The organism is Roseospira visakhapatnamensis, from assembly GCF_014197915.1.
Taxonomy (GTDB): domain Bacteria; phylum Pseudomonadota; class Alphaproteobacteria; order Rhodospirillales; family Rhodospirillaceae; genus Rhodospira; species Rhodospira visakhapatnamensis.
Map to the genome: position 1 here is coordinate 1 of NZ_JACIGK010000001.1, position 114,005 is coordinate 114,005.

Annotated in this window: 94 protein-coding genes and 1 other RNA gene (1 of these 95 running past the window's edge); 50 read left to right on the forward strand and 45 right to left on the reverse strand. The window is 70.6% G+C overall.

What is annotated here, in order from left to right:
• Positions 1 to 991: 991 nt before the first annotated feature.
• Positions 992 to 2,572, forward strand: a complete 1,581-nt coding sequence (locus tag GGD89_RS00005) for a M23 family metallopeptidase (protein WP_184042043.1) — start codon at positions 992 to 994, stop codon at positions 2,570 to 2,572.
• 227 nt (positions 2,573 to 2,799) lie between these two features.
• Positions 2,800 to 4,311 carry a carboxypeptidase M32 gene (locus tag GGD89_RS00010; protein WP_184042044.1) on the forward strand — a complete coding sequence of 504 codons (1,512 nt, stop codon included), beginning with the start codon at positions 2,800 to 2,802 and terminating at the stop codon, positions 4,309 to 4,311.
• 19 nt (positions 4,312 to 4,330) lie between these two features.
• On the opposite strand, the gene GGD89_RS00015 is transcribed toward GGD89_RS00010, so the two are convergent.
• From GGD89_RS00015 to GGD89_RS00025, 3 genes are read right to left on the reverse strand one after another with little or no spacing between them, the layout of a single operon-like run.
• Entirely contained in the window at positions 4,331 to 7,693 is a 3,363-nt protein-coding gene (locus tag GGD89_RS00015; protein WP_221238250.1) for an efflux RND transporter permease subunit, read from the reverse strand.
• Positions 7,690 to 8,997, reverse strand: a complete 1,308-nt coding sequence (locus tag GGD89_RS00020) for an efflux RND transporter periplasmic adaptor subunit (protein WP_184042045.1) — start codon at positions 8,995 to 8,997, stop codon at positions 7,690 to 7,692. Before GGD89_RS00020 ends, GGD89_RS00015 begins: the two co-directional genes overlap by 4 nt.
• Positions 8,994 to 9,659: a PadR family transcriptional regulator gene (locus tag GGD89_RS00025; RefSeq protein WP_184042046.1), complete on the reverse strand. Its 666-nt coding sequence runs from the start codon at positions 9,657 to 9,659 to the stop codon at positions 8,994 to 8,996. The genes GGD89_RS00020 and GGD89_RS00025 overlap by 4 nt, the downstream gene beginning before the upstream one ends.
• Positions 9,660 to 9,917: 258 nt before the next feature.
• On the opposite strand from GGD89_RS00025, the gene GGD89_RS00030 reads away from it, so the two are divergent.
• From GGD89_RS00030 to mutL, 5 genes are all read left to right on the forward strand, one after another.
• Positions 9,918 to 10,535: an anthranilate synthase component II gene (locus GGD89_RS00030; RefSeq protein WP_184042047.1), complete on the forward strand. Its 618-nt coding sequence runs from the start codon at positions 9,918 to 9,920 to the stop codon at positions 10,533 to 10,535.
• A gap of 1 nt (position 10,536) precedes the next feature.
• A complete protein-coding gene (gene trpD / locus GGD89_RS00035) occupies positions 10,537 to 11,586 on the forward strand; it encodes an anthranilate phosphoribosyltransferase (protein WP_184042048.1) in 1,050 nt (349 codons plus the stop codon).
• Entirely contained in the window at positions 11,583 to 12,392 is an 810-nt protein-coding gene (gene trpC / locus GGD89_RS00040; RefSeq protein WP_184042049.1) for an indole-3-glycerol phosphate synthase TrpC, read from the forward strand. Before trpD ends, trpC begins: the two co-directional genes overlap by 4 nt.
• Positions 12,393 to 12,561: 169 nt before the next feature.
• Positions 12,562 to 14,250 (forward strand): glucose-6-phosphate isomerase, encoded by a 1,689-nt coding sequence (gene pgi / locus GGD89_RS00045; protein ID WP_184042050.1) that lies wholly within the window; start codon positions 12,562 to 12,564, stop codon positions 14,248 to 14,250.
• On the forward strand, positions 14,247 to 16,208 hold the full coding sequence (mutL, locus tag GGD89_RS00050) for a DNA mismatch repair endonuclease MutL (protein ID WP_184042051.1): 1,962 nt from the start codon (positions 14,247 to 14,249) through the stop codon (positions 16,206 to 16,208). The genes pgi and mutL overlap by 4 nt, the downstream gene beginning before the upstream one ends.
• A gap of 15 nt (positions 16,209 to 16,223) precedes the next feature.
• On the opposite strand, the gene GGD89_RS20460 is transcribed toward mutL, so the two are convergent.
• From GGD89_RS20460 to efp, 3 genes are read right to left on the reverse strand one after another with little or no spacing between them, the layout of a single operon-like run.
• The gene (locus GGD89_RS20460) at positions 16,224 to 17,555 is read right to left on the reverse strand and encodes a glycosyltransferase (protein WP_184042052.1); all 1,332 of its coding nucleotides are present in this window, start codon (positions 17,553 to 17,555) and stop codon (positions 16,224 to 16,226) included.
• Positions 17,552 to 18,355 carry an inositol monophosphatase family protein gene (locus GGD89_RS00060; RefSeq protein ID WP_184042053.1) on the reverse strand — a complete coding sequence of 268 codons (804 nt, stop codon included), beginning with the start codon at positions 18,353 to 18,355 and terminating at the stop codon, positions 17,552 to 17,554. Before GGD89_RS00060 ends, GGD89_RS20460 begins: the two co-directional genes overlap by 4 nt.
• Entirely contained in the window at positions 18,355 to 18,921 is a 567-nt protein-coding gene (gene efp / locus GGD89_RS00065; protein ID WP_184042054.1) for an elongation factor P, read from the reverse strand. Before efp ends, GGD89_RS00060 begins: the two co-directional genes overlap by 1 nt.
• Before the next feature lie 101 nt (positions 18,922 to 19,022).
• Between efp and epmA the strand changes: the two genes are divergently transcribed.
• Positions 19,023 to 20,105, forward strand: coding sequence for an EF-P lysine aminoacylase EpmA (gene epmA / locus GGD89_RS00070; protein ID WP_184042055.1), 1,083 nt, complete (start codon positions 19,023 to 19,025; stop codon positions 20,103 to 20,105).
• Positions 20,106 to 20,130: 25 nt separating this feature from the next.
• Here epmA and GGD89_RS00075 read toward each other — a convergent pair whose 3' ends face one another.
• Positions 20,131 to 20,577 carry a hypothetical protein gene (locus GGD89_RS00075; protein WP_184042056.1) on the reverse strand — a complete coding sequence of 149 codons (447 nt, stop codon included), beginning with the start codon at positions 20,575 to 20,577 and terminating at the stop codon, positions 20,131 to 20,133.
• A gap of 468 nt (positions 20,578 to 21,045) precedes the next feature.
• On the opposite strand from GGD89_RS00075, the gene GGD89_RS00080 reads away from it, so the two are divergent.
• Positions 21,046 to 21,615 carry an HD domain-containing protein gene (locus GGD89_RS00080; RefSeq protein ID WP_184042057.1) on the forward strand — a complete coding sequence of 190 codons (570 nt, stop codon included), beginning with the start codon at positions 21,046 to 21,048 and terminating at the stop codon, positions 21,613 to 21,615.
• A 39-nt stretch (positions 21,616 to 21,654) separates the two neighbouring features.
• On the opposite strand, the gene GGD89_RS00085 is transcribed toward GGD89_RS00080, so the two are convergent.
• Both GGD89_RS00085 and GGD89_RS00090 read right to left on the reverse strand, forming a co-directional pair.
• The gene (locus tag GGD89_RS00085; protein WP_184042058.1) at positions 21,655 to 24,480 is read right to left on the reverse strand and encodes a phosphoenolpyruvate carboxylase; all 2,826 of its coding nucleotides are present in this window, start codon (positions 24,478 to 24,480) and stop codon (positions 21,655 to 21,657) included.
• A gap of 217 nt (positions 24,481 to 24,697) precedes the next feature.
• Entirely contained in the window at positions 24,698 to 27,877 is a 3,180-nt protein-coding gene (locus GGD89_RS00090) for a cyclic nucleotide-binding domain-containing protein (protein ID WP_184042059.1), read from the reverse strand.
• A gap of 446 nt (positions 27,878 to 28,323) precedes the next feature.
• Here GGD89_RS00090 and GGD89_RS00095 point away from each other — a divergent pair, with 446 nt between their 5' ends.
• Positions 28,324 to 28,743: an ectoine synthase gene (locus tag GGD89_RS00095; protein WP_184042060.1), complete on the forward strand. Its 420-nt coding sequence runs from the start codon at positions 28,324 to 28,326 to the stop codon at positions 28,741 to 28,743.
• A 5-nt stretch (positions 28,744 to 28,748) separates the two neighbouring features.
• Here GGD89_RS00095 and GGD89_RS00100 read toward each other — a convergent pair whose 3' ends face one another.
• The 6 genes from GGD89_RS00100 to GGD89_RS00125 form a co-directional block, all read right to left on the reverse strand.
• Positions 28,749 to 29,384, reverse strand: coding sequence for an SAM-dependent methyltransferase (locus tag GGD89_RS00100; RefSeq protein WP_184042061.1), 636 nt, complete (start codon positions 29,382 to 29,384; stop codon positions 28,749 to 28,751).
• Positions 29,384 to 29,716, reverse strand: a complete 333-nt coding sequence (locus GGD89_RS00105; RefSeq protein ID WP_184042062.1) for a DUF1150 family protein — start codon at positions 29,714 to 29,716, stop codon at positions 29,384 to 29,386. Before GGD89_RS00105 ends, GGD89_RS00100 begins: the two co-directional genes overlap by 1 nt.
• Positions 29,717 to 29,748: 32 nt before the next feature.
• Positions 29,749 to 30,258, reverse strand: a complete 510-nt coding sequence (locus tag GGD89_RS00110; RefSeq protein ID WP_184042063.1) for an Hsp20 family protein — start codon at positions 30,256 to 30,258, stop codon at positions 29,749 to 29,751.
• 275 nt (positions 30,259 to 30,533) lie between these two features.
• Positions 30,534 to 31,520, reverse strand: coding sequence for an aldo/keto reductase (locus GGD89_RS00115; RefSeq protein WP_184042064.1), 987 nt, complete (start codon positions 31,518 to 31,520; stop codon positions 30,534 to 30,536).
• 182 nt (positions 31,521 to 31,702) lie between these two features.
• Positions 31,703 to 32,173: a ribonuclease HI gene (gene rnhA / locus GGD89_RS00120; RefSeq protein ID WP_184042065.1), complete on the reverse strand. Its 471-nt coding sequence runs from the start codon at positions 32,171 to 32,173 to the stop codon at positions 31,703 to 31,705.
• Positions 32,170 to 33,132: a homoserine kinase gene (locus tag GGD89_RS00125; protein WP_184042066.1), complete on the reverse strand. Its 963-nt coding sequence runs from the start codon at positions 33,130 to 33,132 to the stop codon at positions 32,170 to 32,172. The genes rnhA and GGD89_RS00125 overlap by 4 nt, the downstream gene beginning before the upstream one ends.
• A gap of 210 nt (positions 33,133 to 33,342) precedes the next feature.
• Between GGD89_RS00125 and GGD89_RS00130 the strand changes: the two genes are divergently transcribed.
• Together GGD89_RS00130 and GGD89_RS00135 are read left to right on the forward strand one after the other, a co-directional pair.
• Entirely contained in the window at positions 33,343 to 33,930 is a 588-nt protein-coding gene (locus GGD89_RS00130) for a hypothetical protein (protein WP_184042067.1), read from the forward strand.
• Positions 33,931 to 34,032: 102 nt separating this feature from the next.
• On the forward strand, positions 34,033 to 34,638 hold the full coding sequence (locus GGD89_RS00135; protein ID WP_184042068.1) for a DUF6931 family protein: 606 nt from the start codon (positions 34,033 to 34,035) through the stop codon (positions 34,636 to 34,638).
• Between the two features lie 31 nt (positions 34,639 to 34,669).
• Here GGD89_RS00135 and GGD89_RS00140 read toward each other — a convergent pair whose 3' ends face one another.
• Both GGD89_RS00140 and GGD89_RS00145 read right to left on the reverse strand, forming a co-directional pair.
• The gene (locus GGD89_RS00140; protein WP_184042069.1) at positions 34,670 to 35,821 is read right to left on the reverse strand and encodes a pyridoxal phosphate-dependent aminotransferase; all 1,152 of its coding nucleotides are present in this window, start codon (positions 35,819 to 35,821) and stop codon (positions 34,670 to 34,672) included.
• Between the two features lie 45 nt (positions 35,822 to 35,866).
• Positions 35,867 to 37,345 carry a gamma-glutamyltransferase gene (locus GGD89_RS00145; protein WP_184042070.1) on the reverse strand — a complete coding sequence of 493 codons (1,479 nt, stop codon included), beginning with the start codon at positions 37,343 to 37,345 and terminating at the stop codon, positions 35,867 to 35,869.
• Here GGD89_RS00145 and GGD89_RS00150 point away from each other — a divergent pair.
• Entirely contained in the window at positions 37,335 to 38,792 is a 1,458-nt protein-coding gene (locus GGD89_RS00150; protein ID WP_184042071.1) for a M48 family metalloprotease, read from the forward strand. The genes GGD89_RS00145 and GGD89_RS00150 overlap by 11 nt on opposite strands.
• Positions 38,793 to 38,994: 202 nt before the next feature.
• Entirely contained in the window at positions 38,995 to 39,762 is a 768-nt protein-coding gene (locus GGD89_RS00155) for a DsbA family protein (protein ID WP_184042072.1), read from the forward strand.
• Between the two features lie 133 nt (positions 39,763 to 39,895).
• Here the strand turns inward: GGD89_RS00155 and GGD89_RS00160 are convergent, their stop codons facing one another.
• The gene (locus tag GGD89_RS00160) at positions 39,896 to 40,462 is read right to left on the reverse strand and encodes a hypothetical protein (protein ID WP_184042073.1); all 567 of its coding nucleotides are present in this window, start codon (positions 40,460 to 40,462) and stop codon (positions 39,896 to 39,898) included.
• Positions 40,446 to 41,228 (reverse strand): hypothetical protein, encoded by a 783-nt coding sequence (locus GGD89_RS00165; protein WP_184042074.1) that lies wholly within the window; start codon positions 41,226 to 41,228, stop codon positions 40,446 to 40,448. Before GGD89_RS00165 ends, GGD89_RS00160 begins: the two co-directional genes overlap by 17 nt.
• 494 nt (positions 41,229 to 41,722) lie before the next feature.
• Here GGD89_RS00165 and GGD89_RS00170 point away from each other — a divergent pair, with 494 nt between their 5' ends.
• The 3 genes from GGD89_RS00170 to GGD89_RS00180 all read left to right on the forward strand — a co-directional run bounded on the left by GGD89_RS00170 (position 41,723) and on the right by GGD89_RS00180 (position 44,603).
• Positions 41,723 to 42,130 carry a hypothetical protein gene (locus GGD89_RS00170; protein WP_184042075.1) on the forward strand — a complete coding sequence of 136 codons (408 nt, stop codon included), beginning with the start codon at positions 41,723 to 41,725 and terminating at the stop codon, positions 42,128 to 42,130.
• 189 nt (positions 42,131 to 42,319) lie between these two features.
• Complete coding sequence (locus tag GGD89_RS00175; protein ID WP_184042076.1) at positions 42,320 to 43,699, forward strand: amidase; 1,380 nt, start codon at positions 42,320 to 42,322, stop codon at positions 43,697 to 43,699.
• Positions 43,700 to 43,748: 49 nt separating this feature from the next.
• Entirely contained in the window at positions 43,749 to 44,603 is an 855-nt protein-coding gene (locus tag GGD89_RS00180) for a fumarylacetoacetate hydrolase family protein (RefSeq protein WP_184042077.1), read from the forward strand.
• Positions 44,604 to 44,631: 28 nt separating this feature from the next.
• Here GGD89_RS00180 and GGD89_RS00185 read toward each other — a convergent pair whose 3' ends face one another.
• From GGD89_RS00185 to GGD89_RS00205, 5 genes are all read right to left on the reverse strand, one after another.
• Complete coding sequence (locus tag GGD89_RS00185; protein WP_184042078.1) at positions 44,632 to 46,155, reverse strand: hypothetical protein; 1,524 nt, start codon at positions 46,153 to 46,155, stop codon at positions 44,632 to 44,634.
• Positions 46,156 to 46,237: 82 nt separating this feature from the next.
• Entirely contained in the window at positions 46,238 to 48,409 is a 2,172-nt protein-coding gene (gene flgK, locus GGD89_RS00190) for a flagellar hook-associated protein FlgK (RefSeq protein WP_184042079.1), read from the reverse strand.
• Positions 48,410 to 48,488: 79 nt separating this feature from the next.
• Complete coding sequence (locus tag GGD89_RS00195; protein WP_184042080.1) at positions 48,489 to 49,346, reverse strand: hypothetical protein; 858 nt, start codon at positions 49,344 to 49,346, stop codon at positions 48,489 to 48,491.
• Between the two features lie 3 nt (positions 49,347 to 49,349).
• Positions 49,350 to 49,676: a rod-binding protein gene (locus GGD89_RS00200; protein ID WP_184042081.1), complete on the reverse strand. Its 327-nt coding sequence runs from the start codon at positions 49,674 to 49,676 to the stop codon at positions 49,350 to 49,352.
• 14 nt (positions 49,677 to 49,690) lie between these two features.
• Positions 49,691 to 50,779, reverse strand: a complete 1,089-nt coding sequence (locus GGD89_RS00205) for a flagellar basal body P-ring protein FlgI (protein WP_425503000.1) — start codon at positions 50,777 to 50,779, stop codon at positions 49,691 to 49,693.
• 626 nt (positions 50,780 to 51,405) lie between these two features.
• Here GGD89_RS00205 and GGD89_RS00210 point away from each other — a divergent pair.
• The 5 genes from GGD89_RS00210 to tssE all read left to right on the forward strand — a co-directional run bounded on the left by GGD89_RS00210 (position 51,406) and on the right by tssE (position 55,688).
• Positions 51,406 to 51,885, forward strand: coding sequence for a flagellar assembly protein FliX (locus tag GGD89_RS00210; protein ID WP_184042083.1), 480 nt, complete (start codon positions 51,406 to 51,408; stop codon positions 51,883 to 51,885).
• A gap of 355 nt (positions 51,886 to 52,240) precedes the next feature.
• A complete protein-coding gene (gene dksA / locus GGD89_RS00215; RefSeq protein ID WP_184042084.1) occupies positions 52,241 to 52,657 on the forward strand; it encodes an RNA polymerase-binding protein DksA in 417 nt (138 codons plus the stop codon).
• Between the two features lie 231 nt (positions 52,658 to 52,888).
• Positions 52,889 to 54,004: a toxic anion resistance protein gene (locus GGD89_RS00220; RefSeq protein ID WP_184042085.1), complete on the forward strand. Its 1,116-nt coding sequence runs from the start codon at positions 52,889 to 52,891 to the stop codon at positions 54,002 to 54,004.
• Between the two features lie 350 nt (positions 54,005 to 54,354).
• Positions 54,355 to 55,185 carry a type VI secretion system accessory protein TagJ gene (locus GGD89_RS00225; protein WP_184042086.1) on the forward strand — a complete coding sequence of 277 codons (831 nt, stop codon included), beginning with the start codon at positions 54,355 to 54,357 and terminating at the stop codon, positions 55,183 to 55,185.
• Positions 55,186 to 55,190: 5 nt separating this feature from the next.
• Entirely contained in the window at positions 55,191 to 55,688 is a 498-nt protein-coding gene (gene tssE, locus GGD89_RS00230; protein ID WP_184042087.1) for a type VI secretion system baseplate subunit TssE, read from the forward strand.
• A 223-nt stretch (positions 55,689 to 55,911) separates the two neighbouring features.
• Here tssE and GGD89_RS00235 read toward each other — a convergent pair whose 3' ends face one another.
• Entirely contained in the window at positions 55,912 to 57,234 is a 1,323-nt protein-coding gene (locus GGD89_RS00235; RefSeq protein ID WP_184042088.1) for a GAF domain-containing sensor histidine kinase, read from the reverse strand.
• 112 nt (positions 57,235 to 57,346) lie between these two features.
• Complete coding sequence (locus GGD89_RS00240; RefSeq protein ID WP_184042089.1) at positions 57,347 to 58,903, reverse strand: bifunctional aminoglycoside phosphotransferase/ATP-binding protein; 1,557 nt, start codon at positions 58,901 to 58,903, stop codon at positions 57,347 to 57,349.
• Between the two features lie 301 nt (positions 58,904 to 59,204).
• Between GGD89_RS00240 and GGD89_RS00245 the strand changes: the two genes are divergently transcribed.
• From GGD89_RS00245 to GGD89_RS00255, 3 genes are all read left to right on the forward strand, one after another.
• On the forward strand, positions 59,205 to 59,861 hold the full coding sequence (locus tag GGD89_RS00245) for a glutathione S-transferase family protein (RefSeq protein ID WP_184042090.1): 657 nt from the start codon (positions 59,205 to 59,207) through the stop codon (positions 59,859 to 59,861).
• A 142-nt stretch (positions 59,862 to 60,003) separates the two neighbouring features.
• Complete coding sequence (locus tag GGD89_RS00250; protein ID WP_221238251.1) at positions 60,004 to 60,843, forward strand: VWA domain-containing protein; 840 nt, start codon at positions 60,004 to 60,006, stop codon at positions 60,841 to 60,843.
• Positions 60,844 to 60,846: 3 nt separating this feature from the next.
• The gene (locus GGD89_RS00255) at positions 60,847 to 61,692 is read left to right on the forward strand and encodes a J domain-containing protein (protein WP_184042091.1); all 846 of its coding nucleotides are present in this window, start codon (positions 60,847 to 60,849) and stop codon (positions 61,690 to 61,692) included.
• Between the two features lie 22 nt (positions 61,693 to 61,714).
• Here the strand turns inward: GGD89_RS00255 and GGD89_RS00260 are convergent, their stop codons facing one another.
• Complete coding sequence (locus GGD89_RS00260) at positions 61,715 to 62,461, reverse strand: orotate phosphoribosyltransferase (RefSeq protein ID WP_184042092.1); 747 nt, start codon at positions 62,459 to 62,461, stop codon at positions 61,715 to 61,717.
• Between the two features lie 157 nt (positions 62,462 to 62,618).
• Here GGD89_RS00260 and GGD89_RS00265 point away from each other — a divergent pair, with 157 nt between their 5' ends.
• The 4 genes from GGD89_RS00265 to GGD89_RS00280 all read left to right on the forward strand — a co-directional run bounded on the left by GGD89_RS00265 (position 62,619) and on the right by GGD89_RS00280 (position 66,258).
• Entirely contained in the window at positions 62,619 to 63,404 is a 786-nt protein-coding gene (locus GGD89_RS00265) for an enoyl-CoA hydratase/isomerase family protein (protein WP_184042093.1), read from the forward strand.
• 16 nt (positions 63,405 to 63,420) lie between these two features.
• Positions 63,421 to 64,002: a methyltransferase domain-containing protein gene (locus GGD89_RS00270; RefSeq protein WP_184042094.1), complete on the forward strand. Its 582-nt coding sequence runs from the start codon at positions 63,421 to 63,423 to the stop codon at positions 64,000 to 64,002.
• A gap of 176 nt (positions 64,003 to 64,178) precedes the next feature.
• On the forward strand, positions 64,179 to 65,198 hold the full coding sequence (locus tag GGD89_RS00275; protein WP_184042095.1) for an Rpn family recombination-promoting nuclease/putative transposase: 1,020 nt from the start codon (positions 64,179 to 64,181) through the stop codon (positions 65,196 to 65,198).
• 127 nt (positions 65,199 to 65,325) lie between these two features.
• Positions 65,326 to 66,258, forward strand: coding sequence for a DMT family transporter (locus GGD89_RS00280; protein WP_221238252.1), 933 nt, complete (start codon positions 65,326 to 65,328; stop codon positions 66,256 to 66,258).
• Between the two features lie 19 nt (positions 66,259 to 66,277).
• Here the strand turns inward: GGD89_RS00280 and GGD89_RS00285 are convergent, their stop codons facing one another.
• On the reverse strand, positions 66,278 to 68,056 hold the full coding sequence (locus GGD89_RS00285; protein ID WP_184042096.1) for a DUF1036 domain-containing protein: 1,779 nt from the start codon (positions 68,054 to 68,056) through the stop codon (positions 66,278 to 66,280).
• A 195-nt stretch (positions 68,057 to 68,251) separates the two neighbouring features.
• Here GGD89_RS00285 and GGD89_RS00290 point away from each other — a divergent pair, with 195 nt between their 5' ends.
• The 4 genes from GGD89_RS00290 to GGD89_RS00305 all read left to right on the forward strand — a co-directional run bounded on the left by GGD89_RS00290 (position 68,252) and on the right by GGD89_RS00305 (position 73,008).
• Complete coding sequence (locus tag GGD89_RS00290; protein WP_184042097.1) at positions 68,252 to 68,689, forward strand: DUF1489 family protein; 438 nt, start codon at positions 68,252 to 68,254, stop codon at positions 68,687 to 68,689.
• Between the two features lie 190 nt (positions 68,690 to 68,879).
• Positions 68,880 to 69,875, forward strand: coding sequence for a transcriptional regulator GcvA (gcvA, locus tag GGD89_RS00295; RefSeq protein WP_184042098.1), 996 nt, complete (start codon positions 68,880 to 68,882; stop codon positions 69,873 to 69,875).
• A gap of 6 nt (positions 69,876 to 69,881) precedes the next feature.
• Positions 69,882 to 71,417: an ATP-binding cassette domain-containing protein gene (locus GGD89_RS00300; RefSeq protein WP_184042099.1), complete on the forward strand. Its 1,536-nt coding sequence runs from the start codon at positions 69,882 to 69,884 to the stop codon at positions 71,415 to 71,417.
• A gap of 463 nt (positions 71,418 to 71,880) precedes the next feature.
• The gene (locus tag GGD89_RS00305; protein WP_184042100.1) at positions 71,881 to 73,008 is read left to right on the forward strand and encodes a hypothetical protein; all 1,128 of its coding nucleotides are present in this window, start codon (positions 71,881 to 71,883) and stop codon (positions 73,006 to 73,008) included.
• 218 nt (positions 73,009 to 73,226) lie between these two features.
• Here the strand turns inward: GGD89_RS00305 and GGD89_RS00310 are convergent, their stop codons facing one another.
• Positions 73,227 to 73,853 carry a glutathione S-transferase family protein gene (locus tag GGD89_RS00310; RefSeq protein WP_184042101.1) on the reverse strand — a complete coding sequence of 209 codons (627 nt, stop codon included), beginning with the start codon at positions 73,851 to 73,853 and terminating at the stop codon, positions 73,227 to 73,229.
• A gap of 1,436 nt (positions 73,854 to 75,289) precedes the next feature.
• Here GGD89_RS00310 and GGD89_RS00315 point away from each other — a divergent pair.
• Entirely contained in the window at positions 75,290 to 76,528 is a 1,239-nt protein-coding gene (locus GGD89_RS00315; RefSeq protein WP_184042102.1) for a glycerophosphodiester phosphodiesterase family protein, read from the forward strand.
• A gap of 392 nt (positions 76,529 to 76,920) precedes the next feature.
• Complete coding sequence (locus GGD89_RS00320) at positions 76,921 to 77,634, forward strand: GntR family transcriptional regulator (protein WP_184042103.1); 714 nt, start codon at positions 76,921 to 76,923, stop codon at positions 77,632 to 77,634.
• Positions 77,635 to 77,722: 88 nt separating this feature from the next.
• On the opposite strand, the gene GGD89_RS00325 is transcribed toward GGD89_RS00320, so the two are convergent.
• The 5 genes from GGD89_RS00325 to GGD89_RS00345 form a co-directional block, all read right to left on the reverse strand.
• Complete coding sequence (locus tag GGD89_RS00325; RefSeq protein ID WP_184042104.1) at positions 77,723 to 78,511, reverse strand: ABC transporter ATP-binding protein; 789 nt, start codon at positions 78,509 to 78,511, stop codon at positions 77,723 to 77,725.
• Entirely contained in the window at positions 78,508 to 79,266 is a 759-nt protein-coding gene (locus tag GGD89_RS00330; protein WP_184042105.1) for an ABC transporter ATP-binding protein, read from the reverse strand. Before GGD89_RS00330 ends, GGD89_RS00325 begins: the two co-directional genes overlap by 4 nt.
• Positions 79,267 to 79,299: 33 nt before the next feature.
• Positions 79,300 to 80,454, reverse strand: a complete 1,155-nt coding sequence (locus tag GGD89_RS00335) for a branched-chain amino acid ABC transporter permease (protein ID WP_184042106.1) — start codon at positions 80,452 to 80,454, stop codon at positions 79,300 to 79,302.
• Positions 80,455 to 80,458: 4 nt separating this feature from the next.
• Complete coding sequence (locus tag GGD89_RS00340; protein ID WP_184042107.1) at positions 80,459 to 81,487, reverse strand: branched-chain amino acid ABC transporter permease; 1,029 nt, start codon at positions 81,485 to 81,487, stop codon at positions 80,459 to 80,461.
• A gap of 268 nt (positions 81,488 to 81,755) precedes the next feature.
• Positions 81,756 to 83,111: an ABC transporter substrate-binding protein gene (locus tag GGD89_RS00345; protein WP_184042108.1), complete on the reverse strand. Its 1,356-nt coding sequence runs from the start codon at positions 83,109 to 83,111 to the stop codon at positions 81,756 to 81,758.
• A gap of 302 nt (positions 83,112 to 83,413) precedes the next feature.
• On the opposite strand from GGD89_RS00345, the gene GGD89_RS00350 reads away from it, so the two are divergent.
• The 4 genes from GGD89_RS00350 to GGD89_RS00365 all read left to right on the forward strand — a co-directional run bounded on the left by GGD89_RS00350 (position 83,414) and on the right by GGD89_RS00365 (position 88,721).
• A complete protein-coding gene (locus GGD89_RS00350; protein WP_184042109.1) occupies positions 83,414 to 85,027 on the forward strand; it encodes a helix-turn-helix domain-containing protein in 1,614 nt (537 codons plus the stop codon).
• A 216-nt stretch (positions 85,028 to 85,243) separates the two neighbouring features.
• Positions 85,244 to 85,618: a response regulator gene (locus tag GGD89_RS00355; RefSeq protein ID WP_184042110.1), complete on the forward strand. Its 375-nt coding sequence runs from the start codon at positions 85,244 to 85,246 to the stop codon at positions 85,616 to 85,618.
• Between the two features lie 14 nt (positions 85,619 to 85,632).
• Complete coding sequence (locus GGD89_RS00360) at positions 85,633 to 85,995, forward strand: hypothetical protein (RefSeq protein ID WP_184042111.1); 363 nt, start codon at positions 85,633 to 85,635, stop codon at positions 85,993 to 85,995.
• A complete protein-coding gene (locus GGD89_RS00365; protein WP_184042112.1) occupies positions 85,992 to 88,721 on the forward strand; it encodes a sensor histidine kinase in 2,730 nt (909 codons plus the stop codon). Before GGD89_RS00360 ends, GGD89_RS00365 begins: the two co-directional genes overlap by 4 nt.
• Positions 88,722 to 88,747: 26 nt before the next feature.
• Here the strand turns inward: GGD89_RS00365 and GGD89_RS00370 are convergent, their stop codons facing one another.
• From GGD89_RS00370 to GGD89_RS00380, 3 genes are read right to left on the reverse strand one after another with little or no spacing between them, the layout of a single operon-like run.
• Positions 88,748 to 89,386 (reverse strand): BON domain-containing protein, encoded by a 639-nt coding sequence (locus GGD89_RS00370; RefSeq protein ID WP_184042113.1) that lies wholly within the window; start codon positions 89,384 to 89,386, stop codon positions 88,748 to 88,750.
• 59 nt (positions 89,387 to 89,445) lie between these two features.
• Positions 89,446 to 90,513 carry an alpha/beta fold hydrolase gene (locus GGD89_RS00375; RefSeq protein WP_184042114.1) on the reverse strand — a complete coding sequence of 356 codons (1,068 nt, stop codon included), beginning with the start codon at positions 90,511 to 90,513 and terminating at the stop codon, positions 89,446 to 89,448.
• Positions 90,514 to 90,535: 22 nt separating this feature from the next.
• Complete coding sequence (locus tag GGD89_RS00380; protein ID WP_184042115.1) at positions 90,536 to 91,531, reverse strand: ABC transporter ATP-binding protein; 996 nt, start codon at positions 91,529 to 91,531, stop codon at positions 90,536 to 90,538.
• A 169-nt stretch (positions 91,532 to 91,700) separates the two neighbouring features.
• Here GGD89_RS00380 and GGD89_RS00385 point away from each other — a divergent pair, with 169 nt between their 5' ends.
• The 4 genes from GGD89_RS00385 (at position 91,701) to GGD89_RS00400 (ending at position 96,776) form a co-directional block, all read left to right on the forward strand.
• Positions 91,701 to 91,901 carry a zinc-finger domain-containing protein gene (locus GGD89_RS00385; RefSeq protein ID WP_184042116.1) on the forward strand — a complete coding sequence of 67 codons (201 nt, stop codon included), beginning with the start codon at positions 91,701 to 91,703 and terminating at the stop codon, positions 91,899 to 91,901.
• 167 nt (positions 91,902 to 92,068) lie between these two features.
• Positions 92,069 to 92,482 carry a hypothetical protein gene (locus tag GGD89_RS00390; protein WP_184042117.1) on the forward strand — a complete coding sequence of 138 codons (414 nt, stop codon included), beginning with the start codon at positions 92,069 to 92,071 and terminating at the stop codon, positions 92,480 to 92,482.
• An 89-nt stretch (positions 92,483 to 92,571) separates the two neighbouring features.
• On the forward strand, positions 92,572 to 95,409 hold the full coding sequence (gene polA / locus GGD89_RS00395; RefSeq protein WP_184042118.1) for a DNA polymerase I: 2,838 nt from the start codon (positions 92,572 to 92,574) through the stop codon (positions 95,407 to 95,409).
• Between the two features lie 68 nt (positions 95,410 to 95,477).
• Entirely contained in the window at positions 95,478 to 96,776 is a 1,299-nt protein-coding gene (locus GGD89_RS00400; protein ID WP_184042119.1) for a DUF2254 domain-containing protein, read from the forward strand.
• Here GGD89_RS00400 and GGD89_RS00405 read toward each other — a convergent pair.
• The gene (locus tag GGD89_RS00405; RefSeq protein WP_184042120.1) at positions 96,773 to 98,446 is read right to left on the reverse strand and encodes an acyl-CoA synthetase; all 1,674 of its coding nucleotides are present in this window, start codon (positions 98,444 to 98,446) and stop codon (positions 96,773 to 96,775) included. The genes GGD89_RS00400 and GGD89_RS00405 overlap by 4 nt on opposite strands.
• A 19-nt stretch (positions 98,447 to 98,465) precedes the next feature.
• On the reverse strand, positions 98,466 to 98,735 hold the full coding sequence (locus GGD89_RS00410) for a hypothetical protein (protein WP_184042121.1): 270 nt from the start codon (positions 98,733 to 98,735) through the stop codon (positions 98,466 to 98,468).
• A gap of 330 nt (positions 98,736 to 99,065) precedes the next feature.
• Between GGD89_RS00410 and GGD89_RS00415 the strand changes: the two genes are divergently transcribed.
• Together GGD89_RS00415 and GGD89_RS00420 are read left to right on the forward strand one after the other, a co-directional pair.
• The gene (locus GGD89_RS00415) at positions 99,066 to 100,004 is read left to right on the forward strand and encodes a TauD/TfdA family dioxygenase (protein ID WP_184042122.1); all 939 of its coding nucleotides are present in this window, start codon (positions 99,066 to 99,068) and stop codon (positions 100,002 to 100,004) included.
• Positions 100,005 to 100,095: 91 nt separating this feature from the next.
• Positions 100,096 to 101,418 (forward strand): hypothetical protein, encoded by a 1,323-nt coding sequence (locus GGD89_RS00420; protein WP_184042123.1) that lies wholly within the window; start codon positions 100,096 to 100,098, stop codon positions 101,416 to 101,418.
• Between the two features lie 114 nt (positions 101,419 to 101,532).
• Here GGD89_RS00420 and GGD89_RS20465 read toward each other — a convergent pair whose 3' ends face one another.
• The gene (locus GGD89_RS20465; RefSeq protein WP_184042124.1) at positions 101,533 to 103,281 is read right to left on the reverse strand and encodes a PAS domain-containing protein; all 1,749 of its coding nucleotides are present in this window, start codon (positions 103,279 to 103,281) and stop codon (positions 101,533 to 101,535) included.
• Between the two features lie 195 nt (positions 103,282 to 103,476).
• Between GGD89_RS20465 and ffs the strand changes: the two genes are divergently transcribed.
• The 4 genes from ffs to recR all read left to right on the forward strand — a co-directional run bounded on the left by ffs (position 103,477) and on the right by recR (position 106,800).
• Positions 103,477 to 103,573: signal recognition particle sRNA small type (ffs, locus tag GGD89_RS00430), an RNA gene on the forward strand.
• A 131-nt stretch (positions 103,574 to 103,704) separates the two neighbouring features.
• Positions 103,705 to 105,759: a DNA polymerase III subunit gamma/tau gene (locus GGD89_RS00435; RefSeq protein WP_184042125.1), complete on the forward strand. Its 2,055-nt coding sequence runs from the start codon at positions 103,705 to 103,707 to the stop codon at positions 105,757 to 105,759.
• Positions 105,756 to 106,079: a YbaB/EbfC family nucleoid-associated protein gene (locus GGD89_RS00440; RefSeq protein ID WP_184042126.1), complete on the forward strand. Its 324-nt coding sequence runs from the start codon at positions 105,756 to 105,758 to the stop codon at positions 106,077 to 106,079. The genes GGD89_RS00435 and GGD89_RS00440 overlap by 4 nt, the downstream gene beginning before the upstream one ends.
• 121 nt (positions 106,080 to 106,200) lie before the next feature.
• Positions 106,201 to 106,800, forward strand: coding sequence for a recombination mediator RecR (gene recR / locus GGD89_RS00445; RefSeq protein WP_184042127.1), 600 nt, complete (start codon positions 106,201 to 106,203; stop codon positions 106,798 to 106,800).
• A 34-nt stretch (positions 106,801 to 106,834) separates the two neighbouring features.
• Here the strand turns inward: recR and choX are convergent, their stop codons facing one another.
• The 5 genes from choX to GGD89_RS00470 all read right to left on the reverse strand — a co-directional run bounded on the left by choX (position 106,835) and on the right by GGD89_RS00470 (position 112,498).
• A complete protein-coding gene (gene choX, locus GGD89_RS00450) occupies positions 106,835 to 107,782 on the reverse strand; it encodes a choline ABC transporter substrate-binding protein (protein ID WP_184042128.1) in 948 nt (315 codons plus the stop codon).
• Between the two features lie 37 nt (positions 107,783 to 107,819).
• Positions 107,820 to 109,493: a choline dehydrogenase gene (betA, locus tag GGD89_RS00455; protein WP_184042129.1), complete on the reverse strand. Its 1,674-nt coding sequence runs from the start codon at positions 109,491 to 109,493 to the stop codon at positions 107,820 to 107,822.
• A complete protein-coding gene (betB, locus tag GGD89_RS00460) occupies positions 109,493 to 110,974 on the reverse strand; it encodes a betaine-aldehyde dehydrogenase (protein ID WP_184042130.1) in 1,482 nt (493 codons plus the stop codon). Before betB ends, betA begins: the two co-directional genes overlap by 1 nt.
• Positions 110,971 to 111,570, reverse strand: coding sequence for a transcriptional regulator BetI (gene betI / locus GGD89_RS00465; protein WP_184042131.1), 600 nt, complete (start codon positions 111,568 to 111,570; stop codon positions 110,971 to 110,973). Before betI ends, betB begins: the two co-directional genes overlap by 4 nt.
• A gap of 316 nt (positions 111,571 to 111,886) precedes the next feature.
• Complete coding sequence (locus tag GGD89_RS00470) at positions 111,887 to 112,498, reverse strand: hypothetical protein (protein WP_184042132.1); 612 nt, start codon at positions 112,496 to 112,498, stop codon at positions 111,887 to 111,889.
• A 323-nt stretch (positions 112,499 to 112,821) separates the two neighbouring features.
• Between GGD89_RS00470 and GGD89_RS00475 the strand changes: the two genes are divergently transcribed.
• Positions 112,822 to 114,005: the 5' portion of an acyl-CoA dehydrogenase gene (locus tag GGD89_RS00475; protein WP_184042133.1), read on the forward strand. Its footprint extends 640 nt past the window's final position; 1,184 of the gene's 1,824 nt are visible here — the first part of the coding sequence; the start codon lies at positions 112,822 to 112,824; its stop codon lies beyond the right edge, outside the window.

The window sequence follows — 114,005 nt, forward strand, 5'->3', positions numbered from 1 at the left end:
CTTTTTTTAGGCCCCCAACCCCGCGGCGCCGCCCCTCAAGGCCGCCCCGCCGCGTCGGGAGACCGGTTTCTACGCACACAACATCAACCGGTCAACAGGAAAATGACGAAAAGTTTTCAGTGGCCGGGGCGGGCGCGGAAAGCACCCTGAAATCAGGCGATTGGCGGAACCGGACCGGACGCCTGAAACACCGGGGTCCGGTGGGACGCCCTGGAGTCCAAGGGCGCGACGGCGTGGCGCGGCCGACTCTGGCCCCGGCGCGGGGTCGGCCGCGCACGCCCATGCCGGTTCGTCGACCCGGCCGACACGCAGGAACGATGCCGCCATCCGGACTCGCCCCTCACGCCCGTCCTCCCGCCCCTCGCGCGCCGGGTCCCGGATGCCGCCCGCCGCCCACGGGGGGTTGATCCACGCCCGCGCCCGCCACCGCTCGGCACCAGGAACAGGAACAGGAGGGGCGATGCCGCGCGCGTGACTGCAAAAACCCTTGCCGCCGTGGACGCAATTTGAAACAACCTGCGGCAGCCTTCCTGACGGACTTGGACGCGGCATCCGCCGCCGCCCACAGGAAAACGGCGCGATCCGGAGCGCACGCGGCAAAGGAGGCGTGGATCGGACCAGACTCGGTCCCCGGTCCTCCAAGGAATCGAGCGGTGGTTCCTATACCCACTTGACTCGTGGCGGATTGGCAACACGCGGTTAGTCGCACACCATAAAGCGTGACTCAAATAACACGCTCAAAGACACTGATTCTACAGACTGTTCTGTTGACTAACCGAGTCGTTTTCGGCAGTCTGAGGATCAGCCCGTGTTGAGACACGATGACCTCGAGCCAAGGGCCCGTCGCCACGACGACGGGCGGGGATCCGTGTGGACCCTGGTTCGGATCCGCGATCCAGGCACGCGGTTCGACGGCCGGAGCCGCCCTGAACGGAGGCTCCCTGCATCGAGAGAACAACAAGGGTATGGAGAGAAGGGGATGAGGAGTGTGATGGTTGATCCCGTCGGGGATCCCACGACACCGACCCACCAGACCACCCGGACCATCGCGCCGCGCGCGGGGCGGGTTCTGTCCACAAGGCTCGCCGTCTCCGTGATGGCGGGCTTTCTTCTTGCCGGCACCCCGGCCGGCGCCCGGCTGGGAGAGGCGCCCGGGACGTCGGATCCGATGACCGACATGGCGCTGATCGCGGCGCTCGACGGCAAACCCGCGCCGATCACGCTGATCCCGGGCGGTCCCCAGGCCACGCCGCAGGCGACCGTCGCCCTGACCGGCGCGCACGGGTGGGACACGCCGCCCGCCGCCGTCACGCGCGGCTTCGCCTTCGGCGCGCTGGCCGACATGATCGTCCCGGCCGGCCCGCCGGCGACGGCGCCCACCGGCCTGGACAACGACTCCCTGGCCGACACGCCGACCGCCAGCGGCCCGATCGACGTGCCCGCCCGCGTCGACTCCGGCGACACCCTGATCGGCCTGCTGATCGAGGCCGGGGTGGACCGCGTCGAGGCCCACCGGGCCGTCAAGGTCCTGGAGGAGGTCTATGATCCGCGTGGCCTGCGCCCCGGCCACGTGGTCCAGGTGCGCTTCGCCCCGCCATCGGCCGAGGACGATCCCCTGTTCCAGGGCTTCGCCCTGCAGCCGAGCGTGGACACCGAGGTGGTGGTGCGCGCCGATCCCGACTGCGACGCCGGCTACACCGCCGAGGAGATGAAGGAAACCCTGGTGCGCGACGTGGTGCGCTTCGGCGGTCCCATCACCTACAGCCTGTATCAGGCCGCCGTGGACGCGGGCGTGTCCGAGGCGGCGCTGGCCGACATGATCCGCGTGCTGTCCTACGACATCGACTTTCAGCGCGACATCCAGAAGGACGACACCTTCGAGATCATGTACGAGCGCTTCTCCACCGCCGACGGCAAGCCGGTGCGCAACGGGCAACTGCTGTTCACCGCCCTGACCAACGGCGGCAACCGGATCGTGGCCTATGCCCACGAGACCGAGGACGGCACCCGCGACTACTTCAACGAAAGCGGCCAGGGCGTCCGCAAGCCCCTGATGCGCACCCCCATCGACGGCGCGCGCATCTCGTCCTCCTTCGGCATGCGCCGCCATCCCATCCTGGGCTACTCCAAGATGCACACCGGCGTGGACTTCGCCGCCCCCACCGGCACGCCCATCTATGCCGCCGGCGACGGCGTGGTGAAGCGCGCCGGCCGCAACGGCGGCTACGGCAATTACATCCAGATCCGCCACAACGGCGAGTTCTCCACCGCCTATGGCCACCTCAGCCGCATCCTGGTGCGGAACGGCCAGCGGGTCGAGCAGGGCGACGTCATCGGCCGGGTCGGCTCCACCGGCCGGTCCACCGGCCCGCATCTGCATTACGAGATCATCCGGGGCGGCAAGAAGGTGAACCCGCTGGATGTCCGCTTCCAGCCAGCCATCCAGCTGGCGGGCGCGGAACTCGACCGGTTCATGGCCCACAAGGCCGAGACCGACCGCCTGTACGCCAGCCTGCGGAACGCCACCGAGGTCGCCAGCGCGGCCGCCCCGGTCACACGGCCCGCCCCGTAGACCACCGCGCGGAACGGACCCGGGCGCATGCCCGGGCCCTCTTCCTCCATGCCCTTGCACCGCCCCGTGTCCCCTGGACCCGGGGCGTCTTTTTAGCGCGGACCAGGGGAGCGGGCGGGACCATCCCTTGACGCCCGGCCCGCGCGCCCCGACGGTGCGGAACCCGGCACGCCGCCACGGCGCGCACCCCTTGCCTTGCCTCCCCGCCCGAGAAGGATGCCGCCCCGATGACCGCCCCCCCGTCCGCCCTGCTTGCCCTCAAGACCCGGTTCGCCCGCCTCACCCACCTGGAGGACGCCACGGGCATGCTGCACTGGGACCTGTCGACGGTGATGCCCGAGGGAGGCGCCGAGGCCCGCGCGGCCCAGTTGGCGACCCTGAAGGCGGTGACCCATGAGCTGCTGACGGCACCCGAGGTCGGGGACCTGCTGGCGGCGGCGGAGGCCGCGCCGCCCGCCGACCCCTGGGAGGCCGCCAACCTGCGCGCCATGCGCCGGCGGTGGCGCCACGCCACCGCCGTCCCCGCCGACCTGGTGGAGGCCCACGCCCGCGCCTGCGCGGCCTGCGAGATGACCTGGCGGCGCGCCCGCGCCGATGACGATTTCGCCGCCGTGCGGGACCCGCTGGCCCGGGTGCTGGACCTGACCCGCGCCATCGGCCAGGCGCGCGCCGGGGTGCTGGGCTGCGACCCCTACGACGCCCTGCTGGACGCGTTCGAGCCCGACGCCCGCGCCGCCGCCATCGCCCCGCTGTTCGACCACCTGGCCGAGGCCCTGCCCGGGATCCTGGACGACGCCCTGGCCGCCCAGGGACCGGCGCCCGTCCCGCCCCCGGGTCCCTTCCCGGCCGCCCGGCAGGAGGCGCTGGCGCGGCGCCTGATGGAGACCCTGGGGTTCGACTTCCGGCATGGCCGCCTGGACCGGAGCCTGCATCCCTTCTGCGGCGGCGTACCCGACGACGTGCGCCTGACCACCCGCTACGACGAGACCGACGCCACCGGCGCGGTGATGGGGGTGCTGCACGAAACCGGCCACGCGATGTACGAACGCGGCCTGCCCGCCGCCTGGCGCGACCAGCCGGTGGGCCGGGCCCTGGGCATGAGCCTCCACGAAAGCCAGAGCCTGCTGGTGGAGATGCAGGCCTGCCGCACCCGGGCCTTCCTGACCTGGGCGGCGCCGCTGATGGCCGAGATGCTGGGGGACGGGCGCGGCGAGGCCGCCGGCTGGGACGCCGACACCCTGTTTCGCCTGTACACCCGGGTGGAGCCCGGGCTGATCCGGGTCGACGCCGACGAGGTCACCTACCCCCTGCACGTGATCCTGCGCTTCCGGCTGGAACGCGCCCTGATCGCCGACGACCTGACGGTGGACGACCTGCCCGGGGCGTGGCGCGCGGGCATGCGCGACCTGCTGGGGCTGGCGGTTCCCACCGACCGCGACGGCTGCCTCCAGGACATCCACTGGTACGACGGGGCCTTCGGCTACTTCCCCACCTACACCCTGGGGGCGATGACGGCGGCGCAGCTTTTCCAGGCCGCCGTGGCGGCGCGTCCGTCCATCCCCGACGACCTGGCGCGCGGCGACTTCGCCCCCCTCATGGGGTGGCTGCGCGCCAACGTCCATGAGAAGGGCAGCCTGTTGACCGGGCCGGAGCTGCTGACGGCCGCCACCGGCCGGCCGCTGGAGCCGGCGGTGTTCCTGGCGCATCTGCGCACGCGCTACGGGACGCGGACGGGATAGGCGCCCGCGCCATTCCCGCCTAAGCCATCCCCGGGCGCAACCCCGGTCCCGCCGGCGGCGGCAAGGGTGTCCGCTCGGCGGCGGCCGGGCGGGGGCGGTCTCCGGCGGGGGACGCGCCGTCCGCGTCGCGCGCGTCTTCCCATCCATCGCCCACATCGGGCGGACCGACCACGCCGTCGCCAGGCTCGGTGCCGCCATCCGGGGTCCCGTCGGGCCCCTCGCCGGGGCGTCCCTCGTCGGCCGCCCGGCGCGCGGCCCGCCGCTGCTTGCGCCGGCGCCGCCAGGCGCTGAGGTTGGCGCGCCACATCAAGGCGCTGGGCGTGACCACCAGGGTCAGCACGGTGGCGAACAGCAGGCCGACCACCACGGCGCTGGCCAACTGGGTCCACCACTGCATGGACGGCGCCCCGTAGGTGACGGTGCGGTTGATGAAGTCGATGTTGAGCATCAGCATCATCGGCAGCAAGCCCAGCATGGTGGTGATGCTGGTCAGCATCACCGGCCGCAGGCGCTGCACCCCGGTGCGCAGGATGGCTTCGCGCGGGTCGGGGAACTCGTGCTTGAGGCGGTCATACGTGTCGATGAGCACGATGTTGTTGTTCACCACGATGCCGGCCAGCGAGATCACCCCCACCCCGGTCATGATGACCCCGAAGGGCTGATCGGTGACCAGCAACCCCAGCATCACGCCCACCGTGGACATGACCACCGCCGTCAGGATCAGGAAGGCGGAATAGAAGCTGTTGAACTGGGTGACCAGGATCACCGCCATCATGAACAGGGCGACGGCGAAGGCCTTGCCCAGGAACGCCTGGGATTCCTTCTGTTCCTCGTCCTCGCCCTTGAAGGCGATGTCCAGTCCGGGCGGGAAACGCTCCTGGTTCGCCGCCATCCAGGCGCGGATTTCCTGCATCTTGTCGGCGGGCAGCAGGCCGGGGGCCACGTCCGCCTTGACGGCCAGCACACGGTTGCCGTCCACGCGCTGGATCTGGCTGATCTTCGGGGCGGCCTCGCGCTCGACGAAGGCGGACAGCGGCACCAGCCCCTCGGGGGTGTTCAGGCGCAACTGGTCCAGTTGGCTCATGGAGCGCCGGTCCTGGGGATAGCGCACGACGATGTCGACCTCGTCGGTGGCGGAGTCCGGCCGGAACGACGACACCTTGAGGCCGTCGGTCACCAATTGCACGATGCTGCCCACGCTGGCCACGTCGCCGCCCAGCTTGGCGGCCTGGCCCATGTTCACGTCCAGCTCCCACTGGATGCCCGGAATGGGGCGGCTGTCCTCGACATCCACGAAGCCGCCGATCTCGTCCAGCGCCCCCAGCACCACCTCCACGGCCTGGGGCAGCACCGACGCGTCGCGGGCGCTCAATTCGACCTGGATGGGCTTACCCACCGGCGGTCCCTCGTCGGGCACATCGGGTTCCACGCGCACCCCGGCGAGGTCGCTGGTGCGGGCGCGAATCAGGTCCAGGACATCGTCGGAGGGCCGGCGCACCTGCCAGTCCTTGTAGGTCAGGCCGATGATGCCGATGGTGTCCTCGGCGGCGTCGGTGGGCGCGCGGGCGAAGGTGCGGGCGTAGACGGCCTCGAAGTCCGGCAGGGCGAGGATGCGGTTCTCCACCTCGCGCACCAGGTCGTCCTTCTCGTGGATCGACAGGTTGCCGCGCGCGTGCACCAGCACCTGGGCCTGCTTGGGCTCCACCTCGGGAAAGAACTCCACGCCCCGGCCGAAGGCCGCATAGGCCGCCCAGCTTCCCACCAGGCCGGCCACCGCCAGCACCAGCACCACCGTCGGCCGGCGCAGGGCCACCGACAGCGTCCGGGCATAGGTGCCCGTCAGACCCCGCAGCGCCGTAAGCGAGCCGTGCTCGCTGGCCGACAGCGCCTTCATGGTGTTCGGATCGGCGATGCCCGCCTTGCCAACCTGGGCGCCCAGGGTGGGCACGAAGATCAAGGCCATCAGCAGCGACGCCGACAGCGTGGCCACCAGGGTGATGGGCAGGTACTTCATGAACTCGCCCACCACGCCGGTCCAGAACAGCAGCGGCATGAAGGCGGCGAGCGTGGTGGCGGTCGAGGCGATCACCGGCCAGGCCATGCGCTTGGCGGCCATGCCGTAGGCCTCGCGTCGCGGCAGGCCCTCCAGCATCTTGCGGTCGGCGTACTCCGTCACCACGATGGCGCCGTCCACCAGCATGCCCACCGCCAGGATGAGCCCGAACAGCACCATCATGTTGACCGTCAGGCCCATGGCCGCCAGCAACAGAATGGCCATCAGGAACGACCCCGGGATGGCCACCCCGACCAGCAGGCCGGAGCGCAGGCCCAGCGCCGCCACCACCACCACCATCACCAGCAGCACCGCCGCGATGACGTTGTTCTGAAGCTCGAAGAGCATGGTGGTGATGTCTTCGGACTGGTCCTGGATGAAGTTGACCTCCATGCCCTCGGGCCAGTAGACGCGTTCGCGGGCGACCAGCGCGCGCACCGCCTCGACGGTATCGATGATGTTCTCGCCGACCCGCTTCTTGACCTCCAGGGTCACCGCCGGCTGGCCGTTGACGCGGGCGAACCCCTCCGGGTCCTTGTAGGTGGCGCGCACGGTGGCGAAGTCGCGCAGGCGCACCACGGAATCGCCGTTGAACTTCACCGGCTGGTCGAGGATATCGGCCACGTCCTCGTAGAGGCCGGGCACCTTGATCGCGAAGCGGCCCGCGCCGGTGTCGAGCGTCCCGGCGGCCACCAGACGGTTGAAGCGGGCGATCACCTCGGCGACGTCCGCGTTGGCCAGGCCATAGCTTTGCAGGCGCACGGGATCGACGATGATCTCGGCCTGCTCCTCGCGGTCGCCGCCGATGTCCACCTCCAGAACGGCGGGGATCTTCTCGATCTCGTCGGCCAGGTCATCGGCGATGCGCAACAGCGCCCGTTCCTGGATGTCGCCCCCCAGGGTGACGACGACGATGGGAAACAGGCTGATGTTGATCTCGTTGACGACCGGCTCGTCGGTTTCCTCGGGCAGGTCCACCTTGGCCACGTCCACCTGTTCCTGGACGTCGCGCTTGGCCTTCTCGTTGTCGAAGCCGGCCTCGAACTCCAGCACCAGGTGGGCGCCGCCCTCGTAGGCGGTGGAGCGCATCTCCTTGACGCCCTCGATGCCCTTCAGCTCCTGCTCCATGGGGCGGACCAGCAGGCGCTCGGCATCCTCGGGCGAGATGCCGCGATGCGTCATGATGACGATGAGGATGGGGATGGGGATGTCCGGCGAGCTTTCCTTGGGGATCTCGATGAAGGCGATTGTGCCGGCGATGAGCACCAGCAGCAGCGTCGCCAGAACCGTTCGGGAGCGCCCGAGCGCGGCATTGATCAGGGCGTTCATGGATGGCTCCCCGGGGACCCGGTCTGGTCGTCGCCCTCATCCCCGGCGGCCGGGTCGCCGGCACCGGGGGGGACAGGTGTCTCGGCCCCGGAGACGCCGACCGTCGGACCGTCGCCCTCGCCGAGGGTGTCGAGGGTGTCGATGGTGTCGGTGGGTGCCCGCCCGGCCTCCAGCGCGGCCCGGTCGACCTCGGCGAGCGCGCGGGCATTGGCCGCGATGGTCTCCACCGCGACCGTCTCCACGCGCTGGCCCACGCGCACGAACTCCTGGCCCACCACGATCAGGGTGACCGGGTCTGGCAGTCCCTCGACCCATAAGCCGCCGGCATCGTCGCCGGCCAGGACCACGGGATGGAACGCCACCCGGGACTCGGCATCCACCACCTTGACGCCGATGGCCCCCTGGTCGTTCAGGGACAACACCGCCGGTGAGATGCGGTGCGCCCTGGACGTCGACAGCGGCAGGCGCAGTTCGGCGGTCATGCCCTGGGGGATGGCGCCGTCGGGGTTGGGGACGTCCAGTTCTACGGCGAAGGTGCGTGTCACGCCGTCGGCCACGCGGGCGATGTAGGCGACGCGCCCCTCGACGGCCTCGCCGGTCACCAGGGTGGCGGTGCCCGCCTGGCCCAGGCTGACGCGGTCGATGTCGGCCTCGGAGACCTTGGCCACCACCGTCAGCGGATCCAGGTCCACCACCCGGGCCACCGGGTCGCCCGACGACAGGGAGTCGCCGACCTCGGCCAGGCGGGCTTCCAGCACGCCATCGAAGGGCGCCTTGAGGTCGACGCGCTCGATGTCCAGCCGCACCGCCGCCAGCTCGGCGCGGGCGGCCTCCAGCGCCTCCCGGGTTTCCATCAGGGTCCGCCGGCTGGCCACGTTGCGGCTGACCAGGCTCTGGTCGCCGCGCTCGCGGTCCTCCCAGCGGGCCACCGCGGCCTCGGCGCGGCTGAGTTGCTCCAGGCGGTCGTCCATGGCCAGCCGCGCCAGGGTGTCGCCGGTGGTGACCCGGGCGCCCTCGGCCACCGGCACGGCCTCGACGCGGCCCGCGGTCTCGGCGCGCACCTCGACCTGCCGCGAGGCCCGTGTCTCGCCCAGCACCACCAGGGCGTCCAAGCGATCCTCGGCGCGCTGGTGACGCACCCGCACCCGCACCAAGGGACCGGCCTCGTCGGCGGCCACGGCGGCCGGCGGCTCCAGGTCCTGCTCGGCGGCCATGGGGTGGCCGTCCAGGCTGATCATGCCGGAGGCCACCCAACCCACCGCGACCAGGGTGATCAGGGCGGCTATCACGTACGAAGATTTCATCGTGGATCTCTTGGATGGTGTGGGTCGGGGCCGGGGCGGGACCCCGACCCGGGTTCCCGGGTCTCCGGGGCATCCCGGGCGGTCATCGCCGCCGCCCCGCCGGTGGGCGCCGCCTCGGGCGCCTCGCGGGTGTCGTCCAGCGCGGCCACCAGATCGTCGCGCAGCGCCTCGATGCAGCGCGCCCACATCTCGGAGCCGTCCTCGCCCAGGCGCAGCAGGAACTGATGCCCGGGATGCTCGCACATCCGGTCCCGAAGCAGGCGCCCCAACTCCTCGCCCAGGCGCCGGTTGGCCCGCGCGTATTCGTCCAGGATCCGTTTCACCTGGTCCCGCGTCATCAGATGGACGAAGGCCATCGCGAACATGGTGTCCGAGCGCAACTGATCCGCGGCCAGCGGCTCCATCAAGGCGGCTTTCAGGGCCGCCCGCCCGGAGTCGGTGATCGCATAGATTTTTTTGTCGCGACGTCCGTCACCATTACGGACATCGCAGGTGGCCAGCCCCTCGACCAGCAGGGCGTTCAAGGCCGGATAGATGGAGCCATAGCTCAAGCTCTGGAAATGCTGGAACGGGCCGTCCTCGAACGCCTTGCGGATGTCGTATCCGGTGTCGAAGCCGGCCTCCAGGGCACCCAGGCAGAGGGTCTTGGCATCCAGGGGCATGGTCAGGTCCTTGAGCGCGCGCAATCCATGGGGAGCGGGCCGGTGAAGTGGGGACACCGGGACCCCGTGTCCCCTGTCCGGTTCCTGTGTCGCGGTTCCTATATCGCGGATCGGCGAATGTATCAAGCCAATACATCGAATCGAGACATACAACCGACACCCCTCGGGCTTGACCCGCCCGGCGCCCCTTGCGATCCTGCCGCCCGTTCCGACACCGGGCCTGGTGGCCCGGCACCCGGCGCCGGGGACCGTCACGCCATGCTTCTGCTCATCGACAACTACGACAGCTTTACCTACAACCTCTGGCACTATCTGGGCGAACTGGGGACCGAGGTGGCGGTGCATCGCAACGACGCGCTGTCGGTCGCCGAGGCCCTGGCCCTGAAGCCCGCCGCCGTCGTCCTCTCGCCAGGCCCCTGCGACCCGGACCGCGCGGGCATCTGCCTCGACCTGGTGACCGCCGCCGCCGCCGAGGGTCTGCCGCTGCTGGGCGTCTGCCTGGGCCACCAGTCCATCGGCCAGGCCCTGGGTGGCCGCGTCGTGCGCGCGCCGACCCCCATGCACGGCAAGACCGACGCCATCCATCACGACGGCCAGGGCCTGTTCGCCGGCCTGCCCAGCCCCTTCGTGGCCACCCGCTACCATTCCCTGGTGGTGGAGCGGGACAGCCTGCCCGACGGTCTGGAGGTCACCGCCGAATCCGCCGACGGCCTGATCATGGGCCTGGGCCACCGGTCGCTGCCGCTGCACGGCGTGCAGTTCCACCCGGAAAGCATCGCCTCCGACCACGGCCACCGGCTGCTCCGGTCCTTCCTGGATCTGGCCGGCGTGCCCACCGTCACCCCGCGCGACCCCGCTGACGAGAAGGCCGCCTGACATGACCGCCTCCCAACCCGCCTTCCGCGCCCTGCTGGCCCGGATCGCCGACGGCCATGCCCTGGACGAGGACCAGGCCACCCTGGTCTTCGACACCCTGATGGCCGGCGAGGCCACGCCCGCGCAGATGGGCGCCCTGCTGATGGGCCTGCGCGTGCGCGGCGAGACGGTGGCGGAGATCACCGGCGCCGCCCGCGCCATGCGGGCCAAGGCCACCAGGGTCGACGCGCCCGACGGCGCCATGGACATCGTCGGCACCGGGGGCGACGCCTCGGGCACCTACAACATTTCCACCGGCGCCGCCCTGGTCACCGCCGCCTGCGGCGTGCCGGTCGCCAAGCATGGCAACCGCGCCGCCTCGTCCAGGAGCGGCTCGGCCGACGTGCTCGCCGCCCTGGGTGTGAACCTGGACGCGCCCCTGCCGCTGGTCGAGACCGCCATGCGCGAGGCCGGCATCGGCTTCCTGTTCGCCCAGCGCCACCACGGCGCCATGAAGCACGTGGCCCCGGTGCGCGGCGAGATGGGCGTGCGCACCATCTTCAACCTGCTGGGGCCGCTGTCCAACCCGGCCGGGGCCAAGCGGGAGGTGATGGGCGTGTTCGCCCGCGCCTGGGTGGAGCCGCTGGCCGAGGTGCTGGGCCGCCTGGGGGCGGAGCGTGCCTGGGTGGTGCACGGCGCCGACGGCCTGGACGAGATCACCACCACCACCGAAACCCACGTGGCAGCCTGGGAGAACGGAACGGTGACCTCCTTCACCATCACCCCCGAGGACGCCGGCCTGCTACGCGCCCGGCCACAGGACCTCAAGGGCGGCACCCCCGAGCAGAACGCCGACGCCATCCGCGCCCTGCTGGACGGCGCCAAGGGACCGTACCGCGACATCGTCGTCTTCAACGCCGCCGCCGCCCTGGTGGTCGCCGGCACGGCCGCCGATCTGAAGGCCGGCGCGGCCCAGGCCGCCGACGCCATCGATTCGGGCGCCGCCCGGGCCACCCTGGCCCGGCTGGTGGCCGTGACCCACCGCCCGCCCGAGGGGAGCGCCACGGCGTGAGCGACGTCCTGGAGCGCATCTGCGCCACCACCCGCGCGGACCTGGCCCGCCGGCTGGCCGATCGCCCGCTGTCGGCGCTGGAGGACGAGGCCCGCGCCGCCCCCCCCGTGCGCCCCTTCGCCGCCGCCCTGGCGGCCAAGGTGGAGGCTGGATCCGGGGGGGGCGGTTTCGCCCTGATCTGCGAGATCAAGAAGGCATCGCCCTCGGCCGGGCTGATCCGCCCGGACTTCGACCCCCCGGCCCTGGCCCGCGCCTATGAGGCGGGCGGCGCCGCCTGCCTGTCGGTGCTCACCGACGGCCCCTACTTCCAGGGGGACCCCGCCGATCTGATCGCCGCGCGCGCCGCCTGTTCGCTGCCGGTGCTGCGCAAGGACTTCATGGTGGACCCGGCCATGGTCGCCGAGGCCCGGGCCATGGGCGCCGACGCCATCCTGATCATCATGGCCGCCGTCGACGACACCCTGGCCGCCGAACTGGCCGCCGCCGCCACCGCCTGGGGCATGGACGCCCTGGTGGAGGTCCACGACGCCGCCGAGATGGAGCGGGCGTTGCGCCTGCCCTGCCCGCTGATCGGCGTCAACAACCGCAACCTCAAGACCCTGGTCACCGACCTGGCGTCCACCGAACGGCTGGCGCCGCGACTGCCGGCCGGCCGTCACCTGGTGTGCGAGAGCGGCCTGAGGACCCGCGCCGACCTGGAGCGCATGGCCGCCGTCGGCGCGCACCGCTTCCTGATCGGCGAGTCCTTCATGCGCCAGCCGGACGTGACGGCGGCGGTGGCGACCCTGCTCACCCCGGACCGGTAGACCGGCCCATGGCCCGCCCCCCGGTCGAGCCGGGGGCGGCGGCGGACGGCCGGTTCCCTCGGGCGGTCAACAGCGATAGACTCCCGCTCCGTCCGGTGCCCGCGCGCGCCGTCCCTCGCGGGCGCGCCCACCCGGCTCCCCCATGTTCGCGACCCCACAGGAGGTCTCCATGCCCCGCGCGCCCGGCTCCGCGTCCGCTTCCCCCGCCCCGCTTCCCGACCGCCCGGCCTGGCGCGCCCTGGCCGCCCACCGCGACAGCGGCACCGTCGCCCCCATGCGCGCCCTGTTCGAGGCCGACCCGGAGCGATTCGAACGCTTCTCCCTGCGCCTCGGCGACCTGCTGCTGGACTACTCCAAGAACCGCGTCACCGCCGAGACCATGGCCCTGCTCATGGACCTGGCCCGCGAGAGCGGCGTCGAGGACAAGCGCGACGCCCTGTTCGGCGGCCAGGCGATCAACACCACGGAAGGCCGGGCGGTGCTGCACGTGGCGCTGCGCAACCGCGCCAACCGGCCGATCCACGTGGACGGCGAGGACGTCATGCCGCAGGTCAACGCGGTGCTCGACCAGATGCGCCGCTTCTCCGAGGCGGTGCGCGACGGCACCTGGACCGGCGTCACCGGCCAGCCGGTCACCGACGTGGTCAACATCGGCATCGGCGGCTCCGACCTGGGCCCGGTGATGGTCGCCGAGGCGCTGAAACCCTACTGGCATCCGCGCATCCGGCCGCATTTCGTCTCCAACGTGGACGGCACCCACATCGCCGAGACCCTGCACGGCCTGAACCCGGAGACAACGCTGATCCTGGTGGCCTCCAAGACCTTCACCACCCAGGAGACCCTCACCAACGCCAAGACGGCCCGCGCCTGGCTGACGGCGGCCCTGGGCGAGGACGCGGTGCCCAAGCATTTCGCCGCCCTGTCCACCAACGCCGCCGCCGTCGCCGACTTCGGCATCGACACCGCGAACATGTTCGCCTTCTGGGACTGGGTGGGCGGCCGCTACTCGGTCTGGTCGGCCATCGGCCTGCCGGTGGCCATCACCATCGGCTTCGACAATTTCGTGGGCCTGCTCGACGGCGCCCATGCCATGGACGAGCACTTCCGCACCGCCCCCCTGGCGGAGAACCTGCCGGTGGTCCTGGGCCTGCTGGGCCTGTGGTACATCAACTTCCACGGCGCGGGCGCCCAGGCCCTGCTGCCCTACGACCAGTACCTGCACCGCTTCGCCGCCCATTTCCAGCAGGTGGACATGGAAAGCAACGGCAAGCGGGTGACGCTGGACGGCGCGCCGGTCGCCTGGGACACCGGCCCGGTCATCTTCGGCGAGCCCGGCACCAACGGCCAGCACAGCTTCTATCAGCTCATCCACCAGGGCACGCGGTTGGTTCCCTGCGACTTCATCGCCCCGGCGCTCAGCCACAATCCGCTGGGCGACCACCATCCCATCCTAATGTCCAACGTCTTCGCCCAGGCCGAGGCGCTGATGCGCGGCAAGACCGAGGCGGAGGCCCGCGCCGAACTGGAGGTCCAGGGCCTGGACGCCGAGGCCGTCGCCGCCCTGTTGCCGCACAAGGTGTTCCCCGGCGACCGGCCGAGCAACACGGTTCTGGTCAAGACCATCGATCCGCGCACCCTGGGGATGCTGGTGGCGCTGTACGAGCACAAGGTGTTCGTCCAGGGCGCGGTCTGGGGCGTCAACAGCTTCGACCAGTGGGGCGTGGAGCTGGGCAAGCAGCTGGCCAAGGCCATCCTGCCGGAACTGGCCGGCGAGGCCCCCGTCAGCGGCCACGATGCCTCCACCAACGGGCTCATCAACGCCTGGAAGACCCTGCGCAGCGAGACGGCACGCGCATGAGCGGATCGACGGCGCGGACGGAGCGCCCGGCGACCCCGGTTTCGGCGGACGGTATTCGGGAACTGCCGCCGACCCTGGTCAACCGCATCGCCGCCGGCGAGGTGGTGGAGCGGCCGGCCAGCGCCGTCAAGGAACTGGTGGAGAACAGCCTGGACGCCGGCGCGTCCCGGGTGGACGTGACCTTGGGCGACGGCGGCCGGGCACGGATCGTGGTGGTGGACGACGGCGTCGGCATGGCGCCCGAGGCCCTGCCGCTGGCGGTGCGCCGGCATTGCACCAGCAAGCTCGCGGCCGACTCCGACCTGACCACCATCCACACCCTGGGCTTCCGGGGCGAGGCGCTGCCCTCCATCGGCTCGGTGGCGCGGCTGACCCTGACCAGCCGGCCGCCGGACGCGGACTCCGCCTGGCGGCTGACCGTGGCCGCCGGTCTCGTGGGGGCGGTGGAGCCCGCCGCCCATCCCCCGGGCACCCGGGTGGAGGTCGGCGACCTGTTCTTCGCCACCCCGGCGCGGCTGAAGTTCCTCAAGGCCGCGCGCACCGAGCAGACGCACACCGTGGATGCCGTGAAGCGGCTGGCCATGGCCCATCCGGAGGTGGCCTTTACCGTGGCCGACGGGGACCGGGTGCTGCTGCGGGCGCCGGCCCTGTCCCCGGACCTGCTGGCCGACCCGGCGGCGGCCCGGCGGGAGCGCCTGGGGGCGGTGCTCGGCCGCGCCTTCGCCGAGAACGGCGTGCCCCTGGACCTGGCCCGCGAGGGCGCGCGCCTCGCCGGGTTCGCCGGCCTGCCGACGTTTCATCGCGGCACCAGCAGCGAGCAGTACCTGTTCGTCAACGGCCGGCCGGTGCGGGACCGGCTGTTGCATGGGGCGGTGCGCGGCGCCTATCAGGATTTCCTGGCCCGCGACCGGCACCCGGTGGTGGCGCTGTACCTGGAGATCGACCCGGCCGCCGTGGACGTGAACGTGCACCCGGCCAAGACCGAGGTCCGCTTCCGCGACGCCGCGCTGGTGCGGGGGCTGATCGTCTCCGGCATCCGCCATGCCCTGGCCGACGCCGGGCATCGGGCCAGCACCACCGTCGCCGCCGGTCTGCTGGGCCGCGCCCGGCCGGAGGGGGAGGAGACCGCGCCGGGGCCGCGCCTGCCGCTGGGGCGCGGCGGCGGACGCGGAGGATTGGGCGGTGGAGGATTGGGCGGCGCCGGATGGCGCGGGCTGGCCCCGCCGCCCGCGCGCGCCCTCGACGCCGCGCGGACCTTCCAGGCGCCCGAGGTCACGCCGGAGGGCGGCTTCGCCGAGGGCATTCCGCCCCCTCCGCCGCCAGCCAACCCCCTTGGGGACGCCGGCGCGCCCGCCGTTCCCGAGGAGGACGATCGCGATCGCCCGCTGGGCCGGGCGCGGGCCCAGGTGCACACCACCTACATCGTCGCCGAGACCACCGACGGCCTGGTCATCGTCGACCAGCACGCGGCCCACGAGCGGCTGGTCTACGAGCGCATGAAACAGGCCCTGGCCGAGGGCGGCATCGCCCGCCAGGGGCTGTTGCTGCCCGAGGTGGTGGAGCTGGACGAGGCCGCCGCCGCCCGCCTGGTGGCCCGCGCCGGGGAACTGGCCGACCTGGGCCTGACGCTGGAGAGCTTCGGCCCCGGCGCCGTGGTGGTGCGCGAGACCCCCGCCCTGCTGGGCCGCTGCGACGTGGTGGCGCTGGTGCGCGACCTGGCCGACGACCTGGCCGAATGGGGCCAGACCCTGGCGCTCAGGGACCGTCTGGCGGACGTCTGCGGCACCCTGGCCTGCCACGGGTCGGTGCGCGCCGGCCGGCGCCTCAACGAGGCGGAGATGAACGCCCTCTTGCGCCAGATGGAGGACACCCCCCACAGCGGCCAGTGCAACCACGGCCGCCCGACCTACGTGGATCTGCGGCTGTCGGACATCGAGAAGCTGTTCGGGCGGCGGTAGCGGGCTCGCGGCGGGTCACCCCGTGGCCGCCCCCCGCCGGGCGCGGTCGGCCGCCACCAGGGCACGCCAGGGCTCCGCCAGATCCTCGTGGAACACCGTCGGCCAGGTGGGGGTGGCGGCCTCGACACCGGCGCGGGCGGCGGTGCCCTGGGCCGCCCGGTCACCGCCAAGCATCCCGGCCATGGCCGCCGCCCAGGCGTCCGCCGTTCCCTCGTGGACGGCCACGCCCGCCGCCCCCGGGCGATGAATCAGCCGGGCCGTGCCGCCCTTGCGCCCCGACAGCACCGCCGGCAGGCCGCAGGCCAGCGCCTCCAACACCACGTTGCCCACGATCTCCGACTCGCTGGGGAACACCAGCAGGTCCGCCGAGGCGAACAGTCGCGCCAGATCCGCCTGGGACAGGACCCCGGGCGCGATCAGCCGGTCCCCGCACAGCGCCTGGGCGCGCGGGAGGTCGCCGCCCGCCCCGGCCACCACCAGGGCCAGATCATGTCCCCGATCCAGCAGCAGGCGCGTGGCCTCCGCCGCCACCAGCACGCGCTTGCTGCCGTCGGCGCGCCCGGCGAACACCGCCACCCGGCGCCCCTCGGGCAGGCCGAGGCGCGTGCGCAGCCAGTCGGGATCCCGCTTGCCCGGGTGGAACAGGTCGGTGTCCACGCCCCGGCGCACCATGCTGACCGGCATGGCGGGAAAGGCCGCCGTGACCGCGTCGCCGTCGTCGGGATGCGAGACGAAGACATGCCCGCACCGGCTCAGGTGCCGATACAACCGCCTGCGCTCGACGCGCCCCAGGCGCTCGCCCAGACGAAGGGTCTCGGCCATCCAGCCCCCCAGACGGGCGCCCAGGAGGCGCCGCACGATGGCGGGGGCGTAGGTGCGGGTCAGCGCCTCCACGTCGGTGTGCATGGAGTGCGCGAGCGGGAGGCCATGGGCCCGGGCCACGGCCTCGGCGGTGCGGCCGAAGGCGAAGTGATCGGTGCTGACCAGCAGATCGAACCCCGGCAGCAGCGCCGCCAGGCCGGGGTGAAAGCCGGCCAGGTCGGTGTGGCCGGCGCCGCTGTCCATGAAGCGGAAGCGGTTGGTGCCCCGGCGCGGCGGCAGCAGGTGCAGGCGCGCGCGGTCGCCACAGGGGATGACGCGCGCGGTGTCGCCCAGGAAGAAGACGGTCAGGTCGATGTCGGGGCTGTCGCCCGCCACGTCGGCGAAGCGTTCCCAGACCTTGACGTGTCCGCCGGCCGCGTCATGCAGGACCAGCGTGACCAGCACCGCCACGCGCAATGGCGCCTCGTCCACGGCCCAGCCCCCCGGGACCCCGGGCGCGCCGGTGGTGGGGTCGCCTGGGCTCACGCGGCGTCGACCCCATCGTCGAGAACCGCGCGCAGGGCGGTGTGCATATGCTGGTTGGCGGCCAGGATGGTCCCGCTGTGCACCGCGTCCGGACCGCCGTCCAGGGCGGTGACGAAGCCGCCGGCCTCGCGCACCAGAATGACCCCGGCGGCCACGTCCCAGGGGTGCAGCCCGCTTTCCCAGTAGCCCTCGAACCGCCCGGCGGCGGTGAAGGCCAGGTCCAGCGATGCCGCGCCGTTGCGCCGGATGCCGGCGGACACCGCCATCACCCGGCCCAGTTCACGCAGGAACGGTCCGTGCCGGGGGCGCCCCCGGAAGGGGATGCCGGTGGCGAACAGCGAGTGCTCGACCGCGCGGCGCGACGACACCCGCAGGCGGCGGTCGTTCATGAACGCGCCCTGGCCCTTCTCGGCCCAGTACAGTTCGTCGGTGATGGGATTCAGCACCACGCCGGCGATGATCTCGCCCTCCTTCTCCAGGGCGATGGAGGTGGCGAAGTGGGGAATGCCGTGCAGGAAGTTGGTGGTGCCGTCCAGCGGATCGACGATCCAGCGGTGACGCGGGTCCCGGCCCTCGTCGACGCCGCTTTCCTCCATCATGAAGCCCCAGTCCGGCCGCGCCTTCCTCAATTCGGCCTTGATGATCTTCTCGGCGCGCATGTCGGCGGTGGAGACGAAGTCGCTGGGCCCCTTGACGGACACCTGAAGCTGCTCGACCTCGCCGAAGTCGCGCACAAGGCCACGGGCCGCCTTGTTGGCGGCGGCGACCATCACGTTGATGTTGGCGGAGCGCAGAGCCATCAGTCCTTGGCCCGCTCGACGTAGGTGCTGTCCTCGGTGTTGACCACCACGCGGGTGCCGGCCTCGACGAAGGGCGGGATCATGATGCGCACGCCGTTCTCCAGCAGGCCGGGCTTGTAGGAGGCGGCGGCCGTCTGCCCCTTCACCACCGGGTCGGCCTCCACCACCTCCAGCACCACCGTCTGGGGCAGCTTGACGCTGACCGGCGTACCCTCGATGAAGCTCACCTGCGCCTTCATGCCGTCCTGCAGGAAGGGGGCCTGATCGCCCATGGCCTCCTCGGGCAACTGGAACTGGTCGAAGGTCTCGTCGTCCATGAAGTGGCAGCCGGTCTCGTCCTTGAACAGGAACTGGCAGTCCCGCTCGCGCACGTCCAGGCGTTCCACGGTGTCGGCGGTGCGCCAGCGCTCGTTGGTCTTGTTGCCGCTGGTGATGTCGCGCATTTCCACCTGGATGAAGGCGCCGCCCTTGCCCGGATTGATGAGCTGGATCTTGAGCACCGACCAGGTGCGGCCCTGGTGATCCAGGACCATCCCGGGCCGGATGGTGTTGGCATTGATTTTCATGACGGGGTCCCTTCGAATGCGGCCGGACCCTAGCAGGTTGCCCGAGTGCTGGCAACCGCCCGGGCCTGATCGGCCAACCCCCTGACAGAACAGGAAAACCCATGTCCGGACCCGGTCCCACGCCGCCACCCCACGCCCGACCCTGGTGGCACCCCAGCGTGTTCGCCGACCGCCGCCCCCTGCTGGCCACGCGCGCCCGCGTGATCGCCGCCGTGCGCGGCTTTTTCGCCGAACGCGGCATCCTGGAGGTGGAGACGCCGGCGCTCCAGGTCTCGCCCGGGCTGGAGCCGCACCTGAGGGCCTTCCGGACCGCCTGGACGCCGCCCGATGGACGCCGGGCCCAACCGCTGTACCTGCACACCTCGCCCGAGTTCACCATGAAGAAGCTGCTGGCCGCCGGGCTGCCGGCGGTGTTCCAGATGGCCCGGGTGTTCCGGGACGGGGAGCGCTCGGCGGCCCACCACCCGGAGTTCACCATGCTGGAGTGGTATCGCGCCGGCACCGACTACGCGGACCTGATGACCGAGACCGAGGCCCTGGTCGCCGCCTGCCAGGACGCGGCCGGCGGCGACCCCCTGCGCTGGAACGGCGGCGCCGCCGATGCCCGGCTGCCCTGGCGGCTGGTGTCGGTGGCCGAGGCCATGGCCGAGCATGCCGGCGTGGACCTGATGGCCTGCCTGCCGCCCGAACCCGCGCGCGATCCCGATCCCGCCCCGCTGGCCGCCGAGGCCCGGCGACTGGGCCTGACGGTCGGCGCGGCCGACCGATTCGACGACGTGTTCTTCCGCATCTTCCTGGAACACGTGGAGCCGCGCCTGGGCTTCGGCGTGCCCACCATCCTGTACGACTATCCGCTGTGCATGGCCGCCCTGTCGCGTCGCAAGGCGGCCGATCCCCGCCTGGCCGAGCGCTTCGAGGTCTATGTCTGCGGCCTGGAACTGGCCAACGCCTTCAGCGAACTGATCGATCCCGTCGAGCAGCGTGCCCGCTTCGAGGCCGACTTGGCCCTGAAAGAACGCCTGTACGGCGAACGCTATCCCATCGACGAGGACTTCCTCGACGCCCTCGCCCACGGCCTGCCCGAGTGCGCCGGCATCGCGCTCGGCATCGACCGGCTTGTCATGCTCTGCGCCGGCGCCCGCCGCATCGAGGACGTGCTGTGGGCGCCGGTGGCCGGCGGCTGAGCCCAGGGCCTGCTGACAACAGGCCCTAACCGAGAACCTTGAAGTCGTCGTTGTAGGAATACAGGCCCGACGGGGTCTTGGCCGTACCGCCACTCATCACCGGGGGCCACTTGGCCCGGCAACAGAGCATCAGGAACGAGGAGTACGTCTGATAGAGACCCGGCCACTTCTCAAGCAGTTTCGGCAACGGAAGCGACGCGGTGCTGAGGTAGTCCCCCGTGCCCATGTTGGTGGAGGTGATGTCGTCGAAGACGGCGACGTCGCACTGGGTGATCGCGCCGGCGAGTTCCGCCGTGAACTTCTTGTCCTCGGGATCGGCGTAATGGGCGCCGACGATCACGTCCGGCACGCCCGTGGTGGCATAGGCCAGCGGTGACCCGATGAAGGTCTTGGTCAGGTCGGCAAGCCACCCGTCCCAGCGCGTCCGGAGTAGGCTGATGCCCAGGGGTACGAAGAAGGCGAAGCAGGGCAAGGTCGTCTTCTGTTGCGCAATGGAAGCCGGGGTGATCTGAAATCCGTGAGACACGAAAATCAGTGTCTTTGACGACGATGGCGCCGTGTTGGACTTGAAATGACTGATCTCGACCGCGCCATAATCCGTCGCGAACGTCACATTCTTTCGCTTCGCGCCCGATATCTCGGCGACCATCGCCATGTTACGCCCCCCGTTTTTTTTGAATGCCCGCAGGGCTTCTTGAACGCCCATAGGGCTTCGCCGTCGTCCATGCGCGCGACACCGCCGCCGTCATCAGGCGGTTGCGGTCCTTGCGATGGCGATGCGTAAAATACCATCATGTCTGGCGCGAAACAAAGCAATCTCGCCGTGCGACGACCCACGCGGGGTGGTTGACGACCGGCGGCCGTTTGCCAGCGATGATCCACTCTGGAAGACTGACGCATCATCGAACCTAGTCTGTCGAACCGACTCCGGAGCGCGCGCATGTCCAGTCCATGGTCTCAGGAACACTACATCAGGGCCTATCGGTTCGCCGCCGAGGCGCACTGGAACGGCACCCTCCGGCAACACGTTCCCGGAACCGACCTACCGTACCTGCTGCATTTCAGTCTGGTGGCCATGGAAGTCATCGCCGGCCTAGCCACGGAAACGGACGTGGACGGCGATCTCGCGGTTCAATGCGCGCTGCTGCACGATACCCTGGAGGACACGGCGATCGGCTACGGTGACGTGGTCGCCGCGTTCGGCGTCCCGGTCGCCGATGGCGTTCGGGCGCTGAGCAAGGATCCGGCGATCGGGCGCGGGTTGCCAAGCCCGGAGCGAAAGCAGCAGCAGATGGCGGACAGTCTGGCGCGGATCCGGGCACAGCCCCGCGCCGTCTGGATGGTGAAGCTGGCCGACCGGATCACCAACCTGCAACCGCCGCCGGCCTTCTGGTCGCGCGACAAGATTGACCGCTACCGAGACGAAGCCCACGCGATCCTGGTCGCGCTCGACGGCGGTTGCCCCGCCCTGGAGGCCCGCCTGAGGCAGAAGATCGCAGCCTACGGTTAAACGCCTTCCGTTCCCACCACGTCCACTGCCCTGTTCCCCCTACCCGGTCGCCCCCAGGCCGGCGGCGATGGCGTTGACGGTCTGCAGCAGCGACGGCAGGCGGGTTTCGGCCTGATGGTCCTTGCCGGCGGCGCGCAACGCCCGCCAGTCGCGCAGCAGGGCGATCTGCTGACGGTGCAGCGGCTCCAGCGCCGGCGCGCGCAGGTCCAGGGCGCGGGCCACGCGGGGCCGGGTCTTCGACAACGGTCCCTGGTAGATGGCCTCCAGGCTGGTCCGGGTGCGCTCGTATTCCTCCAGGATCAGGCCCAACAGGCGATCGCGGATCTCGGCCTCGTCCACCAGGGCGGCGTAGCGGCGCATGATGTCGGCGTCGGCCGAGGCCCAGGCGGTGGCCGCGTTGCTGATCAGGTAGTGCAGCGGCGGCCACTTGACCGCGCGCTTGGTCTCGGCCAGGCGCTCGAAGGCGTCGGGGTCGTCGGCGCGCAGGGTCTCCAGCGCCGTTCCCACGCCGAACCAGCCGGACACCAGGAAGCGCGCCTGACTCCAGGCGAACACCCAGGGGATGGCGCGCAGGTCCTCCAGGGTACGCCGGCCGCTGCGCCGCGCCGGGCGGGAGCCGATGCGGCTGGACTCGATCACGTCGATGGGCGTGGCCTGGGCATAGAAGGTCATGAAGCCGTCGGCTTCCAGAAGCTCCCGATAGCGAAGGCGGCTGACCTCGGCCAGGCGATCCATGACCGGTCCCAGGCCATGGTCGGAGGGGGGGCCGCGCCGGTCGCGCAACGTCGCATTCAGGGCACCGGCCTCCAGAAGTTCCAGGTTGTGGGAGGCGGTCGGGATGTTGGCGTACTTCTGGGAGATGGTCTCGCCCTGCTCCGTCAGGCGCAGGTCCCCGGCGATGGCCCCGAAGGGCTGGGCGCGCACGAAGCGATGGGTGGGGCCGGACCCCCGGCTGATGGTGCCACCACGGCCGTGGAAGAAGCGGATGCGCACGCCGTGGCGGCGCCCCACCTCGGCCATGGCCGCCTGGGCGCGATGCAGGCCCCACTGGCTGGCCATCAGGCCGCCGTCCTTGCCGCTGTCGCTGTAGCCGACCATGACCTGTTGCACCAGGTCGGCGGCGCCGCTGTCGGCGCGCTGGCGCTCCAGGCTGGCGCGGGTGACCGGGTGGGACAGGAAGGCCTCCAGAATGCCGGCCCCATGGTCCAGGTCCTCGATGGTCTCGAACAGGGGCACCACCGGCAGGCGGCAGGCGGCCGAGGCGCCCGGCTCCACGTGCAGCAACCCGGCCTCGCGGGCCAGCAGGGTGATCACCAGCAGGTCCGACAGGCCGCGCGTCATGCTGACGATCAGCGCCCCCAGGCCATCGGTGCCGCGCGCGCGCACCCGCTCCGCCACCACCCGCAGGCAGCCGAGCACGCTGGCCGCCTCCGTGCCGACGCGTTCGCCGTCGTGCACGAACGGACGCGGCGAGGCCAGTTCGGCACTCAGGAACGCCACCCGCCGGGCCTCGTCCCAGGTTGGAAAGTCGGCGCCACCGTCGATGCCGGCGGCCACCAGCAACTGCGCCAGGGCGCGGTCGTGAAAGGCGCTGTTCTGGCGAATGTCCAGCACCGCCAGGTGGAAGCCGAAGGACCGCACCAGGGTGCGCACCCGCGCCACGTCACGCATCGCCAGGCGGCGGGCGCCCACCGCGACCAGCGTGTCGCCCAGCAGGTCCACGTCGGCCATCAGGGTCTCCACACGCCGGTAGTGGCCCTCGGGCACGGGACCGGCGGCCGGCGGCAGGGCGGCGATCATCAGGTTGACCAACTGGCGCCACGGCTCGCCTGGATTGCGGGACCGCGCCGCGTCGCCCGGCGCGCCCAGGTCCTCGGTCAGGGCCTGGATGCGGGCCATCAGGGCCGGCGGCGCCGGCTGGCGCGAGACCGTCAGCGACAGGCCGGCGGCCAGCGCCTCCAGCCGGTGGCGAAGGTTCTCCAGGGCCATCGCCGACAGCTGCTCCAGCGCCCAGGCGGTCACCTCGGGGGTCACGAAGGGATGACCGTCGCGGTCGCCCCCCACCCAGGTGCCGAAGCTGACGCGCGGCCGGCGGGTCGGATCGTCCAGCAGCTTGGGGTCGAAGCCGACCCGCGTCCAGGCGGTGCGCAAGCGCCGCTCCAGCCACGGCAGCACCTGCGGGAACATGGTGCCCAGGAAGTACAGGATGATCCCCAGTTCGCCCTCGACGGTGGGCTTTTCCAGCAGGATCTCGCCGGTGCGCCAGAGCCGCTCCAGCGCCGCCTTGGTCTCGTCGCGCAACGCGGCGCGCTCGCCCGGGGTCCACATCTGGTTCTCGTTGTCCACCAGGAGGCGGTAGACCGCGCGATGATGGTGCAACACGCTGGCCCGCTTGGCCTCGGTGGGGTGGGCGGTCAGCACCGGTTCGACGCGGATGTCGCCCAGGGCCTTGGCGATCTCCTCGGGCGTCCAGCCGTCGGCGGCCAGACGCACCAGAACCTGCTCCCACGAGCCGGAGTCGGCCTCCAGGGCGCCACCGGACTCCACCTGGCGGCGGGTTTGGGCAAGCGCGTTTTCCTCGGCCTGCTGCAGGATCTGGAAGGCGATGGAGCGGGCCTCGACGCAGCGAGTCGCCAGCGGGTCGTGGGGATCCTCCGGCCAGGTGTTGGCGCCGTCGGGATCGGTGGCCACCAGGGCGGTGTCGGTGCGCGGCCAGGGCAGACGCTCGGCCACCGGCGACTCTCCGATATCGCGCAACACCTCGGCGAACGCATCCATGAGGTGCCTAAGATCCTGATCGACCTTGGGCAGGGCGGCATCGTCGGTCAGGCGGGAGGTCAGGCGGGCGGTGTTGCTGGCGGGCATGGCGGGTCTCTGCGCATCCGGAGGGAGACGGACCGAGGATCAAGCGGGAACTCGGGGGCGGCGTCGGCCGACAACGAGGAACAGGGCGCATCAGACTCTCACGCGGCATGCGCGCGCCCCGTTCGGCCGAACCATCTGCAAGGTACCGGTTTCGCGCGTCAACGCAACGCCGTCGATCAAGACCCTTGCGTGACGGCCGCGCGCCGGTCGCCGCGCCCTACTTCCGTGCCCCCTGCCCCATCTGGCGCATCACGGTCTCCAGACGCTTGGCGATGGTGCGGGTCAGCACCGCGCCCACCTGGGTGTTGTCCTCGATCAGCCGCACGAACACCTCGCCGGAGATGCGCAGCACCTCCAGCGTGCCCTTGGCGCGCACGGTGGCGGTGCGCGGCGCCTCGCACAGCAGCGCCAGTTCCCCCACCAGGTCGCCGGGGCCGCGCTCGGCGATGATCGTCTCGTCGCCGCCGACCTCCAGCACGACCTGGGCGGTGCCTTCGATGATCACGTAGGCCACGTCCCCCGGTTCGTCCTGGCGCATGACCACCTCGCCGTCGCGGTAGACGACGCGGGCGCTGGCGAAGGCCAGCAGCTTCAGGGTGGACAGGTCGAGTCCCGCGAAGAACGCCAGCCGCTTCAGGATCGCGGCCTCGCGGGCGATGGCCGACGTTTCCTTGTCGTCGCTGGGCGGCGCCGCCGCCTCGTCCGGCGACGGGGCCTTCACCTCCGTCTCCGCCTCGACCTCGTCGGACGGCGTGCTCACCACCTTGCCCCCCGAGACCCGCCAGACGTGGTCGAAGGTCATGGCCGGGTCCGGCGGCTCGCTGTCGGCCCACACCAGGGCACGGCCGGCCATCTCGTCGCGCGCGCCGCGCGCCAGGGCCTCGCGCGCGCCGCTGTCCAGCGCCCCGGTGGCGCCGCTGAGCACCAGCAGGCCGGGCCGCTTCATCAGCGCCCGGGCCACCAGCAGCTTCTGCCGCTGGGACCCCGACAGCCGGCGGCCGGCGATGCCGATATCGGTGTCCAGCCCCAGGTCGATCAACGGCCCGGTCAGGTCCTGGGCCTCCAGCACCCGGGTCAGCACCTCGCGGACCCGCTCCTCGCCATCGGGACGGTCCACGGCGACACGCCCGAACAGCACGTTGACCCGCACCGTCGCCGCCGGGTTGTAGCGCTCCGGGTCGAGGCCATGCACCTGGATGCCGTCGGCGCCGGCGGCCTCGGCCAGCGTCGCCTGGACCGTGGACCGCGCGGCGACGATGCGCGCCTGCAGCGACTCGCCGATCAGGCCCAGGCGGTGGCGCGCCGGCGTGAGGGCCAGGGTCAGGCCGCGCAAGGTGTCCTGGTCCGCCTCGGACAGGCTGGCCGCCCCCTTGGCCTTGGCCTGACGGAGGATGCGGCGATGGTCGTCCAGCGCGGCGGCGTCGAAGAACCCGAAGCGATCGAAGAACTCGTGGCCCGGCGGCAGGTCGCGGAACAGCTCCACCATGCGCTGGGCCAGGCTCAGGCCGATGTCCAGGAACTCGTCCCACAGGTCCACCGCGCGCAGCGCCTGACCGAAGGCCGGATGCGCGGCCAGCGGCCCGCCCGGACCGGACCCGCCCGGGCCGCCCGCGCCCCGCGTGATGCCGAACACCAGGTTCTCGGCGACACTGGCGCTGTGGTTGTAACGCGCCGGGTCGAATCGCTCGACCCGATCCCCCAGGCCGGCCGCCTCCAGGTCGCGGGCGAAGCGGGCGCGCGCCTCCAGCAGGGCCTCGGTCAGGTCGGGACGGTCCGCCGGATCGATCACCGCCCGCAGACCGAAGGCGATCACATCGTCCTCCAGGCTGACGCGGGCCAGGACCCGGCGCGCCCGCGCCGCCAGGGGGTCGTCGGACTCGCCGTCGTCGCCCTCGCCGCCGCTCCAGGGTCCGTCGTCCCGCTCCACCGCGTTGCCGCTCATCTCGGCCTCGCGCCGGTCGCGCCCCTCGCGCACCGCGCCCGCCCCGTCGGCCGGCGCCCGCTTCAGGCCGTAGTGCAGGGCTTCGCCGAGGGTGCCGGCCCGCAGGTAGGAGTCCTGGTCCACATAGGCCACCCAGCGGCCCATCACCGCCGGCGGCAGGGCCCCCAGCGGCTGGCCGTCCAGGGTCAGTTGCCCCCGCGACAGCGGCAGCAGACCGGCGAGCACCTGCGCCAGTTCCGGCCGGCCGCTGCCGGTGTGGCCCAACAGCGCCACGTGCTGGTTCAGGGTCAGGCTCAGGGTGGCGCCGTCGACCGGGCGGGTACCGTCGTCGGTCTCCACCACGCCGGCGGTCAGCGAAAGCCGACTCCGGGAGGTGGGCATGGACGGTGCCGGGGCAGAGGTCGCGCCGGACTCCGACGCCGACACCCCGGATGCCCCCGGAGGCGCCAGGGTTCGGGTGGTCGGCAGCATGCCGTCGGGCGCGAACTGCTCGATCAGCACGCCATAGCGGACGCGCGCGTCCTCCATGGTCTGGTAGTAGCGCAGCAACTCCTTCCACGGGCCGTAGATGTCCTTGTAGGCGGCCAGCACGGCCACCAGGGCCCCGATGGAGAGGTCGCCGCGAATCACCAGGTACCCGCCAATGGCATAAAAGAAGAAGGGCGTGACCTGGGAAAAGAAGTTATTGAGAAACTTAATCAGAAATTTATATTTATAGATGTCGAAGCGGATAAAATATATGTGGTGAAGGATACTGGAAAAACCGGCCAGTTCATAACGTTCCGTGTTATTGACCCGAATGTCGGCCACGCCGGAGACCGTCTCGCCGATCCGGTCCGACATGTGCCGCAGGGTGCGCACCCGCTCCTTGTTCAGGGCGTTGACCTTGCGTTGCAGCTTGGGGATCAGCCAGACCTGAATGGGATAGAGGGCGATGGCCGCCGCCCCCAGCACCGGGTCCTGCATGAACATGAAGGTCAGGATGGTGAGCAGGATCCCGCCCTGAAAGGCCGGCAGCGCCAGGGCATCGCCGAAGAAACCGCCCAGGGGCTCGCTCTCCTGGGAGATCATGGCCACCGTCTGGCCCTGACTGACCGAGCGGAAATGCGGCAGCGGGAAGCGCAGGATGCGTTCGATCAGCATATAGCGCAGGCGCCGCAGCATGCGTTCGGCGATCACCCCGCGGTACACGTTGATGGCGTACTTGAAGCCGCCGTTGATCAACATGAGCGCGAGAAAAATGCCGCACAGCACCCAGAGATAGGTGACCTGGTCCATGTCCAGGCCAAAGAAACTTCGGGCGCCGTCTCCGCCACCGATGGCGTCGTTGATGATGCGCTTGGGCACCTCGAACGAGACGTAGAGGAACGGGAACGAGATCACCGTCAGCAGCAGCACGCGCACCTGCTGGCCGCGGCTGAACGACCAGACAAAGCGGAAGATCGATGGCGGCATCGGGGCCATCCCTGGTTTTCGGAGACCGGCACAGGATGCCCGCGTCCGGCGCGCCTGGGAAGGGGGTCCGTGCCCCGTCGCCGGGTCATCACGCGCCCCGCCCGGGGCTGCCTTTCCAAGCGGGGGTTGTATGATGCCAACGGTCATTGAGAATGACCGTTGCAGTCCGTGGCCAGCCCGCTCCCCCTCCCGGCCACCCCCCAGTGTTTCCTTGGGGCAGTATACTTGGGGTGGCCGGGAGGGGGAGCGGGCCGGTACCGCCCTGGCACCGCTTTGCGGTGCCAAGATCTGGAACATCCGGGCGCCTGCAAGGCGCCCGGGGGCGGATGAGTCACACTCATCCGCCACTGGTATGATGCCGCCCGACGGACGACGGGACGTCGTGAGTCCGGCGGCCGGCGTGACGGCGCCGACGCCACCACCCGCATCATGAAGGCCATCATCCGATGATCATCAAGCACCTGGACGACCTGCTCGGCACCGACGCCGAGGTGGACGGCGGCACCTGGATCAGCCGCCGCTTCCTGCTGCGGCGGGACGGCATGGGCTTCTCGCTGCATGACACCATCATCAAGGCGGGCACCGAGACCGCCATCCACTACCCCCACCACCTGGAGGCCGTGTACTGCGTCGGCGGCGACGGCGAGATCGAGGATCTGGCGACCGGCGCCGTGCACCCACTGCGGGACGGATCGCTGTATGCGCTGGACCGCCACGATCGCCATATCGTGCGCGGCGGCCGCGAGGACATGCGCCTGGTGGCCGTGTTCAACCCGCCGCTGACGGGCCGCGAGGTGCACGACGAGGACGGCGGGTTTCCGCTGATCACCGAGGAGGACGAGGCGGCGGCCGGCGCGCCGGCGTGACCGCCCTACCGGAACACGCGCAGCACCCAGGCATTGCCGCCGCGCGGGCTGGTCAGGTCCGCCGAGTCCAGCACCGTCCACGCGGGGCCGTCCAGCGCCGCGCGCAGGGCGTTGAACGGGCCATGGGCGCCGCTGTCGGGGCGGCGCGGCACCTGGAGGGTGGCCACCATCACGCCCTCCGGCGCCAGCCACCGCCGATACCGGTCCAGCCAGGTGATCGAGTCCGCGCTGTAGCTGAGAACCTCGGTCAGAACGATGGCGTCATAGGGCGGATCCTCCGGCGCGGGCCTGTAGTCCGCCAGCCCGGCGCGCCGCAGCCGCGCGCGCGCCGCGTCCGCCGTGCCGATCATCCGGGCGGCGGTCTCCAGGGCCACGGCCGAGAGGTCGAAGCCGATGTAGGTGAGCGACGGCCGCTCTCCCACCACGTGGCGGAACAGCGCCCCCTCGCCGCAGCCGGCGTCCAGCACCGTCCCGCCATCGGGCACCAGATGCCGGAGCCACGCGGCGATGATGCCGTAGCGCGGCGCTTCCCCCAGACCGTGCAGACGCGCGAAGTCACCGGCGCGGTACGCCTCGTCCCAGGCCGCCGGATCGGCGCCCAAGTGGCGGCGACGCGGACGGCGCGCGGCGCCATCGGCCATCAATGCACGCTGAGCGGCTGCATGTCGTGCTGCAACGTGGCGGCGACGGCCAGGTCACGGCCCGGCGCCATGCCGATGCGCTCGCCGTTGGCGGCGTGGATGGACCAGCCCACCTGGCCGCCCTGGTCGGACTCGTTGCCCTCGTCGTCCAGGCGCACGGCGCGGATGTAGGCGATGTGGTTCAGACCCAGCCGCGCGAAATCGCGCGGGCTCAGGTCGCCGACACGCCCGCCCCGCTCGTCTCCGGAGGCGTCCGCGGTGACGTCGTCGCCGGTCCCGGCGCCGACAGGATCATCATGGTCTTCATTGCGATCGTGGTCGTCCTGACGCATAACGCAGTCCTCCTGGGCTGACCCCTCCTGGCTCAAGCCTTTCCGGCCATGGCTCCGGGCACGAGTCCGGCCGCCACGGCCGCCTGATCCGAGTCGTCCACCGCCGACAGTCCCGTCTCGGGCGACGCCTCGGCGCTGGTGATGGCGATGCGGCGCACCTGGGGCTGCGGCAAGGGCCGGTCGAGATCCACATGCAACAGTCCGTTGGCGAGGTGGGCACCGACGATTTCCATGCCCTCGGCCAGCACGAAGGCCCGCTGGAACTGACGCGCCGCGATGCCCCGGTGCAGGAACACGCGGTCCCCGTCGTCTGGCCCCTGGCGGCCGCGAATGACCAGTTGCGATTCCTCGACGGACACCGACAGGTCGTCCAGCGCGAAGCCGGCCACCGCCAGCGTGATCCGCAGGTGGGTTTCCCCCAACTGCTCGATGTTGTAGGGCGGATAGGCGTCCGCCTGGCTTTTCTGGACCCGGTCCAGAAGCCGTTCGAAATGGTCGAATCCCAGCAGCAACGGGCTGTTGAACCCGGACACACGGGTCATGGGTGGTCCGCCTCCCTCGGTCGAGCGCGTTCGTCGGCGGACCCGACGCGTCGGCGTCCGCCATCCCACGGCACGGTTGTCCGCGACCCCGGACCGGGCATCGCGGCATCCCGCACCACGATCATATTTCGGTCGGGACCGGCCGTCCGTCAAGATGGCCCTTGGTCGGATGGCCCTTGGTCGGATGGCCCTTCGGGGCCGGAGCCGGACGTGACGGACCGGCCCGGGCGGCGCCCGCCGACGGGAGGACGCCGCCAGGGGACCCCGGATGACGCCTATCCATCCACCGTGGCCATGCCGACCGGCGTATATCGGGCACCGGCGACCGGATGCGTTTCCATCAAGGCATCCAGCGTGCGCATCATGTCGCCCGACAGGCTCACCGTCAGGGCGGCGACGTTGTCCTCCAGGTAGCGCACGCGCTTGGTGCCGGGGATCGGCACGATGTGCTCGCCCCGGGAGAGAACCCACGCGATCGCCACCTGCGCCGGGGTCGCGCCGGCCTCGTCCGCGATCGCCCGCACCACGTCGACGATGGCCTGGTTGCGGTCCCGGGCCGCCCCCTGAAAGCGCGGCAGATGGGCGCGGAAGTCGTCGGCCGAAAGCGCGGTGTCCGCCGTGAAGGCCCCCGTCAGGTAACCGCGCCCCAGGGGCGAATAGGGCACGAAGCCGATCCCCAGCGCCCGGCAGGCGGGCAGCACCTCGGCCTCGACATCGCGGGTCCAAAGCGAATACTCGGTCTGCAACGCCGTCACGGGATGCACCGCGTGCGCCGCGCGCAGCGTCTCGGCCTTGACCTCCGACAGCCCCACGTGGGCGATCTTGCCCGCCGCCTTGAGGTCCGCGAAGGCCCCCATGACATCCTCGATCGGGGTCTCGCCGTCATAGCGGTGCAGATAGTAGAGGTCGATCCGCTCGATCCCCAGACGCTGGAGCGAGGCGTCGCAGGCGGCGCGGATGTAGTCCGGCCGGCTGTTCAGCGATCGCGCCATGGGATCGTCGGTGCGCACGATCCCGCACTTGGTCGCGACCTCGAAGCCGGCGCGGCCCCGTTGCTTCAGAAAGGTCCCGAGCAGGCGCTCGTTGTGATGCGGACCGTACATGTCGGCCGTATCCAGGAAGGTGATGCCCAGGTCGGCCGCGCGGTTCAGCACCCGCAGGGACTCGGCGTCATCATGGTCGCCGTAGAACTCGCTCATGCCCATGCAGCCGAGACCAAGCGCCGAAACGTCCAGGCCCTGTCCCAGGTGTCTCCGGTTCATCGGAACTCTCCTTGTTCAACGCGTGTGGAGGACACCGGCGATATCGGTCCCGGCCCCCCAACGCACATCCCCAACGTCTATATGGGCATCCCCGTCCGCCGGTCCCAGGGTCGCCGGATCACCGGGCGCGGCCGGCCGTCTCCAGCGACGTCCGAACCGGCGCCACGCGGACCCCGACGCCGTCAGGGTTTCTGGTTTCGGCCGGCGGCGCGCGCCAGGGCGTCGGCGCGTTCATTGTCGGGATGGCCGGCGTGGCCGCGCACCCAGGTCCAGCGCGCGTCATGGGGCGCCAGGGCCGCGTCCAGGCGGCGCCAGAGGTCCGCGTTCTTCACCGGCGCCTTGGCGGCGGTCTTCCAGCCGTTGCGTTTCCAGCCGGCCAGCCATTCGGTGATGCCCTTCATGACGTACTGGCTGTCGGTGACGATGCGCACCGGGCAGGGCCGCGTGAGGGCCTCCAGCCCCTGGATCACGGCCATCAGCTCCATGCGGTTGTTGGTGGTGTGGGGCTCGGCGCCGGACAGCTCCCGCTCCCGGTCGCCATAGCGCAGCAACGCCCCCCAACCGCCCGGCCCCGGATTGCCCGAACAGGCCCCGTCCGTGACCAGGGTCACCTCGCCCGGCCGCGCCTCGTCATCAGGTCCGGCGGTGGTCATGCCAGACCGTAGGCCCCGGGATCCTTCACCCCGCGATGGAAGCGCAGCTTGTGCAGGTACTCCATGGGGTCCTTGGGCCGGACCAGGGCGCCATCGGGGGTGTTGACCCAGTCGTACAGGCGGGTCAGCAGGAAGCGCAGCGCCGCCCCCTGGGCCAGCGGCGGCAGCGCCGCCATCTCGGCGTCCGACAGCGGCCGCTCCGCCTGGTAGGCGGCCAGCAGCCGGCGCGCCTTGGTGACGTTGAACTCGCCCCGGCCCTCGAAGCACCAGGCGTTCAGGCACACGGCGATGTCGTAGGCCAGCACGTCGGTGCAGGCGAAGTAGAAATCGATCAGGCCGGAGATTTCGTTCCGCAGGAAGAACACGTTGTCGGGAAACAGGTCGGCATGAATCACGCCTTCCGGCAGGCCGGCGGGCCAGCACGCCTCCAGATCCATCAGCGCGGTGTCCAGCTCCGCCCGCAGGCCCGGGTGTACCCCGTCCGCGTGCCCCGCGCACCGGTCGAACAGCGGCCGCCAGTCCTCCAGCCCCAGGGCATTGCGCCGGCGCATGGCGAAACCGCCCCCGGCATGATGCAGCCGCGCCAGCGCGCCGCCCAGACGGTCGCAGTGGTGCGGGGTGACGCGCCGGGGCCACATCCCGGCGAGGAAGCTGACCATGGCCGCCGGCCGGCCGGCCAGGGTCCGCAACGCCCGTCCGTCATGGCCGTGCACCGGCAGCGGACAGGGCAGGCCCCGGTCGGCCAGGTGCTCCATCAGCCCCAGGAAGAACGGCAGATCGTCGGGGTTCACCCGCTTTTCATAGAGCGTCAGGATCAACGGCCCGGTCTCGGTCTGGACCAGGTAGTTGGAGTTCTCCACGCCCTCGGCGATGCCCTTGCAGGACAGCGCCCGGCCCACCGGGTACTGCTCCAGGAAGGCGTCCAGATCCTCGTCGCTGATCTCGGTGTAAACGGCCATGGTGGTCGCCGGACGTGAGGAAAACGGGCGCGGAGACGCGCCGGGCGTGGGGTCGGGAGCCGACTTTGGGGCAGACGTTCCCGATGGGCGCGCGTATGGTTGGGATGGCTTCGCGACGCCGGTTCGGCCGTTGTAGCCGATGCGCGCGCGCCGCGCCAGCCGGCCCGCCCGCCCTTCCACGTTCGTCCCGCCCGCGCAAGGACCCCGTTCATGGCCGCCGCCCCGTCCCCCCGCCCGCGCCGATCCCCCCCGGGAGCCATCGTCCTCGTCGCCGCGTCGCTTCTGACGGCGCCCGCCCTGACCGCCTGCTCCGGGGTGTTCGGCGGCGGCGAGGAAGCGCGCCCCTGCCCGCCGGTGCGCATCGACCGGGCCGCCTCGACCCTCACCCAGTTCCGCGCCGACGGCGGCCGCGACCTGACCGACGTGACGCTGGAGGCCGAACTGGTCGGCTACCAGGGGGCGTGCGAGTACGACGACGACGGCCGCGCCGTGGAGGTGGAGGTCACGCTGGGGTTCACCGCCGCCCTGGGACCCGGCGCGCGGTCGCGCGACCAGACCTTCCAGTACTTCGTGGCGGTGCCGCGCTACTTCCCCAGCCCCGTGGGCAAGAAGGTGTTCGATGCCCGCCTGGTGTTCCCGGAGGGCACCGACCGCATCCGCTACGTCGGCGAGGAACTGCGGCTGCGCCTGCCCCTGGACCTGGGCGAAAGCGGCGCCGCCTACCCGGTCTACCTGGGGTTCCAGCTGTCGGCCGAGGAACTGGAGTACAACCGCGCCCAGCGCCCCGGCCGCCCCTGACGGCACCCGGGCCGGCATCCGGCCCGGTATCCGGGAAGGGCGCCCGCGATCCCGCCGCGTCGCGCCGGCGCGCCCCGGTCACCGCCAGCGAGGTTTTTCGCCATGACCGATCACACCCCCGCGCCGACCGATCCCGGGCCACTCAGCAAGATCCCCGCCACCCCGCTCGGCGCGGTGCTGGCCGACCTGCCCGAGGTTCTGGCCGAGGTGGCCGCCGGCGCCGAGGAGCAACCGCCGGCGGCGCGCCTGCGCACCCTTCTGGCCGAGGGCCAGACGGTGCCGGCGCTGCTGCTGCTGGCGCATGCGCTGCCCCCCCGGGAAGCCATCTGGTGGGCGTGCCTCAACGCCCGCGCCGTCCTGGGTGAGACGCCGGAGCCCAAGCAGGGCCGCGCCCTGGCCGCCGCCGAGGCCTGGGTCTACCAGCCCGACGAGGCCGGCCGCCGCGCCTGCCAGTCCAGCGCCGACGCCGCCGGCAACGCCGGGCTGGGGGCCATCTGCGCGCTCGCCGTGTTCTTTTCGGGGGACACCCTGTCCGAGCCGGACCTCCCCAAAGTGGCGCCACCGCCCGGCATGGTGGGCACCTTCGTGACCGCCGCCCTCCATCTGGCGGCGGTGCAGCGCACCCCGGAGCGGGCGCCGGAGCGTCTGGCCCGCGCCGTGCGCCAGGGCATCGACATCGCCAACGGCGGCAACGGCCGGGTCGGGTGAGCGACGACCGACGGACCGCCCGCCGTTCGTGCTAACAGCCCTCCCACGCGGTCAGCCGCTCCGCCGCCTCGGCCATGTCCTCGGTGGACCCGGCGAAGGAGAACCGCACGAAGCGGTGGCCCTGCTCGGCATCGAAGTCCAGCCCCGGGGTGGCGGCCACGCCGGTCTCCGCCAGCATGCGCCGGCAGAACTCCTGGCTGTCGTTGGTCAGGCGCGAGACATCGGCGTACAGATAGAAGGCCCCGTCCGCCGGGGCCAGCCGGTCGAAGCCGGCGCCCGGCAACGCCGCCAGCAGCAGGTCCCGGTTGCGGGCGTAGCGGGCCACGTTGGCCTGCAGCTCATCCTCGCAGTCCATGGCGAACAGGCCGGCATACTGCGACAGGGTGGGCGCGGAGATGACCAGGTTCTGCGCCAGGCACTCCAGGGGCCGGATCATGTCCCCGGGGGCCACCAGCCACCCCAGCCGCCAGCCGGTCATGGAGTAGTATTTGGAGAAGCTGTTGATGACCAGGGCGTTTTCGGTCAGGCCGACGGCCGACAGGGCCGGCTCGCCATAGACGATGCCGTGGTAGATCTCGTCGGAGATCATCCGGATACCGCGATCGTCGCAATAGGCCGCCAGCGCCCGCAGGTCGTCGGCGGGGATCACCGTGCCGGTCGGGTTGGAGGGGCTGGCGACGATGACGCCGTCCAGCGGCGGATCGACCTGCTCCAGAAGCGCCACGGTGGGCTGATAGCGGGTTTCCGGCCCCACCGGCAGCGTCACCGGCTCCACCCCCAGCGCCCGCAGGATGTGGCGGTAGGCCGGATAGCCGGGCGCGGCCACGCCGACCCGGTCGCCGGCGGCGAAGGCCGCGAGGAACGCGAACTGAAAGGCCACCGACGACCCGACGGTGACCAGGATGCGGTCGGGGGAGACCTCCACCCCGTGCGCCTCGCGATAATGGCGGGCGATGCGCGCGCGCAGGGGCGGGATGCCCAGCGCCACGGTGTAGCCCAGGCGCTCGGTCTCCAGAACCTCGGTCAGTCTCTCGCGCGCCGCCCGGGGCAGGCCGGTCGCCGGCTGGCCCACCTCCAGGTGCAGCACGCGGTGGCCGGCGGCCTCGCGGGCGGCGGCGGCGCTCATGACGTCCATGACGATAAAGGGGGGAACCTTGGCGCGCGCGGCGACCTTCAGGGGCATCGGACACTCCATGGGGGGATCGGGAAAGACATCACGCGGAGGGGCTCAGGGCAGGCCGACCCGGAGGCCCAGGCCGGCGCCACGCGGGTCCACGCCCACCTGGCAGGTGCCGGGACCGTCGGAAACCCCGTCCGGACAGGCGAACAGCGTGACCAGGCCCTTACCCAGGCCGCCCGCCGGAAGGGTGGCCAGGGCCTCGGGCACGGGCGCCTCGTCCTCGACCACCGGCACCCCGGCGGCCACCGCCAGCGGCACCGCGCCGGCCCCGGCGGCGGCCACGGCGGCGCGGGCATCGGCGGTGGGTTCGTTGTAGCGCAGCATCAGCGCCAGCGCCGGACTGTCCGGGCCGGGCGGCGGCGCCAGCGGGAAGCCGAAGCCCGGCACCATCCGCCCGGTGCCGAACGGGCGGTTGAGGGTCAGGGCACAGGCGATGGCGTTGCCGAACCGGTCGGCCACGACGAAGCTGGTGGCCCCGCGCGACCCCAGGGTGGCGGCCAGGTTGGGCAGCGGCGGTGGCAAGCCGTTCTCATCCCCGCCGTCGCCGTCGCCATCGCCGGCCGCCGCCCAGCGCTCGGCCAGGCGGGCGGCGCTGTCGGGAACCGGGCTGAAGGCGGCCCAGTCACCGCCGGTCTCCCGCAGCACGGGCGCGCGCGTCGCCGGGCGCCAGTCGCGCATGGCGGAGACCGTCAGGTCGTGGCCGATGCCGGCCGCCGCCTCGGCCAGTTCGCGACCGGTGAGCCCCCCGTAGAGGTCGCCCGGCTTGGTGCGGACCACGGCCAGCGCCCGGGCCAGGTCGCGGTTCTGCATCGCCTGACCCTCGGCCAGCGGACCGGGGCCGAACACCGCCGTCATGGACGGGTCGGGCGGCGGTCCGCCCAGGGCGGCCACCTCGGCGGCCAGGGCGCGCGAGGCGGGAATGCCGAACCGGGCCATGGTCTCGGCCGGGGTCACCGCCGACTCCCAGCGCAGCACGCCACCACGCGCGTGCAGGGCGAACAGGCCCCGCACCAGCGCCGGAACGGCGACCGGCTCCCAGGCGGGACGGACGATCCCGTCGAGCGACACCGGGGCATCGCCGGGCGACGCCGGGGCCGGTCCCGACAGGCCGGCGGGGGTGGTGGGCAGGAAGTCCAGGACGGCGACCCGGGACTCCTCGTCGGCGTCCAGGTCGTGGATCAGGCACACCCCGCCGCCGCCCAGGCCGGCGGCGCTGGGCAGGGTCACGGCCAGGGCGAAGCCGATGGCGGTGGCCGCGTCGTGGGCGGTGCCCCCCGCCGACAGCACATCGCGCCCCACCACGGCGGCGCGCGGCTCGTCCGTCGCCACCAGCCCGGCGAATCCCTGCACATAGCCGACGGTGCCGGGCGGCGGGCCGCTTTCGCAGGCCCCCAGGGTCAGGGCCAGGATCCCCGCCGCCAGCGCCGCCAGCGGGCCGCGTTGACGGAGTCCGGGGGAGCGGCTACCGTCCCCCTTATGCGGACCGGTCGGGCAATGGGCGGATGGGAGACGGCTGATGGCGCGCATGCGGATCCTTCGTATTAAGTCACGTCCGGTCTGGACCCCCGCGCCGGATCGGGGTCGCGGGCCCCGCGCCCCCGCCCGGCCCCGGGCGGCGCGGACGGGGATCACGGCGGTCGCGGCTATCCTGGTCACGGCCCTGGCCCTGATCGTGATGGTGGTCACCCCGCCGGCCGCGCGGGCGGCCTCCCTGATTCGGGACGCGGAGATCGAACGTATCATCCGCACCTACGCCGCGCCACTGTTGCGCAATGCCGGTATCCCGCAGAGCGCGGTCACCATCCGGTTGTTGAACGACGACAGCCTGAACGCCTTCGTGACCACGCGCCAGCGCATGTTCATCCACACCGGACTGGTGATGCGCACCGAGCGGGTCGAGACGCTGGTCGGGGTGATCGCGCACGAAATCGGCCACATCGCCGGCGGCCACCTGGTGCGCCTGGATGCCGAGCGCGAGCAGTTCACCACCACCGCGCTGCTGGCGACCCTGGTGAGCACGGCGGCCGGCGCGCTGGCCGGCCGGCCGGACGTGGGCCTGGCGGTGGGATCGATGGCTCAGGGGTCGGCCCTGCGCGGGTTCCTGGCCTATACCCGGACCGAGGAATCCTCGGCCGATGCCTTCGCCCTGTCGGCGTTGGAGCGCGAGGGCCTGCCCGCCGACGGGCTGCACGACTTCATGCGCACCCTGCAGAACCAGGAGGCCCTGAGCAGCGCCTATCAGGACCCCTACCTGCGCACCCACCCGCTGACCCGGGACCGGCTGTCGGCCATGGAGGCGCACCTGGAGCGCTCGCGGGCGACCAGCGCCGGCGTGCCGGCCGCGTGGCGGGAGATGCACGCGCGCATGCGCGCCAAGCTCATCGCCTTCCTGCGGCCGCCGTCGGAGACGCTGAACCGCTACAAGGACCTGGAGGGACCGGCGGCGGACTACGCCCGGGCCATCGCCTACTACAAGGCGGTGGACCTGGACCGGGCCGTGCCGCTGATCGACGCCCTGATCACCGCCGAACCCGACAACCCGTTCTTCGAGGAACTGAAGGGGCAGATGCTGTTCGAAAGCGGACGCGTGGCCGAGGCGCTGACCCACTACCAGCGGGCCGTCGCCCTGGCGCCCGAGGAACCGTTGCTGCGGGTGGCCCTGGCCCATGCCCAGGTGGAAAGCGGCGACACGGCCCTTCTCAAGGCGGCGCAGGACAACCTGCGCAACGCCGTGTCCCGCGACGCCGACAACGCGCTGGCCTGGCGGCTGCTGGCCCTGGCCTACGGACGCGCGGGCGAGTCCGCCCTGGCCGATTACGCCATGGCCGAGACGGCCGTGCGCTCCGGCGAGTACGACCGCGCGCTGTTCCACGTGGGGCGGGCGCAGTCGCAGGTGCCGCGCGGCTCGCCCACCTGGCTGCGCCTGGAGGACATCGACACCGAGGCCCGGCGACGGCGGCGGGACAAGGACTAGCCCCCCGCATGCCCCGCGCCGGACCCCGCGCCCCGGGATCCGGGTCGCGCATTCGGGCGCCGGCCTGGTTTGACGGGGCGGACCGCTTGTGGTGACCGGTCCGCATCCCCAGTATGTTGCCCATACGAGTCGGCCCGCAAGACTTGACCCGTGAGCCCCGTGGTCGCGGGTCTTCCGCCCCCCAACAGGAGACGCGAGCCCCATGAGCATCCTGTCCCGTCCGGTCCCCTTTCCGGCCCTCGCCCTGATGGGCGCCCTGCTGCTGGCGGGCCTGACCGCTGGCGCGCCCGCCCGGGCCGACGACGCCCTGACCGACGCCCAGCGGGACGCGGTGCGCGCCCTGGTCCGCGACACCCTGCTGGACCAGCCCGAGATCATCGCCGAGGCCCTGGAGATCTATCAGTCGCGCCAGCAGGACGCCGAACGCGCGCGGGTCGCGGCCACCCTGGAGCAGCATCGCGCCGCCATCGAGGCCGCCGAGGCCGCCGACGTGCTGGGCAACCCGGACGGCGCCATCACCGTCGTCGAGTTCTCCGACTACCAGTGCGGCTACTGCAAGCGGGCGTTTCCCGATGTGGCCTCGGTGGTGCAGGCCGCCGGCGACGTGCGCCTGGTGATCCGTGAGCTGCCCATCCTGGGGCCGGACTCCGTCATGGCCGCGCGGGCGGCGCTGGCGGCCCGCGCGCAGGGCCGCTACCCGGCCTTCCACGCCGCGCTGATGGCCATGCGCGGCGGCCTGTCCGAGGCGTCGGTGATGCAGACGGCGCGGTCCGTCGGCCTGGACGTGGACCAGTTGAAGGCCGACATGGCCGACCCGGCGCTGGACGACCGCTTCGCCGAGACCATCAAGCTGGCCCGCCTGCTGGGGATCAGCGGCACGCCCGCCTTCGTCGTCGGCGACGAGGTCATCCCCGGCGCCATCTCCGCCGAGACCCTGACCGAGGTGATCGCCCGCGCGCGGGAAGGATAGGCGCGGGGCGCGGCGGGGGGCTGCTCAGCCCCTCCGTCGCGAGGGTGGGCCGTGTCCGATGCCGATGCTTGGCCGGACAGCGACGGGAGACCCACGCCGCCGGCGTCCTCACCGTCACCGAAGCCGGGCCACGCTAGAAGTAGCGGGGTTCGGAGTTGTGAGACGCCGCCGGAACCGCACTGTCGTCCGCGGGATTGGTCAGATTTGTTTCATGGAGATCACAATGAATCACCAGGATATTGGAGACTTCTCCGACCCAGAAATTATCTTCTCCATGACGACAATCCGCATGCCCATCTTTTTTTAAGATCATTTGTTCTACCATTCTTGTATTGAGGGCACCTCTAATATCTGTCATAAATCTTGGGCGAATTTTTTCTTTAGGGTCATCATTTTCATCATAAAAATAAACATAAGCTCCCTTGGGATTGCTTGTAATAATAGCATCCTTGATGTAGGTCTCCGTGCAAAGACCCGGGAAAAACTTGCACGAATTTTGTAGTTTAATATGATTCTCGAGATCGTAACAGATCTTGCGCACAAAGCTCATATCGGTTTCATCGGCTTGCCGTCCCTGGGATTGCCCATAGGAACTATCGTAGATCATCACATCGTTCATGTTGACGCTCGCGGCCGCCGCGCCGAGCATGTTGACATCCTTGGTCACGGCATCATCGGGACCCTCAGCCAGCGTGTCCATGCCCGGATTCGGCAGGAACACCGGAACGGACGCCGCCGTGTCGCTGGCTTGGCCCCGTGGCTCCTGAGTCGTCGTCTGCTGGGGAGATGTCTGGGCCAGGACGGGACTCGACAGCCCCGCGAGAAGAAACACTATCGTCCTCAGGCCGGAGTGCACTCGAGGTCCCAAGTGTCCGATCCCTCTGATTTGCAAGAGTGCGGCTTTCGGTGATGCGGGGTTCTTCATGGTCGGCCTCCCCTTTCCCGGTACTCAATGAAACCATGTCAAACGTCAGATAGGCGCACAAACCCGCATTAATTGCAAGGCATGTAGCCATTAGATCAAAGTATGGATAAATCATTTTCCAGTCGAAAGAATGAAGAAAAACTTGATACATAAGTTCTTGTTCTATTTTGTATCCAATGTAAAAAAAGAAAAAAGATACAAAGAAGAATACGGCTAGTATTATTTTTTTTCCGAGACTAACATGAACGTTATTTTTTAAAGCTATTCTTCCAAAAGCATAGTACATCATTGCATAAAGGCCGAACATAACAAGAAGGTGAAAGTTAATTGCATTATTAACACTATGCACCAAAGCTTCGACAGAGAACACGGCTTTTGATCGAGTAAGAATAATACTTCTTTCAAATGTATATTCAATAATGGCATAATGACTAACAATAATTAAAAGTGATAATATAATAAAGATAGAAATTAACGCCAAAAAACTCTTGAAAATTCTCCAAAAATTACTCTCTTTTATTCCAGTTACTGCTTTTTCCATAACCCCACCCTCAGAAAGCTTTCTCCGTCTCCCTTTCCAAGGCTCAGGGTCTTGCGTCAGGCTGAAGCACCCCGAGGGGGGGTGTCGTCTTGAACGCGCCGCCCGCGCCCTGGACTCCTCGGGGCTCGCGCGCCACCGGGTCCGACTCACGGTGGCGGAGACCTCCGCTGTCCGGATCGGCACGCGATGGAGGTTCCTCTCTCGCCTCCAACCCGAATGGAGAGCGGACAACTTACCTCAAAATGGCAACTCTGGAAAGCCTGGGGTTGCCTTTCGCGGCCCGGCGTCATCTTTGTGTGCGTCCCATGCCGCTCCCCCGTCGCCGCCCCAATCCCCCCGCGCGGCCGGCGCATTTTGCCGCCGCCCCGCCGCCGCGACGGGCAAGACTTGCCGGCGCCACGGCGGACCGCGAGCCTCTCCGGGCGCGTCCGCCCTGGCACCGCGCTTGCTTCTGCATCGGGTGACAGAGTCCGCCCGAGCATGAGGCCACCGCCATGTCCGTCACCCCGTTCAACGACCTGCGAAAACTGCGCGAGGCCCGCGCGGCCGATGGCCCGTCGGCCCAGGACCGGCTGCCGGCCGGCCGCCTGACCACTCAGCAGTTCACCCGCCACCTGTCGCACGTGGTGGAAGAGCAGACGCGTCTGGCCATCACCCGCACCGTGGGCGAGGTGGACCCGGGCGAGGTGCTGGACCTGGCGCGGCGCGTGGCCAACCTGCGCGCCCGCTACGTGGCGACGGCGCTCGCCTCGGCCAACGGCAAGGCGCCGCCGACCAAGGCGGAGATCGAGGAAATGCGGTTCATGCGCGAGCGCATCGACGAGATGGACCACGCCTTGTCCACGGTGCGCGAGGCCATCGCCAGCGAGTTGATCACCGTGAAGAACGTGCTGGCGGATTAGAGTCTCCAGACCATCGGGGCGCCCGGAAAACGGGCTCCGGGCCGCGACTCGACCTGGTCGTTGCCGCCCGGGTCGCGGGCGGATCGGGCGCCGTTGAAATCGCGTGGGTCGCGCGGGCCGGGTCTTCCCGTCGGCCCGCGTCCTGGTCTAGGCTGACGGCCGGTTTGGCATCAGTCAGGGGACCGTGCGGTGGACGAAACACGGACGTTGCGGGCGTTGGCGCGGGCCCTGGAGGCGGGCGAGACCACGAGTCGGGCGCTGGTCGAGGCTTGCCTGGACCGTGTCGCCGACCAGGGGGGCGAGGGGCGGCGGATCTACGTCAAGCTGCACGCCGCCGCCGCCCGGGGCGCCGCCGACGGCCTGGACCAGCTGCGCCGCGCCGGCGCCCTGCCCCATCCGCTGGCCGGCATCCCCATCTCCGTCAAGGATCTGTTCGACGAAGCCGGACAGGTCACCCGGGCCGCCAGCCGCGTGCGGGCCGACGCGCCGCCGGCCCCACGCGACGCCACGGCGGTGGCCCGCCTGCGCGCCGCCGGACTGGTGATTCTGGGGCGCACCAACATGACGGAGTTCGCCTACTCCGGCGTCGGCCTCAACCCCCACCACGGCACGCCGCTGAACCCCTGGGACCGGACCACCGGGCGCATTCCGGGGGGGTCCTCGTCGGGCGCGGCGGTGTCGGTGACCGACGGCGTGGCCCACGCCGCCCTGGGCACCGACACCGGCGGCTCCTGCCGCATTCCGGCCGCGCTGTGCGGCATCGTCGGCTTCAAGCCCACCGCCCGACGGGTGCCCACCGAGGGTGTCCTGGCCCTCTCCTTCAGCCTGGACTCGGTGGGGCCGCTGGCGCGCTCGGTGGAGGACTGCGCCCTGCTGGACGCCATCCTGACCGGCGATCCGCTGGCCCCGCCGCCGTGCCTGGGGGACCTGTCGGGCCAGCGCCTCGGCGTGCCCCGGACCCTGGTGCTGGACGACCTGGACGAGGCGGTCGCGGCCGCCTTCGAACGCGCCCTGGACCGGCTGACGGCGGCCGGCGCGCATGTGGTGGACGTACCGCTGTCGGTGCTGGCGCGGCTGCCGGAGATCAACGCCGGCGGCGGAGTGCTGGCGGCCGAGGCGCATGCCATTCATCGCGCGACGCTGGCCCGCGCCGGGGACCAGTACGATCCGCGCGTTCGCGCCCGCATTCTCAAGGGGGCGGCCATGTCGGCCGCCGATCTGGTGGACGTGCAACGCGCCCGCGTCTCCCTGCGCGCCCAGGTGCTGGCCGAGACCGCCGGCCTGGATGCCCTGGTGTTGCCCACCACGCCGATGGTGGCGCCGCCCGTGGACGCCCTGAAGCCCGAGGCCGCCTACACCCACATCAACACGCTGATGCTGCGCAACACATCGATGGTGAACTTCCTGGATGGCTGCGCCATCTCGGTGCCCTGCCATCGCGCCGGCGAGGCCCCCGTGGGGCTGATGCTGGCCGCCGCCGGGGGGCGCGACCGGCGCCTGCTGGCGCTGGCGGCGGCGGTGGAGGCGGTGGTCTCGCCGGCCGCCGAGGCACCGGCCGTGGCCGCCTGATCCCGCCGCCCGTCCCCGAGATCCCCGCTCCGGTTGCCCCGAGGTCTTCATGAAACTCATCCGCTTCGGCCCGCCCGGTCAGGAGTCCCCCGGCCTGATGGACCCCGAGGGCCGGCCCCGCGACCTGTCCGGCCACGTGGACGACATCGCCGGGGACACCCTGTCGCCCGAGGGGCTGGACCGCCTGCGGCGGCTGGACTGGACCCGCCTCGCCCAGGTGCCCGGCGACGTGCGCCTGGGACCGCCCGTGGGCCGGGTGGGCAAGGTGATGGGCATCGGCCTCAACTACGCCGACCACGCCCGCGAGACCGGCGGCGAGGTGCCACCCGAACCCGTGCTGTTCCTGAAGGCCACCAGCGCCATCTGCGGCCCGCACGACACGGTACGCCTGCCGCGAGGATCGACCGCCACCGACTGGGAGGTGGAACTGGGCGTGGTCATCGGCACGCCCGCGAAGTACGTGGCCGAGGCCGACGCGCTGGCGCATGTGGCCGGCTACTGCGTGGTCAACGACGTCTCGGAGCGCGACTACCAGATCAAGCGCGCCGGCCAGTGGACCAAGGGCAAGAGCTGCGACACCTTCTGTCCGCTGGGTCCGTGGCTGGTCACCCGCGACGAGGTCCCCGACCCGCAGGCCCTGCGCCTGTGGCTGGAGGTGGACGGCCGGCGCATGCAGGACGGCAGCACCGCCACCATGGTCTACGGCGTGGCGGTCCTGGTGTCCTACCTGAGCCGGATCATGACCCTGCACCCCGGCGACGTCATCGCCACCGGCACGCCGCCCGGCGTGGGCATGGGCCGGCGGCCGCGCGTCTATCTCACGGACGGCAACGTCATGCGGCTGGGTGTCGAGGGCCTGGGCATTCAGGAGCAGCGCGTGGCCGCCGACCCCGCCGACCCGTGACGGGGCCCCGGACCGCCTCCAGCGACAGCTACAGATAATCCTGCAGGCTGAGCTGGGAGATGCGGGCGTACGCCTGGAACGACATCTGCAGCGCGTTGGCCTCGTCCTGAAGGCGCACGCCGACCTCGATGAGGTTGACGTTCTCGATGTCCGTCTGGCGCGTCTCCAGGAACACCTCGTAGCCCTGGTCCTCCTTGATCGCCCGGTTCAGCGTCACCTGATGCATGCCGATGGTGCGCGCGACGCCCTCCAGGTCGCCCGACTGTTCCTGGGTGAAGGAACTGTCGTGCTCGATGGCGTCGCCCAACAGCCGGAGCGCGTAGTCCAGGCGCCCCAGGTTGTTGGACACGGCGTCGGAGGCCACCGCCGCCTCGTTGTTGGGGGGCGGGTCCAGGGTGAGGGTGGTGCCGTCGTTGCCGGTGATGGTGAAGGTCTGGGCGTTGTTCAGGGCCGTCCCGGGGAAGGTGATGCTGGAGCCGATGGCCAGCCCGTCGAAGGACCCCGCCGTGGCGGCGGTCACCGAACTTGTGCCGTTGGCGAAGGTCAGGGTTCCGGTGGTGCCGGCGGCGGTGGTGGTGTCGGACGCGTCCAGCCCGCCCTGGGCCAGGATGCCGAGAGCGCGGATGGCCTTCTCGAAGCCGGCGGCCTTGGCGTTCAGGCCCAGGTCGATGGTGCGGGTGTCGCTGACCCGGTGTTCGATCACCAGGCTGTCGCCGCCGTAGTAGCTGACGGTCTGCAGGGTGGCGTCGGCGGCGTCGGCGTTCAGGGTGACGGCCTGGGGGCCGGTCAGGCTGGGGGTGATGGTCAGCACGCCGGCGCCGTCGTTGGCGGTGACGGTGAACTGGGTGTCGCCGATGTCCGGATCGTCGAGGCGGATCAGAGTGCCCGGCTGGATGCCGTTGACGCTGGCGGCGGTGGTGGCGGTGATGGTGCTGGGCGGACCGGCGGCGAAGGTCAGTCCGCCGTGTTCGTTGTTGGACAGCGCGATGTCGGGCACGTTGGCCGCCCGGGTCACCGGGAAGGTGATGTTCGCGCCGTCGTAGGTGGCCTGGAAGCTGTTCAGGGTCGTGAAGGCCAGGTCCACGGGCGGCTCGCTCGTGCGGCCGCCGGCGAACAGGTAGCGGCCGTCCAGCTTGGTGTTCAGGTAGTCGGCGACATCCTGCATGGCCGCGAAGGCCCGCACCTGGATGTCCTCCAGGTTGTCGAGCTGTCCCTGGTTGAGCGGGTTGGAGAAGGTCTGGTTGGTCAGCGCCTGCAGTTCGGAGCGCATGGTGCGGATGCGCTTGTCCACGGCATCGGTGGCCGCCGCCATGCTTTCCAGCCGCGTGTTGGCGATGGTGTTGGTCTGGATGAAGCGCTGGGTGCGCGTCTTGTCGTTCTCCAGGGTCACCAGCCGGAAGCTGTCGCCCGAGATGCCGGCGTAGTCCTGCGACTTCTTCTCGGTGTTGAGCTGGACATCCGCCTCGTACAGGCGCTTCTGGATCATCATCATTTGCTGCACCAGGGACCCGCGCTGCGCGAAGGTCCCCACCCGCGTGGCAATGCTCATCATGATCCGGTCTCCCGCTTCGGCTCTCGTGGCGCGTTCTGCGCCGTGGTGGTGTTCGCCGGGTTCATGGCGCGCCCCGGGCGCGTCACACGATGCTGTTGAGGATGTCGAACAGGTCGGCGGTGGTGGAGATCACCTTCGCCGAGGCCGCGTAGCTCTGCTGGTAAACGATCAACTGCGCCATCTCCTCGTCCAGGTTCACGGCGCTGATCTCAGCGTGCTTCAGGCTCAGGGTATCCACCAGCCCCGTCTGGTATTCCTTGCGGCGTTCGTTGGTCGCCGCCTCGGTGCTGTTGCGCGACAGCGTCAGGGTGGCGTACTCGGTCAGCGAGCGTGTCGTGCCGGGCACGCCCCCGGCGGTGTCGAAGGTCACCGCGTCGGCCAGGGCGGCGGCTAGGGCATTGGCCGTGGTGTTGTCGCTGGTGCTGACCGTGTACTCGCCGGTATCGGCATTGTACAGCATGGCCCCGCGCGAGATCAGCGACGGATTGGCCTTGATCTCGTCCTTGATGGCCAGGTCGTTGGCCAGGCCGGCGTTGCCGACCTGAAGGCCCAGGGCATCGATCAGGTCGGTGTTGGCGCCGTTCTGGGTGATGACCATGTCGTCGCCGTCCAGGTGCTTGATGCGCAGCCGCACGCCGCCGTTTTCCTGCACCACCTCGGCTTCCAGGAAGGTGCTGAGGGTGGCGTCGTCGTTGATGGCCTGGGCGATATCGGCGATGGTCTCGGTGCCGTTCAGGGTCAACGAACCGCGAACGAGGGTGGTGGAATCGCTGAAGTTCAGGGTGTCGGTGCCGCTGAACGGGCGCCAGCCCTCGGCCTTGACCCCGGAATCCCACATCCAGTCCTGACGCGAGGCGGTGTAGACGTCGTTGAGGCCGAAAAAGGCCGACAGGCCGGAATGGGTGCTGTCCACCGTGCCGTCGCCATCGGAATCGAACGAGATCAGCGCGTCTTCCTGGGTGGGCGAGGCGGCGCTTGAGTTTTCGTCGCGGAACACCAGGCTGTAGCTGTTGTCGTTCAGGCTGATGTTCATCTTGCCGTCGCTGGTGTAGGACACCGTGGCGCCGGCCAGCACGCCCCCGGCGGCGCCGGTGATCCATCCTTGCAGGTTGGCGGCCACGGCATCCAGGTCCGTCAGGCCCACCCCCATGATGCCGGCGGTCTTGAACGTGCTCTGCTCCACCTGCTTCCCGTCGGCGTCGAAGATGGCGACCACCACGTCGTGGTTGGCATCCAGCGCGACCTGCTGGTTGGCGGTGTCCAGGAAGGTGCGCGTGCCCTGGTACTCCGTGGCCAGATTGGGGAAGCTGGTGCCCCGGTTGTGCACCAGGTTGACGGTGTCGCGCAGCTTCTCGCTCAGTTCGTCCAGCTGCGCCTGATAGCCGGGCAGGATGGTATCCCGCAGGTCCAGCAGCGCCGCCATCTGGCCTTCGCCGAAGTCGTCTGTGATGTCCAGGCCGTCGATGGAGATCGGCTGGATGTCGTTGCCGCCCCGGGACTCCCACGCCCGGAAACTGGACAGGGCGTCGTGGGACAACTGCTTGGCCTCGCGGTCCACGAGGATCGTGCCGCCCTTGGTGTAGACCACCAGTTCGCCGCCGTCGCGGGTGTAGCTGGTGATGTCCATGTAGGCGGTCAGTTCCTTCACGGCCCGCTCGCGCTGGTCCATCAGGTCGACGCCGTCGCCGCCGGTGGCCAGGGCGTAGGCGATCTCCTCGTTCAGGCCCTGGATGTCGGTCAGCAGGGTGTTGACCCGGTCCACCGCCCGTTCCAGGTCCTTGTCGGCGTCCAGGCGGAGGCGCTGCAACAGATCGCCCATGCTGTTGAGCTTCTGGCTCACGTCCTCGGCCCGCTGCACGGTGGTCATGTGCTGTTCGGTCTGGTTCGGCTCCAGGGCCAGAACCTCGACCTGCTCGGCCAGTTCGGAGAGCATGTGGGCGATGGAGGAGTTGTCGGCGGGCTTGCCGAACATGTCCTGCATGCGCTGAAAATAGTCGGCCTTGGCGTTCAGCGCCTCCAGGGTGGCGTTTTCCTGGTTCAGCTCCTCGATCAGGCCGTAGTCGACACGGCGCGTGATCTCGCTGACCTGGACGCCCACGCCCCGGCCCGTCAGGATCCGCGTTTCCTGGTTGAAGATCTTCTTGGTGTAGCCGACGGTGTTGACGTTGGCGATATTGCGCGAGACCAGATCCAACGCTTTCTGGTTGGTCTGCAATCCGCTCAGGGCCGCGCCCAAGGCCAGGTTCAGGCTCATGGTCTTTCCGCCTCGCTCGTCCCCGCCGGCCGGGCGCCTCGCGCGTCACGGCCGGACCGAGGCAATCGGTCCATCCCACTCACAGGGTCTCGTTGAACGACATGGCCAGCGGCGCCTTGGCATGCCCCGGTGGTTCGGGGCGGCCGTCGGCCGCGTAGCCGGGATTCTTCTCCTGCGTCAGTTGCTTGGCCGCCTGGACCATCAGGTCCATCACCTTCTGCGTCCCCTGCATGGTCGCCTTCAGGAGGCTGGCGTTCTCCGCGAGCTGGGCGTCCAGGTAGACGCCCATCTGCCTGACCACCGCGCGCTCGTCCTCCGGCAGGCCGGTCACCACCTCGGGGTCCTTCTGAACCGCCAGCATGCGTTCCCGATACAGCAGCGAGAGCGCCTTCTTGCGGTCGGCCAGCGCCCGCACGCCATCCACGTCGTGGTCCCGCAGGACGGCGTTTTCCTCCACCAGCACCGCCGCCAGTTCGCGGGCGGCGCGCATCACCTCGGCCACCGCGTGGCACGAGGTCACCGTGCCCGTGGGCGGGCGCATCTCCTGGGCCAGCCGCGACGGCGCGATGCCGGTCGAACGCCGGCCCTCCCGCCGAGCGTCGGCGACAGGGGCCTCGCCCGTCTTGCGCGGGGCGCCCCTGGCCGGCGCGACGGCGCGCGGCCCCCCGGACGCCGGCACCGAGGCCCCGGCCGCCCCACCCGGCGCGGGCGGAAGCGATGGACGCGGCCCCGCGCCGCCCCCCGGGGGGGCGACCTCGGAACGCTTCGGAACGGCCTGAGGGGGGGATGCCGCCGGCGGCGGCGCGCTGCCCACCGCCAGCCGGGGCACGCCGGGGCGCGCCGCCGGCCCCTCGCCCGGCGCGGCCACGGGATCGGCCCCGCGCTCGCGGACACCCAGGCGCGGTGGAAGCTTGAGGGTCGGCTTGTCGGCGGTCATGGCTCAGACCTCCTGCTGGGACAGCATGGTGCGCATCACCGCGTCGGCGATGCCGGTGCGGCCACTGGCGGCCATCATCTTTCCGTACTCGTCCACCATCAGCGACCGCCACACCTGCTCGGCGTGTCCGCCGCCGAAGGGAGGGGCCGTCGACAGGCCGCTGAACATCGGCTGCAACATCTGGCCGAGGAAGAAGGCCTCGAAGTCGCGCGCCGCCGCCGCCGCTTGCGACGCATCGCGAAACCGCCGGCCCGCCGTCAGGGGCGCGCCGTCGGCGCGCGCCGTCTCGGTGGCCAGGGCGGCCCGGGTGTGCATGGCGCCGTCGATCATCGTCGTCGTCTCCCCTACATCACCTGGATTTCGGCCTGCAGGGCACCGGCCGCCTTGACCGCCTGCAGGATGGAAATCATGTCGCGCGGCCCCACGCCGAGGGAGTTGAGGGCGTTCACCAGGTCCTGCAAGGTGACGCCGCCATTGACCACGGTGAGGCGGCGGTCCTCGTCCTCGTCCACCTCGATCTCGGTGCGCGGCACCACCACCGTCTCCCCAGCGTTGGAGAACGGCGCCGGCTGCGACACCTGCGGCGTCTCGGTGACGCGGATGGTCAGGTTGCCCTGGGCGATGGCCACGGTGTTGATGCGCACGTTGTCGCCGATGACGATGGTGCCGGTCTGCTCGTCGATGATGACGCGCGCCAGCTGATCGGGCTCCACGCGCAGCTGTTCGATATCGGTCAGCAGGTCCACCACGCCGCCCGCGCGGCCGCGCGGCACCCGCACCAGCACCGTCCCCGGATCCAGCGAGCGGGCCACCGTCGACCCCAGGTAGGTGTTGACGGCGTTGGCGATGCGCCGAGCGGTGGTGAAGTCCGGGTTGCGCAGGCTGATCTTGACCGATTCCATGTTGGCCAGTTCGAACGGCACTTCCTTCTCGATGATGGCGCCGTTGGGAATGCGGCCGCTGGTCGGCACGCCCTTGGTGATGGTCTCGGCCTCGCCCTGGGCGACGAAGCCGCCCACCTGCACCTGGCCCTGTCCCACCGCGTAGACCTCGCCGTCGGCGCCCACCAGGGGGGTGACCAGCAGGGTTCCGCCCAGCAGGTTCTCGGCGGTGCCCAGGGCGCTGATGGTCACGTCCATGCGGCTGCCCTGGCGGGCGAAGGGCGGCAGCGTTCCGGTGACCATCACGGCGGCGGTGTTGTCGGGCGACAGTTCGCCGTCGCGGGTGTTGATGCCCAGGCGCTCCAGCATGCCGATGAGGCTTTCGCGGGTGAACGGGTCGTCGTCCATGTCGTCGCCGGTGCCGTTCAGGCCGACCACCAGCCCGTAGCCCACCAGCAGGTTGTCGCGCACGCCCTCGAAGTCGGCGATGTCCTTGATGCGCGAGGCCGCCTCGGCCGACGGCGCCCCGGCCACCAGCACCAGCGCGAGCACCAGCGCCCATGGCGCGGCCCAGGTGGCCTGGAGGATGCGGACCGGAAGGGCGAACAACGCTGTCATGACCCTGGCCTCATCATACTGTGATGGCATCATACCGTGACGACTCGTGCTGTGACGGTCGCGCTGGACCGGATCGCCCGGATGGCGCGTCACCCCGAAGGGAGACGAGTCCCCGGCGCTCCCCGACCCGGGACCGCGCGCCGAAGACACACCACCACGTCGGGCGATGCGAACACCGTGCCATGCCGGATCGCGGATCAAGCCCTTGTGTTTGCTGAAGGATGCCCCCGCGCCGGCGACCGGGACCCGGCAGAATCCACCGCCGACCCGGCAAGGTCTGCCCAGCGTCGCCGGCGCCGGCGGGCCGCCCCGGGGTGACCCGGCTCAACCCTCGCGCCCCTTGCCACATCAGAAAAATATCGTTTCCAAAGAAGTGATTATTTACTTTTTCTAAAGTCCTGTTTTATCGTTTGGGAGGACCGTCGCGACTCGACCCCGGGGCCATGGCCCGACCCTTGCAGTCCTTGTTCCCACGGTTCGTGGAGCGGTACAGTGAAGGCTGCCGGCCTGCGGACCAGCGGCGACTTGCCAGCGACGACTTGATGGAGCGGATGCACGGCATGACGATGAAGGTCGAAGGCCCTCGCCGCGGCGCGCCCACAGCGTCCCGGTCCCGGGCCGCGCAACGCGATCCGGGCGCCGGCGTCGATTTCGAGCGCGCCTTGCGGGGCTTCCTGGGCGACGGCGGCGCCGCCCGGACGGAGGCGTCCGAGACCAGCCCCGTGGACGCGCCCGCCGCCACCAGCACGCTCGACGGCCTGCTCGCCATTCAGGAGGCCGGCACGGAGCACGATGCCGCCAGCCAGCAACGCCGCCAGACCCGCCTGATGCGCCACGGCGAGGACATGCTGGAGCGCCTGGAGGAAATCCGCCTCGGCCTGCTGCTGGGGGCCATTCCCAAGGAGCGGTTGATGGATCTGGCGCGCCTGGTCCGCACCCGCCGGGAACAGGCGCCGGACCGGCAACTGGACGCCCTGCTGGACGAGATCGAACTCCGGGCCGAGGTGGAACTGGCGAAGCTGGCCCGCGCCAACGCCTGAGACGGCCAACGAACCCTGGGCTTGGTCCAGCCACAAAGGCAACCCTGGGTCTTCTTGGCCCTCCCCCACCCCGGGCGCCCGATCCACCGCAACAACGACCCGTTCGTTTCGGAGCCGGAGTCGGTTTCGCCGCCTTTTCATTGCCATTTTCCAGTCCGTTTCCTTGTCGCGAGGCCGCGCCGCCCCCGACGCCGCGTGCCGTTTCCGGGCTCGGGCGGCCGCGCGCGGCCCCGCGAATCGCGCCTGAACGCTTGCGGGCAGCCGATCTCGCGCCTATAGTCCGGCCATCCTGGGGAGCGCCTGGCACCAGTCTTGCGGTGCGGTGGCAACCATGAAGAAAGGATTGAGGCGGACAATGAGCGTTACGCTGCCGCCGGATTATCGGCCAAGTGAAGACGAAGACTTCATGAATGACGTCCAGCGCGAGTACTTCCGCAGAAAGCTGCTGAAGTGGCGCGGCGAATTGATCAAGGAAGCGGAAGAGACCCTGGAACACCTCCAGCAGGGGGGCCTGCAAGAACCCGACTTGGCGGACCGTGCCTCCGCCGAGATGGATCGTGCTTTGGAGTTGCGCACCCGGGACCGCGCCCGAAAGTTGATTTCCAAGATCGATTCCGCCCTGAAGCGGGTGGAGGACGGGTCCTACGGCTACTGCGAGGTCTCCCACGAGCCCATCAGCCTGCGCCGCCTGGAGGCCCGCCCCATCGCCACCATGACCCTGGAGGCCCAGGAACGGCACGAGCGCATGGAGCGCACCCACCGCACCGACTGACGCCACGGCACGGACACGACCGGTCATCACGGGCCGTGGGGACGAACCGTCCACGTCCGGGGCCGGCGACTCGGTCCGGCCTCGTGGCGGACCGGCGCGGCGCGCGGCCAAAGCCCGATGACGGTCGCGCCCCCGTGCGCTACAGTCCGCGCGAGGGCGGTTCGGGCCAAGCGCGCGACAGCCGTCACACGCAGGACGCAGGAACGCAGGACGCAGGGAGGACGCAGGGGCATGACCGGGGTCATCCACTTGGGCGGCACCGAAGCCGCCGCCATCGAGCATCTGGGCGCCCAGGCGATCCACACGCCCGACCCCGCCGATCAGGCCACGGCCAAGCGCATCGCCGAGATCATGGACGACATGGATCGCATCGACCCGGACAGCTTCGCCGCCGGGCCGGCGCTGATGGCCGCCGACTATTCCAACCGCGTTCTGGCCCATGTCACCGCCTCCGAACTGGACGGCGTGCACGACAAGCTGGTCGAGTTGCAGTTGCTCTATAAGGGGCTCGGCGCCGACCGGCTGCGCAAGGACAACCACGGGGTCCTCAACCGGCTCTGGTTCAGCTTCAACCGGGAGCTGGAGACGTTCCGCCAGCGCTTCGAGAGCGCCAAGACCACGGTCGATCGCGTGGTCGCGCAGCTTGAAATGGACCAGCGCGAAAGCGCCATCGCCATCCAGACCCTGGCCAACATGGGCAAGGAGGTCACCGCCGCCTTCCGCGAACTGGCCCTGCATGTGGAGGCCGGCCAGCGCAAGCTGGAGGACTGGCGCGCCCAGGGACCGGCCAACGCCGGCGCCCCGGTGGCCAACGGCTCCGAGACCGACCAGTTGATGGACGCCATGAAGCAGCGCGAGTGGCAGGAGCGGCTGGACCACTGGGATCGGGTGGTCACCAACCTGACCAAGACGCGCTCGATCATGGGCACGACCATCCCCACCGTCTATCAGACCCTGAAGATGGAACGGGTGGTGATGGAGGAACTGGGCACCGCGCTCACACAGTTCATCCCCGCCATCCGTCAGCAGATCGCGCTGTACGTGCAGCAGGCCCGCCAGGGCCGGCGGCTGGAGAACCTGAAGGCGACGCGCGAGATGACCGACGAGATCATCACGCAGGTGGCCGGGCAGTTGGAAACCAACGCCGAGTTGCTGAACGAGCAGATGCGCGAGGGCGGCGTCTCCACCGACGTGCTGCTCAAGATGATGGACGACGTCGCCGGCTCCATCGAACGCCTGGACCAGCGCGCCAAGGAGGCCATGCAGTATCGCCGGGAAAGCCGGGCGAAGCTTCAGGACGCCACCCGCGCCTTCGCCGACCGCGTCGCCAAGGTCGCCGCCGGCTAGTGCACTGATCCAGACAAAAGATGCAGTCCGCATTCTTTTTGTCTGGATCGAAAGTGCACGAGAAACAATGTCTTGTGCAGCAACGTTTTGCATTCAAGGGGGACTCCCTTGAATGCGTCGCTGCACTAGGGATGTCACTTGAGGCCAAGTCCGCCTCATCGGCCGACCGGCACCGGCCCACGCCCCCACCACGCCCCCCACCGTTGGGCCGGGGCCGGCGATCCCGCCATCGTGGACGCCCGGACGCATCGCTCCGGGACCGTCACGGTTTCCAGGTCCCGGCACGCGCGCTAAGCTGAGGCTCCCGCCCCCCCGCGCGCCCGCGCGCCCCTGGATCGGAGCGTCCCCTCATGAGCAGCACCATCGCCGCCGCCACCGAGCACTATCAGGCCGGGCGCCTGGGCAAGGCCATCGAGACCCTGAACGCCGTCGTCAAGAGCAAGCCCCTGGACCTGGACGCGCGCGGGCTGCTGGCGACGCTGCTGTGCTTCGACGGCAACCTGGAGCGGGCCGACCTGATGCTCGACGTGATCGGCAAGCAGACCCCGGAACTGACCGTCGCCCTGGCGCTGGCCCGGCAGCTGATCCGCGCCGAGACCCACCGGCAGGCCGTGTTCGCCGAGGGCGCGGTGCCCGAACTGCTGCACGAGCCGCCGCCCTGGATGACCGCGCGCCTGAAGGCCGGCGTGGCGCTGCGCGAGGGGGCCGTGGCCGACGCCACCCGCCTGCTGGCCGAGGCCGAGGACGCCCGGCCGGCGGTGGCCGGCACCCTGGACGGCACCGCCTTCGGCGACTGGCGCGACGCCGACGACACCTGCGCGGGCTTCATGGAGGTGCTGACCAGCACCGGCAAGTATTACTGGGTGCCGGCCGAGCGCATCCGCTCCATGGCCTTCCGCGCCCCCAAGCGGCCCCAGGATCTGCTGTGGCGGCAATGCGAGATGACCGTGGAGGACGGCCCCGAGGGCGAGGTCTTCATCCCCGTGCTGTACCCGGGCACCGCCCGCCTGGCCGCCGACCAGGAGGGCCTGAAGCTGGGCCGGGCCACCGACTGGGTCGGCGACGAGGCCACCGGCGCGCCGGTGCGCGGCCTGGGCCAGCGCTGCATGCTGGTGGGCGAGGACCTGGTGCCGGTCATGAGCCTGGGCGAGATGGACTTCACGCCGGCGGCGGCGGCCTGACCGCCATGGCCCGCGCCGATCCCGAGGTTCCCCTGGTGCTGCCGCTGCTGGACCGGCTGATCGACGAGGATCCGGCCAGCCCCGCCGACCGCCCGCTGCGGCGCGGCGCCTATCTGGAGCGGCTGCGGGCCTCGGTGCGCCGCGACCTGGAGGGGCTGCTGAACACCCGGCGGCGGACGGTGTCCTGGGCGTCGGCGCTGTCGGAACTGGAGACCTCGGCCGTCAACTACGGGGTCGTCGACATCACCAGCGCCAACCTGGCCACCGAGGATCAGCGGGACCGCTTTCGCGCGGAGATGGAACGCACCATCCGCCGGTTCGAGCCGCGCTTCCACACGCTGCGGGTGATCCTGCTGGAAAACGTGCAGGGGCTGGACCGCACCGTGCGGTTCCGCATCGAGGCCACCCTGCACGCCACCCCGGCGCCCGAGCCGGTGGTTTATGATTCGGTGCTCGACCCGGCGGCGCGGGTGTTCCGGGTGATCGCCCGCGACGACGCCTGATACCAGCGGCGGATGAGTGTGACTCATCCGCCCCCGGGCGCCTTGCAGGCGCCCGGATGGTCCAGATCTTGGCACCGCGAAGCGGTGCCAGGGCGGCACCGGCCCACTCCCCCACCCGGCCACCCCAAATATACTGCCGTGGGTGGCCGGGTGGGGGAGTGGGCCGGCCACGGACTGCAACGGTCAGTCTCAATGACCGTTGGTATGACCCGGCGCCGGCGCGTCAGGCGCTCTCCGCCTCGGGACGCCCCGCCCGCGCCAGGGTGACGGTGAAGGCCGTGCCCGTGCCCACGGTGCTGTCCACGGTGAGCCGTCCACCCATCACCCGCACCAGACGCTCGGTGATGCGCAGGCCGAGGCCGGTGCCCTCGACGCCCTCGCTGGTCTCGGCGATCCGATGGAAGGCCGAGAACAGCTTGGGAAGCTCCTCCTCCGGAATGCCGGGGCCGGTGTCCCGGCAGATCACCGACACCCAGTCGGGCTCCACGTCCACGCTGACCGTGACCGTGCCGCCGCGCCGGTTGTACTTCACCGCGTTGGACACCAGGTTGATGAACACCTGCCGCGCCCGCAAGGCATCGCCCCACACCATCACGTCGCCGCCGTCCGCCACCTCCAGGGTGACGCCCTGCTTGCGGGCCAGGGGGGACAGCAAGCGGCGGACCGCGCCCAGCAGCGGCCCCAGCGGCACCGCGCCGCCGCGCCCCGGATCCTCGGAGGCCGTCGGGCTATGGGCATCCAGGGTCTGGTTGACCAGCAGGCCGAGGTATTCGCTGGCCTCGACGATGCTGTCCAGGTAGGTCCGCTGACGCTCCGTGAGCACCTCCGGCGCCCCGGTCATGCGCAACAACTCGCTGAAGCCGGTCAGGGCGTTGACCGGGGTGCGCAACTCGTGGGTCATGGACGCGAAGTACTCGTCCTTGAGCGCGGTCATGCGCCGGGCCAGTTGGCGTTCCGATTCCGCCTCCAGCGCCCAGACCCGGGTTTCGATCAGCTCCATGACGGTCTCGCCCAGGTCGGCGAGGATGCCGCGTTGCTCGGTGCACACCGGGTCGCGCGGGCGCTGATCCACGGCACACAGGGTTCCGAGCCGGTAGCCGTCCCGGGTGCGCAACGGCTTGCCGATGTAGTAGCGGATGAACGGCGGACCCACGACGAGGGGATTGCCCGCGAAGCGCGGATCGAGGATGGCGTCCGGCACCTCGAAGATATCGTCGGTCAGGATGGCGTGGGCGCAGAAGGCCACCTGGCGGGGCGTCTGCCGCGCCTCCAGGCCCTGGCGGGACAGGAAGAACTGGCGATCGACGTCCACCAGGGACACCAGCGCCATGCCCGTGTCCATCAGCCGCGCCGTCAGGGCCGTGATGCGATCGAAGCAGCGGTCGGCGTCGCTGTCCAGAACCCCGTACCGCTGGAGCGCCCGCAGACGCTCGGCCTCGTTGGCCGGCACGGGGGCGCAGATGAATCCATCGACAGGGGACGGCTCGCCGCCACATCCCCGTGCCTCCCCGTCGTGCCCGCCGTTCTGCTGCGCCGATGTCTCCATGCGTGTTCTCCACACCACCCACCCCCTTCTGGGGATACTTCCTGCCCGCCGCCTTGCAAATGGGTTGCCGAGCCCCCGGGTCAACCATGCCCGCCCCCGCGCGCCCGGCCCGTCACGGCCCGAGCCCCAGCAGCGCCAGCGCCTGGGCCAGCGATTCCTGACGCGGCCCGGAGCTGTTCACCCGGTGCCAGGTCATCGGTCCCGGATCCACGGACTGCTGCGCGTCGCGCACCGCCGCCGTGGCGTCCGAGGCGTTCTCGCGGCGGCCGGCGATCCGCCGGAGGGCTACCTCGGGGTCGGCCTCCAGCCACAAGCCGTGGAACGGCACCCCTTCCTCGCGGGCCACGGCCTCCACCGCGGCGCGTTCCTCCGGGCGCAGGAAGACGCCGTCGGCGATGGCCGCGTGCCCCTGGCGCAGCGCCGCCCGCACCTCGTCCAGCATCGCCCGGTAGGTTCGCTGGGTCATCTCCGGCCGGTACCCGTCGGCCCCCAGACGCTCGTAGGGACGAACCCCCATCAACCGCTTGCGCACCACGTCGGAGCGGCTGACCAGAGCCCCCGGCGCGGCGCCGATCAGCGGCGCCACCTCGCGCGCCATGCGTGACTTGCCGCTGCCCGACAGGCCGCCGATGGCCACCAGCCGGGGCGGCGCCGGCGCCAGATAGCCGAGCGCCCGGTCCAGGTACGCCAGCGCGCGGCGCCGCAACTCGTGGAAGTCGGTGGGCGCGCCGACCGGGCCCTCGGCGCCCATCGCCATGGTCGCGCACACATGCGCCCGCACCCCGGCGCGCATCGACAGATACGCCGGCAGCAGCGCCAGCCCCTCCACGTCCGGATCGTGCTCCATCACGTGGTTCATGACCACCGAGGCCAGCCGCCGCACGCCGCGCTGGTCCAGGTCCATGAGCAGAAAGGCCAGATCGTAGAGGGTATCGATGACCGAGAACGCATCGTTGAACTCGATGGCGTCGAACAGTGTGGGATGGTCCTCCCACAGGCAGATGTTGCGCAGATGCAGGTCGCCATGGCAGCGGCGCACCCGCCCCTCGCGCCCCCGGCGGTCCAGCAGGGGCGCCAGCCGGTTGACCTCGGCCACCATGCGCGCGGACCACCCCTCGACCTGATCGGACGGCAGAACCGCCGGCACCGAAGCCCGCATGCTGGACCGGTTCTCGCGCGCGACGGCGATCACCCGGGCCGCCTGGTCGTCCACCGGGACCCGCTCGGCCGCGGCATGATAGTCGACGATCACCCGGGCCAGCGCCGTGGCCCGCTGGCGGGTCAGTTCGCCGCGCGCCAGCAGACGGCTGAAGAGGGACTGCTCGTCGAAGCGCGCCATCTCCACGACCCAGTCCACGGGCTCGCCCGATCCGTCCAGCGCCAGATGCCCCTCGGCCTCGCGGGTGACCGCGCGCACCCCCCGGTAGAGCCCCGGCGCGCCGCGCCGGTTCAAGGCCACCTCGGCCTCGCAGGCGCGATGCCGGGTCTCCGGCGCCGTGAAGTCCACGAACGGCAGCACCACCGCGCGCTTCAATTTCAGGACCCGGTCACCGGCCAGGAACAGCGCCGAAATATGGGTGTGAACCTGATCCACGCGCGACACGGTGGGACCATGGGACTCGGGGCGGGCGAGGAAGGATACGATGTCGCGTTGGCAGTCGGGAATCATGATGCATTCCAGCGGTCGTCGGCGTGACTCACCCGCCGGGCCGACGGGCACCCACGACGATAGGGGCTCTCCCCACGTCGTCACCGGCTCTGGCCCCGCCCGGCCCGCCACCGCGGACGGCCTCCGGCCTCGGGCGCCAGTCTAGCCCGGTTGCCGAACCAAGGGAACCAGCGCCAACGGTCGCGGCCCGATCGTGTCCCTTGGCGCGGCGCCGGATCGCCGGCATCGGTCAGGACCGTGGACCGGCCCTCCCACGCGCGCTACCGTATACGCCTCGAGTCCGTGCCGCGAAAGATGTCTCATGACCGACTATACCCTTGTCATCGGCAACAAGACCTATTCGTCCTGGTCGCTCCGTCCCTGGCTGGCCATGCGCCAGGCGGGACTGGACTTCGACGAACACCTGATTCCCCTGGACATGCCGGACAGCCGGGCCCGCCTGCACGCCCTCTGCCCGGCGGGCAAGGTGCCGGTGTTGCGGAACGGCGACGTCACGGTCTGGGAGTCGCTGGCGATCCTGGAATACATCGCCGACCGTCATCCCGAGGCCCGGCTGTGGCCGGAGGATCCGGTGGCGCGGGGGGTGGCGCGCGCGCTGTGCGCCGAAATGCACGCGGGCTTCTCGGCGCTGCGCCAGGCCATGCCCATGAACGTCCGCAAGGCGCTGCCCGGCAAGGGGCAAGGGGCGCCGGGCGTGCTGCGCGACGTGGCCCGCATCTGCGCCCTGTGGATCGACTGCCGGCAGCGCTACGGCGCCGACGGCCCCTTCCTGTTCGGCGCCTTCACCAACGCCGACGCCATGTTCGCGCCGGTGGCCAGCCGCTTCCGCACCTACGCCGTGCCGGTGAACGAGATCTGCCAGGCCTACATCGAGGCCATCCACGCGCTGCCGGCGATGGTCGACTGGGTGCGGGACGCGACGGCCGAGCCATGGGTGATCGAGGCCGACGAGGTTTAGGGCCAGTCCGGGACAGGACGTGAGAGACGGGATCGCGGGGCACCGCGGGCCGTTGCGCGACGGGCCGGGCGCCCCATCTTGAGGGGAACGTGAGGACAGGACGCCGGACCGCGGGCCGGGCGCCGTCGCGGATGGAGTGAGCGTGACAGGGCAGCACGGGACGGACGACAAGGCCGACGACACCACGGGCTCCGGCCAGGGGTCCGGTCAGGGCGCGGGATCCGGGTCCCGCGCGGGCGCGGTGGCCGCGTTCCTGGCCCGCGCGGACGCGTCCGTGCCGACGCCCGCGCCGTCCTCCGACACGGACGCGGTGGCCGCCTTCCTCGGCGCGGTGCAAGCCACCGCCGGCGCGGGGCACGGTCGCCTGATCTTCGCGCTCGACGCCACCGCCAGCCGCCAGCCCACCTGGGACCTGGCCATGGACACCCAGGCCACCATGTTCGCCACCGCGACCCGGGTGGGTGGCCTGTCCGTGCAACTGGTGTTCTATCGGGGGCTCGGTCAGTGCCGCGCCGGACCCTGGGTGACCCGCGCCGACGACATGATGGACCGCATGAGCAAGGTCACATGCCGGGCCGGCCGCACCCAGATCGGCCGCGTGCTGCGCCATGCCCTCGCCACCCACGCCGAAACCCCGGTGTCCGCCCTGGTGTTCATCGGTGACAGCATGGAGGAGGAGCCCGACACGCTCTATGCCCTGGCCGGAGACATGGGCCTGCGCAAACTGCCGGTCTTCGTGTTTCACGAGGGCGGCGAACCGGTCGCGGCGCGCGTGCTGGCGCATGTGGCGCGTCTGTCCGGGGGCGCGTTCTGTCCCTTCGATGCCGCCAGCGCCGACCAGTTGCGGCGGCTTCTGGAGTCCGTGGCCATCTACGCCGCCGCCGGCCGGGCCGCGCTGGAGGACCATGCGCGCCGCGCGGGCGGCGCCGCGCGCCGCCTGACGTCGCAACTGGCCCGTGACAGCGGCGATGGAGGAGCATGAGCGATGTTGCCGGCGTTCATCCTTGGCCTGCTGCTGCTGGTCGGCGTGATCGTGGTGTCCCGCTGGATGACCCAGGCCAACCCGCGCCTGCTGCTGCGCGTGCTGGGCTGGATGGTGGGCGTGCTGATCGTCGTGGTGGTCGTGTTCCTGGCGGTCACCGGGCGCCTGGCCTGGGCCATGGCGGCGATGGCGGCCCTGCTGCCCTGGATGGCGCGGCTGCTCGGCCGGCCCCTGTCCAGTCTTCTCCTGGGCCGCCTCCTGCGCGGCATCACCGGGGGCTCCTCCGCCATGGGTGGGTTCGGACCGGTGGGCGGGGCCTTCCGGGGCGCGCGCCGGGGACAGCGGGACGACCGCGCCGGGCAGTCGGAGGTCAGCACCCGCTTCCTGCGCATGACCCTGGACCATGCCAGCGGCGCCATGACGGGCCTCGTGCTGGAGGGGCGCGCGGCCGGCCGCATGCTGTCCGACCTGACCGACGAGGCGCTGGCGGCGCTCTGGCGGGAGACCGGTGCCGACCCGGACAGCCGCCAGGTGCTCGAAGCTTGGCTTGACCGCGCCCGCCCCGACTGGCGCGAGACGCTGACGGGCCTTGGGGCCGGCCCTGGGGCCGGAGAGTCCTCCGGCGGCGCCGCGCCCCCACCCGGCGGTGGCGGCATGGACCGAACCGAGGCGCTCGCCCTGCTGGGGTTGGAGGACGGCGCCGACACGGACGCCATCCAGGCGGCCTGGCGCCGGCTGATGCGGGGCGTGCATCCGGACCACGGGGGAAGCCCCTACCTGGCGGCGCGCCTCAATCAGGCCCGCGACCTGCTGCTGGGGCGGAACGGCGGCTCACGCCGGCCGGGCTGAGGCCGTCGGCCGGCCCCGCCGATCAGTCGTCCGGGCCCTCCGCCCCACGCCCGCCATGGGCCGCCGACCAGCCGATGGGATCCTGCAGGAAGGCGCGCACCCCCTCGATGGCCTCGGGCGAGAACGCGCGCCGGTGCTCGGCCTCCTCCAGCACATCCCACCAGTTGGCCAGGAAGTGCAGGGTCAGGCCGGCGTCCTCCAGGGTCTTCAGGGCCCCCGGAAACACCCCGTAGAAGAACACCACGAACGCGTGGCGCACCTCCGCGCCGGCGGCCCGCAGCGCGTTGCAGAACACCAGTTTCGATCCGCCATCGGTGGCCAGGTCCTCCACCAGCACCACCCGGTCGCCCTCGCGGAAGGTGCCCTCGATCTGCGCCATGCGACCGAACCCCTTGGGTTTCTTGCGCACGTACAGCATCGGCAGCATGAGCGCGTCGGACAGCCAGGCGGCATAGGGGATGCCGGCGGTCTCGCCGCCGGCCACGGCATCGAACGCCTCGGCGCCCACGTCGCGCTCCAGGGTCTCGCGCGCCAGGTCGATGACACGCCGGCGCGCGCGCGGGAAGGCGATCACCCGGCGGCCGTCGATGTACACCGGGCTGGCCCAGCCGGCGGTCAGGCGATAGGGGTCCTCGGGACGGAAATTGACGGCGCCGATGTCCAGCAGGATGCGCGCCACCTGGCGGCCGGCCTCCTTCTGGCGCGGGTCGCGGGCCGCGTGGGACTGGGCCGCATGGGATGGGGCGTCGGGGGTGGGACCATCGGTCATCGGGCGCGGGCTCCGGCGGGGATCGGGACGGATCTCATGGGACGGGACCGGTATGAAACCCTTCGTGTCGGCCCTATGTAGCGGCTATAAGGGGCCGACCGCAATCGCCCGCTGCCCGCCGCCCGGGCCCATTCACCGCGACATCGAGGGAGCCCTCATGCAACCGGACGCGATCCTGACCCGCCGCGACGATTCCGGCCTCGTGGCCACTGTCACCCTCAACCGCCCCGACAAACTGAACGCGCTGGACCTGCCGATGTGGCGCGGCCTGGCCGAGGCCTTCGAGACCCTGGCCGAGGACGAGGCGCTGCGCTGCGTGGTGCTGGAGGGGGCCGGCAAGGCCTTCGCCGCCGGCGCCGACATCGGCGAGTTCGACACCGTGCGGGCCACCGCCCAGCAAGCCAAGACCTACGATGTGACCCTGCGCCGGGCGTTGACCGCCGTGCGCGAATGCCCGGCGCCGGTGGTGGCGCGCATCGACGGGGCCTGCGTCGGCGGCGGCCTGGAACTGGCCTGTCAGGCCGACCTGCGCGTCGCCACCACGCGGTCGCGCTTCGGCGTGCCCATCGCCCGCATCTCGGTGGTCATGGCCTACCCGGAGATCGAGGCCATCCAGCGCCTGATCGGCCCCGCGCGCACCGCCGAAATCCTGCTCGAAGGCAAGATCGTGGACGCCGACTGGGCGCTGCGGGCCGGACTGGTCAACGCCGTCGTGGAGCCCGAGGCCCTGGACGAGACCCTGGCCGGCATGGTCGAGCGCATCGGCCAGGGGGCGCCGCTGGTGGCCCGCTGGCACAAGCGCTTCATTCGCCGCCTGGTGACGCCGCATCCGGTGTCCGAAAGCGAACTCGACGAGTGCTACGACTTCCTGGCCACGGCCGACTACGTGGAGGGCGTGGACGCCTTCAAGGGCAAGCGCAAGCCGGCCTTCAAGGCGCTCTGAGCGGAGGACCGGCACGGTGGACGGCGACCCCGGCGTGAGCGTGGGCGGCGCGGCCCTGCTGACGGGGGCGCTGGTCGCCGTGGCCCTGGTGATCCTGTACACGATACGCCTGGGAGCGCCCCCCTGGCCCACCATGCCCCGGGCGGCGCGGCGGCTGCTGGCGGTGCTCCCGGAGCGGATCGACGGCGAGATCCTGGACCTGGGCTGTGGCTGGGGTGGCCTGGCCCTGGCCCTGGCGGCCCGCTACCCCGGCCGCCGGGTGATGGGCGTGGAGTTGTCGCCGGTGCCCTGGGCGGTGGCGCGGCTGCGCCGCCTGGCCGGGCGCCTGGACACCCTGGAGATCCGCCGCGCCGACCTGCACGGCGTGGACCTGTCGCGCGCCGGCCTGATCGTCTGCTACCTGCACGGCGCGGCCATGGCGCGTCTGGCCGAACGGATGCTTCGGGAGGCGCCGCCCGGATGCTGGCTGGTGTCCAACACCTTCGCCCTGCCGGGCCTGACGCCCGTGGCACGACACCCGGTGGATGATGTCTTCGGGACCACCATCCTTGTCTATCGGCTGCCGGAGCGCGACGGAGACCAGGCGAACGCCGTATGATACCAACGGCCCTTGAGAATGACCGTTGCAGTCCGTGGCCGGCCCTGGCACCGCTTTGCGGTGCCAAGATCTGGACCATCCGGGCGCCTGCAAGGCGCCCGGCGGCGGATGAGTCACACTCATCCACCGCCGGTATGATATGGTTGCGTGATCCTTCAAAAAACACGCAGATCGTCATGTCGTCGTCCGGCCACCCTCCGCCCGACCGTCCCGCCAACCCCCCCACCAATCCGCATGACGCCCTTTTGCGGGCGGTGCTGGATGACCCGGCGCAGGCGGCGGAGGTGCTGCGGCGGATGCTGCCGCCGGAGATCACCGCCCGCCTGACCGACGCTCCTCCGGAGCCCGTCGACGGCAGTTTCATCGATCGCCGCTTGCGGCGGACCACCAGCGACCGGTTGTTCCGGGTCGCGCTGACCGATGGCCGGCCGGCGTTCCTCTACGTCCTGGTCGAGCACAAAAGCCGGCCGGATCCACGCACCCCCCTGCAACTGCTCGGCTACATGGTGCGCATCTGGGAACGCCACGCCGGCCGCGATCCCGCCAGGCTCGCCCGCCTGCCGCCGATCCTGCCGCTGGTTCTCTATCATGGGCGGGCGCCCTGGGCGGTGCCCACCTCGGTGCTGGACTGCCTGGATGCCGACGAGGCCCTCAAGGCGACCTTGCGGGACCTGCGCTACGGCCTGCGGGACTTGAGCCAACGCGTGCCCGACTCGCCACCGGAGAAAACCCCCGCCTGGGCGGCCCTGCGCGCCCTGGCCACGGTGGGTCGGGACGGCAGCGCCACCATTGAGGGGCTGGCCAGCATTGTCGCCGCCCTGCCGGACGGAACACTTCTGGAACGCCAGGTGGTGCACTATATTCTGCATGTGGCTCGACACCTGACGGCGGCGGACTGGCGCGCGGTGGCCGCCCGGGCCCGACCGAACGAGGAGGAGACATTGGTTTCGCTGGCGGCACAGGAATGGATGCGGCAGGGAGAGGCTCGGGGTCGCGCCGAGGGGGAGGCCCGTGGAGAGGCCAGGGCTTTGACCCGATCGATACTGCGCACCTTGACGGCCCGCTTCGGAGTCGTGCCCCCGGCCTTGGCGGCGCGGGTGCATGCCGTGCCGGTCGCGGACCTGGACGCGCTGCTCGACCGGGCGCTGACCGCGCCTGACCTGGCCGCCGTGTTCGACGAGACCGCCCGCCACTGACCGACATGGCACGACGGACACGGCGCACCGGGGCGCGGGACCACGATGTCCGCGGTCCCTGGCAGAGGCCGCCTTGTCCACGCCCGCCAGACGTCTCCACACCGTCTCACCGCATCCGAGTCCCTTCATGACCGCCATCGCCCTGGTCGACGATCCGCACGCGCGCCGCGCCCTGCCCCTGCTGTTGGTCGGCGCGGTGCTGATCGGGTTCTCCCCCGTGTTCGCCAAGCTGTCGCCGCTGGACCCGACCATCACCGCCTTCTATCGGGTCGGGCTGGCCTGGCCGCTGCTGATGGCCGTGGCCGTGCTGCACGCCCGCGCGCCGACCATCGCGCCTCGCAAGGCCCGCCCCGAGACCGGCCGCGACCACCTGATGCTGGCGGTCCCGGGGATCGCCTTTTCCGGCGACCTGGCGTGCTGGCACTGGGCCCTGGAGTACACCTCGGTGGCCAACTCCACGGTGCTGGCCAATCTGGCGCCGGTGTTCGTCACCTTCGGCGCCTGGGCGCTGTTCGGCCACCGGCCGACGCCGATGTTCCTGGCCGGGCTGGTCACGGCCGTCGCCGGCGTGGTCCTGCTGGTGGCCGACAGCCTGACCGTGGGCGCGCCCGGACAGATCCTCGGCGACAGCCTCGGCGTGATCACGGCGGTGTTCTACGGCGCCTACATCCTGGGCATCGGCTGGTGCCGGACCCGCTTCCCCACCGCCGTGGTCATGGCCTGGAGCAGCCTCCACGCCGCCTGGATCCTGCTGGCGCTCAGCCTGCTCAATGGCGAGGGCCTGACCATCCCCACCTGGTCGGCGCTGGCCATCCTGCTGGGCCTGGCCTGGCTGTCCCATGCCGGCGGCCAGGGGGCCATCGCCTTCGCCCTGGCCCACCTGCCGCCGGCCTTCGGCAGCGTCAGCCTGTTGGTGCAGCCGGCGGTCGCGGCCGTGCTGGGGTGGTTGATCCTGTCCGAGCCCCTCACACCGTTGCAGGCGGCGGGCGGCGTGGTGATCCTCGCCGGCATCGTCATCGCCCGGCGGGGCAGCGCCGCCACGCCCGCCCGGCGACCATGAGTCTGTTCAACCAGATCACTCACTCGCTGCGTTGATAACGCAAAAGGTTGCCGCGCGGCAGGGCCAGCATCTCCAGCGACGTGGCGTCCATGTACATGACCGAGTAGCAGGACGGCGCCGCGTCGCCCGGCAGACGCACGATGATCACCGGATCCTCGCCTCCCGAGCCGGGATTGTCGGGGCAGGCCATGGCCACCGAATAGGCGCCATCGGCCATCAGGTCGCCTTCGTAATAGTCGAAGTAGCGACCGTCCCCGAAGCGGATGGCGGCATGGTGGTCATCCCGGGACTGCCATCTCCCCTGGATGCCGGCGCGGGTTCTCTCGACCGGGTCGTCGCCCACCTCGCCTTGCGTGTCGCCCCGGGTGTCCTCCCCGGCATCTTCCGGCGCGCCGGGCGGGACATCGCCACCGGAAGGCGTGGTGGGGACCGGGCCGCCGGCGTCCTCGGCGGCGGCTCCCTTGCCGCCGGCGCCGGTCGGCGGGGACGGCGGGGCAGCGGGCGCCTCGGGCCGCGCGCCCGAGGCGGGGATGCCGTCGCCCTTGCCGATCACGAACACGTAGCCCGGGGCTTCCGGCCCGGTGTCGATCTCGCTGAAATCGTGTTCCTCATAGCCGCGTCCGGCGCAGTCCTGGTCGCCGATGATGGTGAAGGCATCATCGACGGTGCAGAAGGCGTAGCCCTCGCCCTCGAACGCCTCGCTCGGATCCTCGGCCCGGTAGTAATAGAAGCGTTGGGTCAGGTCCCCTTCGACCGGGGTCGCGCACTCACCGGTGTCCAGGGTCCACCAGCCCTCGGACGTCCACTGATCGTCCTTGGAATAGCCGATGGCCAGGAAGCGCGGAATGCCGCTCTGATTGCAGATGCGAAGCCCGGCGTCGGCGGGACCGCTGGTGGTGTCGGTGCCCGGGGGCTCCGACGATCCAGACCCGACGGCCATGCTGTCGGCGTCCATGACGAAGACATAGCCCCGCGCCTCCGGCCCGGTGTCGATCTCGCGGAAATCAAGCTCCTCGTAGCCCCGCGCCTCGCAGTTCTCGTCCCCGACAATGGTGAAGGCATCGTCGACGGCGCAGAAGACATAGCCCTCGCCGTTGAACTGCTCGTCCGGGTCCTCGGCGCGGTAGTAGTAGAACTGCTGCGTCAGATCGCCTTCGATCGGCGTGGCGCACTGGTCCGGCTCCAGGGTCCACCAGCCCTCGGACGTCCACTGATCATCCTTGGAGTAGCCGATGGCCAGGAAGCGCTCCACGTCGGTCCGATTGCAGATCCGCAGGCCCGAGTCGGCCGGTCCGGTGACCACGCCGGTCGCGTCGCCGTCCGCTGTCGTGGCGGTCTCCAGCGCCGCGTCGGTGATGGCGTGGGCGAACGTGGTGGCCACCTCGCCGGTGTCGATCTCGCGGAAGTCCTCGGTCACATAGCCGCGGTCCTCGCAGTCCTCATCGCCGACGATCGTGAAGGCGCCAGCCACGGTGCAAAAGGAGTATCCCTCGCCGGGAAAGCTGCCGTCCTCCGCCTCGGCCCGATAGTAGTAGTAGCGCTGGGCCAGGTCGTCCTCGACGGGGGTCGCGCACTGGCCAGGATCCAGGTTCCACCAGCCCTCGGATGTCCAGGCGTCGTCCTGGGAATAGCCGATGGCGATCGAGCGATGCACGCTTGTCTGGTTGCAGATCTCCAGGCCGGCCCGGGCCGGCGTGGTGGCAAGGCTGGTCGCCAGGGCGGCGACGCCGGCCATCACGGCCAGACCCGCGCGGTCGGACGTGACCCGCGCGGCGCCGCGGCGGAGCTTGGAACCCATCACACTCTCCTTCGTCGTGGCACGAAATGGGGGATCGCGGAGGCTGGCAGCCCCAACCGAACCGGAGCCGGAACGGCATGCGTTGAGCAAGCTTACCAGCGCCGGGGCCATTCCACGAGGCGAATGAGGCGAATTTCCGTCGCCGCCCGACACCCGCGCCTTGATCGCCGGATCGACGGCCGGGTACAAGCGCTGATGCCTCTGCACTTGGTCAAACTCTGCGTCGGCGTCGAAACGCCCGATCAGTTGCGCGCGTGGCAGCACGGCCGCCGCGAGGTGGCCGGCGCCGCGCTGGTCCACACCACCCGCATGATGCCGCGCCGCCGCGACGCCATCCTGGAGGGGGGATCCCTGTACTGGGTGATGAAGGGCGCCATCCGCTGCCGCCAGCCGATCCTGGATCTGGAGGCGATCACCGACCCCGACAGCGGGCGCTCGGCCTGCCGCATCCACCTGGACCCGGGGATCCTCGACACCGAGCACTGGCCGTGGCGACCGTTCCAGGGCTGGCGCTATCTGGTCGCGGAGAAGGCGCCGCCCGACCGGATCGCGGGGACGGCCGGCGAGGGCGACGAAACCGGCGCCATGCCCGAGAGCCTGCGCCGCGACCTGCGGGATCTGGGGCTCCTGTGAGGGCCGTCCCGGATCACGTCGGCGCGCGCGTGAAGGCCATTGGATCCAGGGACGGCGGCGGCACCGGCGTCTGGCTCAGGATGCCGTCCGGTGCAGCCACGATTCCACCCCGGCGGAAACGGGCATCCGCATCGGCGCGGTCCTCGGGTATGGTGGGACCTGGAGATCGCCCCAACCCGGATCCGTCGCCATGTCGCCCCAGCGCCTGCCACCCCTCAACGCCCTGCGCGCCTTCGCCGCCGCCGCCCGCCACCTGTCGTTCACCCGCGCCGCCGAGGAACTGCACGTCACCCAGGCGGCCGTCAGCCATCAGGTCAAGGCCCTGGAAGAAAGCCTGGGCGTGCCGCTGTTCCGGCGCGGCACCCGCTCCATCCACCTGACCGAGGCGGGACAGCGCTACGCCCGGCGGGTGCGCGAGGCGTTCCAGATCCTTCAGGAAGCCACCGACACCCTGCGCGACCAGTGCCAGGCCGGCCGGCTGGTGGTGTCCACCATGACCAGTTTCGCCGCCCGCTGGCTGATCCCCCGCCTGGGCGACTTCCTGGCCGCCCATCCGGATATCGAACTGCGGCTGGAGACCGGCATGTCCTGCGCGGACCTGCTGGGCGGCGAGGCGGACGTGGCCGTGCGCATGGGGCCGGGTCCCTATGACGGCCTGCATGCCGAAATGCTGCTGCGGGACGAGGTGTTCCCGGTGTGCGCCCCGTCGCTGCTGACCGGGGACCATCCCCTGCGCACGCCCGCCGACCTGGCGCATCATGTGCTGTTGCAGGACGCCGGCCTGAGTTGGGAGGTCTGGTTGCGCGCCGCCGGCGTGGACCTGGCGGCGGTCGGCCTGGATCCGGAGCGCGGCCCCGGATTCGTCGATTCCACCATGAGCGTCCAGGCCGCCGTGGCCGGGCACGGCGTGTTGCTGGGCCGCACCGTGCTGGTGGCCGACGAACTGGCCGAGGGCCGCCTGGTGGCGCCCTTCGACCTGGCCATCGAGAGCAACTTCGCCTACTGGTTCCTGTGCGCGCCGGACCGCTTCGGCAGCCCGCGCGTGCGCGCCTTCCACCGCTGGCTGACCCGCCAGACCGCCACCGCCTGCCTGGCGCGACCGATCTCGCGCATCCTGCCGGCTTCCCAGGAGGGCGGGGTGATCTTCAACGCGCAGCATAGCGCGCGGCCGGGCCCGTGGAGTTAGGCGCGCATGACGTCCGGCCCTCCGTCCCCCGCCCTGTCCGTCCACGGCCTGACCCTGGGGACCCCCGACGGGCGGCACCTGCTTGAGAACGCCGCCCTGACCCTGGCGCCGGGGGAAATCCTGTTGCTGACCGGGCCGTCCGGGTGCGGCAAGAGCACCCTTCTGCGGGCCCTGGCGGGGCTGGCGCGTCCCGGCGACGTGCTGGCGGGGACCCTGGTGGTCGCCGGACACCCGTCGGTGGACATGGCGGCCGCCCCCGGACAGGCCGGGGTCGGGGCGCTGGTGTTCCAGACCCTCGGCCTGTTCGAGGAACTGACGGTGGCCGAGAACCTGGCCATCGTCGCCGACCACGGCGGCGCCCGCGCCGGCCCGGCGGCCGACATGGCGCGCGCCCTGGTCGCCGACCTGCCGCCGGATCGCTCGCCCCGCGCCCTCAGCGGCGGGCAGCAGCAGCGCGTGGCCATCGCCCGCACCGTGCTGGCGGACCGCCCGGTGCTGCTGTTCGACGAGCCCAACGCCGGCCTGGACGGGGCGGCGGCGCGCGCGCTGGCCGCGCTGATCGCCCGCGTCGCGCGGGATCTGGGGCGCGGCGTGATCATCGTCGCCCACCACCTGGACCCCTTCCTGCCCCATGCCGGGCAGGTGCTGTTCATGGACCCCGAGACCCGGCGCCTGGAGCCGCTGCCGGCCGAGCGCGCGGCGATCGAGGCCCGCCTCCTGACGGCCGCCGACAGGGACCGGCACCCGCCGCCCCCGCCGACGAATGGGAACGACGGCCGGGACCACGACGCCCCGCCGGCCAGCCCGGCGGCTGCGGTGCGCGCGCCCTGGCGGCGGCGCTGGATCGGCCGGTATCTGCGCGAATACCTGTGGAGCCTGGCGTTCCGCCCGGCGGCGGTGCTGTACATGGGCCTGGCGGCGGTGCTGGTGGGATTCGTCACCACCTGGTTCACCATTCAGACCATGCCCTATCGCACGGTGCTGTCGCCGCTGATCCTCAACGACGTGCTGGCCGGCCTGGGGGCGTTGCTCTACCGGGTCCTGATCCCGCTGATCACGGCGATCCTGCTGGCCGCGCGGGCCGGCGCCATCGTCGCCGCCGACATGGGCCACCGGACCCACGCGACGCAGATCCTGGCCATGCGCAACCTGCGCCTGCCCGAGCGGCCCTACCTGTGGGGCACCGTGACGGCGACGACGACCGTCGCCGCGCTGGTCTACGCCTTCGGCCTGTTCGGGCTCGCGTCGCTGACCTCGGCCATCGTGTTCGCCGGCCTTCTGGACGGCGAGATGGACCGGTGGGCACGGCACTTCTTCAGCCAGTTGGTGGACGCGGACCGGTGGATCCCGCGCGGCACCGGTTGGGTGGTGGTGAAGATGGTGCTGAGCGCCGGGGCCATCGCCGCCACCGCCCTGGTTCAGGGCTTGCGGCCCAAGCTCACCGGCCTGGACATCAACGACGGCATCTCGGCGGCGGTGACCACGGCCCTGGGCAGCGTGCTCGCCATTCATGCGCTGGTGGCGCTGGCCGAGTTCTCGTGACGACGACCACCGGCGCGAATCGCCGGCCCCCGCCGTCAGGCCGCCGTGGGTCGGGAGCGGTGCGACTTACGGCGAATTCTGAACTACAATGAAGATTTGGCGACGAAAAGCGGCTTGTTCCGACCGAACACTTTACGTACACTCCCGAAAATTCTACAAACCAGCCGCCGGTGGCTGCCGGTCCGAAACGAATGCTGGAAATGCTGAGGGTCCTGGCGCCGGGACCCCTCTCGCCGACGGGGTCGGTGGCGAGGCCGGTGTATGTCTGCGATGATCGGTCACGTCGGGACACCGGACCCGCCCCTGGGTCGCGGAGCGGGTGGTGCGTGGTCCGCGCGCAAGGGCGGCGGGCGAAGGCACCCTCCGGGACAGCTCGATCCGGATGCACAGACGACGGCGGATGGCGGGGAACCGCTCCGGTGGACGAACGGGACTCAACACAGGCTCACTGAAGGTTTCGCTCATGGCGCTTCGGAACACTCGCGCGGTTCTCCTGATGGCGGCGATGATGGCCCTTGCCGGGTGTGACACCATCGGAACGCCGTTCCCATCCCTGAGCGGACCCTCCTCCTCCACCTACGCCGGCAGCCAGCCGCCACGCCTGGGGTCCACCTATTTCGAGCCCTCCGGCGTGTCCGCCGGATCGCCCACCGGAACCTACGTGGGCCAGAAGGTGGTCGGCTACCGCACGGAACTCACACAGCTTCAGACCGCCATCCGCGATCAGAACACCCAGTTGCAGACGGTCCGCAACAAGACCATCCAGGATTCCCAGGCCTATCACGAGAACGTGGCCGGCATGAACGCGCGCCTGCAGGTGGGCACCACCCCGGGCAACCCGATCCTGATGAACCGATGGGAGCAGGCCCAGGCGCAGCTCAACACCATCAACGACGACATCATCCTGATGAACCAGCTGGCCGCGCAGATCTCCACCAACTCGGCGATGGCCAACTACCTGCTGGACACCGTGCGGGCGTCCTTCTCGTTGTCGGGCGCGGTGGACGAGGATCACCGCCAGCTCCGGGTGCTGGAGGACGAGACCCAGCAGACCGTGGTGCTGATCGAACGCCTGCTGAACGAGCTGTCCCAGGACGTGGCACGCCAGCAGCAGTACGTCAGCAACGAGAAGCAGAACCTGAACACCCTGGCCCTGGCCATCAAGAACGGCCAGCTCTACGGCACCAGCTTCGCCAACCGGCCGATCCTGGGCAGCCCGCAGATGGCCGCCATGGGCTACGGCGCGGGCCTCGGCGCCGGCGCCGCCACGCTGTCGCCGGGAGTCGGCGGCGGCCAGCCGCTGGTGATGATCCGTTTCGACCGGGGGTCGGTGGACTACGAAACAGCCCTGCACGAGGCCGTCAACAACGCCCTCATCCGCATGCCCGGCGCCGGCTTCCAGGTGGTCGCCGTGGGTCCGGCGGTCAACGCGGTGGGCCAGCCCTCCAACAACACCGCCCAGGCGCGCCTTTATGCCGAGCGCGTGGTGCGCTCGCTCCAGGGCATGGGCGTGGACCCCAACCGCGTCTCCCTGGCCGCGACCACCAGCCCGACCGTCCAGTACCCCGAGGTCCACGTCTTCGTGCGGTAGTTTCAGGATCACAGAGTATTGCCCAACAACGCCGTCACGGATGGTTTCCGTGACGGCGTTGTTGCGTTACGCGCCGCCCGGCTCCGGTGGGGAGCGGGACGGTGCCGCCCTGGCACCGCTTCGCGGTGCCAAGATCTGGAACATCCGGGCGCCTGCAAGGCGCCCGGGGGCGGATGAGTCACGCTCATCCACCGTGGTGGCGACGACATACCGGGGGCTCACACGCTGGGTTCGGTTTCCGCGAAGCCCGGCAGGGTCGGCCCCCGGGTGGCGACCAGCGCCTCCAGCCGGGGCCAGCGCCCGGCCTCCACAAGATGCGGCAGCACCACGGCCAGGAACGACAGCGTCACCATAGCGGTCACGTCCGCCTGGCCGGGGCGATCGCCGTCCAGGAACCAGCCGCCGGCCTGGTCCGGCCGCTCCGCCTCGACCGCCTCCAGGCCGCCGACGACCTGATCCTCGCACTGCGCCACCCACGGCGCGTACATCTTGTCCTCGGGACGGCGGGCGCGCTCGTAGTAGGCGCTGACCCCCTTATCCAGGACCCCGGTCAACAGCGCGCAATGGCGCAGCACCCGCCGCCGGGCCTCGCCCCCCGGCGGGACCAGGGCGCGTTCCGGCCCCACCGTCTGGTCCAGATGGTCGAGGATGGCGACGCTGTCGATCAGCACCGTTCCGTCGTCCAGATGCAGCGCCGGCACGCGGCCCAGCGGATTGTGCTTGCGAATCTCGGCCGCATGGGTGGTCACCGCCAACGGCAGGCGATCGACCGGGATCCCGAGCAGCGTCATCGAGACGGCGACGCGACGGGTGTAGGGGGACAGGTCACGGCCAATCAGCAGCATGGACAGCCTCGTGTGCAGACGATGGAACAAGAGTTTGACGGAGGGGACGCTGGCGCGCGGAACGAGATCGGCCGGCCTTGGTTCTGACGGGTCCCGGTCGGGGCCGCGAGACGGCACCGGGGACGCCAGCGGGAGAAAATCATACAAATTAAGAAATATTGTGCAAACACCAGATGGCGGGGCCGTCCGCAGCCAGCGCGGGAGAAAGCCGCTCCGGGGCCGCCCTTCGGGCGCAAGATATCGTCATGTCATGGCAAGAAAGAACTGGCACGCAAGCTGCATGGACCGTGATGTGACGGGTTCGACACCCCCTCCAGACGGGCCCGACACATGAGTCCCGGCGCGGTACTTCCCGTGTCCGCCTCCGCGTCGCGGACTCAACCGGCCACCCACGCCGGTCAGGGGAACGGTCGCGGTCGTTTGCTCCCTCTCTCCGCCGCGCCGTTCCCCTTCTTTCTTTATCGTTTCTTATCCGTTTCAATCTATACTTTGACTGCCTCGGCCGCTCCCCACGGAGCGCGACCGGGGCTCTCTCTGTCTGCGCTCTATATGTGCGTCACCCTTTCGTCACCATTCATGTTAGCAAATCCCCTTTCCCAAGGTGCATTTCACTTTGCACAGTGCGTCGCAAATTGAGAGGTCTTTCGCGAAACGTGCGAACCTGCCGCGATCAAACGTCCCCGATTATCCGACCGTCGGTCATCCGGCGCCGCTCCTCATCCTCACGGACGGGGCGCATCACGGCAGACACGATCCTTTCGGCGGTATACACACTGATACCCGGATGGCGTTCCAGATACGCGCCCACGGCCGCCCGCCATGCCCGGGGGGCGCAGGCGCCGTTCGCCAAGGCGGTCTCATGGGTGGCACGCACGACGTCCTCGTCCGAGACCAGGGCCTCCGTTCGCCACGCCTTGCCCGGTCCACAAGCCCCGCCCCGTGTCGAACCCGACCGCCGGCCATCCTGCTGCATTCTGCTGCCTCCCACCCGTCCGCGGGCAAGCACGGTCGGCATTCTCCGACCATCCGAGGCGAACCGACGACGCCATTCCCACCCTCCGCGCCTTGGGCGCATACACTCAATAGGTCTTGTCATACGGGAGAGCACGGAACCGCTCTTGTAGAAAAGTCTAACCTCTTTCGGCGGAGGACGTCATCCCCATTCAGCCGACGGTTATGGTCTTCATCGAACCGACATGACACCGCGCCCGCCCGCGCCCTCTCGACACACCAAACGGATCGCGTGATCGGTGCGGCGCGCCGCCCTGTCACCGAAGGTTCACCGCCCCGTCATTGTCGGGCAACACGACTGCGGTAAAGCAGGAGTCCCCCAAGGCCCCACGGCCGGGACCGGCGACCGGCGGACCCGCCCGGCGGTCCCGACACGGTCCGGGCGCGCCGCGCCGGCCGCCCCCCACTCGCCACTGGAGAAGCTCATGGTCCCGAAATCCGGCCTCGCGTCCCTGGTTGCCGGCACCGCGCTGGTCGCCACCGCCTCCGTCGCCACCGTCTCGATGGCCCTGGCCGAGACCGTCCAGGTGGGTCCCCGCCCCCTGTTCCTGGTCGACCGCATGGACGACGGCGCGCTGAAGGAAAAGCTGCTGGCCTGCGCCGGGACCCCGGTGAAGCGAACCCTGTTTTCCATCGGTCACCGGGGGGCGCCCTTGCAGTTCCCGGAGCACACCCGCGACTCCTACGTGGCCGCCGCGCGCATGGGCGCGGGCATCATCGAATGCGACGTGGCCTTCACCGCCGACATGGAACTGGTCTGCCGGCACGCCCAGAACGACCTGCACACCACCACCAACATCCTGGCCACCGACCTCGCCGCCAAGTGCACCCAGCCCTTCACACCGGCCAGCGGTGACGAGCCGGCCCGGGTCGAGTGCCGCACCTCCGACCTGACCCTGGCCGAGTTCCTCAGCCTCCGGGGCAAGATGGACGCCGGCGACAGCAGCGCCGCCACGGTGGAGGCGTACATGGACGCCACCGCCGGGTGGCGCACCGACCTGTACGCGGCCGAGACCGGCACCCTGATGACCCACGCGGACTCGATCGCGCTGATCCGCGACCTGGGCGGAAAATTCACCCCGGAACTCAAGACACCGGCCGTCGACATGCCCTTTGACGGCTTCACCCAGGAAGACTATGCCCAGAAGCTGATCGACGAGTACAAGGCCGCCGGCATTCCGGCCTCGGACGTCTGGGCGCAGTCCTTCAATCTCGACGACGTGCTGTACTGGGTCGAGCACGAACCCGCGTTCGGTGCCCAGGCCGTCTACCTGGACGACAGCTACGAGATCGAGGGCTGGGACCCCATGGACCCGTCCACCTGGACGCACACCATGGCCGACCTCAAGGCGATGGGCGTCAACATCATCGCCCCGCCCCTGTGGGTGCTGGTGACGGTCGAGAACGGCGAGATCGTGCCCTCGGTCTACGCCGAGAACGCCAAGGCCGCCGGCCTGAGCATCATCACCTGGTCGCTGGAACGCTCCGGCCCGCTGGTGACCGGCGGCGGCTGGTACTATCAGTCGATCGAGGCGATCACCGACGGCGACGGCGTGATGATGGAACTGGTGGACGTGCTGGCCCAGGACGTCGGCGTGATCGGCATCTTCTCCGACTGGCCCGCCACGGTCAGCTACTATGCCAGTTGCATGGGCCTGAAGTAGACGCCGTCCCGGGTAACGCCGGGGCGACGGCGCCGACGCGGTCGCGTGGGCGCGCGAGGACGATCACCGGGGTGAGTCCGCGAGGACTCGCCCCGGTTTCGTTTGCGGGCCGGGACCTGTCCCCGGCGGCACGACCCGGACACGGCACGCGCGCGACCCCGGACCGCGTCGCGCCCGTGTCCGCCAAACGATCGCTCGCATGCACGCCAAATATGGTGATATTTCTACGGATTGACACAATATACGATTGCACCTGATTACGTATTCCGCTTGCCCACCCGCAACGTCTGCTCTAGTCTCGCCCAAACCATCCCAGGTATTGCATGCGGACGTCAATCCCGCGTAAATGGCGCGCTCGCCGTTCATGGCCATGACAGTGGAGCATCCTTGACATGTCGGAACCCATCGGTCGTTCGGGGACCTCGCAATCGGAAACCGCCCTCGGCATCATCCGCGACCGTATCCTCGACCTGACCCTGGCCCCGGGTAGCCATATCGACGAGCGCGCACTGATGACCCGCTACGGCCTTGGCCGCACGCCGACTCGCGAGGCCCTCAACCGCCTCGCGTCCGAAGGGCTGGTGCATCTGCGCGCCAACCGGGGCGCCTTCGTTCGGCCCCTGGACCTGACCGAGACCGCGCACTTCTTCGATGCCTACTTCGCCGCCGAACGGCTGATCGGCTACTTCTGTCGCTTCGATCATCACGCACTGGTCAAGGACATCATGGCGATCCAGGACCACCATGGCGCCGCCATCGCCCGCAACGACCTGCTCGACATCACCCGCCACAACGCGGACTTCCACCTGCGCATCGCCGAGGCCACGGACAACAGCTATGTCTACGACTTCAGCGCCCGGGTGCACGCGGCGGCCCGGCGGATGCTGTTCTTCGTCTATCGAAGCGAAAAGGAACTAACCGTGCGCCGCGTGTTCGCGCGCGAACAGCAGGGCATCGTCGGCGATCACGCGGAAATCATCGACTGCCTGCGCCGCACCGACCGCACCGCCCTCATCGACGCCCTGACGCGCCATGGCCAGCGCTTCCAGGGGCGCCTGATGACCCTGATCGGTCATTCGGACGGCGCGACCTTCCAGCCGTGGTGACCACGACCCCGCGCCGCCCGTCGCGGCATCGCGATACGGCCGGACGCCCTGTGCCGCGCCCCGCCCGTGCGCGCGTGCGAACCGACGGCTAGACCGCCAGGTACTCGTGACGCAGATCGGCGTTGTCCAGGACCTCGCGGGCGGAGCCGTCGAACACCACCTCGCCCATGTCCAGGATCACGGCCCGGTCGGCCAGGGTGAGCGCCGCGATGGCGTTCTGCTCGACGATGATCGTGGTCATGCCCAGGGCACGGACCTTTTCCAGGGTGCGCTCGATTTCCTGGACGATGACCGGGGCCAGGCCCTCGTAGGGCTCATCCAACAGCAGCAGCTTGACGTCCCGGGCCAGGGCGCGGCCGATGGCCAGCATCTGCTGCTCGCCGCCGGAAAGCGTGGTGCCCTCCTGGGTCTTGCGCTCGCCGAGGCGCGGGAACAGCTCGTAGATCTGCTCGATCGACCAGCCCACCGGCTTGGCGATCTGCGCGAGTTGCAGGTTCTGCTGCACGGTCAGGCCCTGGATGATGCGCCGGTCCTCGGGGACCAGGCCGACCCCCAGGCGGGCCGCCTGATAGGCCTTCATGCGGTGCAGCGGCTGGCCGGCCAGCCACACCTCGCCCTGGGTCAGTTGCGGGTCGGCGAGCCGGGCGATGGTCCGGAGCGTGGACGTCTTGCCGGCGCCGTTGCGGCCCAGCAGGGCCAGGATCTCGCCCTCCCGCATGGCGAACCCGACGCCCTGCACGATGTAGCTTTCGCCATAGTAGGCGTGCAGGTCGCGGGCCTGGAAGTACGGCGGCGCGTCGGCCTCCGAGGCCGGCGTGGCGCGATCCGCGGCCACCGAGGCGGACGCGACGCGATCCTTGAGGGTGCTGGCGTTCATACCTGTGCTCCTCCCAGATAGGCTTCCTGGACCCGTGGATCGCCCTTGATCTCGTCGGGCGTGCCTTCGACGATCGGATGGCCCTGCGCGAACACCGTGACCCGATCGGCCAGCGAGAAGACGACGTGCATGTCGTGCTCGATGATGATCTTGGTCACGCCGTGCTGCTCGGACATGCGCGCCAGCAGATCGATGGTGTTGTTGGTGTCGGCACGCGACATGCCGGCGGTGGGCTCGTCCAGCAACACCAGCTTGGGCTGCTGAACCAGGCACATGGCCAGCTCCAGGCGGCGCTTGTCGCCGCGCGACAGGCTGCTGGACTGGGTGTGGCGCTTGTCGGCCAGCCCGACGTCGGCCAGCAGGGCCTCGGCGCGGTCGCGCACGTCGGCCTGGCTGTCCACGCGGCCCCAGGTGTTGACGCGGAACGCCCCGTCCCGCACCGCCAGCGCGGGGATCAGGACGTTCTCCAGCAACGTGAGGTCGCTGAAGATCTCCGGGGTCTGGAACACCCGGGCCACGCCCACCTGGTTGATCTCGTGCGGCGTCAGGCCCAGCAGCGAGCGGCCGTTGAACTTGACGGTGCCGGTGTCGGGCCGCAGGCGGCCGACGAAGCAGTTGAGCAGCGTCGACTTGCCGGCGCCGTTGGGGCCGATGATGGCGTGCACCGTCCCCTCGGTGATGTCGAGGTTGACGTTGTTCAGGGCCTTCAGGCCGCCGAAGCTCTTGTTGACGTTCTGGACCTGGAGAATGCCCATCGTTCGGTGTCTCCCTTTCGTCATCCGTGGCGTCTACTCGGCCGCCTGGGGGTGGGCGTGGTCGATGCCGCCGCCCTTGCGCGAGCGCGACAGCGCCCCGGCGATGCGGCGTCCACCCTCGATCAGGCCCCCGGGCAGGAAGATGACGATCAGCATGAACAGCAGGCCCAGCGTCAGGTGCCAGCCCTCGCCGACGAACAGCCCGGCCACCGAGACCACCGCGCCCTCCACGCCGTCGGGCAGGACCCCGAAGATCTGGTGCAGGGTCTGTTCGTTGAAGGCCGAGAAGATGTTCTCGGAGTACTTGATGATGCCCGCGCCCAGCATCGGGCCGAGCAGGGTGCCGGCACCGCCCAGGATGGTCATCAGCACCACCTCGCCCGAGGCGGTCCACTGCATGCGCTCGGCCCCGGCCAGCGGGTCGGTGACGCACAGCAGGGCGCCCGCCAGACCGGCGTACATGCCCGAGATCACGAAGGCCGTCAGGGCGTAGGGACGGGTGTTGATGCCCGTGTAGTTGAGGCGGTTCTGGTTGGACTTAATGGCCTGGAGCATCAGCCCGAACGGCGAGCGGAAGATCTTGAAGGACACGAACATGCCGATCAGCAACCAGACCGCGCAGAAGTAGAAGCCGGGCAAGCCGTTCATCTCGACCCCGAACAGGGTGGCCACCAGGGACCCCTCCACCTCGCCGGCGCCGATCATGTGGTCGAGCACGCGCGGGTCGCTGTTCAGCACCCGCAAGCCGGTTTCGCCGTTGGTGATCGGCGTCAGCACCGAGTAGGCCAGGTTGTAGGACATCTGGGCGAAGGCCAGCGTCAGGATGGAGAAATAGATGCCGGTGCGCCGCAGGCTGACGAAGCCGATCACCCAGGCGAAGGCGCCGGCCAGCAGGATGGCCAGGCCGATCGCCGGCAGCGGGTTCATGCCCAGCAGCTTGAAGCTCCACACGGCGGTGTAGGAGCCCACCCCCAGGAAGGCCGCGTGCCCGAAGGACAGGTAGCCGGTCAGCCCGAACAGGATGTTGAAGCCGATGGCGAACAGGCCATAGATGGCGAACTTCTGCATCAGGTCCGGGTAGGCGGCGCCGAAGGGCACCAGCCACAGGGGCATGGTCAGGATGACCACCGTGAAGGCGGCGAACCGGACGAGGTCGCCGCGCGCGGTCTCGCGCTTGATCGCAGTCATGGCCTCAGCTCTCCATCACGCCCTTGCGGCCCATCAGGCCGCGCGGCCGCACCAGCAGGATGATGACGGCCACGAGATAAATGATGATCTGGTCGATCCCCGGCAGGACGCTCTTGACCTCGGTCATCGAGGCGAAGGACTGCAGGACGCCCAGCAGGAAGCCGGCGGCCACCGCGCCCGGCAGGCTGCCCATGCCGCCGACCACGACCACCACGAAGGACAGCACCAGGAAGTCCATGCCCATGTGGTAGTCCGGCGGCAGGATCGGCGTGTACATCACCCCCGCCAGGCCGGCGACCACGGCGGCGAGGCCGAAGACGATGGTGAAGCGCCGTTCGATATCGATCCCGAACAGGCCGACGGTCTCGCGGTCGGCCATGCCGGCGCGCACCACCATGCCGAAGGTGGTCAATTGCAGGAACGCGAACACGCCACCGATGATCAGGGCCGAGAACAGGAAGTAGATCAGGCGCCAGTAGGGGTAGACGATCTGCCCGGCCTCGAAGCCGATCAGGGTGCCCACGTCGGCGGCGCCGCGCACGGTGTCGGGCGGCACCTGGGGAATGGGGTTGGCGCCGAACCAGGTCTTGATCAGTTCCTGAAGCACGATGGCCAGGCCGAAGGTGACCAGGATCTGCTCGGCATGGGTGCGCCGGTAGAAGAACTGGATCAGGCCGCGTTCCATGATCAGGCCGACGATGATCATCACCGGAATGGCCATGAGGATGGAGAACGGCACGGAGTAGTCGAGGATGAAGGTGCCGGTGGCGCCCAGCCAGTCCTCGATCATGGGCACCCGAATCTCCAGGGGCGTGCCCCACGGGGTCATCTGGGTGGGATCGACGGTCACTTTCTCCAGGCCGATGAGCTGGTTGAAGCTGACCGCGCAGAAAGCGCCCAGCATGAAAAGCGCCCCATGGGCGAAATTGACAACGCCGAGGGTGCCGAACACCAGGGTCAGACCGAGCGCGATCAGGGCGTAGGCACCGCCCTTGTCGAGCCCGTTCAGGATCTGGAGAAGGATCGCGTCCATCCGCCAAGGCTCCTTGGGGACCCGGGCGCGACCGCCCCGACGGGGGCGGGGCGCGCGGCCGGGCCGGAAAACGAAAAACCGGAGGAAAAGGGTCCCCGATGAGGGATCACGCCGCGCGACGGCGCGGTCTGATTCCGCATGGGGGACCATCGCGGGCGGACGAACGAATCCTCGCGTCAGGGATCCGCCCGGCACGCCCGCCAACCAAGACGGGTCGCGGTCGCTCCGATCCCGGAGCGACCGCGCCTTGGTCAGCGGTCACACGGCCTTAGACGCCGTTGTTGCACTCGCCCAGTTCGCCACCGAAGATGGCGGGATCGTAGGTCACCTGGTCGACCGGGACTTCCTGCACCACTTCCAGCAGGTCGAACTGCGACGTCGGGTTCTCGTTCCCCTTCACCACCAGGACCTGCTTGAAGCACTGGTGATCCTCGGCGCGGTACAGGGTCGGGCCGTTGCCCATGCCGTCGAACTCGAAGCCCTCCAGGGCCTCGACCACGCCGCAGGGCATGAAGGTGCCGGCGCGCTCGCAGGCATCGGCATAGAGGAGGGCCTGGACGTAGCAGGTGTGCGCGGCCTGGGACGGCGGGAAGCCGTATTCCTCGCCGAAGGATTTCACGAAGGCCTTGGAGCCCTCGTCCTGCAAGGACCAGTGCCAGTTGGTGGTGCCCAGGATGCCCTTCACGTTCTCGCCGGCGCCCTGCGCCATCAGGCGCGAGTACAGCGGCACCACGACGGCGAAGTCCTTGCCGCCCACCTGCTTGTCGCGCAGGCCGAACTGCACGGCCTGGGTCAGCGAGTTGACCATGTCCTTGCCGTAGTGGTTCAGGATCAGCACGTCGGCGCCGGAGTTCAGCACCGGCGTGATGTACTGCGAGAAGTCACCGGCGCCCAGCGGCGTGCGCACCGCCGAGACCGTCTCCCAGCCCAGGGCCTCGGTGGAGTTCTTGATCGACTCCTCCTGGGTCCAGCCCCAGGTGTAGTCGGCGGTCAGGTGGTAGGCCTTGCGGTCGGTGCCGTAGTTGTCCTTCAGCACCGGGGCCAGGGCGGCGCCGGACATGTAGGCGTTGAAGAAGTGACGGAAGCCGTTGCGCCGCTTGTCCTTGCCGGTGGTGTCGTTGGAATGGGTCAGGCCGGCCATGAAGACGACGCCGGCTTCCTGGCACAGCGACTGCACCGCGATGGCCACGCCCGAGGACGAGCCGCCGGTGATCATGATCGCGCCGTCCTTCTCGATCATGCGCTTGGCGCTGGCGCGGGCGGCGTCGGACTTGGTCTGGGTGTCGCCGGTGACGAAGGCCACCTTCTTGCCCAGCACACCGTTCCCCTTCAGGGTCAGCGGCTTCATGGTGTTCAGCATGCCGCCGTCGCCCTCGCCGTTGAGGTGCTTGACGGCCAGCTGGTAGGCGCGCAGCTCGTCGGCGCCCTCGTCGGCGTAGGCGCCGGTCTGGGGCACGTTGAAACCGAAGGTCACGGTATCGCCGGTGGGCGCGTTCAGATAGTCAGCGGCCCAGGCCTTCGAGGAAAACACGGTGGGCGCGGCCAGACCGGCGGTCAGGCCGGCCCCCAGGGCGACGCCGCCCTTCAACACGCCACGACGGCTCGGAGTCATCAGATCAACCATTCCAGTCCTCCCGGTTCCATGCGTTTGCACGCGGTTCGCTGCGTGCGGTTGAGGCTCGGCCGCCGGTGTCCGGGGCGGGGACATGGACCCGCCGCTGGCCGCGCCATGGGGGTTGCACCGGCGCCCTGACAGCGCGATCTCCCCCTTCGGTTCTGTCGCAGGGTTACGCGGTTATTGTCAAAAAAACAATAATATCTTGATTTACCTGTGCTTTTTTGTAACAAAATTCTCCATGCGCTGGACCGAGGAGTCAAAAAATCCACCTTGCGGCGCAACATGACCGCCGAAAGGAGGCCGTTCTCATGGAGTCCAGCTTCAGCCTTAAGATTCGCGCGCGGCGGCGCGCGCTCGGTCTGACGCAGGCCGATCTGGCCGAGCGTGTCGGCATTTCCACGTCGTATTTCAACCTCATCGAGCGCGGCAAGCGGACCATCGGCGGCGCGTTGCTGCTGCGCATCGCCCGGGCGCTGGACCTGGATCCGGCGACCCTGGACGACGCCTCGGAACGGCGCCTGGCCGCCGAGCTGACGGACGTCGCCGGCGACCCGCTGCTGGCCGACCTGGACCTGGGGGGCGATCGCGGTCCCGATCCCCTGGCCAGCGCGGTGGCGGCGCTGGTCGGCCGCCATCCCGGCTGGGCGCGGGCGCTGGCCCGCCTGCACCGCGAGTGCCGCGACCGGGGCGAGGTGATCGCCGCCCTGTCCGACCGCCTGGGCCAGGACCCGTTCCTGTCGGACATCGTCCACCGCATGCTGACGACCATCGCCGGCATCCGCTCCACCGCCGAGATCCTGGCCAGCGTCGAGGACATCACCCCCGACCAGTCCCGCCGCTTCCACACCACGCTGGCGGCGGAAAGCGCGAGTCTGTCCGACGTCGCCCAGGCCCTCGCCGACTTCTTCGACCAGGCCGAAGCCCCCAAGCGCGCCGTCACCCCCGGCGAGGAGGTGGACGACTTCATCCTGGTCAACGACACCCACTTCCCGACGCTGGAGACGGAGGCCGAGCGCTTCGCCGACGCGCTGCGCGCCGCGCGCCGCGGCGGCCCCCGGCGATCCGCCGACCAGGCCGCCCTGGTGCTCGACGGCGACCTGATCACCTTCCTGGACCGCTCCGGCGGGCTGCCCGACCGAACCCGCGCCGAACCGGTGCCGGGCCTGCCCGAGGACGCCCTGAGCGACGGCATCGTCCGCGCCCTGGAGGACGGCGCGCCGGCCCCCAGCCGCCGCTTCGCGCTCGCGCGGCTGGCCACCGCCCGCGCCTTGATCGAGCCCATCGAGGCCCTGGTGGCCGCCTCCCCCACGCTGGGCACGGCGACCGCCCGCCGCCGGGCGCGCGGCGTGCTGGCGGCCTATGCCGCCTCGGCGCTGCTGTTTCCCTACGACACCTTCCGCGACGACGCCGAACGGCTGCGCTACGACATCGGCCTGATGCGGCGGCGCTACCGCGCCAGTTTCGAGCAGATTTGCCAGCGCACCGTGAGCCTGCGCCGGCCGGGCGCCGAGGGCGTGCCCTTCGCCATGCTGCGCGCCGACCCGGCCGGCACCCTGTCGAAGCGGTTTCCCCTGCCCAACCTGGCCATGCCCCGCCATGGCTCGGCCTGTTCCCTGTGGGCCATCTACGGCGCTTTCCAGACCCCGGGGTCGGTGGTCCGGCAACTGGCCGAAACCCCGTCGGGCGACCGCTTCCTGTTCGTCGCCCGCACCGTGGCCAAGGGCGCGGACAGCTTCGGGGCGCCGGCCCGCCTGCTGTCGGTGGCCATCGCCTGCGACGCCCGCCACGCCCACCGGCTGGTCTACGCCGACGGCCTGGACCTGTCGACGCGGGCGCGGGCCGACGCCGTGGGGGTGTCCTGCCGGGTGTGCCCCCGCAAGGGCTGCCGCCACCGCGCCGCCGACTCGATCGTGCCGACGTGAGTGCCGACGCCAAGCGGACCGGCCGGATCGGACTCGCCGGGCCACAGCCTTGACCTTTGTTTTCACGCGGCATCGCGGTACCATTGGAAACAACCAGCCGATCAAGGGTGGTCGACAAATAAAGAAATGGCGGGGTCCGTGACCGCGCGGACGCCACGGCGTTTGTCCCGATGCGTGGGGACGGACGGCGACGGGAGCGAACGAGGGAGGACGCGCGTGCCCACGCGCCTGCTGATCGCCGAGGATGAGCCCAGTATCCTGGAATCCCTGGTCTTCATCTTGGCCCGGGAAGGTTATGACATCGCCACCGCGCGCGACGGCGAGGACGCCCTGGACCGCCTGCGCGACCCCAAGGGACCGCCCGGCCTGCTGATCCTGGACGTCATGCTGCCGCGCCTGGACGGGTTCGAGGTGCTGCGCCGGGTGCGCGATGATCCCGCGCTGAAACGCGTGCCGGTCCTCATGCTGACCGCCAAGGGGCAGGCCCGCGACCGCCAGATGGCCGAGCAGATGGGCGCGGACGCCTTCATCGCCAAGCCATTCTCCAACCAGGACGTGGTGCGCCAGGCCCGTCGGCTGGCCGCTCCATGACCGGTGACCCCACCATGCCCTCTCCCGCGTCGGGCGGCGCCACGGCGACGGACGCACCCGCCGGTCCCACCGGTCCGCGCGGCGCGCCGCGCCGCTGGCGGGACGTGGCCATCGCCTTGCCGCTGCTGGGGACGGCGCTGCTGATGCCGCCGCTGGTGGGTCTGGCCCTGCCGGCGCCGCCGATCGCCGGTGTGCCGTCCATCGTGCTGTACGTGTTCGGCGTCTGGGCGCTGCTGGTGATGGCCACGGCGCGCGTGACCGCCGGCCTGTGCCGGGACGACGACCCGGCGGCCGAGAACACCGCCCCCGACAACAACGCCGACGCCATCACCGGCACCGGCGCCAAGAACGACTCCTGCCGGGAGACACGGGCATGACACCCCAGGCGGTGGAGTTCGCCCTGGTCGCGGCCCTGGCCTACGTCGCCCTGCTGTTCGGCGTGGCCTATCTGGGCGATCAGCGGGCGCGGCGCGGGTCCTTCGCCTGGCTGCGCTCGTCGCTGGTCTACACCCTGTCCATCTCGGTGTACTGCACCTCCTGGACGTTTTACGGCGCCGTCGGCTCGGCGGCCCGGGGTGGACTGGAGTTCGCCACCATCTACCTGGGGCCGACCCTGGTGTTCGTCGGCTGGTGGCTGTTCCTGCGCAAGCTGGTGCGCATCGGCCGCACCCAGCGCATCACCTCCATCGCCGACCTGATCTCGTCGCGCTTCGGCAAGAGCGAGGCCCTGGGCGCCCTGGTCACGATCATCGCCGTGGCCGCCGCCACCCCCTATATCGCCCTCCAGCTCAAGGCCGTGACCACCAGCTATCAGGTCATCGCCGGGCTGCCGCTGGACAACCTGGACGTCCGCGTCGGCTTCTGGGTGGCCGTGGGCATGGCCGCCTTCACCATCCTGTTCGGCACCCGCAACGTGGACGCCAACGAGCGCCATCACGGCGTGGTCGCGGCCATCGCCCTGGAGGCCCTGGTCAAGCTGGTCGCGCTGCTGGCCGTGGGAGGGTTCGTCGTCTTCGGCCTGTGGGACAACCCGGCCGCGCTGTTCGCCGCCGTGCCGCCGGACTTCCTGGCCTCGGACGAGGTGTTCGGGCCGCGCTGGATCACGTTGATCGTGCTGTCGGCGGCGGCCATCGTCTGCCTGCCCCGCCAGTTCCAGGTGATCGTGGTGGAGAACGAGAACGAGCGCCACCTGGCCACCGCCTCGTGGCTGTTCCCCACCTATCTGCTGCTCAGTTGCGTGTTCATCCTGCCCGTCGCCATCAGCGGCATGACCCTGATGCCCGAGGGCGCGGACCCGGACATGTTCGTGCTCACCATCCCGCTGGCGGCCGAAGCCGACTGGCTGGCGCTGCTGGTGTTCCTGGGCGGGTTCTCGTCGGCCACGTCCATGATCATCGTCTCCAGCATCGCGCTATCGACCATGGTGTCCAACCACATCGTCGCCCCCCTGGCGCTTCGCCTGTCGCGGAGGCGCACCCGCACCAGCGGCGACGTGCGCCGCCTGCTGCTGACCAGCCGGCGCGCCGCCATCGGCACCATCCTCTTGTTCGGGTTCCTCTACTTCCAGGGCAGCGCGCAGTCCGACGCGCTAGCGGCCATCGGCCTCATCGCCTTCGTCGGCGTGGCCCAGTTCCTGCCCAGTGTCATCGGCGGCCTGTACTGGCCGCTGGCCAACAAGCGCGGCGCGCTGTGGGGCCTGTGCGGCGGCTTCCTGACCTGGATGTACACCCTGGCCGTGCCCAGCCTGGGCGAGGCCAGTCCGTTGGGCGCGGCGGTGCTGCGGGACGGCCCGTGGGGCCTGACGGCCTTGCGGCCCCAGGCGCTGCTGGGCCTGGACGGCTGGGACCCGCTGGTGCACGCCACCTTCTGGAGCCTCTTGGTCAACGTGCTTCTCTTGGTCCTGGGCTCGCTCAGCCGGGAACCCAAGCCGCTGGAATGGTTGCAGGCGACCCGCTTCGTGGACGTCTTCCGGGGCGGCGCCGACGCCGGCGAGCGGCCCCAGTTCCAGCGCCCGGCCACCAGCGAGGACCTGTTCATCCTGGCCCAGCGCATCCTGGGAGCCGAGCCGGCCCGCGACCTGTTCGACGCCTTCGCCCGCCGCCAGGGCATCGCCAAGGGCCTGCCCCGCCCCACCGAGGACCTGGTGGGCGACCTGGAACGGCGCCTGGCCGGCAGCGTCGGCGCCGCCTCGGCGCGGGCCATGGTGTCGCAGATCGCCGGCCGCGAGGTGATCAGCATCGACGAACTGGTGTCCATCGCCGACGAAACCGCGCGCATCATGCGCACCAGCCAGGCGCTGGAGCGCAAGTCGGCGGAACTGGAGGTCACGGCCCGGCGGCTCCGCGAGGCCAACGACCAGCTTCGCGAGCTGGACCGCCAGAAGGACGACTTCCTCAGCCAGGTGAGCCACGAGGTGCGCACGCCCATGACCGCCATCCGCTCGTTCGCGGAAATCCTGCGCTACACCGAGACCCTGGACTCCGATCAGGCGCGCCGCTTCGTGGCCATCATCCATGACGAATGCATCCGCCTGACGCGGCTGCTCGACGACATCCTGGACCTGCGGGTGGTGGAGCAGGGCGAGATCCCGGTGTCCATGGACACGATCGACCCGGACGCCGTGCTCGACCGCACCCTGGACGCCTGCGAGGGGCTCAGCGGCGAGGTTCCCGTGCGCACCGTGCGCCGCGCCCGCGCCACGGGCGCCCGGGTGCGGGCCGATCCGGACCGGCTCCGTCAGGTGTTCATCAACCTGCTGTCCAACGCCGTGCGCCACAACGACAAGGCGGTGGTGACCATCACCGTGGACAGCCGGGACCGCGACGGGGTGTACGAGGCGACCATCACCGACAACGGCCCCGGCGTGCCGGACGACGCCCGCGAGCGCATCTTCTCGCTGTTCTCCGCCAGTTGGACGCGCGCCGCCGGCAAGGGGGCCGGCCTGGGGCTGGCCATCAGCCGGGGCATCATGCACCGCATGGGCGGCGAACTGACCCTGGAGCCCGCCGACGGGGATGGCGACGGCGCCCGCTTCCGGGTCACCCTGCCCATGGAGGTGTCGGCACGCCAGACGCGCGCGGAGATGCCCGGGCTGCCGGTGTGATCGGACCGCCGAACGGAAAGGCCCGTCTACAGCAACGGCCGCGCGCGGTCGGCGTCGGCCGTGGGCTGGTCCTTGATGCGCACGTGGGCGACCACCTCGCGGACCCCGCGCATGTCGCGGGCATAGGCGATGGCGCGGTCCAGGGTGTCCCGCGACTGGGCCACGCCCAGCAGGTAGACAGTGCCGTTGACCACATCGACGCTGTAGTTGATGGAGCGCACCTTCTCGTCCAGCAAAAGGCGTGCCTTCAGCTTCTGGGCGATGGCCGCGTCGGCGGCGGCGTCCACCAGGGTGGCGGTGTCGTCCACGCGGAGTTCGTTGATCACCGCGCGCACGCCCTCGGCCCGCCAGGCCAGCCGCGCCGCCTCCACCCGATGCTCGGGACGCGGCACCTCGCCGGTCAGCAGCACCCGGCCCTCGCGCACGGTGATGTCGGCGGCCAGGAACAGGTCGGAGTCATGGTCGAGCCAGAGCTGATTGATGGCCAACTGGATGGCGGCGTCGTCGGCGTACCCGCTCAGGCCCCGTTCCTCGGTGGCCGCCGTGGCCATGCTGGCCCCGGCGCCGACCGCCAGGCCCGCAGGTGAACAGGCGGCCAGCCCGCCGCACAGACCGCTTGCCAGGATCAGGATCCCGGTCGCGTAACACCGCTTCCGCCGTTCCATCGGCTCTCCCCGCCCCCGTTCGTGCCGGCCCCTTGAGTATGACCGATCGGGCGGCGCTTTCAATACGCCGGCCAGGCCGGTGTCTCGCGCGGCGACAGGGTGAGGTCGCCGGCCAGCAGGGCGCGGGCCTGGGTGTCGGCGCCGGAGGGCAGCGGGGCACGGGGATCGCGCACCCAGGCGATGATGTCCTCCAGGGCCAGCACCCCCGACAGGTCGCGCAACAACATGTGCCAGCCGTCGCGGTACAGGGCCGGGCGGCGCAGGGGATCGCGCCCCTCGCCGACCAGCGCCCGCATCGCCGGCAGGGTGGCGTCGATGGGCACCAGGTGGTCGTTCTCGCCCAGCATCACCAGCACCGGCGCCGCGACGCGGGGGAGCGCCGCGTGCGCGGCGTCCATCAGGTCGAACAGGCCGGCGACGGCATCGACGCGGGTTTCCTTGAGGGTCAGCGGATCCCGGGACAGGTGGAGCAGCCAGTCCCGGTTGTCGGACGGCCAGATGTCCAGGCCCTCGCCGGTGAAGGTCATCCAGGGAATGGCATGGCTGACCAGGGGCATCAGCAGGCGGGCCAGCAGGGGCCGGCCCTCGGCGCCCCAGACGGCCGGCGCCACCAGGACCGCGCCATCGACCCGCGCGGGATCGACCGGAGCCCCCAACGTCGCCAGCACGACCGCGCCGCCCATGCTCTCGCCCAGCACCAGCACCCGGGCACGCGGATACGTCTGGCGGGCCAGGGCGACCAGGTCGCGCAGATCGTTGGTCAACCGCGCCGTGCCCGCCCACAGGCCGCGATGGGGCGTGTCGCCGAAGCCGCGCTGGTCGGGGGCCCAGACGGCGATGCCCCGGTTGGCCAGGAACGGGCCGGCCTCGGCGAAGGCATGGCCATAGTCGTTGAACCCGTGCAGGGCGATCAGCACCACGGCCGGATCGCCGGCGCCCCGCGTCCAGCGGCGCAGCGGCAGCCGGAGACCGTCGCGCATCACCGCGTGACCGTCGCCGTCCAGGCGCGGCGGCGGCCCGCCCGGACGGAGTCCCGGTCCCGGCGGTTGCAGGCGCGGGGCACAGCCGGCGAGCAGGGCCAGCGCGCCCACGCTCGCGGCCAGGACGTCCCGCCGGCGCCAGGTCATCGGGGTTCCGTCTCCCACGTCGTCACGCGGCGGCCGTCGCGCCCACGCCATCCCGGGTCAACTGCAGGAAGATGTCCTCCAGGTCCGTTTCCTCGGTCACCAGATCGCGGATGTCCAGGTCGGCGGCCCGAAAGGCGTCCAGGACCGCGCCCACCGTGGTCTCGCTGGGCTTGTAGCGCACTTCCACCTGGTCTGGGCCGCGCACCATGGCCTCCAGGGCCGCCAGCGGCGCCGGCAGCGGATCGGACAGCGGCCCGCCGTCGACGGTGACGATCAGCGTCTTGCAGTCCAGCCGACCCAGCAGGTTGCGGGTGGTGTCGCAGGCGGCCACCGTGCCCCGGTGGATGATGGCCGTGCGGTCGCAAAGCGTCTCGGCCTCTTCCAGGTAATGGGTGGTCAGCAGGATGGTGGTGCCGCGCGCGTTCAGGTCCTTCACATAGGACCAGAGCTGCTGGCGCAGTTCGATGTCCACGCCGGCGGTGGGCTCGTCCAGCACCAGGATCGGCGGCGTGTGCACCATGGCCTTGGCCACCAGCAGGCGCCGGCGCATGCCGCCCGACAGGGTGCGGGCGTAGGCGTCGGCCTTGTCGGCCAGACCCACGGCGTCCAGGATCTCCAGGGTGCGGCGCTCGCGCTTGGGCACGCCGTACATGCCGGCCTGCACCTCCAGCAACTCCCGGGGGGTGAAGAACGGGTCCAGGTTCAGTTCCTGCGGCACGATGCCGATGGCGCAGCGCGCCTGGCGGTCCTCGCGGTCGATGTCATGACCCCAGATACGCACCGTGCCGGTGGTCTTCAGCACCAGCCCGGCCATGATGTTGATCAGCGTCGACTTGCCGGCCCCGTTCGGCCCCAGCAGGGCGAAGAAGCCGCCGCGCGGGATGGTCAGCGACACGTCCTCCAGCGCCGTCTTGGCCCCCTGGCCGGCGCTCGGCCGGTAGACCTTGGTCAGGCCCTCGATCTCGATGGCGTTGTCCGGGTGGCGGGGCGCCTCGGGGGCGCGGGCGAAGGCAGGCATGGCGGACCTTTTCCGGGGACGGAGGGCGTGGGGCTCCGCGAGCGGGCGACCCATCTCATGGGGGCCGATCTCATGGGGGGTGTTGCACGGACGGCGGCGGCGGGTATCATCCGGGCAAGACCCGCCTTTCAACATAGGGCGCCCCCCCAAAAAGTCGAGGAGCCGCGCGATGGAGCACGTTCCCACCTTTCCCGTCACCGAAACCGTGGTGGTGGACAGCCCCGCCGTCGTGTGTGACGGCATCGGCGTCACCCTGGGCCATCCCCGGGTGTACCTGCACATCAAGCCGGGGCAGGACTCGGTGATCTGCCCCTATTGCTCCCGCCAGTTCGCGCTGACCACCAAGGCGGCCCTGGCCAACGCGCATTAAGCTCAAGACGCCTGATCCTGAATGGCTGCTTCTTGCGTCGGGAACGATTCTTGGGTGCGCGCACAACTTTAGCAAGCATCACACTCAACGCGCGCGAACGTGCCCTAAAAGATCAGAGTAAAGGCTCGTGCACCTGACGGCGTCGGCGCAGCCATGGTGAGCATGTTATGGGCAATGAAGATAAATTAAAATCCCTCCAGAAGACCCTGGACGAGGTGCGACTGGTTCGATCAAGCGGAGTCCTAGGCGCTCGTCTTGCAGCAGATATCCTCCTGATATTTATCATATATATGGGATTTCAAGCCCTTTCCCTTCTGGTTAACCACGGTATCGTCGCAATTGCGGCATTGTGGTATCTGACTGACTTCGATTACTCGGTCACGCGAAGTCTGGCGTTTGCTCGATCACACGGTCTGCCGTATCCTGAACTCCAGCTTCTCGTTCACACGGCTGTCGTGTTCGCGACCGTGTTCATTGCCTGGCGGGCGCACCGCCTCTACCGAAGGTGCGTGAACTTTACGGCATTCGAGCGAAAGACCCTCAAGCGGATCGCGGACTTGAAGATGCGCGAACCGACCTGAGCCGGGTGGACTTGATTTCTCTCTGGCCGTCACGGCGTTATGCGTCGGTCGGGTACCGCACCACCCGTCTGGAGCCCACGGGAGATGAGATGACCGCCCCTGACACGACCGCCCCCGCCAGCGACGCCACTTCTCCTGACCGCCTCACCCTGGTGGACGGCTCCGGCTACATCTTCCGGGCCTATCACAGCCTGCCGCCCATGACGCGGCCGGACGGCACGCCGGTGAACGCGGTCTATGGCGTGACCACCATGCTCATGAAACTGCTGGCGGACATGGACGCCGAACACGTCGCGGTGATCTTCGACAAGGGCCGGCGCACGTTTCGCAACGACCTCCATCCGGACTACAAGGGCCACCGCCCCGACGCGCCCGAGGATCTGGTGCCGCAGTTCCCGGTGATCCGCGAGGCGGTGCGGGCCTTCAACGTGGCCTGCGTGGAGATGGAGGGCTTCGAGGCCGATGACCTGATCGCCACCTATGCCCGACAGGCCCGGGAAAAGGGCATCGCGGTAACCGTGGTGTCCTCCGACAAGGACCTGATGCAGTTGGTGGGCGACGGAGTGGCCCTGCTGGACCCCATGAAGAACCGTCCCATCGGCCCGGACGAGGTGCGCGAGAAGTTCGGCGTCGGCCCCGACAAGGTGGTGGACGTCCAGGCGCTGGCCGGCGATGCCTCCGACAACGTGCCCGGCGTGCCGGGGATCGGCGTCAAGACCGCCGCGCAGTTGATCACCGAGTACGGCGACCTGGACACGCTGCTGGCCCGCGCGGGCGAGATCAAACAGCCCAAGCGCCGCCAGAACCTGACGGACTTCGCTGATCAGGCCCGCCTGTCCCGCGATCTGGTGACCTTGCGCGACGACGTGGACGTGCCGGCGCCGCTGGACGGCTTCGGCCGCAAGGCCCCCGAGGGCGATGCCCTGCGGGCCTTCCTGATGGACAACGGCTTCAAGTCGCTGCTGGCCAAGGTCGAGGGCACCCTGATCCCCACCCCCGGCGAGGACCAGGGCGCGGCGCCCGATCCGCTGGCCGAGGCGCGCGCCGCCGAGGCCGCGTACACGCTGGTGCAGGATGCCGAGACCCTGCGCGCCTGGGTGGCCGAGGCCCAGGCGGCCGGTGTGATGGCCATCGACACCGAGACCGACGCCCTGTCGGCCATGCGCGCCGGTCTGGTGGGGATCTCCCTGGCGGTGGCGCCGGGCCGGGCCTGCTACATCCCGCTGGGCCATCGCGCGGCGGCCGACAGCGGGCAACTGGACCTGGACGGCGGCGGCGGCGGCGGAACCATCGATCCGGGGGAGGCGCCCCGGCAACTGCCCCTGGACACCTGCGTCGCCGGCCTCCGCGACCTGCTGCGCGATCCCGGGGTCCTCAAGGTCGGCCACAACATCAAGTACGATCTGCACATTCTGGCCCGGGTCGGCCTGGAGGTGACGCCCGTCGACGACACCATGGTGCTGTCCTACGTGCTGGACGGCACCGGCCAGGGACCCGGGGGGCATGGCCTGGACGACCTGGCGCGGCGCCATTTCGAGCACACCATGATTCCCTTCAAGGCGGTTTGCGGCAGCGGCAAGGCCCAGATTACCTTCGACCGGGTCCCCCTCGACCAGGCGCTGACCTATGCGGCCGAGGACGCGGACTACACCCTCCGCCTGCACCGGCTGCTGAAGCCGCGCCTGCTCGACGAGCGCATGGTCGCCGTCTACGAGACCCTCGACCGGCCCCTGGTGCCGCTGCTGACCACCATGGAACAGGCCGGGGTCAAGGTGGACCCCCTGGTGTTGCGCGCCCTGTCGCGGACCTTCGCCCAGCGCATCGCCGACCTGGAGGCGGAGGTTCACCGCCTGGCCGGGCATCCGTTCAACATCGGCTCCCCCAAGCAGTTGGCAACGGTGCTGTTCGACGAGATGGGCCTGGAGTCGGGCCGCAAGAGCGCCAAGACCGGCGCCAAGTCCACCGGCGCCGACGTGCTGGAGGATCTGGCCGCGCAGGGCCACGACCTGCCGGCCCGGGTGCTGGACTGGCGCCAGTTCGCCAAGCTGAAAAGCACCTACACCGATGCCCTGGTGGAGGACATCAACCCCGACACCGGCCGGGTGCACACCACCTTCGGCCTGACGGGCACGTCCACCGGGCGGCTGTCGTCCAACGACCCCAACCTCCAGAACATCCCCATCCGCACCGAGGAGGGCCGGCGCATCCGCGGGGCCTTCGTCGCCGAGCCCGGGCACCGGCTGATCAGCGCCGACTATTCCCAGATCGAGCTGCGCCTGGTGGCCCACGTGGCCGACATCAAGGCGCTGAAGGATGCCTTCCACCACGGCGCCGACATCCACGCCATCACCGCCAGCCGCATGTTCGGCGCCCCCGTGGAGGGCATGGACCCGATGCTGCGGCGGCGCGCCAAGGCCATCAACTTCGGGATCATCTACGGCATCTCGGCCTTCGGGCTGGCCCGGCAACTGTCCATTCCCCGGGGCGAGGCGCAGGCGTTCATCGACGCCTACTTCAAGGAGTTCCCGGAGATCCTGACCTACATGGAGGCCACCAAGGCGGAAGCCCGCCAGCACGGCTTCGTCCGCACCCTGTTCGGCCGCAAGTGCTGGACCCCCGGGATCACCGACAAGAACCCCAACATGAAGGGCCTGGCCGAGCGCGCGGCCATCAACGCGCCCATCCAGGGCGGCGCGGCCGACATCATCAAGCGCGCCATGATCCGCCTGCCGTCGGCCCTGACCGAGGCCGGGCTGTCGGCGCGGCTGCTGCTTCAGGTCCACGACGAACTGATCCTGGAGGCCCCCGAGGCCGAGGCCGAGCGCACCGCCGAGGTGGCGCGGCACGTCATGGCCGGCGCGGCGGCGCTGTCCGTGCCTCTGGTTGTGGACACCGGCGTCGCGCCCACCTGGGCCGACGCGCACTGACGACCCGTTTCCGTTTCCGTCATCGCGGTCCCCCGGGATGACGGCCCGCCAGGAGGACCCCCGGATCCATGGTGCGGCGCTATCTGGTTCCCGGACCGCTGGTCGTGGTCCTGCAACGCCTGGTCAGTGGCTTCCTGTTCATCCCCTCGGTGATCGCGCTGCTGGGCGTCGTGCTGGCGGTGCTGGCGGTATGGGTGGACCGGACCCTGGTGCCGGACTCCTTCGAGACATGGGTCCAGATCCTCGACATCGACGCGGCGGGCGCGCGCTCCGTCCTGTCGACGATCGCCGGCGCCACCATGACCGTCATCAGCCTGGTCTATTCCCTGACGCTGGTGGTGTTCACCCTGGCGGCCGCGAACATCGGCCCGCGCCTTCTGGAGAACTTCACGAACAACCGAGTGAACCAGATCACCATCGGGTTGTTCGCCGCCAGTTTCCTGTACGCCCTTATCGTCCTCTACATTGTCGGCGAGTCGGAGGTTCCCAAGATTTCCGTGGCGGTCGCCATCGTCCTGGTGACCGTCAGCCTGTTTTCCCTCATCTACTTCGTGAACGACGCCGCCCGCAGCGTCAAGGTGGACAACGAGATCGCCCGCACGCAGCACGCCCTGCGGCGATCCATCGACCGGCTGCTCGTCAAGGAGACGCCCGAGGCCGACGGCGAGGCGTACAGGATTCCCACCGGTCCGACACGGACGGTCGCGGCCACCGCGCCCGGATACATCACGGCGGTGGACATCCCGGACCTCAAGCGCCTGGCCCTCCAGGCCGGTGGATTCATCACCATGAGCGCCCACCTAGGGGACTACGTGGTCGCCGGCGAGACCATGGCCGAACTGGTCGCCTGCTCGGATCGCTGCACCGAGGACGATGTCCGGCGCGCCATCCTGCTCGCGGATGCCCGGGCGCCGGGCGGCGACATCAAGTTCCACATCCACCTGGGCGTCGAGATCGCCCTCCGGGCCCTGTCCCCGGGCATCAACGACAGCTACACGGCGCTCGGCGCCATCGACCACCTGTCGGGGTCGCTGGCCATGATCCTGCAACGCGGGGTGCCCTCCGCCCTGCACCGCGACGAGGCGGGAACCCCGCGTGTCTGGATGCCGATCCTTGAGATCAAGGACATCATCGGCGTGGCGCTGCACCCGCTGCGGCGCGCGGGTCGCGGTAACATGCTGGTCACGCTGCGCCTGATCGAGGTGGTGGGCAAGCTGCGCCGGATCGCCTTGCCGCGTCACGCGCCGATCCTGACCATGCACCTGCGTCTGATCGCCAGCGATGCGACGCGGACCATCCAGGGCCGGCACGACCGGCGGGAGGTGGCCCGCCTGCTGCGCGCGGCCTCGCGCCGCCGCCCGGTCTAACCCGCGCCGCCCGCCGCCCGGTCCCGCAACGCCCGCCGCATCACCTTGCCCGTGGTGGTCATGGGCAGGGCCTCCAGGAACGCCACCGCGCGCGGGTAGGCATGGGCGGCATGGTGGGTCCTGGCGAAGTCCCGCAGGGCGCCCGCCAGGGCCGCCTCGCCGCCCGCCTGCTCGACCGCGCCGGGCGACGGCACCACGAACGCCTTGACGATCTCGGTGCGCACCGGGTCGGGCACGCCGACCACGGCCACCATGGCCACGGCGGGATGCTTGAGGAGGCAGTCCTCGATCTCACCCGGGCCGATGCGGTAGCCGGCCGAGGTGATCACGTCGTCGTCCCGGCCCACGAACCACAGGTAGCCGTCCTCGTCCATGCGGCCGGTATCGCCAGTCAGCAGCCAGTCGCCCACGAACCTGGCGGCCGTGGCCTCGGGGTTGTTCCAGTAGCCCAGGAACATCACCGGGTCGGGCCGGGCCACGGCGATGGACCCCAGGTCGCCCGTCGCCACCGGCGCCCCCGTGACCGGATCGACAATCGCCACCCGATGCCCGGGCACCGGCCGGCCCATGGATCCGGGGCGCACCGGGAACAGGTCGGCGCCGTTGGCGACCACCAGATTGCACTCGGTCTGGCCATAGAACTCGTTGATGGTCACGCCCAGGGCGTCGCGGCCCCAGTCCAGCAGCCCGGCCCCCAGGGTCTCGCCGCCCGAGCCCACCGATCGCAGGGCGCAGCCGAAGCGCCGGGGGTCGGGCACCTGGCGCAGCATTTTCAACGCCGTCGGCGGCAGGAACACGTTGCGCGCGCCGTGGCGAGCCATCAGGGCGAGCGCCGCCTCGGGATCGAACTTCGCGGCCCGATGGGCCAGCACCGGCACGCCGTGGTACAGCGAGGGCAGCAGGACGTCCAGCAGCCCGCCGATCCAGGCCCAGTCCGCCGGCGTCCAGAACAGGTCTCCGGGCCTGGGGAACAGGCGGTGCGGCACTTCCACGCCCGGCAGATGCCCGCGTAACACCCGCTGGGCGTGCAGCGCCCCCTTCGGCTTTCCGGTGGTGCCCGAGGTGTAGATGATCAGCGCGGGGTCATCGGCGCCGGTGTCGGCGGGTGCCCGCCGGTCCCGCGCGGCGGCCAGGGCGACGCCCCAGTCGATGACGCGTTGCGCCGGGTCGGCGGCGGCGGCCGAGCCACCCCCCAGGCAGACGATGGTGGACAGATGGGGCAGCGGGTCCGGCAGGCTGGTGATCCGGTCCGCGCCGGGACCGTCGGTGATCAGCGCCCGCGCACCCGAATCGGCCAGCCGGAACGTCAGGGCGTCGCCGCCGAACAGGGTGAACAGCGGCACCGCGATCGCGCCCAGGCGCTGGATGGCCACATGGGCGACGGCGGTCTCCCATTGCTGGCCCAGCAGCACCGCCACCCGGTCGCCCGGCCGCACGTCGCGCCCGGCGAGGGCATTGGCGAGGCGGCTGGACTGCCGGCGCAGGTCCTCGAACCGATAGGCCTGGACGGTCCCGTCGGCGGCGTGGTCGATCACCGCCACGGCGGCCGCCCCGGCGGGCGTGGCGCAATGGCGATCGCAGACATCGGCCGCGATGTTGAGGCGCTGGGGCACGCGCCAGACAAAACGGGTGCACAGATCGTCCCAGGAGCAGGGAGCGTCAGGAAGCATCGTGGGTGGTCTCCGAGAATCAGGTCCGGTCGCTGTCGTCGTCGGCCTCGGCGCGGCCCGGCGGGGCCGGCTCCAGAGGCATGGCGTCCCGGGGCTGGGCCATGAGCACCACCGCCAGGCCCTCGGGACGCGGCGCGCTCCGCGACGGTCTCTCGCCAGTGTTCGCTCTCCTTTTGCGGCTGTCGAGCATGGCTGTCGAGCATGAAGGTCGCGCCGGCGCCTCCAGACCCCGCGCCGCGTCCACCCGTCGCTCCGGGGTCAGGCCGTCCATTTCCGAAAGCCAAGCCAAAGACGTGTCCCGATCCATGCCCGCCCGCCGGGTTCGCTCTCCGTCACGACGCCCCGGTCGGAACCGCAGGGTCCCCGTTCATGAGACCTGAAATCATCGTAATGCACATATAAAGGTTGCATGCTGGCGGCCACCTGTTTAGATGGTGTTATCTGGGTGATAACAGCTTTAACTTTTTAACGCCCGTCGCACATCCATGCGGCGCACTGGATTCGGTCGTTGCCGATCAGCAAAGACCGAACCCCTATCCCGCGCCGATCACACAAGAATGCTCCAGAAAAAGCAATCATCCTCACATAGATCTGTTGTTCTAATAAAATGGAGGGTAGCATGATTCACTTTATTGACACGGATTCAATGAATCCGCCTCAGTCTGTTCAAGATATGGTCATGAGACATATTGATCGCGGAGAGAATGCCTACGAAATTTATTGCCGAATTGGGGCGGATGTCGACGGGCTCTGGCCCAAGTCCCGTGACCTCGCCCGGCAGATCATCGATCAAGTGGACGAGATGTCTTACGCCGTGACGAGTCCCCTGGGGTTGGGCGACATGCCGTCGGCCGCGCGCGACGTGCTGCTGTTGGCCCTGTTGGATAAGGTTGGGCTCATCACAGTGCATGATGACGACAGCAAAGTCCTGTGGGAGGTCAAGAGCCGGGACGGTCTTCAAGGCGGGCCGCGCAAACTCACGTTTTCGGAAAAGGTCGGTCGCTGTCCGCTGCACTCGGACTCCGCGTTCGCCTACGACCCAGAAAAGTACCTGTGTCTCTATGTGGTCAAAGAGTCCGGCGATGGCGGCGGAGAATCCGTCGTCGTGTCCATGGCCGACGCCATCGAGGAGTTGCGCGACGAACAGGACGGGGAGACCTGCCTCCGCCTTCTGCGCGACACGATCTTTCCGTTCCGGACACCGCCGGCCTTCTCCAAACGCACCAAGACCTTGACCGCGCCGATTCTCAGCGGATCGTCCACCGTCCGCTACCGATACGATTGCATTGAAGATGGCTTCACGGACATTCCCGAGCTGGATACGGACGACCGTCGATGGGCCGTCTCCTATTTCTCGGACTTCGTGGAGAACCGGGCGAGCAAGCACACGTTTCTGGCCATGCGGGACCAGCTTCTCGTGGTGGACAACCGCCGCTCCCTCCATGCCCGGACCGACTTCCGCGATGCGGGGCGGGCCTTGATCCGCGCGCGACTCCATGCGCCACCCGCCAGTGTGTTGGCGGGAAGGGGTACGCCGATCCACGCCACGTCGACCTGAACACGACCTGTCGATCCGGCGAGGACCTGTGCACGGTCTATCGAGCCTCGCGTTATCCTGGTGCGTCGTCGTTCTTCCAGTCATCAAGCAAATGGCTCCGTCCTTATCGTTCCCCACCCTGCGTCTGGTGCTCGCGCTGGCGCTGCTGGCCGGAACCACGGTGCTGGCCGAGGCGCCGGCGCCGTGGATCGGCCTGATCGTCCTGGGCCTCGTGCTGCTCATCCTGCTGCCGAGCCTGCCCTCTGTGCTGCGCACGGTGACGGGGCGCTTCGCTGCGGCGCAGGTGGCGGTGACCATCGCCTTGCTGGTGGGGACGGGGCAGGGGATGTGGGACGCGGTTGTGCCCGGGATGCGCTTTTCCGGCGTGGCCGCCTTCCTGATCTGCATGCCGCTCTATGCCGTCTTGTTTCGAGCCGGCGGGCTGGACCGATGGATGGCGCGGACGTTGCTGCGTGTGCGCGGCGGGCTGCGGGTGCCGGCTCTGCTGGCCTGCGCCACGGTCAGCACCTTCGGCCTCAGTTTCGGCACCATCCCGGTCTACGGCAGTGCCTTGCCCGGCGGATCCCGGCCGGCGGCGGCCGCCCTGTCCCGCGGGATCGTGATCTCAATGCTGCTCGCGCCCACCACCGGGTCGGTTGCCGCGGTGATGGCGGCCTATCCCACCCTGGGACTGCCGGTCATCCTTTCGGCAACGGGACCGGTGGCGGCGTTCGCCTTCGCCTTGGGTTGCCTCTTCCGGCACGGGTCGGTCGCGTTCGCCGAGGCCACGCCCAACCGGAAGCGGACGGAGCCGACCGACTGGACCGCCCCTGTCCTGGTGGCCATTCTTCTGATCGGGCTGCTCGGCCTCGGTGTGTCGCTGTTGCCCGCCATCGCCTGGAGTGGCGTGGTGACCTATTTGGTGTGGATGCGATTCCAAGGGCGCGGTCGGCGCTGGCGCCGGGCGGTTGCTGGCCTGCGTGGCGTCATGAACCGGTCGGCCGCGCGGCTGGCCCCGGAGATCATGCTGTTCGTGGCGACAGGCTGGTTGGCCTGGGCGCTGTCCGGGCTGACCCTGCCGTCGGATCTGGGGGCGCCGGACGCCGGGGGGCTGCTCCGCCCCGCGCTGCCGGCGGTCATTCTGGTGGCCATGGCGGGGATCGCCATGCTGGGTGTTCATCCGATGGTGGTGTTCGGGATCCTTCATCCCCTTGTCGCCCAAATCGGCACGGGTCTGCCACCAGCGGCGGAATACACCGTGTGGCTGATCGGCTTTGTGTTGGCCCTGCTGCTTGCCCCCATTTCCGTGCTGACCATGACCGCCGCCATCACCTCCGGCCTGACGCCCTGGCAGGCGAGCGTGCGACTGCACGGGGTCTACGCTCTGTGCCTGGGCGCCGGCACGGTGGCCTACGTTGTGACGCGGTATGGATAGCCAACCACATGCCCGACGACGGATGAGCCCTGGCGCCTGTCGGCCGCGAGGTTGCGGCACGGGGGCACGCGCCGGACGAAGCGGTCGCACGGGTCGTCTCAGGAGCAGGGGACGTCAGGACGCGTCGTGGGTCGTCGCCGAGGATCGGGTCGGGTCGCGGTCGTCGTCGGCCTTGGCGAGGGCCGGCGGGCCCGGCTCCGGAGGCGCGACCTCCCGGGGCTGGGCCACCAGCACCACCGCCAGGCCGTCGGGACGCGGCGCGGCCACCAGCGACAGCGCCAGGGGCAGGCGACGACCATCCGCATGCCGCCCCAGGCCGGCCAGCGGTGCCGGGTCCCCGCCCTCGCCGCCCGTGTTGGACGTCCCCGTGTCGGACGTCCCCGTATCGGACGTCCCCGTATCGGACATCCTGGTATCGGACGTCCTGCTGTCGCACGCATGGTCCAGGCGGCGGCGCAGGCGCGCCGTGGTGTCCTCGTCGAACAGGGCCTCCAGCGCGCGCCCCAACAGCGCCGCCTCGTCCTGGCCGAACAGCCGTTGCGCGGCCGCGTTCAGGCCCTCCACGCGGCCGTCGCCGCCCAGCAGAACCAGCGCCACGGGCGTCGCGGCCAGCAGAAGCCGCCCCTGGACGTCGCCGTCATGGCGGGCCCGGTCCACGCGCCGCCGCTCGGCATCCAGGGCCGCCACGGCGCGAATCAGCGCCCCCAGTTCGTCGGTCCGATCGGCACCGGGCGGCAGCGCCAGGGGCGTCGCGTCACCGGCCGCGCGGGTGGCGCGCACCAGGGCGCGCAGGCGCACCACCAGCGCGCGCCACACCTGCCACAGGCCAAACAGCGTCACCCCCAGGCCGACGGCCACCACCGTCACCGCCCCGCCGCGCCACAGCAGCGCCTCGCGCTCCAGGCCGGCCCGGCGCACCGCCTGGGTCTGCTCCAGGTCGGCGATGACCTGGGCCACGGCGGCGGTCAGCCGATCGGACGCCTGCCGGCCACGGACCAGCACCGCCGGCGTGTTCTGTTCCACGCCCAGGCGCTGCTGACTCAGGCGGACCACGCCATCGCGCCCCTCTGCGCCCACCGCCAGGGCGGTGAGTTCGGCCTGAAGCGCCTCCAGCAGGGGAATCACGCTCCGGCCCGAGCGACGAATGGCCGAGGCCGCCCGGCGCAACGATTCGTCGGCGCGCAGCGACAGGTACTCAAGGTCGCTGGGGCTGGCCGCGCCGGTGGCCGCCAGCATCATCCCCACGGCCACCTGGGCGTTGCGGGCCCAGCCGCGAATGGCCGCCGCCTGGCGGCCCCCGCTCGGGCCGGCGGGCTTGACGGGATCCCGCAGCAGGAGGAAGGCGGGCAGTCCCTCCGGCGTCCGCCCGGCCAGCAGGTCCCTCTCCAGGTCCGGCAGCAGGTCGCCCAGGATGGCCAGGCGCGCCGTCGCCCGGGCGGTGGCGTCGCGCAGATCGAAGCGGCGGCTGACCAGGCCGTCCAGGCTGTCCAGCGCCGCGCCCATGTCGGTCAGCGCGGCCCGCAACCGCTCGCGGGTGGCGGGCTCCAGGCGCGTCCCGTTGAGATCCGACAGGCGCGCCGCCAGGGCCGCGCGCGCCTCCGCCATGCTGGCCACCGCGCGTGTCCTTTCGGCCCGGTCGCGCGCGGTGGCCAGGGTGCCGGCGGTCTCGGCCAGGACATCGCCGAGACGGCTGATGGCCAGCATGTCGGAAAAGCGCGGGATGGACTCGTCGAGCAGGTCCTGGCGGTCGCGACGCCAGCGATCCTGGGCCAGCAAGAACCCGCCAACGAGCAGCACGATCAGGAACGCCAGGAGGCCATGCGTGGCGGCCAGGCGAAGGGCGAGGCGGGGACGTGGCGGCACTGCGGCGGTGGTCCGGTTGTTGACCCAGGAAACCCGGCGGGTGTGCAGTCACTATGCCACCAACCGGGCGCCGTGACACCCCAGATGCGGCATGGGGTCCCCGAGACGGGCGGTCGCCGCGCCGCCACCCCGAACACCTGCCGGGCTGGACTCCCCCCTTGCCTCGCGGGACGGCGGGTCCTAGATTGGCCCTCGGAAGGCTGGCGGTGGACGGGTCCCTCGCCAACCCGGTCAGGTCCGGAAGGAAGCAGCCGTAACGAGTTCCGGCTCGGGTCGCCGTCCAGTCTTCCACGCCCCTCTCGGGTGTCCGTGCCCTCGGGCGCCCATGGCGTCGGCGCACCCGGCCGCGTGCGCCATCGTGGGCCCCGTTCCCTTGGGAGTCCCCGCCGGCGGACGTCCCGCCCAGCCGGACCCGACCGCGCGATGAGCGAGCCCCCCCTCGAGGTCCCGCCCCCCTCCGGGACGTCCGACACCGCCGCCGGCGGGTCCGCGCCACGATCGGCGGACGCCCGGGGCTACCGGGTGCTGGCCCGCAAGTACCGCCCCGTCACCTTCGACCAGTTGATCGGCCAGGACACCCTGGTCCGCACGCTCACCAACGCCGTGCGCGGCGGCCGCCTGGCCCAGGCGTACATGCTCACCGGCGTGCGCGGCGTCGGCAAGACCACCACGGCGCGGCTGATCGCCCGGGCGCTGAACTGCATCGGCCCCGACGGCACCGGTGGCGTGACCATCACCCCCTGCGGCACCTGCGACGCCTGCCGGTCCATCATGGAGGACCGGCACGTGGACGTGCTGGAGATGGACGCCGCCAGCCGCACCGGGGTGAACGACATCCGCGAGATCCTCGACGGCGTGCGCTACCGGCCCACCGCCGCGCGCTTCAAGGTCTACATCATCGACGAAGTGCACATGCTGTCCAACCAGGCGTTCAACGCCCTGTTGAAGACCCTGGAGGAACCGCCGGACCACGTGACCTTCATCTTCGCCACCACCGAGATCCGCAAGGTGCCGGTCACCGTGCTGTCGCGGTGCCAGCGCTTCGACCTGCGCCGCGTGGAACAGGCGGTGCTGGCCGAGCACTTCGCCGGCATCGCCGCGCGCGAGGGCGCGACGGTGGCGCCGGCCGCGCTGGCGCTGATCGCCCGGGCCGCCGACGGCTCGGTGCGCGACGGGCTGTCGCTGCTGGACCAGGCCATCGCCCATGGCGACGGCGCCGTGGACGAGGGCCAGGTGCGCCACATGCTGGGGCTGGCCGACCGCGCCCAGGTGTTCGACCTGTTCGAGTCGCTGATGAAGGGCGACGTGGCCGCCGCCCTGGAGGTGCTGGCGGGCCAGTACGCGCTGGGCGCCGATCCGCTGGTGGTGCTTCAGGACCTGCTGGGGCTGGCGCACTGGCTGACCCGGGGCAAGGTGGTGCGCGGGCAGGACGACGACCCGATCCTGCCCGAGGCCGAGCGCACGCGGGGCCGGGCCATGGCCGAGGGCCTGTCCATGGCCACCCTGACGCGGGCGTGGCAGATGCTGCTGAAGGGGCTGGGCGAGGCGCGCGTGGCCCCCGATCCGCTTCAGGCCGTCGAGATGGCGTTGATCCGGCTGGCCTACGCCAGTGACCTCCCGTCGCCGGCCGAGGCCGTGGCGCGGCTGACCGGCGGCGGCCCCCGGCCCGGACCCGGTGGTTCCGGTGGATCGGGGAGGGGCGGTGGACCGGGACCGGGCGGGACCGGCCCCATGGACACCCCCGCAGAGGCGCGCGCGACCGGCGCGGCCGTGGGGCCGGGCGGAGGGATCTCCTCCCGCGCCGGCGGCGGCGCCGCCATGGCCCTGCGATCGGATCCGGCCCCCCATGTGACCCCCCATGTAAACCCGGACGCGGCCCCCGCCCCGTCCCCCGATCCAGACCAGGACTCCCGGCCGGCTCCGGCCGGGGATCCCGCCAGCCTGCCGCCCATGCCGGCCACCTTCCAGGCGGTCGTGGACCTGACGCGCGACCGCCGCGAGGCGACGCTGGCCATGCACCTGGATCGTGACGTCCGCCTGGTGCGGTTCGAGCCCGGGCGCATCGATCTCAACCTCGGCCCCGGCGCGCCCCGCGACCTGCCGGCCCGGCTCCAGTCGCTGCTTGGGATGTGGACCGGGCGGCGGTGGACTGTCAGTATCTCGGACCTTCCGGGCGCGCCCACCCTGCACGAGACCCTCCAGGACAGCGTGCGCGCCGACCCCCTGGTCAAGGCGGTGCTGGACACCTTCCCCGGCGCCACGATCGGTGTCGTGCGCACGCGGGCCGTGGGACAGGATGGCGCGGCCGGATCGGGCGGACGCGATGACGGTGGCCGAACCGGCGGGGGCGGTGCTGGCGGCGGTGACGACCTCGACGACCTTGACGCGTCCGGTCTGGACGATGCCCTGCTCGACCCGGAGGACGACCCCTTCGGCGAGGGCTTTTCTGACGATGATTTCGGAGACGACGACCCATGAAGAACCTTGGTAACCTCATGAAGCAGGCCCAGGAGATGCAAGGCAAGATGGCCGCGGCTCAGGAGAAGCTGCAGGCCATGGAGATCACCGGCTCGGCCGGGGGGGGCATGGTGCAGGTGGTCATCAACGGCAAGGGCGTCATGCGCGGCCTGACCATCGACAAGTCCATCGTCGATCCCGAGGACAAGGAGATGCTGGAGGATCTGATCGTCGCCGCCTACAACGACGCCCGGGAGAAGTCGGAAGAGGTCATGCGCGAGGAGATGAGCCAGGTCACCGGCGGCCTGAAGCTGCCCGGCGGCATGAACCTGCCGTTCTGATACCAGTGGCGGATGAGTGTGACTCATCCGCCCCCGGGCGCCTTGCGGGCGCCCGGATGTTTCAGATCTTGGCACCGCAACGCGGTGCCAGGGCGGCACCGGCCGCGAGGCCACGGATGCCATGACCGGACCGGAAATCGACCGTCTCATCACCCTGCTGGCGCGGCTGCCCGGGCTGGGGCCGCGCTCCGCCCGGCGGGCCGCGCTGCACCTGATCCAGTCGCGCGAGGCGGCCATGGTGCCGCTGCTGGGCGCGCTCGGCGACGTGGCCGAGCGGGTGCGTCCCTGTTCGACCTGCGGCAACGTGGACACCCGCGATCCCTGCGCCGTCTGCGTCGACGGGCGCCGCGACGACGGCGTGATCTGCGTGGTCGAGGACGTGGCCGACCTGTGGGCCATGGAGCGCGCCGGCGCCTTTTCCGGCCGCTACCACGTGCTGGGCGGCGTGCTGTCCGCGCTGGACGGCGTGGGGCCGGAAGACCTGTCCATCCCCAGGCTGGAGGCACGCTGCGCCGACGGCCGCGTGCGCGAGGTCATCCTGGCCCTCGGCGCCACGGTGGACGGCCAGACCACGGCCCATGTGATCGCCGACCGCCTGGCCGAGACCGCGCCCGGCGTGGCCGTCACCTCCCTGGCCCAGGGCGTGCCGGTGGGCGGGGAACTCGATTACCTGGACGACGGCACCATCGGCACCGCCTTGCGCGCGCGCCGGCCGGTGTAGGACCCGCCCAAGCCGCCGCCGCGCGCCGCCGGTCCTACAGACCCAGGGCCGCCCGGACGGTCGGCAAGCCGGGCTCGCCATCCGCCGTGGTCACGCCGTCCAGCCAGGGCTCCAGCAGGCCGGGGTTGGCCTGAAGGTACTTCACCGCGGCCGAGTCAGCGGTCTCGTCATGATCCAGGATGGCCCCCATCAGGATGTTCTCCATTTCCACCGAGAACCGAAGCTGACGGAGGAACCGGCCCAGGTTGGGACAGTCTTCGGTCAGGCCGGTCCGGGTCAGCGTATGGACCGTGGCGCCGCCCTGGTTGGGGCCGAAGTAGTCGCCGCCACCCGTCAGGTAGGTCAGCTCCATCTTGGTGTTCATCGGATGGGGCGACCAGCCCAGGAACACGATCCACTCCTCGGCATCCCAGGCGCCGCGCGCCTGCAACAGCATGCCGGCCTCGGAGCTTTCCACGAGCTGCCAGTCCCCCAGGCCGAAGGCGTCGTCGTCGATCATCTGCTGGATGAGCTGGTTGCCGTCGTTGCCCGGCTCGATGCCGTAGATCTTGCCGTCGAACCGGTCCTTGTGCGCGTCCAGGTCGGCCAGATCGGTGATGCCGGTGTCGGCGACGTAGCCGGGCACCACCAGGGTGTACTTCGCGCCCTCCAGGTTGGCCCGGATCTCCTCGACGGTGCCGCTCTCCAGGCGTTCCTCGACCATGGTGGCCATGGAGGGCATCCACAGGCCCAGGAAGACGTCGAGGTCACCCTGTTCCAGGCCGATGAAGGTCACCGGCACGCTCATCTGGCTAACCTTGGGCTCGTAGCCCAGGGCGTCCAGCAGGGTGCGGGCCACGCCGGTGGTGGCCTGGATATCGGTCCAGCCGATCTCCGAGAGGTGCACCGCCCGGCAGGACTCCGGCACCTCGGCCAATGTCGGGGTCGCGGCCAGCGCGCCCAGCGCGATCACGCCGGTGAGGGTGGTCTTGATCGGGGTCATGGTGGTCTCTCCCTGGTTTGGTCTTGATGATCGCGGGTCAGCGTTGCCGGGTTTCCCAGCCGTCGACCAGCGACACCGGCGCCGTTTCCGCCGGCAGGGGGTCGCGGCCCCGGATCACGTCGGCCAGCTTCTCGGCGAGCATGATGGTGGGCGCGTTCAGGTTGCCGGAGACGACGCTGGGCATGATGGAGGCGTCGACCACACGCAGGCCGTCCACGCCGTGCACGCGGCCATCCGGAGCGGTGACGGCCATGGGGTCGCTGTCCGGCCCCATGGCGCAGGTGCAGGAGGGGTGATAGGCGCTTTCCACCAGATCCCGGACCCAGGCATCGATCTCGGCGTCGGTGCGCACATCCGGCCCCGGCGCCAGTTCGCCGTCGTTGAAGGGCGCGAACGCCGGCTGGGTCATGACCTCGCGGGTCAGCGTGATGGCGTCGCGCATCTCGCGCCGGTCGCGCTCGGTGGAGAAGTAGTTGAACTGCACGCGCGCGATGTCGGTGGGATCGGCCGAGCGCAGCTTGACCCAGCCCCGGCTCTCGGGGCGCATCGGCCCCACGTGGGCCTGATAGCCATGGACCGACTGCATGCCGCTGCCGTCGTAGGACGCGGCCACCGGCAGGAAATGGTATTGCAGGTTCGGGTGCCGGACGCCGGCTTCGGAGCGGATGAAGCCGCCGGCCTCGAAATGGTTGGTGGCCCCCGCGCCGGTGCCCCGGGTCAGCCACTCCAGCCCGATGAATGCCTGGTTCCAGGGCTTGAGTACGCCATAGAGGGTCTGCGTGGTCTTGCACTTGTACTGAACGTAGACCTCGGGATGGTCCTGGAGATTGGCGCCCACCCCGGGACGCGGCGCCACCACGTCGATGCCGTGCGCGCGCAGGTCATCCGGGTCACCGATGCCGGACAGCATCAGCAGGTGCGGCGAGTTGAAGGCGCCGCCGCACAGGATCACCTCGCGGCGGGCGCGCGGCTGGTGCTCTCCGGACGGTCCCTTGAGCGCCACGCCGGTCGCGCGCCCGTTGCGCACGTCCACGCGGCCGACCATCGTACGGTCCACGAAGGTCAGGTTGGGCCGCTTCAGCGCCGGACGCAGGTAGCCCACGGCGGTCGACGAGCGCCGGCCCCGGCCCACGGTCATGTCCATGGGGCCGAAGCCTTCCTGGCTCGCGCCGTTCAGGTCGTCGGTGCGCCGGTAGCCGGCCTGTTCCCCGGCCTCGATGAAGGCATCGAACAACGGCGTCCAGCGGGTGCCGCGTGTCACCTTCGTCGGCCCGCCGACGCCGTGATAGGGGTTGGGACCGACCTGCGGGAAGTCCTCGGACGCCTTGAAGTACGGCAGGCAGTGGGCGTAGTCCCAGGTCGCGTCGCCGGTCTCCTCGGCCCAGCGGTCGTAGTCCAGGGCGTGGCCGCGTATGTAGACCATGCCGTTGACCGAACTGGATCCGCCCCAGACCTTGCCGCGCGGCTGGTACATGCGTCGGTTGTTCACATGCGGCTCGGGTTCGGTGCGATAGGCCCAGTTGTAGGTGTCGGTCTTCAGCGGCCAGGCGAAGGTGGCCGGCATGTGGATGTACAGGCTCCAGTCCCGCTTGCCGGCCTCGATCAGCAAGACCGAGACCTCGGGATCCTCGGTCAGCCGGTGGGCCAGCACGCAGCCGGCCGAGCCGGCGCCGACGATGATGTAGTCGTAGGATGTCTTCAGGGCGGGCATCAGTACGGGGCCTCCACGTGTCCGGGCTCGACGTAAACGCTCTTGATCCGGGTGACGTGCTCCAGCGCGGCACGCCCGTTCTCGCGCCCCATTCCGGACTGCTTGATGCCGCCGAAGGGCATCTCGACGGGGGTGATGTTGTAGGTGTTGATCCACACCACGCCGGCCTCCAGGCGGGCGGCGACGCGGTGGGCGCGGGTCATGTCGCGGGTCATCACGCCACCGGCCAGGCCGACGGGAAGCGCGTTGGCGCGGGCGATCGCCTCGTCCTCGTCGGCGAAGGACAACACGGTCATCACCGGGCCGAAGATCTCCTGGCGGCACAGCGGCAGGCCGTCGTCGTCGGCACGGAACACGGTGGGCAGGACAAAGGGCTTGCCGGCCAGGGCCGGGTGGTCGGGCGCCCGCCCGCCGGTCAGCAGGGTGGCGCCGTCGGCCCTGGCGCGCGCGATCCGCGCCAGCACCGACCGCTGATGCTCGGGTGTGATCAGCGGCCCCATCTGCGTCGCCGGATCCAGCGGGTCGCCCAGGGTCATGGCCTCCGCGCGCGGCAGCAGACGGGCGAGGAACGCGTCGATCACCGTGTCCCGCACGAAGACCCGGGTGCCGTTGGTGCAGATCTGTCCCTGGGTGTAGAAGTTGGCGAGCATGGCGGCCGAGACGGCGTCGTCCAGGTCCGCGTCCTCGAACACCAGCAGCGGCGACTTGCCGCCCAGTTCCAGGGTCAGGGTCTTGAGCGTACTGGCGCTGTCGGCCATCACCGCCTTGCCGGTGTCGATCTCGCCGGTGAACGAGATCTTGGCGATGCCGGGATGGGTGGTGAGCATCCGGCCCACGCGGGCGTCGCCCTGGACGACGTTGAACACGCCGGAGGGCACGCCGGCCTCGGTCAGCACCTCGGCCAGGATGGCGGCCGACAGCGGCGTCTGCTCCGCCGGCTTGAAGACCATGGCGTTGCCGGCGGCCAGGGCGGGCGCGGTCTTCCAGCAGGCGATCTGGAACGGGTAGTTCCAGGCGCCGATACCGCCCACCACGCCCAGCGGCTCGCGCCGGGTGTAGAACCAGGGGGCGTCCCCGCCCTCGCCCAGGGTCTGGTGTTCGCCGCCGATGGTCGGCGCCAGGGCGGCGAAGTACGCCAGGCAGTCGGCGCCCGAGTCCACGTCGGCCTCGGGCGTCTCCTGGATGGGCTTGCCGCCGTCCAGGCTTTCCAGCCGGGCGATCTCGTCCCGCCGGGCGCGGATCAGGTCGGCGGCGCGCGACAGCACGCGGCCCCGCGCGGTGCCGCTCATCGCCGCCCAGGCGCGCTGGCCCTCGGTGGCGGCGGCGACGGCGGCGTCCACATCGGCGGCGGCGGCGGCCTGAACGGTGGCGATCACCGCCCCCGTGAAGGGATTACGGGTCTCGAACGTTTCCCCCGACGTGGCGTCGCGGACCGCGCCCGCGATGAACAGGGGCCGGGGGCCGGGTGTCTGGTCGGTCATGATGAGCGGGTTGCCTCGTTTAGGGCCGCCGTGAGGTAGTGCGCGGCAAGGCCGCGCGTCTCGACGGGATCGATGCCGCCATGGGTCAGCGCCGCGCGCAGCCACAGGCCGTCGATCAGGGTGGACAGGCCCAGCGTGATCCGGCGGACCGCCTCGTCCTGACCCGGCAGCATCATCCGGAGGGCGTGGCCGAGGTTGCTATGCAGGCGCGCCGTGTTGACCCGTTGCAGGTGGGCCAGGCGTGGACTGTGGTTGAGCCGGCCCCAGAAGCTGAGCCAGACGGCGCTGGTGTCGGGCCGGAACTGGTCCGGACCCAGGTTGGCGTCGATGACCGCGTACACGCGGTCCAGGGGCGTCTCGGCGGCGGCCAGACGGCGGGCGGTCTCGCGCCCCAGCTCGCGGCCGATATGGCGCATGGTCGCCTCGATCAGCTCCGCCTTGTCGCCGAAGTAATGCCCGACGATGCCGGCGGTCAGGCCGGCTCGCTTGGCGATGCGGGCCAGGCTGGCCGCTTCCGGTCCATCCTCGTGGATGGACTGGATGCAGGCGCGAATCAGATCGAGTCGGCGCTGTTCCTTGAGGCTCGGACGTCCCATGCGGCGGATCGTCTGGTTTTTTGTTTGAACGGTCAATAAAAAAATAAGGCTTATCCCCCTGTTTCCGGGACCCCCATGACGTGGGGTACGCATGGTCGCCGGACCCACCACAGACTGCACCGACCGGACCCAAGGGGATAAGCTGGAAAAAAAATAAGGCGGCGCGCGGCCCGGGCGGCACGACAAAGGCGCGGGCCGGCCACGGACGTCACCGGTCATGGTCCATGACCGCTGGTCTCGACAACGGTCTGGTCTCAGCGACAGTGTGGTGTGAGTCGGACAGCAGGAGCGGAGGCGACGGCGGGTCGGCGGCGCCTCACCACGCCGGACATCCCGCCCCGCGCCATGCCTCCAGCGCCACCGCGCCCAGGTCGCCCGGGGCGGTGGTGGCCAGCCGCTCCAGCGTGACGGTGGCCCGCGCGCAGAAGCCGTCCCGATCCCGGATGCTGTCGGCGGCGGCGCCGTTGGCCAGGCGGGTGACCAGCCGGTCCACCTGCCCCTGGCCGCCCCGGCCCCGAAAGCGCGTGGTCAGGGAGTCCGCGTTCACGGACAACTGGGTGCGGAAGCGGGTGACGAACACGCCATACGCCTCGCGCTGGTCGCAGGTCAGCGCGGCGACCATCAACCGGGTCTGCAAGGCTCGCGTGGCGATCACCGGTGGCGGCGCCTCGCCCTCGGCGCGCGGTCCGCAGGACGCGGCCGGCGCCGGAAGGTCGGTGACGCCGACCGCATGCGCCGCCTGACCGTCGGTGGCGGCCCCCGCCCCGCCCGGCGTCCCCAGGACCGCCAGCAGGGCCACCACCGCCAGCACGGCCAGCGCCGGCGCCGGAACCAGCGGCGCCCCCCGGACGGTCGCCGCCCGGCGGCGTCGCCCGGATCCTGACGGCTCCGATCGCCGCCCCGCCCCTGTGCGGTCGCTGTGTCTCATGCCGTCATACCGTCCCCGACTCCGTGACGGGTCATCCCGATCGCCGGTCCCACAGGGTAGCCCAGGAGGCGGAAAAAGGGAATCCGGCGCCGCCCCCCTTTGCTCCGAAAACGGGTGAAGTCAGGTCGTTATGGCGCTATTGTCATCCAGCCTGGGATCGTTTCACGCGTGCCCGACCCACGGGGGCGGCGCGTCACCGGACCCCCGGGCATGGCGTTTCGATCCCGGGGTCGGTGGCATGCGGGCGGGCGCCGGTCCGGGCCGGTCGCAAGGGGCGGACCCGGATCACCACACACCGGATGGACCCAACGGAGGATCGCCGCATGAGTGCCTATGTCGCGCCCGTCCAGGACATGCTGTTCGCCCTCGATCTGGCGGGCCTGCCCGATCTGGTCTCGCTGCCGCGCTTCGCCGACGCCACCCCCGACCTGATCGCCGCCGTCCTGGAGGAAGCCGGCAAGTTCGGCGCCGGCGTGCTGGCGCCCCTCAACGAGATCGGCGACCAGCAAGGGTGTACCCTGGAGGCCGATGGCACCGTGCGCCTACCCGAGGGGGCGGTGGACGCCTACGCCCAGTTCGTCGAGGCCGGCTGGCCCTCGCTGCCGTTCGACCCGGCGGTGGGCGGCCAGGGCCTGCCCGCCGCGGTGGGCGTGGCGGTGGGCGAGATCTGGCAGGCCGCCAACCTGGCCTGGGCGATCGGGCCGCTGCTGACCACCGGCTCCATCGAGGCGCTCTCCGCCCATGGCACCGAGGATCAGAAGCGGCTGTTCCTGCCGCCGCTGGTCAGCGGCGCGTGGACCGGCACCATGAACCTGACCGAGCCGCAGGCCGGTTCCGATCTCGCGCAACTGCGCTGCAAGGCCGAACCGGCGCCGGACCTGGGGTCCTGCCTGGGCGGCGACGCCTATCGCATCATCGGCCAGAAGATCTTCATCTCCCACGGCGATCACGAGATGGCGGAGAACATCTGCCATCTGGTGCTGGCCCGCCTGCCCGACGCCCCCCCCGGGGTGCGGGGTATCTCGCTGTTCCTGGTGCCCAAGGTGCTGGTGAACGACGACGGCTCGCTGGGCGCGCGCAACGACGTCAAGGCGGTGTCGCTGGAGCACAAGCTGGGCATCCACGGCAGCCCGACGGCGGTGATGGCCTTCGGCGACGAGGGTGGCGCCGTCGGCACCCTGATCGGCCAGCCGCACAAGGGCCTGGCCTGCATGTTCACCATGATGAACAACGCCCGCCTGAACGTGGGCCTCCAGGGCGTGGGCATCGCCGAGCGCGCCACCCAGCACGCCGCCGCCTACGCCCGGGAGCGGTTGCAGGGCGCGGACGTCACCGATCCCAAGGCCGGCAAGACGGCCATCATCCACCACCCGGACGTGCGCCGCATGCTGATGACCATGCGCGCCAAGACCCAGGCGGCGCGGCTGCTGACCTACTACGCGGTGGCCCAGCTCGACCTGGCCCACGCCCACCCGGACGAGGCGGTGCGCGCCGCCGCCCATGCCCG

What these genes read in the sequence shown, in the direction of transcription:
- GGD89_RS00275 (WP_184042095.1), top strand. Translation starts at nt 64,179, where the DNA reads ATGTCGTCGTCCGGCCACCCTCCGCCCGACCGTCCCGCCAACCCCCCC.
- GGD89_RS00170 (WP_184042075.1), top strand. Translation starts at nt 41,723, where the DNA reads ATGTCCGTCACCCCGTTCAACGACCTGCGAAAACTGCGCGAGGCCCGC.
- GGD89_RS00305 (WP_184042100.1), top strand. Translation starts at nt 71,881, where the DNA reads ATGGCGCTTCGGAACACTCGCGCGGTTCTCCTGATGGCGGCGATGATG.
- GGD89_RS00400 (WP_184042119.1), top strand. Translation starts at nt 95,478, where the DNA reads ATGGTGCGGCGCTATCTGGTTCCCGGACCGCTGGTCGTGGTCCTGCAA.
- GGD89_RS00125 (WP_184042066.1), bottom strand. Translation starts at nt 33,132, where the DNA reads ATGGCCGTTTACACCGAGATCAGCGACGAGGATCTGGACGCCTTCCTG.
- GGD89_RS00185 (WP_184042078.1), bottom strand. Translation starts at nt 46,155, where the DNA reads ATGATGAGCATTGCCACGCGGGTGGGGACCTTCGCGCAGCGCGGGTCC.
- GGD89_RS00130 (WP_184042067.1), top strand. Translation starts at nt 33,343, where the DNA reads ATGGCCGCCGCCCCGTCCCCCCGCCCGCGCCGATCCCCCCCGGGAGCC.
- GGD89_RS00030 (WP_184042047.1), top strand. Translation starts at nt 9,918, where the DNA reads ATGCTTCTGCTCATCGACAACTACGACAGCTTTACCTACAACCTCTGG.
- mutL (WP_184042051.1), top strand. Translation starts at nt 14,247, where the DNA reads ATGAGCGGATCGACGGCGCGGACGGAGCGCCCGGCGACCCCGGTTTCG.
- GGD89_RS00340 (WP_184042107.1), bottom strand. Translation starts at nt 81,487, where the DNA reads ATGGACGCGATCCTTCTCCAGATCCTGAACGGGCTCGACAAGGGCGGT.
- GGD89_RS00225 (WP_184042086.1), top strand. Translation starts at nt 54,355, where the DNA reads ATGAGCAGCACCATCGCCGCCGCCACCGAGCACTATCAGGCCGGGCGC.
- flgK (WP_184042079.1), bottom strand. Translation starts at nt 48,409, where the DNA reads ATGAGCCTGAACCTGGCCTTGGGCGCGGCCCTGAGCGGATTGCAGACC.
- pgi (WP_184042050.1), top strand. Translation starts at nt 12,562, where the DNA reads ATGCCCCGCGCGCCCGGCTCCGCGTCCGCTTCCCCCGCCCCGCTTCCC.
- GGD89_RS00025 (WP_184042046.1), bottom strand. Translation starts at nt 9,659, where the DNA reads ATGCCCCTGGATGCCAAGACCCTCTGCCTGGGTGCCCTGGAGGCCGGC.
- GGD89_RS00310 (WP_184042101.1), bottom strand. Translation starts at nt 73,853, where the DNA reads ATGCTGCTGATTGGCCGTGACCTGTCCCCCTACACCCGTCGCGTCGCC.
- GGD89_RS00145 (WP_184042070.1), bottom strand. Translation starts at nt 37,345, where the DNA reads ATGCGCGCCATCAGCCGTCTCCCATCCGCCCATTGCCCGACCGGTCCG.
- GGD89_RS00315 (WP_184042102.1), top strand. Translation starts at nt 75,290, where the DNA reads ATGGTCCCGAAATCCGGCCTCGCGTCCCTGGTTGCCGGCACCGCGCTG.
- GGD89_RS00375 (WP_184042114.1), bottom strand. Translation starts at nt 90,513, where the DNA reads ATGACCTGGCGCCGGCGGGACGTCCTGGCCGCGAGCGTGGGCGCGCTG.
- rnhA (WP_184042065.1), bottom strand. Translation starts at nt 32,173, where the DNA reads ATGACCACCGCCGGACCTGATGACGAGGCGCGGCCGGGCGAGGTGACC.
- choX (WP_184042128.1), bottom strand. Translation starts at nt 107,782, where the DNA reads ATGACCCCGATCAAGACCACCCTCACCGGCGTGATCGCGCTGGGCGCG.
- GGD89_RS00220 (WP_184042085.1), top strand. Translation starts at nt 52,889, where the DNA reads ATGACCGGGGTCATCCACTTGGGCGGCACCGAAGCCGCCGCCATCGAG.
- GGD89_RS00245 (WP_184042090.1), top strand. Translation starts at nt 59,205, where the DNA reads ATGACCGACTATACCCTTGTCATCGGCAACAAGACCTATTCGTCCTGG.
- recR (WP_184042127.1), top strand. Translation starts at nt 106,201, where the DNA reads ATGACCGGACCGGAAATCGACCGTCTCATCACCCTGCTGGCGCGGCTG.
- GGD89_RS00105 (WP_184042062.1), bottom strand. Translation starts at nt 29,716, where the DNA reads ATGCGTCAGGACGACCACGATCGCAATGAAGACCATGATGATCCTGTC.
- betB (WP_184042130.1), bottom strand. Translation starts at nt 110,974, where the DNA reads ATGACCGACCAGACACCCGGCCCCCGGCCCCTGTTCATCGCGGGCGCG.
- GGD89_RS00005 (WP_184042043.1), top strand. Translation starts at nt 992, where the DNA reads ATGGTTGATCCCGTCGGGGATCCCACGACACCGACCCACCAGACCACC.
- GGD89_RS00390 (WP_184042117.1), top strand. Translation starts at nt 92,069, where the DNA reads ATGGGCAATGAAGATAAATTAAAATCCCTCCAGAAGACCCTGGACGAG.
- GGD89_RS00210 (WP_184042083.1), top strand. Translation starts at nt 51,406, where the DNA reads ATGACGATGAAGGTCGAAGGCCCTCGCCGCGGCGCGCCCACAGCGTCC.
- GGD89_RS00100 (WP_184042061.1), bottom strand. Translation starts at nt 29,384, where the DNA reads ATGGCCGATGGCGCCGCGCGCCGTCCGCGTCGCCGCCACTTGGGCGCC.
- GGD89_RS00265 (WP_184042093.1), top strand. Translation starts at nt 62,619, where the DNA reads ATGCAACCGGACGCGATCCTGACCCGCCGCGACGATTCCGGCCTCGTG.
- GGD89_RS00280 (WP_221238252.1), top strand. Translation starts at nt 65,326, where the DNA reads ATGACCGCCATCGCCCTGGTCGACGATCCGCACGCGCGCCGCGCCCTG.
- GGD89_RS00260 (WP_184042092.1), bottom strand. Translation starts at nt 62,461, where the DNA reads ATGACCGATGGTCCCACCCCCGACGCCCCATCCCATGCGGCCCAGTCC.
- GGD89_RS00085 (WP_184042058.1), bottom strand. Translation starts at nt 24,480, where the DNA reads ATGCCCGCCAGCAACACCGCCCGCCTGACCTCCCGCCTGACCGACGAT.
- GGD89_RS00195 (WP_184042080.1), bottom strand. Translation starts at nt 49,346, where the DNA reads ATGACCGCCGACAAGCCGACCCTCAAGCTTCCACCGCGCCTGGGTGTC.
- GGD89_RS00285 (WP_184042096.1), bottom strand. Translation starts at nt 68,056, where the DNA reads ATGGGTTCCAAGCTCCGCCGCGGCGCCGCGCGGGTCACGTCCGACCGC.
- GGD89_RS00255 (WP_184042091.1), top strand. Translation starts at nt 60,847, where the DNA reads ATGTTGCCGGCGTTCATCCTTGGCCTGCTGCTGCTGGTCGGCGTGATC.
- GGD89_RS00320 (WP_184042103.1), top strand. Translation starts at nt 76,921, where the DNA reads ATGTCGGAACCCATCGGTCGTTCGGGGACCTCGCAATCGGAAACCGCC.
- epmA (WP_184042055.1), top strand. Translation starts at nt 19,023, where the DNA reads ATGTCCGGACCCGGTCCCACGCCGCCACCCCACGCCCGACCCTGGTGG.
- GGD89_RS00440 (WP_184042126.1), top strand. Translation starts at nt 105,756, where the DNA reads ATGAAGAACCTTGGTAACCTCATGAAGCAGGCCCAGGAGATGCAAGGC.
- efp (WP_184042054.1), bottom strand. Translation starts at nt 18,921, where the DNA reads ATGAAAATCAATGCCAACACCATCCGGCCCGGGATGGTCCTGGATCAC.
- GGD89_RS00365 (WP_184042112.1), top strand. Translation starts at nt 85,992, where the DNA reads ATGACACCCCAGGCGGTGGAGTTCGCCCTGGTCGCGGCCCTGGCCTAC.
- GGD89_RS00415 (WP_184042122.1), top strand. Translation starts at nt 99,066, where the DNA reads ATGATTCACTTTATTGACACGGATTCAATGAATCCGCCTCAGTCTGTT.
- GGD89_RS00110 (WP_184042063.1), bottom strand. Translation starts at nt 30,258, where the DNA reads ATGACCCGTGTGTCCGGGTTCAACAGCCCGTTGCTGCTGGGATTCGAC.
- polA (WP_184042118.1), top strand. Translation starts at nt 92,572, where the DNA reads ATGACCGCCCCTGACACGACCGCCCCCGCCAGCGACGCCACTTCTCCT.
- dksA (WP_184042084.1), top strand. Translation starts at nt 52,241, where the DNA reads ATGAGCGTTACGCTGCCGCCGGATTATCGGCCAAGTGAAGACGAAGAC.
- GGD89_RS00020 (WP_184042045.1), bottom strand. Translation starts at nt 8,997, where the DNA reads ATGAAATCTTCGTACGTGATAGCCGCCCTGATCACCCTGGTCGCGGTG.
- GGD89_RS00380 (WP_184042115.1), bottom strand. Translation starts at nt 91,531, where the DNA reads ATGCCTGCCTTCGCCCGCGCCCCCGAGGCGCCCCGCCACCCGGACAAC.
- GGD89_RS00470 (WP_184042132.1), bottom strand. Translation starts at nt 112,498, where the DNA reads ATGAGACACAGCGACCGCACAGGGGCGGGGCGGCGATCGGAGCCGTCA.
- GGD89_RS00370 (WP_184042113.1), bottom strand. Translation starts at nt 89,386, where the DNA reads ATGGAACGGCGGAAGCGGTGTTACGCGACCGGGATCCTGATCCTGGCA.
- GGD89_RS00335 (WP_184042106.1), bottom strand. Translation starts at nt 80,454, where the DNA reads ATGACTGCGATCAAGCGCGAGACCGCGCGCGGCGACCTCGTCCGGTTC.
- GGD89_RS00140 (WP_184042069.1), bottom strand. Translation starts at nt 35,821, where the DNA reads ATGCCCCTGAAGGTCGCCGCGCGCGCCAAGGTTCCCCCCTTTATCGTC.
- GGD89_RS00345 (WP_184042108.1), bottom strand. Translation starts at nt 83,111, where the DNA reads ATGGTTGATCTGATGACTCCGAGCCGTCGTGGCGTGTTGAAGGGCGGC.
- GGD89_RS00090 (WP_184042059.1), bottom strand. Translation starts at nt 27,877, where the DNA reads ATGCCGCCATCGATCTTCCGCTTTGTCTGGTCGTTCAGCCGCGGCCAG.
- GGD89_RS00325 (WP_184042104.1), bottom strand. Translation starts at nt 78,511, where the DNA reads ATGAACGCCAGCACCCTCAAGGATCGCGTCGCGTCCGCCTCGGTGGCC.
- GGD89_RS00010 (WP_184042044.1), top strand. Translation starts at nt 2,800, where the DNA reads ATGACCGCCCCCCCGTCCGCCCTGCTTGCCCTCAAGACCCGGTTCGCC.
- GGD89_RS00235 (WP_184042088.1), bottom strand. Translation starts at nt 57,234, where the DNA reads ATGGAGACATCGGCGCAGCAGAACGGCGGGCACGACGGGGAGGCACGG.
- GGD89_RS00350 (WP_184042109.1), top strand. Translation starts at nt 83,414, where the DNA reads ATGGAGTCCAGCTTCAGCCTTAAGATTCGCGCGCGGCGGCGCGCGCTC.
- GGD89_RS00165 (WP_184042074.1), bottom strand. Translation starts at nt 41,228, where the DNA reads ATGGAAAAAGCAGTAACTGGAATAAAAGAGAGTAATTTTTGGAGAATT.
- GGD89_RS00420 (WP_184042123.1), top strand. Translation starts at nt 100,096, where the DNA reads ATGGCTCCGTCCTTATCGTTCCCCACCCTGCGTCTGGTGCTCGCGCTG.
- GGD89_RS00060 (WP_184042053.1), bottom strand. Translation starts at nt 18,355, where the DNA reads ATGGCTCTGCGCTCCGCCAACATCAACGTGATGGTCGCCGCCGCCAAC.
- GGD89_RS00135 (WP_184042068.1), top strand. Translation starts at nt 34,033, where the DNA reads ATGACCGATCACACCCCCGCGCCGACCGATCCCGGGCCACTCAGCAAG.
- GGD89_RS00435 (WP_184042125.1), top strand. Translation starts at nt 103,705, where the DNA reads ATGAGCGAGCCCCCCCTCGAGGTCCCGCCCCCCTCCGGGACGTCCGAC.
- betA (WP_184042129.1), bottom strand. Translation starts at nt 109,493, where the DNA reads ATGCCCGCCCTGAAGACATCCTACGACTACATCATCGTCGGCGCCGGC.
- GGD89_RS00200 (WP_184042081.1), bottom strand. Translation starts at nt 49,676, where the DNA reads ATGATCGACGGCGCCATGCACACCCGGGCCGCCCTGGCCACCGAGACG.
- GGD89_RS00240 (WP_184042089.1), bottom strand. Translation starts at nt 58,903, where the DNA reads ATGATTCCCGACTGCCAACGCGACATCGTATCCTTCCTCGCCCGCCCC.
- GGD89_RS00290 (WP_184042097.1), top strand. Translation starts at nt 68,252, where the DNA reads ATGCCTCTGCACTTGGTCAAACTCTGCGTCGGCGTCGAAACGCCCGAT.
- GGD89_RS00360 (WP_184042111.1), top strand. Translation starts at nt 85,633, where the DNA reads ATGCCCTCTCCCGCGTCGGGCGGCGCCACGGCGACGGACGCACCCGCC.
- GGD89_RS00405 (WP_184042120.1), bottom strand. Translation starts at nt 98,446, where the DNA reads ATGCTTCCTGACGCTCCCTGCTCCTGGGACGATCTGTGCACCCGTTTT.
- GGD89_RS00115 (WP_184042064.1), bottom strand. Translation starts at nt 31,520, where the DNA reads ATGAACCGGAGACACCTGGGACAGGGCCTGGACGTTTCGGCGCTTGGT.
- trpD (WP_184042048.1), top strand. Translation starts at nt 10,537, where the DNA reads ATGACCGCCTCCCAACCCGCCTTCCGCGCCCTGCTGGCCCGGATCGCC.
- GGD89_RS00095 (WP_184042060.1), top strand. Translation starts at nt 28,324, where the DNA reads ATGATCATCAAGCACCTGGACGACCTGCTCGGCACCGACGCCGAGGTG.
- GGD89_RS00300 (WP_184042099.1), top strand. Translation starts at nt 69,882, where the DNA reads ATGACGTCCGGCCCTCCGTCCCCCGCCCTGTCCGTCCACGGCCTGACC.
- tssE (WP_184042087.1), top strand. Translation starts at nt 55,191, where the DNA reads ATGGCCCGCGCCGATCCCGAGGTTCCCCTGGTGCTGCCGCTGCTGGAC.
- betI (WP_184042131.1), bottom strand. Translation starts at nt 111,570, where the DNA reads ATGGGACGTCCGAGCCTCAAGGAACAGCGCCGACTCGATCTGATTCGC.
- GGD89_RS00155 (WP_184042072.1), top strand. Translation starts at nt 38,995, where the DNA reads ATGAGCATCCTGTCCCGTCCGGTCCCCTTTCCGGCCCTCGCCCTGATG.
- GGD89_RS00015 (WP_221238250.1), bottom strand. Translation starts at nt 7,693, where the DNA reads ATGAACGCCCTGATCAATGCCGCGCTCGGGCGCTCCCGAACGGTTCTG.
- GGD89_RS00330 (WP_184042105.1), bottom strand. Translation starts at nt 79,266, where the DNA reads ATGGGCATTCTCCAGGTCCAGAACGTCAACAAGAGCTTCGGCGGCCTG.
- GGD89_RS00160 (WP_184042073.1), bottom strand. Translation starts at nt 40,462, where the DNA reads ATGGACACGCTGGCTGAGGGTCCCGATGATGCCGTGACCAAGGATGTC.
- GGD89_RS00385 (WP_184042116.1), top strand. Translation starts at nt 91,701, where the DNA reads ATGGAGCACGTTCCCACCTTTCCCGTCACCGAAACCGTGGTGGTGGAC.
- GGD89_RS00080 (WP_184042057.1), top strand. Translation starts at nt 21,046, where the DNA reads ATGTCCAGTCCATGGTCTCAGGAACACTACATCAGGGCCTATCGGTTC.
- GGD89_RS00180 (WP_184042077.1), top strand. Translation starts at nt 43,749, where the DNA reads ATGAAACTCATCCGCTTCGGCCCGCCCGGTCAGGAGTCCCCCGGCCTG.
- gcvA (WP_184042098.1), top strand. Translation starts at nt 68,880, where the DNA reads ATGTCGCCCCAGCGCCTGCCACCCCTCAACGCCCTGCGCGCCTTCGCC.
- GGD89_RS00150 (WP_184042071.1), top strand. Translation starts at nt 37,335, where the DNA reads ATGGCGCGCATGCGGATCCTTCGTATTAAGTCACGTCCGGTCTGGACC.